General features: G+C 69.6%; 104 protein-coding genes and 2 tRNA genes (1 of these 106 running past the window's edge). 38 read left to right on the forward strand and 68 right to left on the reverse strand.

Translation table 11 applies throughout. The features are described 5' to 3' along the window. Positions 1–87 carry the start of a hypothetical protein gene (locus GA707_RS01030; RefSeq protein ID WP_152176566.1) on the reverse strand. Its footprint begins 168 nt before the window's first position, so the window shows 87 of its 255 coding nt (coding positions 1–87); its start codon is at positions 85–87; the stop codon falls past the left edge of the window. Between the two features lie 135 nt (positions 88–222). Here GA707_RS01030 and ccrA point away from each other — a divergent pair, with 135 nt between their 5' ends. Beyond that, complete coding sequence (gene ccrA / locus GA707_RS01035) at positions 223–1,563, forward strand: crotonyl-CoA carboxylase/reductase (RefSeq protein WP_152176567.1); 1,341 nt, start codon at positions 223–225, stop codon at positions 1,561–1,563. An 80-nt stretch (positions 1,564–1,643) separates the two neighbouring features. Further along, positions 1,644–3,095 (forward strand): AI-2E family transporter, encoded by a 1,452-nt coding sequence (locus GA707_RS01040; protein ID WP_226963444.1) that lies wholly within the window; start codon positions 1,644–1,646, stop codon positions 3,093–3,095. Positions 3,096–3,214: 119 nt separating this feature from the next. On the opposite strand, the gene GA707_RS01045 is transcribed toward GA707_RS01040, so the two are convergent. Together GA707_RS01045 and GA707_RS01050 are read right to left on the reverse strand one after the other, a co-directional pair. Continuing rightward, positions 3,215–4,993 (reverse strand): 3-hydroxyacyl-CoA dehydrogenase family protein, encoded by a 1,779-nt coding sequence (locus GA707_RS01045; RefSeq protein ID WP_152176568.1) that lies wholly within the window; start codon positions 4,991–4,993, stop codon positions 3,215–3,217. Positions 4,994–5,091: 98 nt separating this feature from the next. Further along, positions 5,092–5,487 carry a hypothetical protein gene (locus GA707_RS01050; RefSeq protein ID WP_152176569.1) on the reverse strand — a complete coding sequence of 132 codons (396 nt, stop codon included), beginning with the start codon at positions 5,485–5,487 and terminating at the stop codon, positions 5,092–5,094. A gap of 86 nt (positions 5,488–5,573) precedes the next feature. On the opposite strand from GA707_RS01050, the gene nucS reads away from it, so the two are divergent. Then, the gene (gene nucS, locus GA707_RS01055) at positions 5,574–6,269 is read left to right on the forward strand and encodes an endonuclease NucS (protein ID WP_152176570.1); all 696 of its coding nucleotides are present in this window, start codon (positions 5,574–5,576) and stop codon (positions 6,267–6,269) included. Positions 6,270–6,350: 81 nt separating this feature from the next. Here the strand turns inward: nucS and GA707_RS01060 are convergent, their stop codons facing one another. The 3 genes from GA707_RS01060 to GA707_RS01070 all read right to left on the reverse strand — a co-directional run bounded on the left by GA707_RS01060 (position 6,351) and on the right by GA707_RS01070 (position 10,016). Further along, complete coding sequence (locus GA707_RS01060) at positions 6,351–6,800, reverse strand: hypothetical protein (RefSeq protein ID WP_152176571.1); 450 nt, start codon at positions 6,798–6,800, stop codon at positions 6,351–6,353. Between the two features lie 21 nt (positions 6,801–6,821). Further along, positions 6,822–8,837, reverse strand: a complete 2,016-nt coding sequence (locus GA707_RS01065) for a protein meaA (protein WP_255425026.1) — start codon at positions 8,835–8,837, stop codon at positions 6,822–6,824. Between the two features lie 87 nt (positions 8,838–8,924). Continuing rightward, positions 8,925–10,016, reverse strand: coding sequence for an acyltransferase family protein (locus tag GA707_RS01070; RefSeq protein ID WP_152176573.1), 1,092 nt, complete (start codon positions 10,014–10,016; stop codon positions 8,925–8,927). 63 nt (positions 10,017–10,079) lie between these two features. Between GA707_RS01070 and GA707_RS01075 the strand changes: the two genes are divergently transcribed. Beyond that, the gene (locus tag GA707_RS01075; protein ID WP_152176574.1) at positions 10,080–10,751 is read left to right on the forward strand and encodes a cob(I)yrinic acid a,c-diamide adenosyltransferase; all 672 of its coding nucleotides are present in this window, start codon (positions 10,080–10,082) and stop codon (positions 10,749–10,751) included. A gap of 19 nt (positions 10,752–10,770) precedes the next feature. On the opposite strand, the gene GA707_RS01080 is transcribed toward GA707_RS01075, so the two are convergent. The 24 genes from GA707_RS01080 to argS all read right to left on the reverse strand — a co-directional run bounded on the left by GA707_RS01080 (position 10,771) and on the right by argS (position 35,283). Then, on the reverse strand, positions 10,771–11,238 hold the full coding sequence (locus GA707_RS01080) for a DUF2550 family protein (protein ID WP_152176575.1): 468 nt from the start codon (positions 11,236–11,238) through the stop codon (positions 10,771–10,773). 36 nt (positions 11,239–11,274) lie between these two features. Next, positions 11,275–11,544 carry a F0F1 ATP synthase subunit epsilon gene (locus tag GA707_RS01085; RefSeq protein WP_152176576.1) on the reverse strand — a complete coding sequence of 90 codons (270 nt, stop codon included), beginning with the start codon at positions 11,542–11,544 and terminating at the stop codon, positions 11,275–11,277. Further along, a complete protein-coding gene (gene atpD / locus GA707_RS01090) occupies positions 11,544–13,004 on the reverse strand; it encodes a F0F1 ATP synthase subunit beta (protein ID WP_152176577.1) in 1,461 nt (486 codons plus the stop codon). Before atpD ends, GA707_RS01085 begins: the two co-directional genes overlap by 1 nt. A 13-nt stretch (positions 13,005–13,017) precedes the next feature. Further along, on the reverse strand, positions 13,018–13,923 hold the full coding sequence (locus GA707_RS01095; protein WP_152176578.1) for a F0F1 ATP synthase subunit gamma: 906 nt from the start codon (positions 13,921–13,923) through the stop codon (positions 13,018–13,020). 61 nt (positions 13,924–13,984) lie between these two features. After that, positions 13,985–15,628: a F0F1 ATP synthase subunit alpha gene (atpA, locus tag GA707_RS01100; protein WP_152176579.1), complete on the reverse strand. Its 1,644-nt coding sequence runs from the start codon at positions 15,626–15,628 to the stop codon at positions 13,985–13,987. A 101-nt stretch (positions 15,629–15,729) separates the two neighbouring features. Then, positions 15,730–16,545, reverse strand: a complete 816-nt coding sequence (locus GA707_RS01105) for a F0F1 ATP synthase subunit delta (RefSeq protein WP_152176580.1) — start codon at positions 16,543–16,545, stop codon at positions 15,730–15,732. Further along, positions 16,545–17,153: a F0F1 ATP synthase subunit B gene (locus GA707_RS01110; protein WP_370459963.1), complete on the reverse strand. Its 609-nt coding sequence runs from the start codon at positions 17,151–17,153 to the stop codon at positions 16,545–16,547. Before GA707_RS01110 ends, GA707_RS01105 begins: the two co-directional genes overlap by 1 nt. Before the next feature lie 57 nt (positions 17,154–17,210). Beyond that, complete coding sequence (locus tag GA707_RS01115; protein WP_193315146.1) at positions 17,211–17,417, reverse strand: ATP synthase F0 subunit C; 207 nt, start codon at positions 17,415–17,417, stop codon at positions 17,211–17,213. A gap of 130 nt (positions 17,418–17,547) precedes the next feature. Next, entirely contained in the window at positions 17,548–18,354 is an 807-nt protein-coding gene (gene atpB / locus GA707_RS01120) for a F0F1 ATP synthase subunit A (RefSeq protein ID WP_226963445.1), read from the reverse strand. A gap of 64 nt (positions 18,355–18,418) precedes the next feature. After that, a complete protein-coding gene (locus tag GA707_RS01125) occupies positions 18,419–18,673 on the reverse strand; it encodes an AtpZ/AtpI family protein (protein WP_226963446.1) in 255 nt (84 codons plus the stop codon). Then, complete coding sequence (locus tag GA707_RS01130; protein ID WP_152176582.1) at positions 18,670–19,119, reverse strand: hypothetical protein; 450 nt, start codon at positions 19,117–19,119, stop codon at positions 18,670–18,672. The genes GA707_RS01125 and GA707_RS01130 overlap by 4 nt, the downstream gene beginning before the upstream one ends. Positions 19,120–19,176: 57 nt before the next feature. Beyond that, positions 19,177–20,319, reverse strand: a complete 1,143-nt coding sequence (locus GA707_RS01135) for a glycosyltransferase family 4 protein (RefSeq protein WP_152176583.1) — start codon at positions 20,317–20,319, stop codon at positions 19,177–19,179. Positions 20,320–20,344: 25 nt separating this feature from the next. After that, positions 20,345–21,619: a serine hydroxymethyltransferase gene (gene glyA / locus GA707_RS01140; RefSeq protein WP_152176584.1), complete on the reverse strand. Its 1,275-nt coding sequence runs from the start codon at positions 21,617–21,619 to the stop codon at positions 20,345–20,347. Next, a complete protein-coding gene (locus GA707_RS01145; RefSeq protein WP_152176585.1) occupies positions 21,616–22,530 on the reverse strand; it encodes an L-threonylcarbamoyladenylate synthase in 915 nt (304 codons plus the stop codon). The genes glyA and GA707_RS01145 overlap by 4 nt, the downstream gene beginning before the upstream one ends. Positions 22,531–22,905: 375 nt before the next feature. Next, entirely contained in the window at positions 22,906–23,793 is an 888-nt protein-coding gene (prmC, locus tag GA707_RS01150; protein ID WP_226963447.1) for a peptide chain release factor N(5)-glutamine methyltransferase, read from the reverse strand. Next, on the reverse strand, positions 23,790–24,866 hold the full coding sequence (gene prfA / locus GA707_RS01155) for a peptide chain release factor 1 (protein ID WP_152176586.1): 1,077 nt from the start codon (positions 24,864–24,866) through the stop codon (positions 23,790–23,792). The genes prmC and prfA overlap by 4 nt, the downstream gene beginning before the upstream one ends. 111 nt (positions 24,867–24,977) lie before the next feature. Then, positions 24,978–25,196, reverse strand: coding sequence for a 50S ribosomal protein L31 (gene rpmE, locus GA707_RS01160; protein ID WP_152176587.1), 219 nt, complete (start codon positions 25,194–25,196; stop codon positions 24,978–24,980). Between the two features lie 240 nt (positions 25,197–25,436). Beyond that, positions 25,437–26,405, reverse strand: a complete 969-nt coding sequence (locus tag GA707_RS01165) for a DMT family transporter (RefSeq protein ID WP_226963448.1) — start codon at positions 26,403–26,405, stop codon at positions 25,437–25,439. Between the two features lie 94 nt (positions 26,406–26,499). Further along, entirely contained in the window at positions 26,500–28,458 is a 1,959-nt protein-coding gene (rho, locus tag GA707_RS01170; RefSeq protein WP_370459964.1) for a transcription termination factor Rho, read from the reverse strand. A 263-nt stretch (positions 28,459–28,721) separates the two neighbouring features. Then, positions 28,722–29,675: a homoserine kinase gene (thrB, locus tag GA707_RS01175; protein ID WP_152176588.1), complete on the reverse strand. Its 954-nt coding sequence runs from the start codon at positions 29,673–29,675 to the stop codon at positions 28,722–28,724. A gap of 42 nt (positions 29,676–29,717) precedes the next feature. Next, on the reverse strand, positions 29,718–30,821 hold the full coding sequence (thrC, locus tag GA707_RS01180; RefSeq protein WP_152177022.1) for a threonine synthase: 1,104 nt from the start codon (positions 30,819–30,821) through the stop codon (positions 29,718–29,720). Next, the gene (locus tag GA707_RS01185; RefSeq protein ID WP_152176589.1) at positions 30,821–32,140 is read right to left on the reverse strand and encodes a homoserine dehydrogenase; all 1,320 of its coding nucleotides are present in this window, start codon (positions 32,138–32,140) and stop codon (positions 30,821–30,823) included. The genes thrC and GA707_RS01185 overlap by 1 nt, the downstream gene beginning before the upstream one ends. Positions 32,141–32,195: 55 nt before the next feature. After that, a complete protein-coding gene (lysA, locus tag GA707_RS01190; RefSeq protein WP_152176590.1) occupies positions 32,196–33,632 on the reverse strand; it encodes a diaminopimelate decarboxylase in 1,437 nt (478 codons plus the stop codon). Positions 33,633–33,639: 7 nt separating this feature from the next. After that, positions 33,640–35,283: an arginine--tRNA ligase gene (argS, locus tag GA707_RS01195; RefSeq protein ID WP_152176591.1), complete on the reverse strand. Its 1,644-nt coding sequence runs from the start codon at positions 35,281–35,283 to the stop codon at positions 33,640–33,642. Between the two features lie 157 nt (positions 35,284–35,440). Between argS and GA707_RS01200 the strand changes: the two genes are divergently transcribed. The 6 genes from GA707_RS01200 (at position 35,441) to GA707_RS01225 (ending at position 42,528) form a co-directional block, all read left to right on the forward strand. Further along, a tRNA-Arg gene (locus GA707_RS01200) sits at positions 35,441–35,512 on the forward strand. 229 nt (positions 35,513–35,741) lie between these two features. Then, on the forward strand, positions 35,742–36,773 hold the full coding sequence (locus GA707_RS01205; RefSeq protein ID WP_152176592.1) for an ABC transporter ATP-binding protein: 1,032 nt from the start codon (positions 35,742–35,744) through the stop codon (positions 36,771–36,773). Continuing rightward, positions 36,770–37,555, forward strand: coding sequence for an ABC transporter permease (locus GA707_RS01210; RefSeq protein ID WP_193315106.1), 786 nt, complete (start codon positions 36,770–36,772; stop codon positions 37,553–37,555). The genes GA707_RS01205 and GA707_RS01210 overlap by 4 nt, the downstream gene beginning before the upstream one ends. A gap of 210 nt (positions 37,556–37,765) precedes the next feature. Then, positions 37,766–41,713, forward strand: coding sequence for a multifunctional oxoglutarate decarboxylase/oxoglutarate dehydrogenase thiamine pyrophosphate-binding subunit/dihydrolipoyllysine-residue succinyltransferase subunit (locus GA707_RS01215; protein ID WP_226963449.1), 3,948 nt, complete (start codon positions 37,766–37,768; stop codon positions 41,711–41,713). 4 nt (positions 41,714–41,717) lie between these two features. After that, entirely contained in the window at positions 41,718–41,900 is a 183-nt protein-coding gene (locus GA707_RS01220; RefSeq protein WP_152176595.1) for a DUF6104 family protein, read from the forward strand. Between the two features lies 1 nt (position 41,901). After that, positions 41,902–42,528: a GDSL-type esterase/lipase family protein gene (locus GA707_RS01225; protein WP_152176596.1), complete on the forward strand. Its 627-nt coding sequence runs from the start codon at positions 41,902–41,904 to the stop codon at positions 42,526–42,528. Between the two features lie 36 nt (positions 42,529–42,564). On the opposite strand, the gene GA707_RS01230 is transcribed toward GA707_RS01225, so the two are convergent. Continuing rightward, complete coding sequence (locus GA707_RS01230; RefSeq protein ID WP_152176597.1) at positions 42,565–43,491, reverse strand: NAD-dependent epimerase/dehydratase family protein; 927 nt, start codon at positions 43,489–43,491, stop codon at positions 42,565–42,567. Between the two features lie 95 nt (positions 43,492–43,586). On the opposite strand from GA707_RS01230, the gene GA707_RS01235 reads away from it, so the two are divergent. After that, the gene (locus tag GA707_RS01235) at positions 43,587–44,231 is read left to right on the forward strand and encodes an acetyltransferase (protein ID WP_193315107.1); all 645 of its coding nucleotides are present in this window, start codon (positions 43,587–43,589) and stop codon (positions 44,229–44,231) included. 23 nt (positions 44,232–44,254) lie between these two features. Here the strand turns inward: GA707_RS01235 and GA707_RS01240 are convergent, their stop codons facing one another. Beyond that, positions 44,255–45,442 carry an NADP-dependent malic enzyme gene (locus GA707_RS01240; protein WP_226963496.1) on the reverse strand — a complete coding sequence of 396 codons (1,188 nt, stop codon included), beginning with the start codon at positions 45,440–45,442 and terminating at the stop codon, positions 44,255–44,257. Positions 45,443–45,768: 326 nt separating this feature from the next. On the opposite strand from GA707_RS01240, the gene GA707_RS01245 reads away from it, so the two are divergent. Both GA707_RS01245 and sodN read left to right on the forward strand, forming a co-directional pair. Further along, the gene (locus GA707_RS01245; protein WP_226963450.1) at positions 45,769–46,116 is read left to right on the forward strand and encodes a S26 family signal peptidase; all 348 of its coding nucleotides are present in this window, start codon (positions 45,769–45,771) and stop codon (positions 46,114–46,116) included. A gap of 77 nt (positions 46,117–46,193) precedes the next feature. Next, positions 46,194–46,595 carry a superoxide dismutase, Ni gene (gene sodN / locus GA707_RS01250; RefSeq protein WP_193315147.1) on the forward strand — a complete coding sequence of 134 codons (402 nt, stop codon included), beginning with the start codon at positions 46,194–46,196 and terminating at the stop codon, positions 46,593–46,595. Positions 46,596–46,664: 69 nt separating this feature from the next. Here the strand turns inward: sodN and GA707_RS01255 are convergent, their stop codons facing one another. Genes GA707_RS01255 through GA707_RS20660 form a run of 3 tightly spaced genes read right to left on the reverse strand, consistent with a single transcriptional unit; the run spans position 46,665 to position 49,474 of the window. Continuing rightward, complete coding sequence (locus GA707_RS01255; protein ID WP_193315108.1) at positions 46,665–47,840, reverse strand: HD-GYP domain-containing protein; 1,176 nt, start codon at positions 47,838–47,840, stop codon at positions 46,665–46,667. A gap of 5 nt (positions 47,841–47,845) precedes the next feature. After that, the gene (locus tag GA707_RS21595) at positions 47,846–49,255 is read right to left on the reverse strand and encodes an HD-GYP domain-containing protein (RefSeq protein ID WP_152176602.1); all 1,410 of its coding nucleotides are present in this window, start codon (positions 49,253–49,255) and stop codon (positions 47,846–47,848) included. A 57-nt stretch (positions 49,256–49,312) separates the two neighbouring features. Beyond that, positions 49,313–49,474: a hypothetical protein gene (locus GA707_RS20660; protein ID WP_193315109.1), complete on the reverse strand. Its 162-nt coding sequence runs from the start codon at positions 49,472–49,474 to the stop codon at positions 49,313–49,315. 288 nt (positions 49,475–49,762) lie between these two features. Between GA707_RS20660 and GA707_RS21675 the strand changes: the two genes are divergently transcribed. Further along, positions 49,763–49,837 (forward strand): 50S ribosomal protein bL37, encoded by a 75-nt coding sequence (locus GA707_RS21675; protein ID WP_370459985.1) that lies wholly within the window; start codon positions 49,763–49,765, stop codon positions 49,835–49,837. A 159-nt stretch (positions 49,838–49,996) separates the two neighbouring features. Here the strand turns inward: GA707_RS21675 and rsrA are convergent, their stop codons facing one another. Together rsrA and GA707_RS01270 are read right to left on the reverse strand one after the other, a co-directional pair. Then, positions 49,997–50,323, reverse strand: a complete 327-nt coding sequence (gene rsrA, locus GA707_RS01265; RefSeq protein ID WP_152176603.1) for a mycothiol system anti-sigma-R factor — start codon at positions 50,321–50,323, stop codon at positions 49,997–49,999. Beyond that, entirely contained in the window at positions 50,320–51,075 is a 756-nt protein-coding gene (locus GA707_RS01270) for a sigma-70 family RNA polymerase sigma factor (protein ID WP_370459965.1), read from the reverse strand. Before GA707_RS01270 ends, rsrA begins: the two co-directional genes overlap by 4 nt. 91 nt (positions 51,076–51,166) lie before the next feature. On the opposite strand from GA707_RS01270, the gene GA707_RS01275 reads away from it, so the two are divergent. Then, complete coding sequence (locus tag GA707_RS01275; protein ID WP_152176605.1) at positions 51,167–51,697, forward strand: ferritin; 531 nt, start codon at positions 51,167–51,169, stop codon at positions 51,695–51,697. Positions 51,698–51,715: 18 nt separating this feature from the next. Here GA707_RS01275 and GA707_RS01280 read toward each other — a convergent pair whose 3' ends face one another. Together GA707_RS01280 and GA707_RS01285 are read right to left on the reverse strand one after the other, a co-directional pair. Then, the gene (locus tag GA707_RS01280) at positions 51,716–52,363 is read right to left on the reverse strand and encodes an alpha/beta family hydrolase (RefSeq protein ID WP_226963451.1); all 648 of its coding nucleotides are present in this window, start codon (positions 52,361–52,363) and stop codon (positions 51,716–51,718) included. Beyond that, entirely contained in the window at positions 52,356–53,192 is an 837-nt protein-coding gene (locus GA707_RS01285) for an SOS response-associated peptidase (RefSeq protein ID WP_152176606.1), read from the reverse strand. The genes GA707_RS01280 and GA707_RS01285 overlap by 8 nt, the downstream gene beginning before the upstream one ends. A 157-nt stretch (positions 53,193–53,349) precedes the next feature. Between GA707_RS01285 and GA707_RS01290 the strand changes: the two genes are divergently transcribed. From GA707_RS01290 to rsgA, 3 genes are read left to right on the forward strand one after another with little or no spacing between them, the layout of a single operon-like run. Continuing rightward, complete coding sequence (locus GA707_RS01290) at positions 53,350–53,892, forward strand: DoxX family protein (RefSeq protein WP_152176607.1); 543 nt, start codon at positions 53,350–53,352, stop codon at positions 53,890–53,892. Further along, the gene (gene aroA / locus GA707_RS01295; protein WP_152176608.1) at positions 53,879–55,225 is read left to right on the forward strand and encodes a 3-phosphoshikimate 1-carboxyvinyltransferase; all 1,347 of its coding nucleotides are present in this window, start codon (positions 53,879–53,881) and stop codon (positions 55,223–55,225) included. The genes GA707_RS01290 and aroA overlap by 14 nt, the downstream gene beginning before the upstream one ends. A gap of 49 nt (positions 55,226–55,274) precedes the next feature. Further along, positions 55,275–56,309 carry a ribosome small subunit-dependent GTPase A gene (gene rsgA / locus GA707_RS01300; protein ID WP_152176609.1) on the forward strand — a complete coding sequence of 345 codons (1,035 nt, stop codon included), beginning with the start codon at positions 55,275–55,277 and terminating at the stop codon, positions 56,307–56,309. 14 nt (positions 56,310–56,323) lie between these two features. Here rsgA and GA707_RS01305 read toward each other — a convergent pair whose 3' ends face one another. From GA707_RS01305 to GA707_RS01325, 5 genes are all read right to left on the reverse strand, one after another. Continuing rightward, positions 56,324–57,523 carry an ABC transporter ATP-binding protein gene (locus GA707_RS01305; RefSeq protein ID WP_152176610.1) on the reverse strand — a complete coding sequence of 400 codons (1,200 nt, stop codon included), beginning with the start codon at positions 57,521–57,523 and terminating at the stop codon, positions 56,324–56,326. Further along, the gene (locus GA707_RS01310) at positions 57,516–58,568 is read right to left on the reverse strand and encodes an ABC transporter ATP-binding protein (RefSeq protein WP_152176611.1); all 1,053 of its coding nucleotides are present in this window, start codon (positions 58,566–58,568) and stop codon (positions 57,516–57,518) included. The genes GA707_RS01305 and GA707_RS01310 overlap by 8 nt, the downstream gene beginning before the upstream one ends. 10 nt (positions 58,569–58,578) lie before the next feature. After that, the gene (locus GA707_RS01315; RefSeq protein ID WP_152176612.1) at positions 58,579–59,499 is read right to left on the reverse strand and encodes an ABC transporter permease; all 921 of its coding nucleotides are present in this window, start codon (positions 59,497–59,499) and stop codon (positions 58,579–58,581) included. After that, entirely contained in the window at positions 59,492–60,418 is a 927-nt protein-coding gene (locus tag GA707_RS01320) for an ABC transporter permease (RefSeq protein ID WP_152176613.1), read from the reverse strand. The genes GA707_RS01315 and GA707_RS01320 overlap by 8 nt, the downstream gene beginning before the upstream one ends. Before the next feature lie 245 nt (positions 60,419–60,663). After that, entirely contained in the window at positions 60,664–62,304 is a 1,641-nt protein-coding gene (locus GA707_RS01325; protein WP_152176614.1) for an ABC transporter substrate-binding protein, read from the reverse strand. A gap of 282 nt (positions 62,305–62,586) precedes the next feature. Between GA707_RS01325 and hisN the strand changes: the two genes are divergently transcribed. Then, the gene (hisN, locus tag GA707_RS01330; RefSeq protein WP_152176615.1) at positions 62,587–63,402 is read left to right on the forward strand and encodes a histidinol-phosphatase; all 816 of its coding nucleotides are present in this window, start codon (positions 62,587–62,589) and stop codon (positions 63,400–63,402) included. A gap of 57 nt (positions 63,403–63,459) precedes the next feature. Here the strand turns inward: hisN and GA707_RS01335 are convergent, their stop codons facing one another. The 4 genes from GA707_RS01335 to GA707_RS01350 all read right to left on the reverse strand — a co-directional run bounded on the left by GA707_RS01335 (position 63,460) and on the right by GA707_RS01350 (position 68,762). Then, positions 63,460–64,836 (reverse strand): pitrilysin family protein, encoded by a 1,377-nt coding sequence (locus tag GA707_RS01335; RefSeq protein ID WP_152176616.1) that lies wholly within the window; start codon positions 64,834–64,836, stop codon positions 63,460–63,462. Next, positions 64,833–66,125, reverse strand: coding sequence for a pitrilysin family protein (locus tag GA707_RS01340; protein ID WP_152176617.1), 1,293 nt, complete (start codon positions 66,123–66,125; stop codon positions 64,833–64,835). Before GA707_RS01340 ends, GA707_RS01335 begins: the two co-directional genes overlap by 4 nt. 39 nt (positions 66,126–66,164) lie before the next feature. Further along, positions 66,165–67,553, reverse strand: coding sequence for an NAD(P)/FAD-dependent oxidoreductase (locus GA707_RS01345; RefSeq protein WP_152177025.1), 1,389 nt, complete (start codon positions 67,551–67,553; stop codon positions 66,165–66,167). A gap of 150 nt (positions 67,554–67,703) precedes the next feature. After that, positions 67,704–68,762, reverse strand: a complete 1,059-nt coding sequence (locus tag GA707_RS01350) for a zinc-dependent dehydrogenase (protein ID WP_152176618.1) — start codon at positions 68,760–68,762, stop codon at positions 67,704–67,706. A gap of 189 nt (positions 68,763–68,951) precedes the next feature. Here GA707_RS01350 and GA707_RS01355 point away from each other — a divergent pair, with 189 nt between their 5' ends. After that, positions 68,952–70,970 carry a PTS mannitol transporter subunit IICBA gene (locus tag GA707_RS01355; protein WP_226963452.1) on the forward strand — a complete coding sequence of 673 codons (2,019 nt, stop codon included), beginning with the start codon at positions 68,952–68,954 and terminating at the stop codon, positions 70,968–70,970. Between the two features lie 145 nt (positions 70,971–71,115). After that, complete coding sequence (locus GA707_RS01360; protein ID WP_152176620.1) at positions 71,116–71,625, forward strand: Lrp/AsnC family transcriptional regulator; 510 nt, start codon at positions 71,116–71,118, stop codon at positions 71,623–71,625. Positions 71,626–71,758: 133 nt separating this feature from the next. Here GA707_RS01360 and GA707_RS01365 read toward each other — a convergent pair. Further along, positions 71,759–71,835, reverse strand: a tRNA-Met gene (locus GA707_RS01365). A gap of 47 nt (positions 71,836–71,882) precedes the next feature. After that, positions 71,883–75,131, reverse strand: a complete 3,249-nt coding sequence (locus tag GA707_RS01370; protein WP_152176621.1) for a UPF0182 family protein — start codon at positions 75,129–75,131, stop codon at positions 71,883–71,885. A 233-nt stretch (positions 75,132–75,364) separates the two neighbouring features. On the opposite strand from GA707_RS01370, the gene GA707_RS01375 reads away from it, so the two are divergent. Continuing rightward, on the forward strand, positions 75,365–75,946 hold the full coding sequence (locus tag GA707_RS01375) for a PPA1309 family protein (protein ID WP_370459967.1): 582 nt from the start codon (positions 75,365–75,367) through the stop codon (positions 75,944–75,946). Between the two features lie 22 nt (positions 75,947–75,968). On the opposite strand, the gene GA707_RS01380 is transcribed toward GA707_RS01375, so the two are convergent. Together GA707_RS01380 and GA707_RS01385 are read right to left on the reverse strand one after the other, a co-directional pair. After that, complete coding sequence (locus tag GA707_RS01380) at positions 75,969–77,045, reverse strand: PDZ domain-containing protein (RefSeq protein ID WP_193315110.1); 1,077 nt, start codon at positions 77,043–77,045, stop codon at positions 75,969–75,971. Beyond that, positions 77,042–77,476 carry a molybdenum cofactor biosynthesis protein MoaE gene (locus GA707_RS01385; RefSeq protein ID WP_152176624.1) on the reverse strand — a complete coding sequence of 145 codons (435 nt, stop codon included), beginning with the start codon at positions 77,474–77,476 and terminating at the stop codon, positions 77,042–77,044. The genes GA707_RS01380 and GA707_RS01385 overlap by 4 nt, the downstream gene beginning before the upstream one ends. Before the next feature lie 250 nt (positions 77,477–77,726). On the opposite strand from GA707_RS01385, the gene GA707_RS01390 reads away from it, so the two are divergent. From GA707_RS01390 to GA707_RS01405, 5 genes are all read left to right on the forward strand, one after another. After that, positions 77,727–79,361: a zinc-dependent metalloprotease gene (locus GA707_RS01390; RefSeq protein ID WP_226963453.1), complete on the forward strand. Its 1,635-nt coding sequence runs from the start codon at positions 77,727–77,729 to the stop codon at positions 79,359–79,361. A gap of 17 nt (positions 79,362–79,378) precedes the next feature. Continuing rightward, a complete protein-coding gene (locus GA707_RS01395) occupies positions 79,379–79,972 on the forward strand; it encodes an NUDIX hydrolase (protein WP_152176625.1) in 594 nt (197 codons plus the stop codon). 184 nt (positions 79,973–80,156) lie between these two features. Beyond that, a complete protein-coding gene (locus GA707_RS20665; RefSeq protein WP_193315111.1) occupies positions 80,157–80,318 on the forward strand; it encodes a DUF5679 domain-containing protein in 162 nt (53 codons plus the stop codon). A 221-nt stretch (positions 80,319–80,539) separates the two neighbouring features. Then, positions 80,540–81,568, forward strand: a complete 1,029-nt coding sequence (locus GA707_RS01400; protein ID WP_152176626.1) for a hypothetical protein — start codon at positions 80,540–80,542, stop codon at positions 81,566–81,568. Then, positions 81,565–82,926, forward strand: coding sequence for an AarF/ABC1/UbiB kinase family protein (locus GA707_RS01405; protein WP_152176627.1), 1,362 nt, complete (start codon positions 81,565–81,567; stop codon positions 82,924–82,926). Before GA707_RS01400 ends, GA707_RS01405 begins: the two co-directional genes overlap by 4 nt. Positions 82,927–83,001: 75 nt before the next feature. On the opposite strand, the gene GA707_RS01410 is transcribed toward GA707_RS01405, so the two are convergent. The 4 genes from GA707_RS01410 to GA707_RS01425 form a co-directional block, all read right to left on the reverse strand. Then, positions 83,002–83,571 carry an HhH-GPD-type base excision DNA repair protein gene (locus GA707_RS01410; RefSeq protein WP_152176628.1) on the reverse strand — a complete coding sequence of 190 codons (570 nt, stop codon included), beginning with the start codon at positions 83,569–83,571 and terminating at the stop codon, positions 83,002–83,004. 11 nt (positions 83,572–83,582) lie between these two features. After that, positions 83,583–83,900, reverse strand: coding sequence for a WhiB family transcriptional regulator (locus GA707_RS01415; protein WP_152177027.1), 318 nt, complete (start codon positions 83,898–83,900; stop codon positions 83,583–83,585). 336 nt (positions 83,901–84,236) lie between these two features. Continuing rightward, positions 84,237–84,443 (reverse strand): hypothetical protein, encoded by a 207-nt coding sequence (locus tag GA707_RS01420; protein WP_152176629.1) that lies wholly within the window; start codon positions 84,441–84,443, stop codon positions 84,237–84,239. A gap of 211 nt (positions 84,444–84,654) precedes the next feature. After that, positions 84,655–86,787: an ATP-dependent DNA helicase UvrD2 gene (locus tag GA707_RS01425; RefSeq protein ID WP_152176630.1), complete on the reverse strand. Its 2,133-nt coding sequence runs from the start codon at positions 86,785–86,787 to the stop codon at positions 84,655–84,657. 96 nt (positions 86,788–86,883) lie between these two features. On the opposite strand from GA707_RS01425, the gene GA707_RS01430 reads away from it, so the two are divergent. Further along, on the forward strand, positions 86,884–87,156 hold the full coding sequence (locus GA707_RS01430; protein ID WP_152176631.1) for a mycoredoxin: 273 nt from the start codon (positions 86,884–86,886) through the stop codon (positions 87,154–87,156). A 40-nt stretch (positions 87,157–87,196) separates the two neighbouring features. On the opposite strand, the gene nudC is transcribed toward GA707_RS01430, so the two are convergent. After that, complete coding sequence (gene nudC, locus GA707_RS01435) at positions 87,197–88,138, reverse strand: NAD(+) diphosphatase (protein ID WP_152176632.1); 942 nt, start codon at positions 88,136–88,138, stop codon at positions 87,197–87,199. A gap of 90 nt (positions 88,139–88,228) precedes the next feature. Between nudC and GA707_RS01440 the strand changes: the two genes are divergently transcribed. Then, positions 88,229–89,737, forward strand: a complete 1,509-nt coding sequence (locus GA707_RS01440) for a phosphotransferase (RefSeq protein ID WP_152176633.1) — start codon at positions 88,229–88,231, stop codon at positions 89,735–89,737. A gap of 26 nt (positions 89,738–89,763) precedes the next feature. On the opposite strand, the gene GA707_RS01445 is transcribed toward GA707_RS01440, so the two are convergent. The 3 genes from GA707_RS01445 to moeB form a co-directional block, all read right to left on the reverse strand. Further along, positions 89,764–93,432 (reverse strand): ATP-dependent DNA helicase, encoded by a 3,669-nt coding sequence (locus GA707_RS01445; protein ID WP_226963454.1) that lies wholly within the window; start codon positions 93,430–93,432, stop codon positions 89,764–89,766. Further along, a complete protein-coding gene (locus GA707_RS01450; protein ID WP_152176634.1) occupies positions 93,429–96,623 on the reverse strand; it encodes an ATP-dependent DNA helicase in 3,195 nt (1,064 codons plus the stop codon). Before GA707_RS01450 ends, GA707_RS01445 begins: the two co-directional genes overlap by 4 nt. A 138-nt stretch (positions 96,624–96,761) precedes the next feature. Beyond that, a complete protein-coding gene (moeB, locus tag GA707_RS01455; RefSeq protein WP_152176635.1) occupies positions 96,762–97,955 on the reverse strand; it encodes a molybdopterin-synthase adenylyltransferase MoeB in 1,194 nt (397 codons plus the stop codon). 73 nt (positions 97,956–98,028) lie between these two features. On the opposite strand from moeB, the gene GA707_RS01460 reads away from it, so the two are divergent. The 3 genes from GA707_RS01460 (at position 98,029) to GA707_RS01470 (ending at position 99,352) form a co-directional block, all read left to right on the forward strand. Then, on the forward strand, positions 98,029–98,715 hold the full coding sequence (locus tag GA707_RS01460; RefSeq protein ID WP_152176636.1) for a TetR/AcrR family transcriptional regulator: 687 nt from the start codon (positions 98,029–98,031) through the stop codon (positions 98,713–98,715). A gap of 84 nt (positions 98,716–98,799) precedes the next feature. Next, positions 98,800–99,039: a DUF3107 domain-containing protein gene (locus tag GA707_RS01465; RefSeq protein ID WP_152176637.1), complete on the forward strand. Its 240-nt coding sequence runs from the start codon at positions 98,800–98,802 to the stop codon at positions 99,037–99,039. A 46-nt stretch (positions 99,040–99,085) separates the two neighbouring features. Further along, a complete protein-coding gene (locus tag GA707_RS01470) occupies positions 99,086–99,352 on the forward strand; it encodes a GlsB/YeaQ/YmgE family stress response membrane protein (RefSeq protein ID WP_152176638.1) in 267 nt (88 codons plus the stop codon). Between the two features lie 76 nt (positions 99,353–99,428). Here GA707_RS01470 and GA707_RS01475 read toward each other — a convergent pair whose 3' ends face one another. Beyond that, on the reverse strand, positions 99,429–100,136 hold the full coding sequence (locus GA707_RS01475) for a ferritin-like fold-containing protein (protein ID WP_193315112.1): 708 nt from the start codon (positions 100,134–100,136) through the stop codon (positions 99,429–99,431). A 315-nt stretch (positions 100,137–100,451) separates the two neighbouring features. Here GA707_RS01475 and GA707_RS01480 point away from each other — a divergent pair, with 315 nt between their 5' ends. Beyond that, positions 100,452–101,978, forward strand: coding sequence for a DEAD/DEAH box helicase (locus tag GA707_RS01480; protein WP_152176640.1), 1,527 nt, complete (start codon positions 100,452–100,454; stop codon positions 101,976–101,978). 669 nt (positions 101,979–102,647) lie between these two features. Here the strand turns inward: GA707_RS01480 and GA707_RS01485 are convergent. From GA707_RS01485 to GA707_RS01495, 3 genes are all read right to left on the reverse strand, one after another. After that, a complete protein-coding gene (locus tag GA707_RS01485; RefSeq protein ID WP_152176641.1) occupies positions 102,648–103,700 on the reverse strand; it encodes an NAD(P)-dependent alcohol dehydrogenase in 1,053 nt (350 codons plus the stop codon). 76 nt (positions 103,701–103,776) lie between these two features. Next, positions 103,777–104,559, reverse strand: coding sequence for a ParA family protein (locus GA707_RS01490; protein ID WP_152176642.1), 783 nt, complete (start codon positions 104,557–104,559; stop codon positions 103,777–103,779). A gap of 5 nt (positions 104,560–104,564) precedes the next feature. Next, positions 104,565–105,491, reverse strand: a complete 927-nt coding sequence (locus GA707_RS01495; protein ID WP_193315113.1) for a LysR family transcriptional regulator — start codon at positions 105,489–105,491, stop codon at positions 104,565–104,567. An 84-nt stretch (positions 105,492–105,575) separates the two neighbouring features. Between GA707_RS01495 and GA707_RS01500 the strand changes: the two genes are divergently transcribed. After that, on the forward strand, positions 105,576–105,836 hold the full coding sequence (locus GA707_RS01500; protein ID WP_152176644.1) for a hypothetical protein: 261 nt from the start codon (positions 105,576–105,578) through the stop codon (positions 105,834–105,836). A 75-nt stretch (positions 105,837–105,911) separates the two neighbouring features. Here GA707_RS01500 and GA707_RS01505 read toward each other — a convergent pair whose 3' ends face one another. The 4 genes from GA707_RS01505 to GA707_RS01520 all read right to left on the reverse strand — a co-directional run bounded on the left by GA707_RS01505 (position 105,912) and on the right by GA707_RS01520 (position 109,523). After that, positions 105,912–106,496: a hypothetical protein gene (locus tag GA707_RS01505; RefSeq protein WP_152176645.1), complete on the reverse strand. Its 585-nt coding sequence runs from the start codon at positions 106,494–106,496 to the stop codon at positions 105,912–105,914. 130 nt (positions 106,497–106,626) lie between these two features. Continuing rightward, complete coding sequence (gene purU, locus GA707_RS01510; protein WP_152176646.1) at positions 106,627–107,481, reverse strand: formyltetrahydrofolate deformylase; 855 nt, start codon at positions 107,479–107,481, stop codon at positions 106,627–106,629. Positions 107,482–107,550: 69 nt separating this feature from the next. Next, positions 107,551–108,399, reverse strand: a complete 849-nt coding sequence (locus GA707_RS01515; RefSeq protein WP_152176647.1) for a PHP domain-containing protein — start codon at positions 108,397–108,399, stop codon at positions 107,551–107,553. Positions 108,400–108,458: 59 nt separating this feature from the next. Beyond that, positions 108,459–109,523 carry a MaoC family dehydratase gene (locus GA707_RS01520; RefSeq protein ID WP_152176648.1) on the reverse strand — a complete coding sequence of 355 codons (1,065 nt, stop codon included), beginning with the start codon at positions 109,521–109,523 and terminating at the stop codon, positions 108,459–108,461. A 118-nt stretch (positions 109,524–109,641) separates the two neighbouring features. Here GA707_RS01520 and glpK point away from each other — a divergent pair, with 118 nt between their 5' ends. The 4 genes from glpK to GA707_RS20670 all read left to right on the forward strand — a co-directional run bounded on the left by glpK (position 109,642) and on the right by GA707_RS20670 (position 113,820). Then, entirely contained in the window at positions 109,642–111,168 is a 1,527-nt protein-coding gene (glpK, locus tag GA707_RS01525) for a glycerol kinase GlpK (protein WP_152176649.1), read from the forward strand. Positions 111,169–111,219: 51 nt separating this feature from the next. Next, positions 111,220–112,935 carry a glycerol-3-phosphate dehydrogenase/oxidase gene (locus tag GA707_RS01530; RefSeq protein WP_152176650.1) on the forward strand — a complete coding sequence of 572 codons (1,716 nt, stop codon included), beginning with the start codon at positions 111,220–111,222 and terminating at the stop codon, positions 112,933–112,935. 64 nt (positions 112,936–112,999) lie between these two features. Further along, positions 113,000–113,374, forward strand: coding sequence for a nitroreductase family deazaflavin-dependent oxidoreductase (locus GA707_RS01535; RefSeq protein WP_152176651.1), 375 nt, complete (start codon positions 113,000–113,002; stop codon positions 113,372–113,374). A 308-nt stretch (positions 113,375–113,682) separates the two neighbouring features. Beyond that, entirely contained in the window at positions 113,683–113,820 is a 138-nt protein-coding gene (locus GA707_RS20670) for a hypothetical protein (RefSeq protein WP_193315114.1), read from the forward strand. Positions 113,821–114,035 lie beyond the last annotated feature (215 nt).

The raw sequence follows: 114,035 nt of genomic DNA on the forward strand, positions 1-114,035 counted from the left end.
GAGGGCACCACCCAGCGTGAGCTGCAGGAGCGGCGGACCGAACGAGGTCGGCTGCTTCGGTGGGTGGCCCGGCAGATAGGGACTCACCCGCTCAGGATGACATGCCGAGGGTCCCATGGCGAGAGTCCTTTCCGCATGCTGCGAGACCGCCGGCCCGCCTCGGCGTGAGACGTGTCTCAGAGCGGACCGGAGGTCGCCCGGGGATAGGTAGGTTCACTGCCCATGGAGCAGATTCGCGAAGCCATTCTCAGCGGAGACCGAGCCCCGGAGACGTACTCCTCGATTCCATTGCCGGCGTCGTACCGAGGTGCCACGGTGCACAAGGACGAGGTCGGGATGTTCGAGGGCATGGAGAGCCGGGACAAGGACCCGCGCCGGTCCCTTCACATCGACGACGTCCCGATCCCCGAGCTCGCACCCGGAGAGGCACTCGTCGCAGTCATGGCGAGCGCGATCAACTACAACACCGTGTGGACCAGCATCTTCGAGCCGGTCTCGACCTTCGGTTTCCTCGAGCGGTACGGCCGGACCAACGAGTACGCCAAGCGCCACGACCTGCCGTACCACGTGGTCGGCTCCGACCTCGCCGGCGTCGTGCTGCGCACCGGTCCGGGCGTCCACCTGTGGAAGCCCGGTCAGGAGGTGGTGGCTCACTGCCTGTCCGTCGAGCTCGAGAACCACGACGGTCACAACGACACGATGATGGACCCCGAGCAGCGCATCTGGGGTTTCGAGACGAACTTCGGCGGTCTTGCGGAGCTGGCGATCGTCAAGGCCAACCAGCTGATGCCGAAGCCCGCCCATCTGTCGTGGGAGGAGGCTGCCTCGCCGGGCTTGGTGAACAGCACCGCATACCGCCAGCTCATCTCGAAGAACGGGGCGGGGATGAAGCTCGGTGACCGGGTACTCATCTGGGGGGCGTCGGGCGGGCTCGGTTCCTACGCGACGCAGATGGCGCTCGCCGGCGGCGCCACTCCCATCTGCGTCGTGTCCTCGGCGGAGAAGGCCGACATCTGTCGGAGCATGGGCGCCGAGCTCATCATCGACCGACGCGAGGAGGGCTACCGCTTCTGGAACGACGAGGGCACGGCGCAGAACCCGAAGGAGTGGCAGCGCCTCGGCAAACGTATCCGCGAGCTCACCGGCGGGCACGATGTCGACGTCGTCTTCGAGCACCCGGGCCGGGAGACGTTCGGGGCAAGTGTCTACGTGACCCGCAAGGGCGGCATCATCACCACGTGCGCCTCGACCAGTGGCTACATGCACGAGTACGACAACCGATACCTGTGGATGAACCTCAAGAGGATCATCTCGAGCCACTTTGCGAACTACCGGGAGGCGTGGGAGGCCAACGAGCTCATCGACCGAGGCCTCATCCACCCCACGCTCTCACGGACCTACAGCCTGGACGAGGTCGGCCAGGCCGCGCTCGACGTGCACCACAACCTCCACCAGGGAAAGGTGGGCGTCCTCGCGCTCGCCCCGGCGCCGGGGCTCGGGGTCTCCGACCCCGAGAAGCGTTCCCGGTTCGAGTCGGCCATCAACCGCTTCCGCGGAGCCTGAACGTCGTCTCGACGACGCAAGGGCACCATGAGGGCCCGCCTGCCGATCGGTGATCGGCGGGCGGGCCTATCGTTGGGATCGTGAGGTCACCCCGGGGCGCACTGCGTCGGTTCAACGCCTACCGACAACGGCAGCGGCAGATCCTCCACGAGAGCAACCACCCGCGCCGTCTTCGAACCGCACCGTCCGCCGTGGCCGTGGGTGCCGGCGACGGCGCCGCGGGCCGTCCAGGCACCCGGGACCCGGTCGGGGAAACGCTGCGCGGGCCCACCGCGGATCCCCGAGCCGCCGAGAAGCCCGGAGGCGCCGGGTCCGCAGCGGGGACCGCGGCCGACAGCACCGCTGCGCGTGGAGACGCAACAGGTCCGATCAGCGCCGCGACCGTCGAGCCGGCCGCCGAGGTTCGCTCCGACCACACGGCTCATACCGGCCCAGCGAGTCCGGGACCGGAGCGGGCGGACCCGCGCGTCCCGTACGGCCTCGCGGGGCGCCCCTTCGACCGTCAGTCACCGTTCTACTTCGGCTTCCTGGCCACGATCGGGGCGCTGGTCGCCTGGACCCTGTTCCAGCTCGTCGGTCGGTTGACGACGATGATGACCATCCTCGCCGTCGCCCTCTTCCTCACCCTGGCCCTCAATCCGATGGTGGAGCGGCTGCTCACGCGAGGAGTCCGTCGGTCCGTGGCCGTCATCGCCGTGTTCTCGGGCGTCATCGTCACCACTGTGCTCGTCGCCATGCTCGTCGTCCCGCCGGTCATTTCCGAGGGAACCGCGCTCTTGGGTCAGGTGCCCGAGTACTTCACCCGGGTCCTACAGTCGCCATGGCTCCAACGGCTCGACGCGGACTACCAGGTCGTCGAACGAGCCCAGGAGGAGTTCACCAAGCGAATTCAGGACGGGAGCCTCGTCGCCCAGATCTTCGGTGGGGTACTCGGCGCTGGTCGGGCCGTCGTCAACGGCGTGTTCCAGGTCTTGACGATTCTCATCCTCACCCTGTACTTCCTTGCGACGCTGCCACGGATCAAGCACGCCGCATACGCCGCTGTGCCCGCCTCGCGCCGTCCCCGCATCGTGTCGCTGTCCGAGGAGATCATGCGCCGGACCGGCGCCTACGCGGCTGGCCAGGGCCTCGTCGCGACGATCAACGCGCTGTGCAGCTACATCATGATGACCATCGTCGGCATTCCCTATGCCGCGGTCCTGGCCGTCGTGGTCGGGCTGTTCGGCCTCATCCCCATGGTCGGTGCCGCGATCGGGGCTGTCGTGGTGGGAATCATCGCCTTCTTCTACGAGCCCCGCATGGCTCTCATCGTCGCGGTCTACTACATCGTCTACCAGCAGATCGAGAACTACGTCATCGTCCCGCGGATCATGACCTCGACGGTCTCGGTCCCCGGAGCGGTGACGATCGTCGCCGCTCTGGCCGGCGGCACCCTGCTCGGCGTGGTCGGCGCGCTCTTGGCGATCCCTGTCGCAGCGGGCCTGCTCCTGCTCTATGAGGAGGTGCTGCTCCCGCGTCAACGGCAGCACTGATCAACGGCAGCACTGATCAACGGCAGCATGATCGACGGCCGCACCGGAGCAGGGGCAGGACCGGCACGGTATTGGACCCGGTCCGAGGCAGCGGTCCTGGCGAGGCACGGACGGCCGTCTCAGGCGTACGTCCGGAAGCCACGTCCGGTCTTGCGGCCGAGATACCCGGCGGTCACGAGGTGCTCGAGCAGCGGAGCCGGAGCGAATCCAGGCTCGCGGAACTCGACGTACAGCTCGCGCTCGATGGCCAGTGAAACGTCGAGGCCCACGACATCGAGGAGCTCGAACGGTCCCATCGGGAGACTGCAGCCGGTCTTCATGGCGGTGTCGATGTCGTCGGCCGACGCGTAGTTCGCCTCGAGCATCTTGATCGCGTCGTTCAGGTAGGGGAAGAGCAGAGCGTTGACGATGAAGCCGCTGCGGTCTCCGCACGTCACCGCGACCTTGCCAAGCCGGCGGCACAGGTCCTGGACCGTGGCCACGACCTCGGGTGAGGTGGAGACGGTGTGCACCACCTCGACGAGCTTCATCACCTGGGCGGGGTTGAAGAAGTGCATGCCGACGACATCCTCGGGCCGCGCCGTCACTTTGGCACAGTCGATGATCGGCAGCGAGGAGGTGGTCGTCGCCAGGATGGCCCCCGGCTTGCAGATGCGGTCGAGGTCCCTGAACAGCTCCTGCTTCACCGCGAGGTCTTCGGCGATCGCCTCGACGACCAGGTCGACCGACGCCAGGCGGTCGCGACTGGTCACACCCGTGATCCGGGCGAGGACCGCGTCGGCATCGGCGGCGGTCATCCTGCCCTTGTCGATCATGCGGGCATTGGATCGCTCGATGGCCGCGCGTACGGCTGCCACCTTCTCGTCGGTCCGAGCGACGAAGACGACGTCGTGCCCGGACTTCGCGAAGACCTCGATGATGCCGGTCGCCATCGTTCCTGAGCCGACGACGCCGACGGTGGCCACCGGACGGAGCCGGACGCCTTCCGGTATCTCACCCGATGGCGTCTGGGCGTCGGGGACCACGACCGGGCTCCCGGGCGCTTCGTACGTGTAGAAGCCCTGTCCGCTCTTGCGGCCTTTCAGACCCGCGCTGACCATCTGCTTGAGGATGGGCTGCGGCGCATGCAGTCGGTTGCGTCCCTGCCGGTACATCGTGTCGAGGATCTCGTAGGCCGTGTCGAGACCGATGAGGTCGAGCAGGGCGAGCGGACCCATCGGGTATCCACAGCCGAACCGCATGGCCGCGTCGAGGTCCTCCCTGCTCGCGTACCTGCTGTCGTACATGGCCACCGCGTGGTTGAGGTAGCCGAACAGCAGGGCGTTGGCGATGAAGCCGGCGCGGTCCCCGACGACGACCGGTCTCTTCCCCAGACGCTCGGCGAACGCCTTCACGGCGTCGAGCACCTCGTCCGCGGTGACGACGGTGCGGATGATCTCGACGAACTGGAGCACCGGAGCCGGGTTGAAGAAGTGCATCCCGACGACACGCTTGGGGTTCGTCGTGGCGACCGCGATCTCGGTCACGGGCAAGGACGAGGTGTTGGTCGCCAACACGGCCTCAGGGCCGACGATGGCGTCCAGCCGGGTGAACACGGACTTCTTGAGCTCGAGACTCTCGGGCACCGCTTCGACGACGAGGTCGGCGCCCGCGAGGTCCTCCAGACTCGTCGTGTATCTCACCCGGGAGTGGAGGGAGTCGTAGGCCTCTTGGTCCATCTTTCCTCGCTCCAGGGCTCGTCCCGTGCTGGCGGCCAGCACTCCACGACCCCGGTCGACCCCCGCATCGTCCACCTCGACGGCTACCACGTCGATACCGTTACGAGCGAAGACCTCCACGATCCCGGCACCCATCGTGCCAAGGCCGATCACACCGACGGTCGAAAAGTCACGAGTCATGGCCAGATCCTCGCAGAGCCCCTGGGCGGACCGCAGTCAGTCGAGGCGTGACCCTTCTTACTCTCCGGTCTCCCTCGGTTACACGCGTCGAGAACGACCTACCACGAGCGTCCGGACCCGACGAGAGCGTGCTCAAGATCGAACCGCTGAGCCGCGGACAGTGGCAGGCCACGCCGTGGCGGGGGAATCTCGCTGACCTCGCAGAGCTCGAGCAGGACCCTGTCGTAGGCGATGACCCAGCTGCGAAGCCGCTCGGCCTTCGCGGGTCGGCAGCTGGCGTACTCGGCCTGGATGCAGTCCGCGATCCGTCTCAGCTCGAGCTCGAGCAGGACCGCTCTGGTCGGTTCGCTCACGGTCGAACGCGGGCGCCTCGGACGCAGTGCAGCGAGGATGCGGACGGGGCGGGGTGGGACGCCGTCGAGCAACCACCCGAGAAGCCACCGCGCCAGCACGATTCCCACGACGAACCACATGACGGTCGTGGCGAAGCCCATCACCGCCTCCTCCGTGTGGGTCGAGCCGATGGCCTCAGTGTCCCTCGTGTACCCCGGCGCGACAAGACCCCGTAGGCTGGTCCGCCGTGCGACTCGTGATTGCCCGGTGCTCCGTCGACTACGATGGCCGACTGTCTGCGCACCTGCCCCTCGCGACCAGACTTCTCATGGTCAAGGCCGACGGATCGGTTCTTGTCCACAGTGACGGCGGTTCCTACAAGCCCCTGAACTGGATGTCGCCTCCGTGCGCGATGGCGGAGCGGGAGCCGGAGGAGCACGAGCGAGGCGAGGGCGCCGAGATCGTCTGGAGCGTGCAGCACAGCAAGGGCGAGGATCGGCTCCGCGTCCTCATTCACGAAGTCCTGCACGACTCGTCCCATGAGCTCGGCATCGACCCCGGGCTGGTCAAGGACGGTGTGGAGGCTCACCTGCAGCGGCTTCTGGCCGAGCACATCACTGCGCTCGGCGAGGGGTACACCCTGATTCGTCGGGAGTTCATGACGGCGATCGGACCCGTCGACATCCTCGCTCGCGACGGACGCGGGTCCACGGTGGCGATCGAGATCAAGCGACGTGGCGAGATCGACGGCGTCGAGCAGCTCACGCGATACGTGGAGCTGATGAACCGTGATCCCCACCTGGCCCCCGTCACCGGGGTCTTCGCGGCTCAGCAGATCAAGCCGCAGGCCCGCACGCTCGCCGAGGACCGCGGTATCCGGTGCGTCGTCCTCGACTACGACGAGCTCCGAGGTATCGACGGGTCGGAACACCGACTCTTCTGAGTTGTGCCGTGAGGCCCACCGCCAGCCGGCCCGGACCGTGCTCATCGCGCGAGGACTGCGCTCCTGCCGCGGTCGGAGAGGTCACGGATCGCGCGGCGGGAGGATACGGGTTCCGTCGTCTCCCATCTCGAGACGGACGAGGTCGAGACTCGCGGCGGTGGCGTCGGGACCAACCGCGCGTGCACCCCCCTCACCGCCCGCGACGGTCGCGGACCGAGCTCCCGACCTGACCCACCGCCCGTTCGGTCCGACAGCCGGCGCACGGTCGACCACAAGGACTGTTTCGCCACGGTGTCCGTCGGAGATCGCCTGCCATCCTTCGGCCCCGGGCACGACCTCGGTCGGTGGGGCCAGGCCGAGGCGAACCGCCAGCCGCGCGGCCGTCACGGTTGCGACGCGGCTCCCGGTGGAGTACACCGCCGCCACATTCTCCTCGCGCAGCAGGTCGGCGACCCGCACGTCCGCGTCCTCGACCTGAGCGTCGTCAGCGAGCGCAACGATGACGACGACGGCCGGACAGTGCAGGGCCACGGAAGGATGCCCCCCGACTCGTCACGCAGGCTCGACGACGAGTGGGGTGAGTGCCCGCGACTCGCGGATGATGTCGACGAATCGACCCATGATGTCGTTGAGGCCGAAGTCCTTCGGGGTGAAGACGGCTGCGACCCCGAGCCGACGCAGGCGAACGGCATCGGCCTCCGGGATGATCCCGCCCACGACCACAGGCACATCACCCGCGCCGGCTTCCCGCAGCCCGTCGAGCACCTCCGGCACGAGTTCCATGTGCGAACCGCTGAGGATGGACAGACCCACGAGGTGGACGTCCTCGGCCACCGCTGCGGACACGATCTGGGCGGGTGTGAGTCTGATGCCTTGGTAGACGACTTCGAAGCCCGCATCCCTCGCTCGGACGGCCACCTGTTCAGCGCCGTTGCTGTGCCCGTCCAGCCCGGGCTTGCCGACAAGGACGCGCAGCCGCTCGCCCAGCTCGTCCGCCGTGCGCGACACCGCCGCGCGGACGCCGTCCAGCGTCCCCGACCCTGCATCGGCCACCCCCACCGAGCCGCTCACCCCGGTTGGCGCACGGTATTCGCCGAACACCTCCCTCAGGGTCGCGGTCCACTCACCCACGGTCACCCCGGCCCGGGCGCACTCGAGCGAGGCGGGCATGAGGTTCACCGATGTCTCGGCCGCTGTGCGCAGCGCCCGGAGCGCCGCCGTCGCGCGCGTGCGGCGCCCCTCGTCCGCATCCCGATCCGCTCGCCAGCCTCGTACGGCCGCGACGGCCTTGGCCTCGACGTCGGCATCCACCGTCTGGATGGCGGTGTCGAGGTCGGCGGTGAGGGGACTCGGCTCGCTGGTCTCGAAGCGGTTCACGCCGACGACGACATCGAGGCCGTTCTCGATGCGCTGACGACGTGCTGCGTGCGAGGCGACCAGCGCGGACTTCATGTAGCCGGTTTCCACTGCCGCGACGGCTCCACCCATGTCCTCGATGCGAGTCATCTCTGCACGGGCTCCCTCGACGAGCTCCCGCACCTTGGCTTCGACGACCTCCGATCCGGTGAAGATGTCGTCGTACTCGAGCAGATCGGTCTCGAACGCAAGCACCTGTTGCATCCGAAGAGACCACTGTTGGTCCCACGGGCGAGGCAGTCCGAGGGCCTCGTTCCAGGCCGGGAGCTGGACCGCGCGGGCGCGCGCGTCCTTGGAGAGCGTGACCGCGAGCATCTCGAGGAGGATGCGCTGGACATTGTTCTCCGGCTGCGCTTCGGTGAGCCCGAGGGAGTTGACCTGCACCCCATAGCGGAACCGCCGCTGACGGGGTTCGGAAACGCCGTAGCGGTCGCGGGTCAGCTCGTCCCAGAGCGAGACGAAGGTCCTCATCTTGCACATCTCCTCGACAAAGCGCACGCCGGCGTTGACGAAGAAGGAGATCCTGGCGACGACCGCACCGAAGTCCTCCGGCGCGACCACCCCCGTGTCCCGGACCGCGTCGAGGACCGCGATCGCGGTGCTCATCGCATAGGCGATCTCCTGGACCGGCGTCGCCCCCGCCTCCTGCAGGTGATAGCTGCAGATGTTCGTCGGATTCCATCTCGGCATGTGCTCGACCGTGTAGGTCACCATGTCGGTGATCAGCCGCATCGACGGACCGGGCGGAAAGACGTAGGTACCCCTCGACAGGTACTCCTTGATGATGTCGTTCTGCGTCGTACCGGCAAGCTGTCGAACCACCTCGTCGGGACTGCACCCCGCAGCGACGGCCTGTTCCTCAGCAACGACCTGGTACAGCGCGAGGAGGTACATCGCGGTGGCGTTGATGGTCATCGAGGTGTTCATCTCCTCGAGTGGGATCCCGTCGAAGAGACGGCGCATGTCGCCGATGTGGGAGATCGGCACGCCGACCTTGCCGACCTCACCGCGAGCCAGGACGTGGTCGGGGTCGTAGCCGGTCTGGGTCGGCAGGTCGAACGCCACCGACAGGCCGGTCTGCCCCTTCGCCAGGTTGCGTCGGTAGAGCTCGTTGCTCGCGGTAGCGCTCGAATGGCCCGCGTAGGTCCTCATCACCCAAGGGCGGTCCCGTTGGGCTCGGCCGGTCCGGGTCGACGAATCGTTCTCGGGCGCAGTCATGCTCCCGAACATACAAGCCGATCAGGTCGCACGGCGCCCGCCTGTGACGAGCGCAACCAGGCGCTCCAGGGGCCCAGCGCCGAGGATGCGTCGCCATGCGATCATCACGACACTCGGCACGACGACGAGTGCCGCAAGACTGAGCATCGCGAGCCACTCCGAGGTCAGCCAGCCCTGCCAGTCCATCAGCGGCCGCAGCACGATGAGCTGAAGCACGTACACGCTCAGGGCGATCGCGCCGAGATCGGCGACCCAGGTCCACACCGGAACCGCCGGCCGCCCCCCGAAGGCGACGACGCCCGAGACCATCGCGACCGCGATCAGGACCAGGGTGAGGTCGCTCAGCTGGTCACTGACGTCACCCGACAGCTCGGTCCCTCCGAGGGCTCCCGTTGCCGCGACGATCAGCAGGCACGCAGCCGCAACCGGGGTGGCGACGAGCGCGAGGGCACGCGGGCGTGACACGAGACCGCTCGTCGCGACGAGGGCCCCCAGTGCGAAGAACGGGAGCAGTGAGACGGCGCGGTAGCTGCTGCCGGCGATGAAGGCGGCCCGGAGTTCCTCGAGCCCTCCGGTGGTCCCGTTCGAAAGCCTGTCGGGTGCGAGCTCGCCCGTGATCCAGGGAGCCGCCACGAACAGGAACAGGGTGAGGCCCGCCAGGAGCCACACCAGGGTGGTGTCGCCGAGCTCGCTGCGTCGGATCGCCGCTCCCGCCAGGGCTGCGACGGGGATGCCGATGATCATGAGCACACCGAGCACCTGGAGCACAACGGCGACCCAGGTGTTGAGCTCGACGACGAGTACCCCGATCGCATAGACGACGACACCGCGACCTATATCGACCAGGACCCGGCGCACAGGATCCTCGGCGACCTCGTGGCGAGCCCAGACGAGAGCTGCAGCCGCGCCCATCGCGAAGCCGAACAGCGGAGAGGCCACCCGGTTGATCGACGAGGTGAGCAGGAGGACCGGCTCCGAGAGGGTGAGGGTGACCAGGAAGGGCAGGCCGTGTGCGATGAGCATGCAGAGTATCGCCGTTCCGCGCAGGACATCGAGCAGCGGAACGCGCGCGGTACGGGTCGCGAGAGGGGTCGCCGACCGGTCGAGGCTCACGACACGTGACCTTAGCGGGACCGCGACCAAGTGGATGGTCGGCACGTCTGAGAGGCTGGGGTCATGGTCAACCTCACGAAGATCTACACCCGGACCGGCGACCAGGGAACCACGGGTCTGGGTGACTTCTCGCGCGTATCGAAGACCGATGTCCGACTGAGCGCATACGCCGACACCAACGAGGCGAACGCGGTCATCGGGGTCGCCCTGACCGCTTCCGGTCTGGGCGAGGACGTGTCACAGGTCCTGCGTCGCGTCCAGAACGACCTCTTCGACGTCGGTGCGGACCTGTGCATGCCGCTACAGGAGGTGTACGAGTACGAGCCGCTCAGGGTGCGTGCGGAGTGGATCGACGAGCTCGAAGAGGACTGCGACCGATACCTGGAGTCACTTCCGCCGCTGCGGTCGTTCATCCTGCCCGGCGGATCCGTGGCCGCTGCACACCTCCACCACGCGCTCACTGTTGTGCGGAGGGCCGAGCGATCGGCATGGGCGGCGGCGGAGCGTTACGGCACGGAGCCGGCGACCGAGAAGGGACACGGAGGCGTCAACCCTCTGGCCGCCACCTATCTCAACCGTCTCTCGGATCTGTTGTTCATCCTCGCGCGGGTCGCCAATATCGACACGACCGAAGGCGGGAGGCAAGGCGACGTTCTCTGGCAACCGGGTGGTGGCCGAATCGCCGAACCCGAGCGCCGTGGCCGCAACAGATCGGCACGGTCCGCGACCGACTGAGTCCAGACGCTCGAACAGGTCAGACGACGGAGTTGGCTCTCGGTGGTCCGGACTCGGCCCATGACCGGAGAGCGGGGTAAGCGCTGCGTTCGATCGCCAGCTCGACGCCCCCCGTGCGGCCCACCGCCGCAACCGAGATGATGACGGGATCTCGCAGACCCGGAACGCCACCGCCCGCTTTCCGCGGTGGTCCGATGTCCAGTGCGGCCCGGGGCCAGCTGCGAATCGGCTTCAGTCCGATCCCGAAGACGGCGAAACAGTCCAGCTCCGCGTGACCGAGTCTGATGAAGGCCGAGCGCCAGCGACCTCGCCCCTTGTCTCGCAGGCCACACGACAGGCTCGGTGCACTCGCCGCGATCCGCAGTCTGCGAACGAAGAAGTACCCGAGTAGCGCCGCACCGATGACCAGCCCGACGAGAAGTGCCCCTCCAACCGCTTCCGCGGCATAGAGGGGCACCTGCTCGACGTCATCGACGAGGTCGTCCACTGGCTCTGGCGAATCTCTGCCCGACGACGAACCTCGTCAGGAGGCGAGGTCGCCGGCGTCGACCTCTTCGGCCACGATGGTCACCCGGTCGTGGTCGACGGACAGGAATCCGGAGTCGATCCGCGCGGTGCGGACGCCATCGGTTCCGTTGATCTTGACCTCGCCCTCGACAAGGACGCCGAGGAGGGGTTGGTGGCCCGGCATGATCCCCAGCTCCCCGGAGAGGGTTCGGGCTCGCACGAGCGTCGCCTCGCCCTGGAACACGAGCCGATCCGCGGCGACGAGCTGGACCTCGAGGACGGACATCAGAGGTTCTTCTGGATCTCGGCCCACTGACGCTCGACATCGTCGAGGCCACCACACATGAAGAAGGCCTGCTCACCGATGTGGTCATAGTCGCCGTCGGCGATCTTGGCGAAGGCCTCGACCGTGTCGCTGAGCGGAACCGTCGACCCCTCGATGCCGGTGAACTGCTTGGCCACGTAGGTGTTCTGCGAGAGGAACCGCTGGATCCGGCGCGCCCTGTTGACGAGGATCTTGTCCTCCTCGGACAGCTCGTCGATACCGAGGATCGCGATGATGTCCTGGAGCTCCTTGTTGCGCTGCAGGATCTGCTTGACCCGAACCGCAGTGGAGTAGTGATCCTCGCTGATGTAGCGACGGTCGAGGATCCGGCTGGTCGACGTCAGCGGGTCCACGGCGGGGTAGATACCGAGTGAGGCGATCTCACGCGAGAGCTCGGTGGTGGCATCGAGGTGCGCGAACGTCGTCGCCGGGGCAGGGTCGGTGTAGTCGTCCGCGGGAACGTAGATCGCCTGCATCGAGGTGATCGAATGTCCACGCGTCGACGTGATGCGCTCCTGGAGCACACCCATCTCGTCGGCGAGCGTGGGCTGGTAGCCGACCGCGGAAGGCATCCGGCCGAGCAGGGTCGAGACCTCCGAGCCTGCCTGCGTGAAACGGAAGATGTTGTCGATGAAGAGGAGGACGTCCTGCTTCTGGACGTCGCGAAAGTACTCGGCCATGGTCAGCGCGGACAAGGCGACGCGGAGTCGGGTGCCCGGAGGCTCGTCCATCTGACCGAACACGAGGGCGGTCTGCCCGAGGACTCCCGCCTCCTCCATCTCCACCATGAGGTCGTTGCCCTCACGGGTCCGCTCGCCGACTCCGGCGAAGACCGAGACGCCACCGTGGTCACGCGCGACCCGGGCGATCATCTCCTGGATCAACACCGTCTTGCCCACGCCGGCACCGCCGAACAGGCCGATCTTCCCACCCTGGACGTACGGGGTCAGCAGGTCGATGACCTTGATACCGGTCTCGAACATCTGGGTCTTGGACTCGAGCTGGTCGAAGGCCGGAGCCTGTCGGTGGATCCCCCAGCGCTCGGTGATGTCGAGCGTCTCACCCTCCGCGAGGTTCATACAGACCCCGGTCGTGTTGAAGACGCGGCCGAGGGTGACGTCGCCGACGGGAACGGTGATCGGTCCGCCGGTGTCCTGGACCCGGGTGCCACGGACCAGTCCATCGGTCGGCTGCAGGGAGATGGCGCGCACCATGTTGTCGCCGATGTGCTGGGCGACCTCGAGGTTGATGAGCTTGGTCTCGCCGCCCAGCGCGACCTCGGTCGTGAGCAGGTTGTACTGCTCGGGCATCGCGTCGGCGGGGAACTCGACGTCGACGACCGGGCCGATGATGCGGGAGACCCGCCCCACGCCTCCCGGCGCCTGAGCCGTCGTCGAGGTCTCGGTGACAGTCGCAGTCATGTGGCTCTCTTCCTCACTTGCTCTCGGCGAGGGCGCTGGCGCCGCCGACGATTTCGCTGATCTCTTGGGTGATCTCGGCCTGACGGGCCTGGTTGGCCAGTCGGGTGTACTTCTTGATGAGCTCCTCGGCGTTGTCCGTAGCGGACTTCATCGCGCGCTGACGTGCCGCGAGCTCCGAGGCCGCGGACTGGAGCATGCAGTTGAACAGCCGAGCGTTGACGTACTTCGGCAGGAGGAGGTCGAGTGCCTCGTCGGGCGAGGGCTCGAACTCGTAGAGCGGAAGCAGGTCCTCCGGCTCCGGCGGCTCGGTTCCTTCGACGACCTCGAGGGGGAGCATCCGGATGACCTCGGGCTCCTGGGTGACCATGGAGACGAACCGGGTGAAGACGACATGGACCTCGTCGATCCCGCCCTCGTCTTCGGTGCTCTTGAGGAAGTCGCCGGTGAGTCGCCGACCCACATCCCGGGCGATGTCGAACCTCGGCTTCTCCGAGAAGCCGCTCCACTCCTGCGCGTACTCACGGCCGCGGAACTTGTAGTACCCGACGGCCTTCCGGCCCATGAGGTAGGGCACGACCTCCTTGCCTTCCTCGTCTCGCAGTCTCGCGATCAGTCGCTCGCTCTCCTTGAGGACCGAGGAGGAGTACGCGCCGGCCAACCCACGGTCGGACGTCATGATGACGACGCCGGCGCGCTTGACCTGGTCCTTCTCGCCGATGAGCGGGTGGTCCTCGCTCGAGTACGTCGCGACGGCCGACACGGCCCGGGTGATCGCCCGGGCATACGGAGACGACTCGCGCACGGCCTGCTGGGCCTTGACGACACGGCTCGCCGCCATGAGCTCCATGGCCCGGGTGATCTTCTTCGTCGCGCTGACGGAGCGGATGCGCTGCCGGTACTCCCGGATCTGCGCTCCCATGGTGTTCCGCCTTCCTGTGGATCGTGAATGGGGTCGTCTGGTCAGTCCGTCACCGAGCGCGTCAGCGCTTCTGGATGACGATCTGCTCCTGGTCGGACTCCATGGCCTTCTCGGCCGCGTCTTCCTCGGCCTCGTTGCCGGCGACGAGACCGTCATGGCCCCGACGCTCGAAGCCCTTCTTGAACTCGTCGATCTCGCCCTGGAGTGCCTCGGCGGTCGAGTCCTCGAACGTGCCGGTCTCGCGAATCGCGTCGAGGAGCTCGCCACGGGAGCGGCGTAGGTGGTCGAGGAACTCGGACTCGAAACGTCGAACGTCCTCGACGGGCACGGAGTCCAGCTGCCCGGTCGTGCCCATCCAGATGGCGACAACCTGCTCCTCGACCGGGTACGGCGCCGACTGAGGCTGCTTCAGCAGCTCGACGAGGCGGGCACCTCGCGCCAGCTGAGCGCGGGAGGCCGGGTCGAGGTCGGACGCGAACATCGCGAACGCCTCGAGGGCGCGGTACTGCGCGAGGTCGAGCTTGAGTCGGCCGGACACGGACTTCATCGCCTTGATCTGTGCCGCGCCACCGACGCGGGACACCGAGACACCGACGTCGATGGCCGGGCGGACGTTGGAGTTGAAGAGGTCGGCCTGCAGGTAGATCTGGCCGTCGGTGATCGAGATGACGTTGGTCGGAATGTAGGCCGAGACGTCACCCGCCTTGGTCTCGATGATCGGCAGGCCGGTCATCGAGCCCGCACCGAGGTCGTCGGAGAGCTTGGCGCAGCGCTCGAGCAGGCGGCTGTGGAGGTAGAACACGTCGCCCGGGTAGGCCTCACGCCCGGGCGGCCGACGCAGCAGGAGCGAGACGGCTCGGTAGGCCTCGGCCTGCTTGGAGAGGTCGTCGAAGACGATGAGGACGTGCTTGCCCTGGTACATCCAGTGCTGGCCGATGGCGGAGCCGGTGTACGGAGCAAGGTACTTGAAGCCGGCGGAGTCCGAGGCGGGAGCGGCGACGATGGTGGTGTACTCCATCGCGCCGGCCTCCTCGAGGACACCGCGCACGGAGGCGATCGTCGAGCCTTTCTGACCGATCGCGACATAGATGCAGCGGACCTGCTTCGCCGGGTCCCCGGTCTCCCAGAACTCCTTCTGGTTGATGATCGTGTCGACGGCCACGGTGGTCTTGCCGGTCTGCCGGTCGCCGATGATGAGCTGCCGCTGGCCGCGCCCGATGGGCGTCATGGCGTCCACCGACTTCAGACCCGTCTGGAGCGGCTCGTGGACGGACTTGCGCTGCACGACGGTGGGCGCCTGGAGCTCCAACGCGCGCCGCTCCTCGGAGGCGATGTCCCCGAGCCCGTCGATGGGGGTGCCGAGTGGGTTGATGACACGGCCGAGGAACGCGTCACCGACCGGGACGGAGAGGACCTCGCCGGTGCGCTTGACCGCCTGACCCTCCTCGATCTTGGAGAAGTCACCGAGGATGACGACACCGATCTCGTGGACATCGAGGTTCAGCGCGATGCCGAGGGTTCCGTCCTCGAACTCCAGCAGTTCGTTCGTCATGGCCGAGGGCAGGCCCTCGACGTGGGCAATGCCGTCGCCGGCGTCGATGACGCGACCAACCTCTTCCCGGGATGCCGTCCCGGGCTCGTAGGACTGGACGTAGCTGTCCAGTGCGTCCCGGATCTCATCCGGACGGATCGAAAGCTCCGTCATGTCTGTCTCTTCTCCTCGATGTTCCGGTCCTGCTCCGGACCGGCGTCGTGTGCTGGCTGTGCTCGGGTGTCGTGCGTGGATCGGTGTCGTACGTGGGTGGGCTAGGCGCCCGTGATGTGTCTACGTGCCTCGTCGAGGCGTCGAAGGACGGTCCCGTCGACCACCTCGTCCCCGACCTGGACCCTTATCCCGCCGACGACGTTCGGGTCGATGACGATGTGCAGCACGACGGACTTCGTGTAGATCCGTTCGAGCGCCGTGCGCAGACGTGCCTGTTGCTGTTCGGTGAGGGGGGCGGCCACGGTGACGAGGGCGCTGAGCTGCTCCCGGCGGGTTGCCGCCAGGTCGAGGTAGCTCTCGAGAACGCGGTCGAGTCGACGTCCTCGAGGACTGGTCACAGCCTGCTCGGCGAGGCGGATGGTCTCCGGCTGCGCCTTGCCCTCCAGCAGTCCCCGGACCAGGGCAGCCTTGCCCTCGATGTCCGTGTTGCGGAGCGAGAGCGTGTCACGCAGGTCCGGGTCGCCTGCCACGATCCGCTCGAAACGGAACAGCTCGTCCTCGACGGCGTCGATCCTGCCCTCCCGCTCCGCCTGGGCGAGCACGGCCTGAACGCCCAGCGACTCGACAGTGTCGGCGAAATCGCCTTCCCGCGACCACCGGCCGGCAGCCGTGGCACCGAGCAGCTCGGTCGCCTCGGCACTGACCCGACCGCCGAACAGGCGCTGTGCGAGGACACGCTTGGCGGCCCCGTCCCGAGAGGGATCGGCCAGGGCACGCCGTAGTGATGGGTTCGCCTCGATGACGGCGGACACGGAGAACAGGTCCTCACCCAGGGCGATGCGGTCGCCCGTGCCGGTCAGGACGGCGTCGAACGCCTCCTGGACCGACGCGGCAGCTCCCCGGCTCGAGCCTCGCATCAGAGGTCCGCCCCCGTTGCTTCGCCCGGCTGGGAACCGACCTTCTCGGGCGTGACGGCGCCGGACTCGAGCTCGGCGAGGAATCGGTCCACGATGCCCTTCTGGCGGACCTCGTCCTCGAGCGACTCACCGACGATCTTGCTGGCCAGCGCGGTGGACATCGCGCCCACCTCCTGGCGCAGCTGCACGACCGCCTGCTGGCGTTCGGCCTCGATCTGCCGCTTGGCCGACTCGGTGATCCGGCTCGCCTCGGCGTTTGCCTGGTTCCGCATGTCGGCGATGATCGACGCACCCTCCTCACGAGCCTGCTCGCGGATGGCGTTGGCCTCCGCGCGTGCGTCGGCGAGCTGAGCCTCGTAGCTCTGGAGAGCGGCCGCCGCCGCCGCCTGAGCTTCTTCGGCCTGCTGCATGCCGCCCTCGATGGCAGCCCGCCGCTCCTCGTAGGCGCGCTCGATGTTCGGCACGACCTTCCTGGACACGACGACATAGACGATGCCGACCATCACGAAGCCGAAGATCAGCTCAGGGATGTACGGGATCAGCGGCGGCTTCTCCGCGCCGGCGACCGTCACGACGGCCCCTGGCAGAGCGGCTGCGAAGTTGAGCACGTGATTCTCCTAGTGCGAGTACCGGATCGGTGGATGTGCTGTGACGGATCCGGCGGATCAGAGGAAGAAGAGCACCAGACCGAAGATGGCGAGCGCCTCGGCGAGGGCGAAGCCGAGAATCGCGATCGGCTGCAGGAGCGGGCGGGCCTCCGGCTGACGGGCGACGCCGTTGATGTAGGCGGCGAAGATCAGACCGACCGCGATGGCCGGGCCGATGGTCGCAAGGCCGTAGCCGACGAGGGAGAGGTTGCCTTCCACAGTGATTCCTCTTTCATGGTTTTGTGAGCTCCGGACGCGACGTCCGGACGTGTGGTGGGTGTATTCAGTTGTCGTTGTGATGAGTTGGTGGGTCCGTGCGGGGTGACGCGGACTTCGCCAAGCCGGGGTGAGTGCCTCAGTGCTCCTCCGCGAGCGCACCCGCGATGTAGCTGGCGGAGAGCAGCGTGAAGACATAGGCCTGCAACGCCTGGATCAGCGCCTCGAACAGCCACATGATCGCGGCCATCAAGAACGTCGGCACGGCAAGCAGCTTGAAGACGACGTCCTGGGTGAGGAAGTACGCCCCTGCGCTGACGAACAGCACGATGAGGATGTGTCCCGCGAACATGTTGCCGAAGAGTCGCAGAGCCAGCGTGAGCGGTCGCGTGATGAAGTAGGTGATGAGCTCGAGGGGGAAGATCACCGGTTTGATGAAGCCCGGAAGACCTTCGGGGATCATGTGGCCGAAGTAGCCCGTGAAGCCGTATCGCTTGAAGCCGATCCAGTGGTAGACGACGTAGACGACGACCGTCGCCGCGATCGCGAACCCGATTCGGCCGTAGGTCGGGTTCATCACCGGGGGCAGCACGCCGTACCAGTTGTTCAGCAGGATCAGCGTGAAGAGCGAGAACAGCAAGGGGACGAAGCGCAGGAAGTCCTTGCTGCCGATCATGTCGCGAGCGATGCCGTTGCGGGTGAAGTTGTAGAAGCCCTCGAGAAGGAACTGGCTCTTGCTCGGGACGATCGAGAGGTTGCGGGTCAGCATGAGCAGAGCCGTGCAGATGATGACGACCGAGACGCCGCCCCAGACCATCTGCTCGGTGATCGCCCACTCCCCTTCGCCGATGAGCGGCAGGTAGAAGATCTCGGGCCCTGGGGGGACGAACTCGTCACCACTCACCATCGGCAACGACGCGGCCTGCGGGGCATAGGCCAGGATCACGAGGTCTCCTCTAGGGGGTCTTGGAACGAGCGGGAGCGAGCCGGTGGGCCGACCGGCTGGAGGCTCAGGTCCTACCGTACCGGAGCCAAATGGTGTACAGGGACAAGGCCATCCCGCCCACGACGCCCACCGGCGTGAAGAACCCGGTGCCGAGCCAGCGGTCGAGCAGCCAGCCCAGGCCCCCGAAGAGGGCAGGGCCCGTGACGAGGTAGGCGATGATGGTCGAACCCATGGCGTCCGCCTGGAAGGACGGGTTCGGTGCGCGGTCGTCGTCGTCCCCGGAGCCGTAGGGCCGGTACACGGGCGGGCGATCGCTCATGGGCCGCTGCCCTCCCCCGCGCCGCTCTCGGGCATGCGGACATCGACGGCTTCACGGCCGCGGCCGTAGCCGACGACCTGGGCCACCTGCATGAGGAGAACCTGGCCGATGGCGGCGACCGCGAAGGCGCGGCCGTCCAGCCAGTCCCGGTCTCGGAGGACCAGAAGTGCGGCCACGATGAGGACGATCTGCCCGATGTAGACCACCGCCGCGCCGGCCATCGAGAGTGAGACGTCCGCGGCGACCACGGCGCTGATCCCGATGAGGCCGACGAGCATGACGAGCAGCACCACGAGGGCGCCTGCCACGGCCGACAGAGCCGTCTCGACATCCCCCACCAGGCCGCCCACGACGCCGGCCAGCACCAGCCCTGCGAGCCCCGCGACAGCGGCGTGCCGGAGGATCGAACCTCCCGCGCGCCGGCCGGGACCTGAGTGCTGTCGCATAGTTTGTGAAAGTTATCACAAGCACGCGTCCATCACCCAACCGACGGAGCCTGAGATCTACGAGTGCGAACCCGGAGGCGAGACCGACGGGGGGTTCGCCTGGGGGCGTCGTCCACCGACGACCGCCCGCGGCAGCCAGATGGTCAGCGCGGCGGCCGTGGCGAGCATGGCCACGAGGATGCCGGTCGCGATCCAGGGGTCGAAGAAGACAAAAGCGACCGACCCGAGTGAGATGGCAGCCGCCCACCCCCAGAGAAGCAGCACAGCCCGACGGTGGCCATGGCCGAAGGCCAGCATGCGGTGGTGCAGATGTCCGGCATCCGGTTGCCAGGGGCGGCGCCCGGCCCTCGTCCTGCGGATGACCGCCCAGACGACGTCGACCAGTGGCAGGAGGAAGATCGCCAGGGGGACGGCGAGGGGCAGCAGTACTGCGGCGACCGGATTCGCGCTCACGTCCGCGCCGGCGACGGAACCGGTGATCGAGATCGTCGCGGCGGCGAGCAGCAGTCCGAACAGGAGCGCGCCGGAGTCACCCATGAAGATGCGCGCGGGGAAGAAGTTGTGCGGAAGAAACCCCACTGCGCACCCCATGACGGCTGCCGAGATCAGAGCGGCCGTCGAGAAGACGTTGGGTGGGTTGTAGGTCTGGGAGATGAGGTAGGCGTAGCCGAAGAAGGAGACAGCGGCGATGCCCACGACCCCGCTGGCCAGCCCGTCGAGCCCGTCGATGAAGTTGACCGCGTTCGTAGAGACGAGCACCACGAGGATCGTCAGCGAGACGAGGATGAAGGGAGGCAGCACGACCTGGCCGCCGAGCGGCAGGGAGTAGAACTGAACGCCGTGAAAGGCCAGCGCACCGGCCGCGAGCAGCTGCCCGCCGAGCTTCGCGAACCAGTCGAGCTCGCGGATGTCGTCGATCGCGCCGATGAGACAGATGATCGCCGCACCGATCAGCACGCCGCGGATCTCGTCGCTCTCGAACAGCTGGCGCAGGCGCGGGAGCCGGGCTGCGGCCAGGGCGGCCGCACCGAAACCGACGAAGATGGCGACCCCTCCGAGCCGTGGGATCGGAACGCTGTGGACATCCCTGTCGCGGACCTGGGTGTAGGCCCCGAGACGCACGGCCAGGGTTCGCATGAGCGGAGTCGCCGCATACGTGGTCAGGGCCGCCACGATGATGACGAACAGGTACTCGCGCACTCCGCGTCCGCTCGGTCCGGTCGGCTCAGCGCGGGTATGCGGGGAACCGTTCGACCAGTTCGCTCACCTGTGCCCGGACCTCCCGGGACACGGCGTGCTCGGGGTCGGCGTCGCCCGTGGTGACGGCGGTCGCGATGAGGTCCGCGATCACCTTCATCTCGTCGGTCCCCATCCCCTGGGTCGTGACGCAGGGAGTGCCGACCCTGATTCCGGAGGCGATGTTGGGTTTCTGCGGATCGAAGGGGATCGCGTTCTTGTTCACGGTGATGCCTGCCGCGTCGCAGCGCGCCTCGGCGTCGACGCCCGTGACCTCGACCGGCTGGAGGTCGTGGAGGGACAGGTGGGTGTCCGTGCCCCCGGTGGTCGGCCTGATGCCACGCTCGCCCAGCGACTCGGCGAGCACACGCGCGTTGTCGATGACCTGCCGGGCGTAGACGGCGTACTCGGGCGTGGCGCACTCCTTGAAGTTCACCGCCTTGGCCGCGATCGAGTGCATCTGGGGGCCGCCTTGCATCATCGGGAACACGGCCTTGTCGATGGCGACCCGGTGTTCCTCGCGGCACACGATCGCACCGGATCGAGGACCCCGCAGGACCTTGTGCGTGGTGAACGAGACGACGTCGGCGAAGGGGACCGGACTCGGGATCGCCTTGCCCGCCACGAGCCCGATGAAATGCGCGGCGTCGACCCAGAAGACGGCACCGACCTCGTCGGCCACGCGGCGGAAGAACTCGAAGTCGATCAGGCGTGGGATGGCCGATCCGCCGGCGAGTATCACCTTGGGTCGGTGCTCCTGGGCGAGGCGTTCGACCTGCTCGTAGTCGATGTTCTCGGTCTCCGGGTCCACTCCGTAGTGCACGGCGTTGAACCACTTCCCTGAGAAGGACACCTTGGTGCCGTGGGTCAGGTGACCACCGTGCGGGAGGCTCATCGCGAGGATCGTGTCGCCGGGCTGCATGAAGGCGCCGTAGACGGCCTGGTTGGCGCTTGCGCCGGAGTGGGGCTGAACGTTGGCGTGATCGGCCTCGAAGAGGGTCTTGCACCGCTCGATGGCAAGCTCCTCTGCCTTGTCCACCTCGCTGCATCCGCCGTAGTAGCGCCGGCCGGGGTAACCCTCGGCGTACTTGTTCGACAAGGTCGACCCGAGCGCGGTGAGCACCTCCGGGCTCGAGAAGTTCTCGCTCGCGATGAGCTGGAGCCCCCCGCGGAGACGGTCCAGCTCGGAGAGGAGGACACCTGCGATCTCCGGGTCGAACGACTGCAGTGCGGCGAAGTCTGATCCGTAGAAGCTCTCGCTCATGGGGTGGTCGGCCTTTCCTGTGCGGCGGAGGGTGTGTGTTCCGGGTCGGTGGTGGCCATCGGGTGGTCGGCTCCGGTGGTCGGCGCCGAGACGTCGTCGGGTGCATCGTCGTCCGCGGCGTCCTCGGCGGCCGCGTCATCGGCGGCTGCGGCACCGACAGCCGGGGTATCGGTGCCGCTGCGCTCGGCGCCTTCGTCATCGGCGCGTTCGTCATCGACAGCCGTCGCAACGTCCCCGTTCGGCAGGTCCGCGTTGGGCAGGTCCTGGTTCGGCAGTTCCTCGGTCGGCAGATATGGCGTCAGCTGCTCGAGCGACAGGGCGCCCTCCCGCAGGACGGTCGGCGGCAGGGTCGTGCAGTCGAGGATCGTCGACGGCAGGCCCTCGCCCACGGGCCCACCGTCGAGGTAGACGAAGACCGCCGAGCCGAGCTGGGTCGCTGCATCCACCATCGTCCGGGCCGCCGGCCATCCCGTCACGTTGGCACTCGACACGGCCATCGGACCGACCTCCCGGAGCAGGTCGAGGGCGAGGGGGTGGTCCGGCATGCGCAGTGCGACCGTTCCGTTGGTGTCGCCGAGGTCCCAGGTGAGGGACGGCTGGGCCTTCAGCACGACGGTCAGCGGCCCGGGCCAGAACGCCTCGACGAGTGTCCGGACGTAGTCGGGGACGTCGATGGCTAGGCCGTCGATGGTCCGGATGTCGCCGACGAGGACCGGCGGAGGCATGTGCCTGCCCCGTCCCTTTGCCGCCAGTAGGGCTTGGACCGCGACCCGGTCGAAGGCGTCGGCTCCGATGCCGTACAGCGTGTCGGTGGGCAGGACGACGAGCTTGCCGTCCCGGACGGCCTCAGCAGCCTTCGCCAGCCCCTCGCGACGCATGCCCTCGGAGGAGCAGTCGAAGACGGGACTCATAGCGCTACAGCCTACGGTGCCAGCCGACGCTCGGGTCCGCGAGGCGCGGGAACCGGCCCAAGCGAGGCGCGGGCACCGGACGAAGAACTGCGCGTGGCTTCCCCACCTGCGACGATGCACGGCATAGGCTGCTGGCATCTGGGCACAACCCCCGACCCAGCGAGGAGAGGAAGGCACCTATGCGCGGTTCCGGACTGATCTGGACGATCGTCGGCGTACTCCTGATCATCGTCCTGCTCATGTGGATCCTCTGATCCACCCCCTATCCACGAACGGGCCGCGGCATCGCCGCGGCCCGTTCGTCGTTCTCGCGTCCGACCCCCTCGGCGCGTCCAGCCGTTGCGGGGCTGCGGGCAGTTGAGCGCCTCAAGCCTTTCAGCGCCTCCGAGCGGTGACGAAGCGCGGACGTCCGGCCAGGTCGAGGTGGTCGGCAACCTCGCGCCACACGCCCGTGCGCTCGAGCCGCTCCGGCAGGCTGCGCCCATGGCTGTCCGCGTGCTCCATGACGAGTAGACCGCCGGGGCGCAGCAGGCGAGCGGCCGTGGCCCCGACGGCGAGGGGGATCCTTAGGCCGTCGTCCGAGCCGCCGTAGAGCGCGACGGCCGGATCGTGGTCGCGCACCTCCGGATCAACGGGCTCCATGCCGTCGGGGATATAGGGGGGGTTGCTCACGACGACATCGACCGTCCCCTCGAGCTCGGGCAGGGCGGAGGCGGCATCGGCGTGCACGAGCTCCAGCTCGAGCGCCGTCGCGTCCCTGTTCCCCTCGGCCCAGCCGATGGCCAGGGCATCGATCTCGACACCGATGACCCGGACCCCCGGAACCTCCGAGGCGACCGCGAGGCCGATCGCCCCCGACCCGGTGCACAGGTCGACCACGAGCGGCTCCGGGCCGCATGCGATCGCCTCATCGATCGCCGCCTGAGCGACGACCTCCGTCTCCGGGCGTGGCACGAACACGCCCGGCCCGACTCGCAGCGTCAGATGCCGGAAGGCCGCCACGCCGGTCAGGTGCTGCAGAGGTATGCGGTGGCTGCGCTCGCCGACGAGGGTTCCGTAGGCGCGCCGCCAGTCGGTGTCGACGGTGTGGCCGAGCAGCATCCGCCGCCGGACCTCCTCATCGGCGCATCCGAGCGCGTGGGCCGCGAGGGCGATGGCGTCGGCGTGCGGGGAGGGGACTCCGGCCGCGGTGAGAACCCGCGCAGCCTCCCGGACGACGTCGTCGAGGGGGAGGTCTGTGCCGTCCCGCCCTGAGCCGATCACTGCTCGCCGAGCGCTGCGAGGGTCGCCGCCTCGTCGGCGTCGACGGCGGACTGGACGACCGGGTCGAGATCGCCTCCCAGCACGACATCGAGGTTGTAGGCCTTGTAGCCGGTGCGGTGGTCCGCCACCCGGTTCTCGGGGAAGTTGTACGTCCGGATGCGCTCGGAACGGTCCACCGTGCGGACCTGGCTGCGTCTGGCTGCGCTGGCTTCGGCGTCCGCCGCGTCCTGGGCCAGCTGGTGCAGGCGCGCCCGCAGGACGCGCAGCGCGGTCTCCTTGTTCTGCAGTTGGCTCTTCTCGTTCTGACACGAGACGACCAGACCCGTCGGCAGGTGGGTGATCCGCACAGCCGAATCGGTCGTGTTGACACTCTGACCGCCCGGGCCCGAGCTGCGGTAGACGTCGATCTTGAGGTCGTTCGGGCCGATCTCGATCTCGACGTCCTCCGCCTCCGGCATGACGAGGACGCCGGCGGCGCTCGTGTGGATGCGACCCTGGCTCTCCGTGACCGGCACTCTCTGGACGCGGTGCACGCCGCCCTCGTACTTCAGCCGCGCCCAGGGTGCCTCCCCCGGCGCGGCCGCACCGCGACTCTTGACCGCGACCCGCACGTCCTTGTAGCCCCCGAGGTCCGACTCGGTCGCATCGAGCAGCTCGGTTCGCCATCCTCGCCGTTCGGCGTAGCGGAGGTACATCCGGAGCAGGTCCCCCGCGAAGAGCGCAGACTCCTCGCCGCCTTCACCCGCCTTGACCTCGAGGATCACGTCGCGGTCGTCGTCGGGGTCCCTCGGGATGAGCAGCCGGCGCAACCGCGCCTCGGCGGCGGCGGCCACCTGCTCGAACCCGGGGACCTCGCCGGCGAGAGCCTCGTCCTCGGCGCCCAGTTCGCGAGCCGTCTCGAGGTCGTCCTTCGCGGTTCGCCAGGCGTGGTACGCGGTGACCGCGGGGGCGAGCGCCGCATACCGCTTGTTGATCTCCCTCAGCGCCGCCTGGTCAGCGGCGACCGCCGGATCGGCCATCCGCGCCTCGAGAGCGGCGTGCTCCTCGACGAGGGCGAGTGCGGACTCGAGCATTGGGGTGCTCCTGACTGGGTGGGCCTGCAGGCCGCGCTGAAGTGTGGCAACGACGAAGCGCCGGTCCGACCCGACCCGGAAGAGGGTGGGTGGACCGGCGCTTCGGGAGGGCTACTTGGCGTCTGCCTTCTTGCCGTAACGGGCCTGGAAGCGGGCGACGCGGCCACCGGTGTCGAGGATCTTCTGCTTGCCGGTGTAGAACGGGTGGCACTGGCTGCAGACATCGGCGTGAATCACGCCGTTGCTGGCCGTGCTGCGCGTGGTGAACGTGGCGCCACAGGTGCAGGTGACCGTGGTCTCCACGTACTTCGGGTGAATGTCCTTCTTCACGTGTCTCTCCTTGGTGTTACCGGGTCGGCGGGCCCAGCGCCGTGCTGCAGACCCTGCGTCATCGCCTCCGATGGGGCGCCCCGCCTGCGCACCTCCGTCGTGGAGGCCGCTCAGGTACGCGCGCGTGCCGTGAACCGGTCCAAGGGTCTAGTGTGCCAGAGAGCGGCCGCAGGCCCCAATCCGCTCGAGCGGCTCGCCGCTCCCCCGTCCGCAGGTGCGGCGAGCTACCGGGGGACGGTCTTACGGCGCTGCCAGGTCGTCGCCCCGGAGCCGGCCATGCCGAGGCCTCTGCCGACCCCGGCCACCCACGGCGACGACCAACAGACTGAGGACGACCACCAGCATCCCCACGCCGGTGAGGAGCCCGAGACGCTCACCGAGAACGACCACCCCGAGGAGGGTCGCCGTCACGGGTTCGGCGAGGGACAGGGTCGCGACCGACCCGGCCGGCAGACCCGAGAGCCCGCGCTGGAACAGCACGTACGCGAGCCCGGTCGCGACCAGGCCGAGCCACAGCACCATGACGAGGCCGTCGACGGTCCACAGCCACTCCAGGTCAGCTCCTACCAGCACGGGGACGAGGGCCAGGGCGCCCACGGCGAAGAGCAGAGCCATGACCCTGATCCCGGACTCGCCCCGCAGGAGCAGCGCACGGGCAGCGATCGTGTACCCCGCATACGACACCCCGGCGCCCACCGCCGCCACCAGGCCGACCGGATCCGCGGCGGCTCCCGTCCCCGCTGCCTGTCCGATGACGAGGAGGACCACGCCGGCGACGGCGCCGACCGTCGACACCGCCCACCTCGCCGTGACGCCCTCACCGAGCGCGCGGCCCAACACGCCGGTCGCGAGCGGTGCCACTCCGAGCGCCACGACCGTGCCGACGGCCACCCCGCTGCGCGCCACGCCGACGAAGAAGCAGACCTGGTAGGCGGCGACCGCGAGACCGCCAACTGCGAATAGCACCGCCGGCGGCAGCGAACCCGCACGGTGGCGACTCGCGTCCGCTGCCCGGGGAGGCCGCCACAGCGTGGGTCCGGCGAGGAGGGCGAGCGCGACGGCTCCGACGAGGATCCGCAGGGCACCCACCTGAGCCGGGTCGGCCGCGTCCGGCCCAAGCGCCTGGGCCGTCCCTGTGGTTCCCCACAGGGACGCGGCGGCGAGGGCGGCCAGTGCCGCGCCCGACGCCGGCCGGCCGTTGGACCTCACCCGCGCATTCGACCACGCCGAGACCGGGTCCGGCAGGGCCGTCCGATCCGCGTCGGATCGGTGCTCGAGGCTTCGCCCCGCTCGGCGAATGGGCTCAGTCCTGGTCCTCGTCCTCCAGCTTGATGCTCGAGGTCTGCTGCACCTGGACGAGGAACTCCACGTTGGTCTTCGTCTTGCGAAGCCGATCGAGGAGCAGCTCGATACTCGCCTGGGCGTCCAGCGCTGCGAGCACCCGACGCAGCTTCCACATGATCTTCAGCTCGTCGGCGCCGAGGAGGATCTCCTCCTTGCGCGTGCCCGAGTTGTTGACGTCGACGGCGGGGAAGATCCGGCGGTTCGCGAGCTGGCGGTCGAGCTTGAGCTCCATGTTGCCGGTGCCCTTGAACTCCTCGAAGATCACCTCGTCCATCCGGGACCCGGTCTCGACCAGCGCCGTCGCGAGGATGGTCAACGATCCACCGTTCTCGATGTTGCGGGCGGCACCGAAGAACTTCTTGGGTGGATAGAGAGCTGCGCTGTCGACCCCACCGGAGAGAATGCGGCCGCTGGCCGGTGCCGAGAGGTTGTAGGCACGGCCGAGCTTGGTGATCGAGTCGAGGAGAACGACGACGTCGTGACCCATCTCGACGAGCCGCTTGGCCCGCTCGATGGCCAGCTCGGCGACGGTGGTGTGGTCCTCCGCCGGCCGGTCGAACGTGGAGGCGATCACCTCTCCGCGCACGGCGCGCTGCATGTCGGTGACCTCTTCGGGGCGCTCGTCGACGAGCACGACCATGAGGTGCACCTCGGGGTTGTTCGTCGTGATCGCGTTGGCGATGGACTGCATCACCATCGTCTTCCCGGCCTTGGCCGGCGCCACGATGAGCCCACGCTGTCCCTTGCCGATCGGTGCGACCAGGTCGATGACACGGGTGGTCAGCTGGGTCGGCTCGGTCTCCAGCCGCAAGCGCTGCTGGGGGTACAGCGGGGTGAGCTTGCTGAACTCCGGCCGCCGCCGCGCCTCGTCGGGCGTCTGGCCGTTGACGGTGTCGAGCTGGACGAGCGGGTTGTACTTCTGGCGTCCTCCCTTGGAGCCTCCCTGCGTCTGGTCGCGGGACTGACCCTCCTCGCTCGGGGCGCGCACCTGACCGGTGACGGCGTCGCCCTTGCGCAGGCCGAACCGCTTGACCATCCCCAGCGGGACGTAGACGTCGTTCGGGCCGGCGAGATATCCGGAGGTGCGGATGAAGGCGTAGTTGTCGAGCACCTCGAGCAGGCCGGCGACCGGCACCAGGACGTCGTCCTCGGAGATCGGCGGCAGGCCCTCCCCCTCGCTCTGCTGGGAGGCGCCGTCGGGGCGGCCGCGGCGCTTGTCGCGGTTGCGGTTCCGGTTCCGGTTGCGTCGGCGACGGCCACCGCCCTCGCCGTCGTCGGCACCGTCGCGCTGCGAGCCCTGCTGGTCGTCGCGGCTCTGGTCAGTGCGGTTCCCGTCCTCGGGGTTCCGGTCACTGCGGTTCCCGTCCTCGCGGTTCTGTTCCCCGCGGTTCCGTTCGTCGGTCTCCCGGTCCTCGCGCGGTCGGTCATCGGCAGCCCGCTCGTCGCGGTCACCCGTTCGGCCCTCATCCGTCCCGCTCTCGTCACGGCGGTCCTCGGAGCGATTCCCGCGGCGGCCCTCGGCGGTGCGGCTCTCGGGCCGGCGCCCGCCCCGGTCCCCACCCCGTCGGCCGGTCGGCGCACCCGTCGAGTCGGTGGACGAGTCCGCGTCGGCGGCGTTCTCGCTGCTGCGACCTGGGGCCTCGGCCTCAGAGCTCTGGCCGCCCGCGCTGCGCCGAGGCGTTTCCGCGGGGCGCTCGGCGCGGCGTTCGCCGTGGCCGGGCGAGGTGCCCGACTGCCGGGCCTTGATGGCGTCGATGAGGTCCGACTTGCGCATCTTGCCGGTTCCCGTGATGCCGAGGCTCGAGGCCAGACCCTGCAGCTCGGCCACCTTCATCGCGCTGAGCGCGCCGGATCGCCGAGCAGGGGCGGAGACCTGCTCCGCCGTCGAGGCTGCCTCGAGAGTGGGTGTGTCTGTCACGAAGGGACCCTTTCCCCGTGTAGGGCTCATGACGACACGTGGGTCGACGAGCCTGGGTTGACGTTCGGTCACTGGATGACCGGGACCATGGGTCGTGGGCTCACATCCGTGGGCGCACGATCACGTCGTGGTGCTCCGCACCGACGCGTATCTCATGGTGGTCGCGCTGTCAGAAGCGGCGGGGTGTCGCCGTGAGCGCGGATCCAATGTACCACCGCACCTGCTGAGACCGAGTATCCGCCTCACCCGCACCGGCCGGCGCGTCATGCCCTGTCGGAACGGCTGAGGCCGTGCGTCGGGACTCGGGTGACGGAGGCGCCCTCTCGGGGGATGCCGGGGCGCAGGACGGTCCAGTCCTCGTCGGCGAGGCCGGCGACGGATGCAGCCGTGTCTCGGGTGGTCAGAACGAGGACCGAGGGCCCCGCACCGCTGATCACCGCCGCGTGGCCGGCGGAGCGCATCCGGTCCACGAGGGCCATCGAGGAGGGGTATGCGGGTCGGCGCGGCTCCTGATGGAGCCACTCCCGGGTTGCCGGGAGCAGGAGCGAGGGGTCGTGACCGAGGGCGTGCACGAGCAGCGCCGCCCTGGCCGAGTTCCGGGCCGCATCGCCGAGGCGCACCTGCGCGGGGAGCACCGAGCGCGCCTTGGCGGTCGAGAGCTGCCCCGCCGGGACGAGGACGACCACGTCGAGCTCGTCGTGGATCGGGGCGCGCACGGTGCGAGTGCGTTCGTCGTCGCCATCGTCGGTCCAGGACAGCGTGAGTCCGCCGTAGACCGAGGCCGAGGAGTTGTCCGGATGTCCTTCGAGAGCCGCCGCGATGTCGTTGGCGACAGCGAGGTCGACGCCGCGCGCCGCCCCGTCGCGCAGACCGAGAACGGCCTGAGCAGCGACGATGCCGCTGACGATCGCCGTCGCCGAGGACCCCATCCCCCGCCCGTGGGGCACGGCGTTGTGACACCGCAGCTCGAGGCCGCTCGGTGGGTCCGCACCGAGGACGGACCAGGTGTGCAGCATGGTGCGGTACACGAGGTGGCTCTCGTCGAGCGGCACCTCGCCCGCCCCCGCACCGGCGACCTCGATGCGAAGCCCCGGCTCATCCGTGACGCTGACGCTGCACTCGTCCCACACCCCGAGGGCGAGTCCGACCGAGTCGAATCCCGGCCCGAGGTTCGCGCTGCTCGCCGGAACCCGGACGATGACCGTCTCTGCCTCCATCCCGGCCCGGCTCGGCGACGATGACGACACGGTCACGGGACTTCAGTCGTCCAGCCCGAGCGCCACGGCGGCGGAGTAGGCGTCGACACCGACCCGGGTCGGGGCGACCTCCCCGCCGTCGGCCGTCCTCAGGGCCCACTGGGGGTCCTTGAGACCGTGCCCGGTCACCGTGCACACGATGGTCGCTCCTGCAGGGACCCCGCCGTCCGCGTGCCGTTTCAGCAAGCCGGCCACGCTGGCCGCCGACGCGGGCTCGACGAAGATGCCCTCGGTCGCCGACAGCAGCCGATGTGCGTCGAGGATCTCCTCGTCGGTGACCGCGTCGATGAGTCCCCCGGACGCATCCCGGGCCCGCTCGGCCTGGCGCCATGAGGCCGGGTTTCCGATCCGGATCGCGGTCGCGATCGTGTCGGGGTGGTCCACCGGGTGGCCCAACACGATGGGGGCGGCGCCGGCAGCCTGGAAACCCCACATCGCGGGACGTCGCGTCGCCGTCGCCGCGAGATCGGCGCCGCCGCGGCCCGGCGTCGGCTCCGCGGCCTCGGTGTAGCCCTTCCAGTAGGCGGTGATGTTCCCGGCGTTGCCGACCGGAAGGCAATGGATGTCCGGGGCGTCGCCGAGGGCGTCGATGATCTCGAAGGAGGCCGTCTTCTGCCCCTCGATACGCGCCGGGTTGACGGAGTTGACCAGCTCGACCGGATAGGCCTCGGCGAGCTTGCGGGCGAGTGTGAGGCAGTCGTCGAAGTTGCCGTCCACCTGGAGCAGCGTCGCACCGTGGGCGATGGCCTGGCTGAGCTTGCCCATCGCGATCTTTCCCTCGGGGACGAGCACGGCGCAGGCCATGCCCGCCTTGGTGGCATACGCCGCAGCACTGGCGCTGGTGTTTCCGGTCGACGCGCAGATGACGGCCTTCGCGCCGTGCCGGGCTGCCATCGAGATCGCGGTCGTCATCCCCCTGTCCTTGAACGACCCCGTCGGGTTGAGCCCTTCGTACTTGATGTACACCTGGGCGCCCACCCGCTCAGAGAGCCGCTCGGCCGCGATGAGCGGCGTGCCGCCCTCGAGGAGGGTGACCACGGGGGCACCGTCGAGCATGGGCAGACGCTCGGCGTACTCCTCGATCACGCCCCGCCACTGGTGGGCCATCACGACCCCTCCACCCGCATCACCGAGGTCACCGCCCGCACCGTGTCCAGGCCCGCGAGCGCCTCGACCGTGGCGCGCAGCGCCGCGTCGGTCGCCGTGTGGGTCACGACGATGAGGCTGGCCCGCGTGGCGCCGTCGTCTGCGGTGACGAGGCGCTGACGGACCGCCTCGATGGACACGTCGTGCGCCGCGAAGGCCGTTGCCACCTGCGCCAGCACGCCGGGGCGGTCGTCCACGTCGAGAGCGATGTGATACCTGGTGCGCGCGGCGCCTACGGGGAGGACGGGGATCTCGGCGTAGGCACTCTCACCCGGCCCGCGACCGCCGCCGACCCGATGTCGCGCCACGGCGACCACGTCGCCGAGGACCGCGGACGCGGTCGGGTCGCCGCCGGCGCCCTTGCCGTAGAACATCAGCTCTCCGGCGGCGTCGGCCTCGACGAAGACGGCGTTGTACGCCTCCCGGACGGAGGCCAGCGGGTGGGTGCGGGGGATCATCGCCGGGTGGACTCGAACGGACAGCCCTTCGGCGCCGGAGTCGTCATGGCTGCGCTCACAGATCGCGAGCAGCTTGACGACGTGGTCCATCGCGGCGGCGGCGGCGATGTCGGCTGCGGTGACCTCCGTGATCCCCTCCCGGTAGACATGGGCGCTGCCCACCCGGGAGTGGAAAGCGAGCGAGGCCAGGATGGCCGCCTTGGCGGCGGCGTCGAAGCCCTCGACGTCGGCCGTCGGGTCCGCCTCGGCGTAGCCCAGCGACTGAGCCTCCTCGACGGCCTCCGAGAAACCCATTCCGGTGGAGTCCATCTTGTCGAGGACGTAGTTGGTCGTGCCGTTGACGATGCCGAGGACCTTGGTCACCTCGTCCCCGGCGAGAGACTCCCTGATGGGCCGCAGGATCGGGATGGCGCCCGCGACCGCTGCCTCGAAGTAGATGTCGACGCCGTGCTCGTCCGCTGCCTCGTAGAGGGCGGGGCCGTCCTCGGCCAGCAGCGCCTTGTTGGCGGTGACGACCGAGGCGCCGTGCTCCATCGCGGAGAGGATGAGGCTCCGGGCCGGCTCGATGCCCCCGATCACCTCGATGACGATGTCGGCCCTGGTGACCAGCTCCGCCGCATCCGTCGTGAACAGCTGGGGGTCGAGACCGAAGCGCTCTCGGCCCGGGCGTCGCACGGCGATGCCCACGAGGTCGAGCGGAGCCCCCACCCGAGCGGCGAGGTCGTCGGCGCCGTCGATGATCATGCGGGCGACCGACGAGCCCACGACCCCACAGCCGAGAAGGGCGACGCGGAGCGGGGTGGGCGCCGATGGCGTGCTCATGGTTGGTGCTCCTTCAGGGTGGCTTCGATGGTCTCGTGACGACGAGTGACGCGATTCATCCCACGTCGAGGGCCAGCAGGTCATCGATCGTCTCGCGCCGCACGATCGCGCGGGCCCGCCCGCCTCGGACCGCGACGACCGGAGGCCGAGGCGTGTGGTTGTACTGGCTGGACAGACTTCGACAGTATGCGCCGGTTCCGGGCACTGCGATGAGGTCACCTGGGGCGAGGTCTGCGGGGAGGTACTCGTCGAGGACGACGATGTCGCCGCTCTCGCAGTGCCGCCCGACGACCCGGGCGAGCATGGGCTCGGCCCCGCTGGTCCGCCCGGCCAGGGTGCACGAGTAGTCGGCCTCGTAGAGGGCGGCCCTGATGTTGTCGCTCATGCCGCCGTCGACGGACACGTAGGTGCGCGTCATCCGATCCCCGACGACGACCGGCTTGACGGTCCCGACCTCGTAGAGCGTGAACGTGCTGGGACCGACGATGGCCCGCCCGGGTTCGATCGAGACCCGGGGCAACCCCGACCCGTCGCCGACGCCGATCGCCTTGCCCTCCCGCTCGACGATGTCGGCCATCAGTCGACCGAGTCGAGCGGGATCGAGCGGGGTGTGCTGAGAGGTGTAGGCGATGCCGAATCCGCCGCCGAGATCGATGTGGGGCATCTCGATGCCGTGCTCACGAACGATGTCGGCGTGCAGCGCGATGAGGCGCCGCGCCGAGATCTCGAATCCGCCGGTGTCGAAGATCTGGCTGCCGATGTGGCTGTGCAGCCCGACGAGCCGCATCGACCCCGGCCGTGCGACCACCCGGCGGGCGGCCTCGGCCGCCGCCCCGGTCGCGAGCGAGAGCCCGAACTTCTGGTCCTCGTGCGCCGTCGCGATGAACTCGTGGGTGTGCGCCTCGACGCCCACGGTCACTCGGATCATCACCGGGGCGACGACGCCGAGCCGTCGGGCCACCGTGTCGATCCGCTCGATCTCCGTGAGGCTGTCGACGACGATCCGACCCACGCCGTAGGTCAGCGCCTGTTCGATCTCGGCGACGGTCTTGTTGTTGCCGTGCATGGCGATACGCGCCGCCGGGAAGCCGGCCCGCTGGGCGACGGCGAGCTCGCCGCCGGTGGACACGTCGAGGGAGAGGCCCTCCTCCGCGACCCATCGCGCCACCTCGGTGCACAGGAACGCCTTGCCGGCGTAGTAGACGTCGGCACCACCGCATACCTCGTGGAAGGGTGCGGCGAAGTCGTCCCGGAAGGCCCGCGCCCGGGCTCGGAAGTCGTCTTCGTCGAGGACGTAGGCGGGCGTCCCGAACTCCCGGGCGATCGCATGGACGTCGACGCCTGCCACCTCGAGGGCGCCGGAACGGCCCCGGATCACCGATGCCGGCCAGAGCTGCTCGAGGAGCGCGTTGACGTCATCGGGGTAGGGCAGGTAGAGCGGGGGCCCGCCATAGCCTTCCGCGTGGAGAGCGCCGGCCTCGTGTGCACGCATGAGGGTCCTACATGCGCTCGGGCGCGGACACGCCGAGGACACCGAGGCCGTTGGCCAGCACCTGGGCGGTCGCGTCGTTGAGCCAGAGCCGGGTGCGGTGCAGATCCGTGACGGCCTCGTCGGCGTTCGCCGGGCGGACCCGACAGGTGTCGTACCACTTGTGGTATCTCGCCGCGAGCTCCTCGAGGTACCGGGCGACCCGATGCGGCTCGAGGAGCCGGGCTGCCTGGACCAGGACCCTCGGGTAGTCGCCCAGGGCCGCCAGGAGCGCGGCCTCCGTCTCGTCGGTGAGGAGGGCGGCGTCGAACCCGTCGGTGCGACGGACGCCGTCCACCTCGGCGAGGCGGGCGACGTTGCGGGTGCGGGCGTGTGCGTACTGGACGTAGAAGACCGGGTTGTCGTTGGTCTGCCTGCGCAGCTGCTCGCCGTCGAGGTCCAGCGGACTGTCGGCCGGGTAGCGGGCCAGCGAGTACCGCAGCGCATCGGACCCGAGCCACTCGATCAGCTCGTCCATGTACAGGGCGTTGCCCCGCCGTTTGCCCATGCGTTCGCCGGCGATGTTGACCAGCTGGCCGATCTTGACCTCGATGTTGTGCTCGGGATCGTCGCCCGCGCAGGCGGCGATGGCCTTGAGGCGGCCGATGTAGCCGTGGTGATCGGCGCCGAGGAGATAGATCTTCTCGGTGAAGCCCCGGTCCTTCTTGCTCAGGTAGTAGGCGGCGTCGGCGGCGAAGTAGGTGGGCACGCCGTTGGCCCGCACGAGAACGCGGTCCTTGTCGTCGCCGAAGTCGGTCGTGCGCAGCCAGATCGCCCCGTCGCGGTCCTCCACGTGCCCCTGCTCGCGAAGCCGGCCGACGGCCTGCTCGACCGCGCCCTCGTGCAGGGTTCGTTCGGAGAACCAGACGTCGAAGTGGACGTTGAAGGCATCGAGGGTGCGCCTGATGGCCGCCAGCTGGAGCTCACACCCGAGGTCACGGGCCACGTCGACCTGCTCGTCCTCGGGGAGGTCGAGGAGGTCCGGTCGCGCCGCGACGACCTCCGCCGCACGCTCACGGACGTAGTCGCCCTCGTAGCCACCTTCGGGGGCTGCCGTACCCCGCAGGGCGGCCAGGATCGAGCCGCCGAACTTGTCCATCTGGGCACCGGCGTCGTTGATGTAGTACTCGGCGGCCACCCGGGCGCCGGCTGCCCGCAGGACCCGGACCATCGCGTCACCGAGCGCCGCCCACCGCGTGTGGCCGATGTGCAGCGGTCCGGTCGGGTTGGCGGAGATGTACTCGAGGTTGACGGTGCGCCCCGCCTCACTCGCGCCCGTCCCGTATGCGGCCCCAGCCTCGACGATCGACCTCGCCAGTTCGCCGGCGCTCGCCGCGTCGAGAGTGATGTTCAGGAAGCCCGGACCCGCCACGTCGACCGCCGCGACTCCGGACACCGTCCGCATCCGCTCGGCAAGTATCTCCGCGACGTCGCGAGGTGGCATGCCGGCGGGCTTGGCCAGCTGCAGCGCGACGTTGGTCGCCCAGTCGCCATGGTCGCGGCTCCGCGGCCGCTCGACGCGGACCTCGTCGGGGACCGGGACACTCAGCTGCCCGGCGGCGACGGCATCACCCAGGGCAGCGCGGATCGCTGCGGAGAGGTCCTCAGGGGTCATTCCGCCCAGTCTAGGTCGCCCTCGGGACCCGTCCGCCCGCTCCCCCACCGACTGAGACGACGGTTCACTGGGTCAGCCGACCACCGGTGAGCCGGCTCCTCCCCGAGATCGGGGATGCGGAGCCTGCGTCTGCCTCCTGCTACTCTCGTCTCCGCCCGCCCCCGTAGCTCAGGGGATAGAGCACCGCCCTCCGGAGGCGGGAGCGCAGGTTCGAATCCTGCCGGGGGCACCCGCTGAACGGGGCCTGTCACGTGCGCGAAGCGCATGGTGACCGGCCCCGTTCGCGTGCCCCCCGCATGATGATGGGAGCCGGAGCCGACCCCGCGAGGAACGAGCGGGCCGGGGGCTCGGCTCCCGCCGGGGGCACACGTCAGGCCGTCGCTCCCCCGCCAGACGGACCCGCCGGTCGCCCGGAGGGTGGATCCGCAGCCCAGCCCGCCCCTGACAGGATGGCGAGCATGACAGCACCCCGTCCACTCACCGAACCACCTCCATCGGGCACCCGACGCGGACTGCGCATCGAGGTCACCAACCTCTCGAAGCACTTCGGTCCGGTCCGCGCCGTCGACGACCTCACCTTCAGCGTCGAGCCGGGCCGGATCACCGGCTTCCTCGGCCCCAACGGCGCGGGCAAGACGACGACCCTGCGGATGCTGCTCGGTCTCGTGCGCCCGACAGCCGGCACCGCCACCATCGGCGGCCGCCGCTACGCCGAGCTGGACGATCCCGTCGGCACGGTGGGAGCGGCTTTGGAGGCGACCGGCTTCCACCCCGGTCGCTCCGGTCGCGACCACCTTCGCGTTCTGGCCGCCGGCGCGGGCCTGCCGGACCGACGGGTCGACGAGATGCTCGAGCTGACCGGCATCCCGGCGGCGGCGAACCAGCGCGCGGGCGGCTACTCGATGGGGATGCGTCAGCGGCTCGGCCTGGCCGCCGCGCTCCTCGGCGACCCCGAGGTGCTCATCCTCGACGAGCCGACGAACGGCCTCGACCCGGAAGGCATCCGGTGGCTGCGCAGCTTCCTCCGGCACCTGGCGAACGAGGGACGGTCGATCCTCATCTCCTCCCACCTCCTCGCCGAGGTGGAGGCGACGGTCGACGACATCGTCATCATCACGAACGGCCGCCTCGTGCGCCAGGGCGCCATCGCGCAACTCCGTGGCGCACAGAAGAGCCTCGTGCGCACCAGCGACACCGACCGGCTCATCGGAGCCCTGCGAATCGCCGACGTCGACGCCGAACCCGCCGAGCCCGCCGAGCCCGGAGCCGTCCACGCACTGACCCGCGACCTGCGCCTCATCGGTGACGTCGCGATGCGAGCCGGCCTGCCGGTGTGGGAGCTGCGCATCCTCGAGGACTCACTGGAGAGCCTGTTCTTCGAGGCCACCGAGGGCACCAGCCGCAACCTCGGGACGGCCGACCCCGCCGCTGGCCAGGACGGGACGCAGGCCGACAGACCCACGACCGCGACGGAAGGAGGCGACCGGTGATCGCCGCGACCCGCGCCGAGCTGCGCAAGTTCTTCACGACCCGCCTGTGGTGGGGCCTGGCGATCGGTGTCGCCCTGAGCGCCGTCCTCCTGACCGCGCTCTTCACCGGCCTCGCCGGGAACCAGGGTCTGCCACCGCTCGACTCCCCCAACGCGGTCAGCCAGGCGTACACGTCCGGCCTGACCTTCGCATACCTGATCGTCCTCGCCCTCGGAATCATCTCGATCGGCAGCGAGTACCGCCACCAGACGATCAGCTCGGCCTACCTCACCGTTCCGCACCGAGTGCGGCTGTTCGCCGCCAAGCTCGTGGCGACGGCCGTCATGGGAGCGATCTACGGGGTCGTCTACGTCATCGCCGCGCTTGCGACCGGTATCCCGATCATCACGCTGCGCGGCTTCGACCCCTTCCCGGCCGACGACACCGTGCTGCGGTCACTCGCGATGTCGGTCCTCGCCCTCGCGCTGTGGGCGCTCATCGGCTTCGGCCTCGGAGCCCTCATCAAGAACCAGATCGCTGCGCTCCTCATCGGGGTCGGGGTCGCGTGGATCGGCGAGCAGCTCATCCTGCTGGGACTCGCCGCACTCGACCTTGGGGCCGTCGGCGCCTACCTGCCCGGGATGGCGACCGTGGCGCTCGTCCAGGAACCGCTCCAGGTCGAGGGCATGCCGTTCGCCTTCGAGTACCTCCAGTGGTGGCAGGGCGCACTCGTCCTCGCCGCGTATGCACTGGTCCTGGCGGGCCTGGGAGCCTTCCGGGCCTCGAGGGAGGACGTGAGCTGACCCGTCGGGGACCGCGCGAAGGGGTCGGGTGACCACTGGTCGCCCGACCCCTTCCGCCCGTCGCGGGGCGGGGCGGGCCGCACTGCCACCGCCCCCGGTCTGGGGATAGGCTGGTCCGAGTCGCGGGGTGGACACCGCATGACCGCATGCCCCGCCCGACGCGACCTGCATGCGCACACGAGAAGTCACAGCGAAAGAGGCGAAGACGCCGTGCCCGACGAGCACTCGAACGACGACCCACTGGCAGCATTCGGCCCGAACGAGTGGCTCGTCGACGAGCTGTACGAGCAGTACCGACAGGACAAGAACCTCGTCGACGAGGCCTGGTGGAGCTTCTTCGAGGACTACACCCCCGACGGTGGATCGGCCAGCACATCCAACGGCGCGGTCGGTGACGCGTCTGGCTCCCCATCGGGCTCGACGACGGCGCCGTCGGAGCGAACCGCACCGACGCCGACGCAGAAGCCGGTCGAACAGAAGCAGCCGGAGCGCGAGCAGAAGCCGGCCCCGCCGAAGCAGCCCGAGAAGAAGCCCGAACAGAAGCAGCCTCAGCAAGAACAGTCCGAGCAAGAGAAGCCTGAGCTGAAGAAGGCCGCGCCGACGAAGGAGCCCTTGAAGGTGCCGCAGTCCAAGGCCGAGCCGAGCTCCACGCATCGTGAGCAGCGTCGTCCCACCGCGGCGGGTGCGCCGTACCCGGGCGGTGCCATCCCACGCGCCGCTCAGCCCAAGCCACGCGACCCCGCGGCGATCGCCGCGCCGGGTGAGGCCGCCGAGAGCACGACCGCGCCGCTGCGGGGCGCCAGTGCCCGGGTCGTGACCAACATGGAGACGTCGCTGACGGTCCCCACCGCGACGAGCGTGCGGACGGTGCCGGCCAAGCTGCTCATCGACAACCGGGTCGTGATCAACAACCACCTGGCCCGCTCGCGGGGCGGCAAGGTCTCCTTCACCCACATCATCGGGTATGCGATGGTCAAGGCCGTCTCGCAGATGCCGGTGATGAACTCGGGGTATGGCACGGACGAGAAGGGGAAGCCGCACGTCGTCCAGCCGGCGCACGTCAACCTGGGTCTCGCGATCGACCAGGCCAAGCCGGACGGCACCCGACAGCTCCTCGTTCCGTCCATCAAGGCCACCGAGAAGATGGACTTCTTCCACTTCTGGAACGCGTACGAGGACGTGGTGCGCAAGGCCCGCGACAACAAACTGACCATCGAGGACTTCCAGGACACGACGATCTCGCTGACCAACCCGGGCACGATCGGCACGGTGCACTCCGTGCCGAGGCTGATGCAGGGGCAGGGCACGATCATCGGCGTGGGCGCCATGGACTACCCGGCCGAATGGCAGGGGGCCAGCCTCGAGACGATCAACCGCAACGCCGTCAGCAAGATCCTGACCCTGACGAGCACCTACGACCACCGCATCATCCAGGGCGCCCAGTCCGGGGAGTTCCTGCGCATCATCCACGGGCTGCTGCTCGGGGAGAACGGCTTCTACGACGAGATCTTCGAGAGCCTGCGCATTCCCTACGAGCCGGTTCGGTGGGTGCGCGACATCTCGGCGACCCACGACGACGACATCAACAAGGTCGCCCGGGTCCAGGAGCTCATCCACGCATACCGCGTACGCGGCCACCTCATGGCCGACACCGACCCTCTCGAGTACCGCCAGCGCCGGCACCCCGATCTCGACATCACCCAGCACGGCCTCACCCTGTGGGACCTGGACCGGCACTTCGCGACCGGCGGGTTCGGTGGGGAGCCCTTCCTCAAGCTCCGCAAGATCCTCGGAATCCTGCGCGACTCGTACTGCCGCACCATCGGCGTCGAGTACATGCACATCCAGGACCCCGAGCAGCGGGAATGGATCCAGAGCAAGATCGAGGTCCCCCACGAGAAGCCCACGCGCGAGGAGCAGCTGCGCGTCCTGCGTCGACTCAACGCCGCCGAGGCCTTCGAGACGTTCCTGCAGACGAAGTTCGTGGGTCAGAAGCGGTTCTCCCTCGAGGGTGGCGAGTCGGTCATCGCGCTTCTCGACCGTGTGCTCTCGCGCGCTGCCGAGGACGGGCTCGACGAGGTGTGCATCGGTATGCCGCACCGCGGGCGCCTCAACGTGCTCGCTAACATCGCGGGCAAGTCGTACTCGCAGATCTTCCGGGAGTTCGAGGGACGCCAGGACCCGCGCTCGGTCCAGGGCTCCGGCGACGTGAAGTACCACCTCGGCACCGAGGGGACGTTCACAGCCGAGGACGGCTCGACCACCGACGTGTACCTCGCGGCGAACCCGTCCCACCTCGAGGCGGTCAACCCGGTCCTCGAGGGCATCGTCCGAGCCAAGCAGGACCGGCTCAACCTCGCTGGGGAGGACTTCACCGTCCTCCCGGTGCTCCTGCACGGAGATGCCGCGTTCGCCGGACAGGGTGTCGTCGCCGAGACGCTCAACCTGTCGCAGCTTCGTGGATACCGCACGGGCGGAACCGTGCACGTCATCATCAACAACCAGGTCGGGTTCACCACCAGTCCGAGCTCGTCGCGGTCCTCGACGTACTCGACCGATGTCGCTCGGATGATCCAGGCCCCCATCTTCCACGTCAACGGCGACGACCCCGAGGCGTGTGTGCGCGTCGCCGAACTGGCCTACGAGTTCCGCCAGGAGTTCAACAAGGACGTCGTGGTCGACATGGTGTGCTATCGGCGCCGCGGCCACAACGAGGGCGACGACCCGTCGATGACCCAGCCGCTGATGTACAACCTCATCGAGGCCAAGCGCAGTGTCCGCAAGCTCTACACCGAGAACCTCGTCGGTCGTGGCGACATCACGAGCGAGGACGCAGACGCGGCACTGCGGGACTACCAGCAGCAGCTCGAGCGGGTGTTCCTCGAGACGAAGGAGGCTCTCAAGGAGGGCGCGGGCGGTGACTCCGAGTCCGATACCGGCCTGGAGCCACCGACCGCCCAGTCGAGCGACGAGCCCAGGGGCTCGGCGACCGAGACCGCGATCTCGACGGACACCCTGGCCCACATCGGCAAGTCCTTCGTCAACGTCCCGCCGGGTTTCACCGTGCACCCCAAGCTGCTCCAGACCATGGAGAAGCGGTCCCAGAGCGTGACGGACGGCGGAATCGACTGGGGCACGGGCGAGCTCATCGCGTTCGGCTCACTCCTCATGGACGGGACGCCGGTCCGGCTGGCCGGACAGGACTCCCGGCGGGGCACCTTCGTGCAACGCCACGCCGTGCTCATCGACAAGAACACCGCCGAGGAGTGGACCCCGCTGCTGTACCTCGGCGAGGGGCAGGCCCGGTTCTGGGTGTACGACTCGTTGCTGTCCGAGTTCGCGGCCATGGGCTTCGAGTACGGCTACTCGGTCGAGCGCCCCGACGCTCTGGTGCTCTGGGAGGCACAGTTCGGGGACTTCGGCAACGGCGCCCAGACCATCGTCGACGAGTTCATCTCGAGCTCGGAGCAGAAGTGGGGACAGAACTCCTCGGTCGTCCTCCTCCTGCCGCACGGCTACGAGGGGCAGGGCCCGGACCACTCATCCGCGCGTATCGAGCGCTTCCTCGCGATGTGCGCCCAGGACAACATGACCGTCGCCTACCCGTCATCCCCGTCGAACTACTTCCACCTGCTCCGCCGCCAGGCCTATGCACGCCCGAGGCGTCCGCTCATCGTCTTCACACCGAAGTCGATGCTGCGGCTCAAGGCGGCGTCGGCGATGCCCGAGGAGTTCACCTCAGGGCGCTACCGTCCCGTGCTGCCGGACCGGCTCCGCCCGGACGGTGACGTCACGCGGGTGGTTCTCGCCTCGGGCAAGGTCGTCTACGAGCTCGAGGCCGAGCGGGCCCGCCGCAAGGACGGCTCGGTGGCGGTCCTGCGGGTCGAGCAGCTCTACCCGCTGCCGGCGGAGGAGCTCGCCGCCGCCGCCGGTGAGTACCCCGATGCCGACCTGGTCTGGGTGCAGGACGAACCCCGCAACCAGGGGGCGTGGCCGTTCATGGCGCTGAACCTCCCCGAGGCCCTCGCGGAGCACGGGGAGACACGCGCCCTCCGGTGCATCTCCAGGTCTGCGTCCGCATCCCCCGCCACCGGATCGACCCGGAAGCACCAGGCCGAGCAGGAGGCTCTGCTGTCCGAGGTCTTCGACCGCGCATAGCACGATGTACTTCACCGACCGCGGCATCGAGGAGCTCGAGCACCGACGAGGCGACGAGGAGATCACCCTCGCGTGGCTGGCCGACCAGTTGCGGACCTTCGTCGACGTCCACCCCGAGTACGAAACGGCCGTCGAACGCCTGGCCACCTGGCTGGCCCGGTCGGACGACCTCGACGAGGACGACTGACGTGGGGCTGCTCGATCTCACCGACGACAGTGGTGGCGTCGTCCGCGACGTATGCGTCGTGACGCTGGGTGGCGCCGTCGCGGCGGGTGTGGGAGACCCGCGCAGCCAGGGGTGGGTCACCCGGGTCATGGCGCGAAGTGCGCGGGACGACCTGCGGCTCACCGCATACAACCTCGCGGTGGCCGGGGACACCACGGCCGAGGTTCTGGCCCGTGCGACGACCGAGGCACCGGCTCGGTGGGCCGGACACTCCGAGCGCCGGCTCGTCGTCTCGACCGGCCTGGAGGACGCGCGGACGAACCTGTCCATCGCCCGCCACCGGCTCAACCTCGCGAACGTGCTGGATTCGGCCACCGGCGACGGGATCGCCGCCTTCGTCGTCGGCCCGGCACCGACGGGCGAGAACGGTGTGGACGATGCCCTCGAGAGGTACGCCGAGGCCCAGGCGGACGTCTGCGACCGTCGCGGAATTCCGTTCGTCGACTGCATGTCACCGCTGCGTCGGCACGACCAGTGGCTGACCGACGTCGACACCGGGGCCGGACTGCCAGGCCAGGCCGGCTACGGGCTGATTGCGTGGCTCGTGCTCAACAACGGATGGCGGTCCTTCCTCGGCCTGGACGGCTGAACTCGACCGGCCACAGCGTGACCTGCGGCGGCCTGCTCAGCCGAGCTGGAGGAACCAGTCGTGCGTGCGGGCCAGCCCCTCGCGCAGTGACGTCGGCTCGACATCGGGGAACAGACTCCGCAGCACCGTGTTGTCGGCCTGCGAGTGAGGGACATCGCCGGGTCGCGGATCCCGGTGCACCACCTGTGCCGGGTGACCGACGACCTGCTCGAGCAGTGCGATCAGCTCGAGGAGGTTGGTGTTCGTCCCGAACGCCAGGTTGACCGGCTCGGGATGCGTGACCCCACGGGTGGCGGCTTCGAGGAGCACCTCGCAGACGGTGACGACGAAGGTGAAGTCACGCGAGTTCGACCCGTCCCCGTTGACGGGAAGCGGACGACCGGCGAGAAGGGCGTCCATGAAGACCGGGATGACCGCCGCGTACACGTGTCCGGCCCGCTGCCGCGGACCGAAGACGTTGAAGAACCGGAACGCGAGAGTGCGCAGTCCGAAGGACTCCTGATAGGCGAGCGCGTACTGCTCGGTCGCGAGCTTCGACACGGCGTAGGGGCTCATCGGTCGCACCCACTCGCGCTCACTCTTCGGCAGGGCCGGGTTGCGTCCGTACACCGAGGAGGACGAGGCGACCGAGACGTGGCCGACCGAGGCCGTACGCGCCGCCTCGAGCACCCTGAGGGTGCCCGTCGCGTTGACCTCGTGGCTCGCCACCGGATCCTTGATCGAGCGGGGAACGCTCCCCAGGGCGGCGAGATGGACCACCGAGTCGACCCCCTCGACGGCCTCGGCGAGGGCATCGCGGTCGAGGATGCTGGCTTCGACGAGCCGGACGTCGAGCTCGGCGACGTTGTCCCGGTCCCCGGTCGAGAGGTCGTCGATGACGACGACCTGGTGCCCCGAGCCCAGGGCGAGCGCGCAGAGGTTCGCGCCGATGAACCCGGCTCCTCCGGTGACGAGAATGCGCACGGTGACGTCCTTTGCGTGGATGCGGAAAGCACCACGCTATCCCGCCTCTGCCGCACACCACTCATCGACCCGAGTGGGTCTGCGACCATGGGACGGTGCACACGCCGAACCACGTCATCATCGTCGGCGCCGGGGGGCACGGTCGTGAGGTGGCCCATGTGCTGCGGGCTCGTCACCGGGCCGGGCTGGCCGGGCCCGTGCTGGTGGGCTTCGCAGACGACGGAGCCGTCGACGAGACACTCCTCGCCCCGTTCGCCCCCCACCTGGGAGCCATCGCCACGGCGACGGAGCGGCACCCGAACGCGGTCGTTCTCGGAGGTGTCGGTAACGGACGACTGCGCCGTCGCCTCGTCGACGCGCTGCCCCCGGCCTCGCCCGCCGTCCACCCGTCGGCCGATGTGGGCGACGACGTGGAGCTCGGAGCAGGCACGGTGGTCTGCTCGCATGTCAGCGTCACGACCAACGTCGTCACCGGCCGTCACGTCCACCTGAGCCGTGGGGCGGCGATCGGACACGACGCCGTTCTCGGTGACTACGTCTCCGTGATGCCGTTGGCTGCAGTCTCGGGTGGGGTGTACCTCGACGAGGAGGCGTTCGTCGGGACCGGCGCCCTGATCCGCCAGGGCGTCCGCGTGGGCGCAGGCGCCGTGGTCGGCATGGGCGCGGTCGTCCTCGAGGACGTCCCTCCCGGGGTGACCGTGGTCGGCAACCCGGCCCGCGAGCTCCGTGCTGGGGAGTGACCGAGCGTCCCCACCGGACCCGCTCAGGCGTCCGCGGCTCCGCGCACCGCGTCGGCCACGGCCTCGGCGACCCCGGGTGTGAAGACGCTCGGGACGATCTCCTCCGCGGTCGGCACGGGCACCATGCGGGCGATCGCCTCCGCGGCCGCGAGCTTCATCGCTTCGGTGATCTGTCGGGCCCCGCTGTCGAGGGCGCCCCGGAAGACACCGGGGAAGGCGAGGACGTTGTTGATCTGGTTCGGGAAGTCCGAGCGCCCGGTGGCGACGATGGCCGCATAACGGTGCGCGAGGTCGGGGTGCACCTCGGGAGTCGGGTTCGCCAGAGCGAAGATCATCGCCTCCGGCGCCATCCGGGCCAGATCCGCTTCGTCGATCGAGCCTCCGGAGACCCCCACGAAGAGGTCGGCGCCGACCAGGGCATCACCGATCGACCCGCTCACGCCGCGGGGATTGGTCGTGGCGGCGATCCGTGGCTTGTGGTCGGTCAGATCGGTCCGCTCCAAGGAGATCACCCCCCGGGAGTCGCACACGACCACGTCGGTGAGCCCGGCGCGCTGAAGCAGTCGCGTCACCGCCACCCCCGCCGCGCCGGCGCCGCTCACGACGACCCGCAGATCCGGCAGCTCGCGGTTCTGCACTCGACAGGCGTTGATGAGTGCCGCGAGGACGACGATCGCGGTGCCGTGCTGGTCGTCATGGAACACGGGGATGTCCAGCATCTCCTTGAGGCGCGCCTCGATCTCGAAGCACCGCGGAGCCGAGATGTCCTCAAGGTTGATCCCACCATAGGTCGGCGCGATCCGCGCCACCGCGTCGACGATCTCGTCCACCGACCCGGTCTCCATGCACACCGGGACGGCATCGACACCGGCGAAGTGTTTGAAGAGCACCGCCTTGCCCTCCATCACGGGCATCGCCCCCAACGGTCCGATGTTGCCCAGGCCGAGAACGGCCGAGCCATCGGAGACGACCGCAACGGTGTTGCGCTTGGAGGTGAAGCGCGACGCCAACGACGGGTTCTCGGCGATGGCCATCGAGACGTCGGCGACTCCGGGGGTGTACAGCAGCGACAGGTCGGCTCGGTCGCGCAGCTCCTGCGTCGCGTGCACAGCCAGCTTGCCGCCCTCGTGGGCGCGGAAGACGGCGCTGTCGAGGTCATACGACCCGGCTACCGAGGCACGCTCCGGCGCGCCGGAGCCGGCAGCGGCCATCGACAGGTCGTCACGGGACGGATGGAACGGGGCAGCGGCCATGAGGCGGGCATCCTTGCTCGGGCGCGGGTGGCTGGACGGCGACGAGGTCCGGCGGCGGCCCAGGTGCGGGCGCGGGTCGAGGCTCCGCGGCCACGGATGCGGGTGGCGGGCTCACGGGATCGACAGCGTCATCCGTCTGCGGGGTACGGCAGACAGATGCCATCGTGGCACACGCCGGCCGGACCTGGAAGGGCACGCCTCCAACTGTGACCTCCGCAACGCGCGACGGCGCCCCCGCGCCGATCTCTCGGGGTGCGCCTGCGACGATGGCGCTGTGAGGTGTCGTGAGCAGTGACGGCGGTCCGGTGGGCCGGCGTCGCCGCGGCCTCGGGCTGGTTCGCGTGGCCGGGGTGTCGATGGAGCCGACCCTGCGGGCCGATGACGTCGTCCTCGTGTGGTGGGGCGCCTGCGCGCGCCCGGACGCACTGGTGGTCTTCGAACACCCCGAACGGCAGGGGCTCCTGCTCGTCAAGCGGGCTGTCCACCGCGACCCGGAAGACACCGCTCGCTGGTGGGTCGAGAGGGACAACGTCGCAGGTGGCAGCGACTCATGGACCCTGGGGTCGATCGCAGACTCGGACATCCTCGGGCGGGTGGTGACACGCCTACCCCGAGCGCTGACAAGGGGGTAGGTTGGGTGATCCAAGGCCACCAGACCCACTGCCCTCAAGGAGGCACAGGTATGCGACTCCCCCGCTTCATCGGCGCCATGCTCTCGAGCACGATCTCGGAGCTGCCGACCGTCCACGCCCACTGCGATCTGCCGTGCGGCGTCTACGACCCCGCCCAGGCCCGGATCGAGGCCGAGTCGGTCAAGAAGATCTGCGAGAAGGTGGCGGACAGCGACGACCCGGACTTCCGCACCCGGGCGGCCATCATCAAGGAGCAGCGGTCCGAGCTCGTCAAGCACCACCTCTGGGTGCTGTGGACCGACTACTTCAAGCCTCCCCACTTCGAGGCCTACCCCGAGCTGCACACCCTCTTCAACGAGGCCACGAAGCTGGCCGGCGCGTCCGGGACGAAGGGCGGCTTCGACGTGGCCACCGCCGATGAGCTGCTCGCCAAGATCGACAAGATCGCAGAGATCTTCGCCGAGACCAAGAAGTCCTAGTCAGACCCGGGCTCACCGCTCGACGATGAGGGCCCGCTCCATCTGGAGCGGGCCCTCATCGTCGTGACGTCAGGGGTGGCGCTGCCGAGCGCGGGGCGCCACGACGTCGATCAGGTCGTCCACGAGCTCGGGGTCATACTCGTAGCCCAGACCGAGCTGGATACGCTCCAGGGCCACAGAGACCGCTCCGGGATCACGGGATCCGCCCGTGAAGTCGTCGAAGGCGTTGGTCAGCTTGATGATCCGAGCCTCCAGCGGGATGCGCTCATCCTCCTCGCGCATGAGGCGATAGGGCGCGGCCTGCCTTGTCAGGAGGGCAGCGGCCGGCTCGAGCACGCCGGAATGCCGCATGATCCCCACGCCGTCCTGCACGATGCGCTCCTGGTCGCGGGGTGCGGCGAGAACGGTGGCCCCTCCCGGGATCGGCTGGTCGAGAGCCACCTGGCCGAGGTCGTGCAGGAGAGCGGCGTACTCGAGGGTGTCCATCTCCCGCTGCGAGAGTCCCCGGCGCCGTCCGAGCTCGACGGCCAGGTCGGCCACTCGCCTGGCGTGGTGGCTCGTCGTATAACCGGCCAGGTCGGTGAGGCGCGAGAGGGCCGCAATGGTCTCCCGATAGGTCTGGCGAGTGTGCGCGTAGCGCCGCGCCGCGGCGATGCTCAGCACGAGCGGGAGGGTGAAAAGGATCGGACCCCACAGACCGACGGCCTCCCGGGAGAGGACGATCATCACCGCGGTGGTCGCGCTGGCCAACGACAGCATTCCGAACGTGGCCACCTCCTCCCGCACTGTGGATACGTAGCCCCTCCGCTCGGACCGGGAGACCCACCAGGCCACGACGGCGGCTCTTGCGGCGGCCGCTGTGAGGGCACTCAGCCATAGGGCGAAGGCGTAGATCCAGTCCCGGCCGTCAGGCTCCATCGTCCGTTCGAGCCCGGTCACGGCGACGAGCTGCGCGAGAAGGCCGGCCACGACGGCATTGGTGAGGCGACCCAGGACATCGACACTCGAGGTCCGGATGCCGGCCGCCTCGGCGATCGCCGTCCCCACGAGGGAGGCGACGGCCACCGCCAGTACGCCCCCGAGAACGAGCACGACCCCGGAAACCCCGGGACGGTGCGGGAGCGAGAGCATGAAGGCCACCGCGGCAGCCGACGCGATCGGAGAGATGCCTCGACGTCCTGCGAGACGGACGTGGGCGCTCTCCCCGACGACGATGAGGAGGAAGAGCACGACCAACCAGGCCATCGTCGTCATGGTGCCAACCGGTCCAGTGGGTGGTCATGCCGGATGATCCAGCTTTTCGTTGACCGACCGGCGGCGAGGACGGCGGCGATCGTCGCCATGCTCGACCGCGCACTCTCGCCTTCTGCTCGTGCCCGTTCACCGACCCTGGCCCGACTCAGCCATTCGGTACTCGAGACCTCCAACACGCCATGCCGGTCCACCGCACGAGCGAGCGCATCCACGACATTGGAGTCCAGCCCTCGGTCGGCCGCCAGCTGGCTCAAGGCGTCTCGCGGATCGAGAGCAGCCACATCGGGCGTGCCGGACGTCAAGGCGTCGAACGCGTCGGCGACTGCGACGATTCGGGCACCGAGTGGGATGTCGGGTCCCATGAGCCCTCGTGGATATCCGCTCCCGTCGACGCGCTCGTGGTGGGCGCCGATGGCCGGTAGCGCCGGAGCGGCGAATGAGATCCCTGCGAGCATCCGGACGCCCGTCTCCGGATGCCGGAGGATCTCGTCGTCGGTACCCCGGCGGGCAGCGAGAAGCCCCATGTCGTGGAGCAGCCCAGCCGTGTGGAGTTCCGTCAGCGCTCGAGGGGAGAGCCTCAAGGACTCCCCGATCCAGTCGCAGAGGATCGCGATGCGTTGGGAGTGTCCGGCCGTTCCCGGGTGACGGACATCCAGCGCCGCGACGAGAGTATCCGTCGTGCGTTCATGCGCTTCGAGCTCGGCACCGAACTGACCGAAGACCCACCAGGCCACGAGGAGAGGCACGGTTGTGAGTGCCGCGCTGAACCAGTGGATCTGGCCGGGTCCCCAGAGCACCACGAGGAGGAAGGCGATGACACCGTATCCGATGTACGCGGCACCGGTCGACGCGATGAGCCCGCGGACGTGCACCCAGAAGGGCACCCTCGCGGTGACCGTCATGATGCCGGACAGCACGAGCGCATTGGTCGCGGCCTGGGCGAGATCGGCCACGATCAGGGGTAGCCCGATGTCGAGGAGCACTGACCCGGTGCCTGAGACGGTCAGCGGATCGACGCCCCCTGCCAGGAGGTAGGCGAACCCTCCGACGAGTCCCACGACGCCGAACATGCCGGCGTTGAACACGCGCCGCACGGCCCGCATCCGAACCGGTTGGAGAAGAGTCGGAAGCACGCCGACAACGGCCCCGCCGAACGGGCCGACCATCACAGCTGCCGAAAGAGTGACGATGCCGAAGAACGAGAACCGGACTCCGTCGCCCGACATCGACACAACCGAGTCGGGGAGAGTGCGCGCCAGCACACCCAAAAGGAGCAGCGCGGCCAGAGGAAGGAGGTCGGCGCGGGACGGAGGCTCGTAGACGACCGCGAGCGCCCCGAGCACGATGACGACCGCCCAGACCCCGATCACATAGGTCCAGGCGGTCGCGGAAGACTCTCTGCTCACCTACTCATGCACACGAATGCGCGTGAAAAGAGCCGAAACCGGTCGGAGATGTGATGCTCAGGCTCCCCAGTCCCAGCCGAGCGGCTTGGCACCCCAGTCCCAACCGAGCGGCTTGACGATCTTGACATCCGTCCGCAGGTCAGCGGCCTGCGCAGGAGCGGCGGCGAGCCCGAAAACGGCGAGACTGGCGAAGAGAACGGTGATGAGGCGCTTGGACATATCCACACTTTCTCGTACGGCCCCGTAGGGCGTGGAACGGAAACCGGGTCCGGTGACCCGGCAGGTCCGCGCTCTCACGCGGATGAGGGTCTGCTCATCATCCCATGTACGACCTCGTCAGATCACCGTTGCGTGCCTACTGACACGCTGGGTCGGACGAACAACGAACGCCGTGAGTGCTCAGGGCCTCCCGTGGTCGGATCGGCGCGATCGGGCACCTGTGCGAGAATGGCCGCGAGCGTCCGTCTGTCGCGGACCCGCACGAGACCCATCCCGAAGGAGTATGCGATGAGCAAGCGCGCCCGCAAGCGCCGCGCCCGCAAGAGCAAGGCTGCGAACCACGGTCGCAAGCCCAACGCCTGAGCGCCTGGCACGAGACGACGACGGCCCGGCCCCCTCGCGGGGTCCGGGCCGTCGGCATGCCGGAGGTCGTCAGGTCGGAGATCCTCCGGCCTGAGAGGTTGTCAGGTCCGGCGTCCGGACGCACACCCAGAGGCCGGAAACGGCCGCGGGTCTGTGCATTCAGCCCTGCGGCTCGGCCCTGATGGTCGTGATCCTTGCGATGATCGAGGCGCGCAACGCCTCGGGTGCATGGGCGACGGGCTCGACCCGCCGGATCAGGCTCTTGACGGTCTGGTCGACACGGTGCTGTTCGAGGCAGGGGCGGCACTCGCGGACATGTGCCTCGAAGCGCAGGTTCTCCTCCGGTCCCATCTCCCCGTCCATGTACTCGTAGATCCGCAAGAGGAACTCGGAGCAGTCCGTGTCGTGGTAGTGGGGGGTGACGGAGTCGTCCCCGGCGCCTGCCTGCGTCCCCTCGCCGCTCGGGACGAGACGGTCGTCGTTCATGACCCGGCCTCCGTCCCGAAGCCACGCTCGACCGCGTACTCGGAAAGGAGTCCGCGCAGTTGACGTCGACCCCGGTGCAGCCGCGACATGACCGTACCGATCGGGGTTCCCATGATGTCGGCGATCTCCTTGTAGGCGAACCCCTCGACGTCAGCGAGATACACGGCCATCCGGAAGTCCTCCGGAAGCTCCTGTAGTGCCCTCTTGACCTCGGTGTCGGGAAGCCGGTCGAGCGCCTCCACCTCGGCCGAACGCAGTCCACGCGAGGTGTGGGACTCGGCCCGGTGCAGCTGCCAGTCCTCCACCTCGGCACTGTCGGCCTGCTGCGGCTCCCGCTGCTTCTTACGGTAGCCGTTGATGTAGGTGTTCGTCAGGATGCGGTACAACCACGCCTTGAGGTTGGTCCCCGGCGTGAACTGGTGGAAGGCGGAGTACGCCTTCGCGAACGTCTCCTGAACGAGGTCCTCGGCATCCGCGGGGTTCCGGGTCGTGCGCAGTGCCGCGCCGTACAGCTGGTCGAGCAGCGGGAGCGCGTCCCGTTCGAAGCGAGCCAGTCGCTCCTCGGGTGTCTCGGTCGCCAGGTCGACCTCCACCGGACGCTCGCCCCCGGCGTCGGAGACCGTGCCGGTGGAGACACCGGCGGGGATCGTGGGTTGAGAAGTCATCACCCTCCAGCCTAGCGAGGTCACAGACCGACCTCTCCCACGGGTGATCGGGGGGTCGAGGGTCGGAGAGTGGACCACGGCATACATGGGCGCTCGCACTCCTCGGTCGACGGCATCGGTACTCCTGGCTGAACGCCACTCCCGTGCCCCACATTCCCACCGCACTAGGGTTGGTCCCATGACGCAGAGGTCCTTCGCCGGACTGCTTCGCGAGCAGGTCCGGCACGAGTTCACCGCGAGCCAGCAGTACATCGCGATCGCCGTGTGGTTCGACGGCCGGGACCTGCCCCGTCTCGCGGCCCACTTCTACGCGCAGAGCGTCGAGGAGCGCAACCACGCCATGATGATGGTCCAGTACCTGCTCGACCGGGACTGGGATGTCGGCATCCCCGGGGTCGACGAGGTGCGCAACGACTTCTCCGACGTGACCGAGCCTCTCGATCTCGCCCTTGCGCAGGAGCAGCAGGTGACCGGGCAGATCGAGGCGATCTTCCGGGCCGCGCGCGATGAGGGAGACCTTCTCGGCGAGCAGTTCATGCTCTGGTTCCTCAAGGAGCAGGTCGAGGAGGTGGCGCAGATGAACACACTCGTCACGATCGCTCGGCGAGCCGGGTCGAACTGGTTCTACATCGAGGACCACCTGGCTCGCGAGCAGGTCGACGACTCGGATGACGCTTCGGCGCCTGCGGCGGCCGGCGGGGCCCTCTGAACCACCCCGCGCGCCGGGTCAGGATTCCGGGAAGCGGCCGTCGAGGAACTCGCGGACGGCGCTGACGACGTCGGACGGGTTCGGCGAATGCGCGCCGCGGACCACCATCAACAGGCTGGGTTCGAGTCCGGCAGCGAGGAGCTCATCAGGGGTGCCGAAGGCATCTCGCTCCCCCTGCACGACCCCGACCGGCAGGCCCAGCCCCACTGCGCCGGCGAGCTCGCCGTAGCGCGACCGTTCAGGGCGTCCCGGAGGATGGAGCGGGAACGACAGTGCGAGGATCGCGTCGGCACCGACCGCGCCTGCCGTGCGGCAGACGACCCGGGCTCCCGCGGACCGTCCTGCGGACACCACCGGAGACGGGAGACCGTACTCATCACGCAGCGCGCGAACGACCGGGACATAGGCGACGTCGAGTCTCGGGGGTGGGCTCGCCACCCGCCTGCCGGCGACCCTCCAGGGTTGGTCGACGAGCCCCACCACCCATCCGGCACGAGGCAGCGACCGGGCGAGTGCGGCCAGGTCGGCCGAGTCACCCAGCCCACCCGCACCGTGCGAGAGCAGGAGCGTCCCGCGCCCCGCCGTCGGGCCCGTGCGCACTCGCACCCGCGCCGGCCCCTCCGGTGTCGCGATGGTGTGGACGGCCTCGTCCGCGGTGTCACCCACCGACGATCTCCCCCGTCTCCGGATCCACGACACCGACCAGGTCCTCGACCGGGGCCGGGTCCAGCAGCTGCGGACCGTTCGAGCGGCTGCTGTTCACCGCACGAGAGACTGGGTATGCGCGGAACCGCCCCGCGGGAACCGGGACGAGAAGCTCCGCAACGGTGGATGGATCCGTGACCTCGGAATCCAGCCAGTCAGTCCAGCGCTCGGCCGGCAGGACCATCGGCTGGCGGTCGTGGATCCGATCCAGGCCCGACTCCGCCGCGGTCGTGATGATCGTGAAGGTCGTCAGCCATGCCGCTGGGTCGTCGGCTTCGGGGACGTCCTTGTCCCGCCAGAACTCATAGAGTCCGGCGAAGGCGATGACGTCGTGCTCCGGATCGGAGATGAAGAACGGCTGCTTGCGGGGCTTGCTCCGATCGTCCATGACGACCGGTGACGCCTGCCATTCGTACCAGCCGCGGGCGGGGACCAGGCAACGACGGGTGCGTGCGGGTCCCGAGTAGGCCCGGCTCTCCAGGACCGTCTCCGCGCGGGCGTTGATCATCCGGACCCCGGCACGGGGATCGGGTGACCACGGCGGCACCAGGCCCCAGGTCAGGAGGCGGAGCTGGCGTATGGGCTCTCGTGCGGGGGCGCCTCGCTCAGGCCGCTGGAGGACGACGGGAGCCTGCTTCGTCGGAGCCATGTTGTAGTCGGGACGTCCCGGCGCGGGAGTCTGCGGGTTGGCCAGGACCGACCGCCCCGGCTCCGCGGTCGCGTCGAGATCCACGTCGAAGGTCTCGACGAGCTCGTCCGGGTTGGCGGTCGCCGCATACCGTCCACACATCGATCGGGGTCTCCTCCCAGCGGCCGCGACATGTCGCGACAGCGACTAACGTAGACCAGGCTAGGGGTAACCGCGCCCGTGACCAGCATCGATCACGTGTCACCGACGATGCTGTGGTCGGGGCCGCACCACCCTCCATCAGCCGTGAGGAGAGTTCATGTCCCTTGTCCGTCGCGTCGCTCGACCGATGCTCGCCGCCATCTTCGTCGCAGGAGGGATCGAGGCGTTGAGACACCCGGGCAAGCGAGCCCGGCGGGCGCAGCCCCTCGTCGACAAGGCTGCCGAGCCGCTCCACCTTCCGCAGGACCCCGAGCTGCTCGTTCGCGCGAACGGGGCGCTCATGATCGGCGCGGGCGCGTTGCTGGCGACCGGCAGGTTCCCCCGGGTCGCCGCTGCGGCCCTCGCCGGAACCCTCGTCCCAGCGACCATCGTCGAGTACCCGTTCTGGGAGTCCGAGGACCCCCAGGAGCGTCGGGACCGGCAGGTCCAGGTGCTCAAGAACGTCGGGCTTCTCGGAGGGCTGCTCCTGGCCGCCGTCGACACCGAGGGCAAGCCCGGTCTGGCCTACCGGGCGAAGATGGCCGGTGACAGCATCAGCCGGACGGCGCGGACGACTCGTCGCGAGGCGCGGATGGCGGCGAGGCTCGCAGGCAAGGAGGCTCGACTGAAGGCGGCCGGCGCGACCCATGCCCTCGGCTGAACCATCCCCCGCTGACCAACATCCGGTCGGACAGACCTGGCCCGCGCCCACCGCTGTCGAGCCGATCGACGCAGTCGTGCGCCTTCCGGGCAGCAAGTCGCTCACCAACCGCTACCTCGTCCTCGCCGCTCTGGCAAGCGACACCTCACGGCTGCGGCGCCCACTGCGCAGCCGTGACACCGTCCTGATGGCGCAGGCCCTGCGGGCACTGGGGGCGCAGATCACCGACGTGCCCGTCTCCGACGGTGTGGACGCCGACTGGCTGATCGAGCCTGGTCCGGTGCGCGGCGGTGCCCGGATCGACTGTGGTCTGGCGGGGACCGTCATGCGATTCCTCCCGGCGGTGGCCGCCCTGGCCGGGTCACCGGTCCGGTTCGACGGTGACGCGCACGCGCGGCTACGCCCCATGTCGGCGCTGCTCTCGGCCCTTCGCACTCTCGGGGCGGTCGTCGACGACGGCGATCGAGGAGCGCTGCCGTTCTCGGTCTCCGGAGGGCCGCGTCTGAAGGGCGGGCCGGTCACGATGGACGCCTCGGCGTCCTCCCAGTTCGTCTCGGCGCTGCTCCTTGCCGGATCCAGATACCCGGAGGGCGTGACCGTCCGACACGAGGGTCCGCCCGTTCCCAGCCAGCCCCATATCGACATGACGATCGAGACGCTGCGCGATGTCGGCGCCATCGTCGACGACAGTGTGCCTGACGTGTGGTCGGTGGCTCCCGGCCCACTCGGGGCGCTCGACGTCGTCGTGGAGCCCGACCTGTCCAACGCGGCGCCCTTCCTGGCTGCGGCCGCAGTGACCGGAGGCCGGGTCAGGGTCCCCGGCTGGCCCGGCTATACCACCCAGGCCGGCGATGCGTTCCGAGACATCCTCGACGCGATGGGTGCCGACGTCCACCTCGACCGGGACCATCTCGAGGTGCGCGGCACCGGCGGACTGAGCGGCGTCGACGTCGACCTCCACGACGCGGCGGAGCTCACGCCGGTCGTCGCTGCGCTCGCGGCGCTGGCCGACTCCCCCACGTGGATCCGGGGGGTCGCCCACATCCGCGGTCACGAGACCGACCGTCTCGCGGCCCTCGCCCGCGAGCTCACCGCCCGGGGGACGGGGGTGGATGAGACCGAGGACGGCCTCCACATCCGCCCGGGACCACTGAGCGGAGGGCTCTTCCGGACCTACGCCGACCACCGGATGGTCATGGCCGCCGCCGTTCTCGGCCTGGCCGTCCCCGACGTCGTGGTCGAGGATGTCGCAACGGTGGGCAAGACCCTGCCGACGTTCACCACGTTGTGGGCCGACATGCTCACCTCCGAGTCGAGCGTGCTCGGCCGATGACGCACGGCCGCCCGCGCGCCGAAGGACCACCCCGGGGTCGGGACCGGCCATGAGCACTGCGGGACGGTACGACCACTACGACGAGGACGCCGTGCGGGTCCGCCCGTCGCGGCGCGGCAGCAGACCACGGAGCAAGGACCGTCCCCGGCACGATGATGCCGTCGACGGTCGGGTCATCGGGGTCGACCGCGGCCGCTACCACGTCCTGGTCGATGACGTCATGGTCACCGCGGTCAAGTCCCGCAACCTCGGGCGCAAGAGCATCGTCGTCGGCGACTCCGTCGGCATCGTGGGAGATGTCTCGGGTCAGCGCGACACCATGGCCCGGATCGTCCGCCAGAACCCGCGTCGGAGTGTCCTGCGCCGAACCGCGGACGACAACGACCCGGTCGAACGGGTCATCGTCGCCAACGCGGATCAGCTCATCATCGTCACGGCGCTGGCGGACCCACCACCTCGGACCCGACTCATCGACCGTTGCCTCGTGGCGGCCTACGATGCCGGGCTGACGCCGATCCTCCTCCTCACCAAATCCGACCTCACCAGCCCCGGCGACCTCCTGTCGTTGTACGGCGACCTCGACGTCGGCGTCCTAGTGACGCAGATCAGCCCCCAGGGCGCAGAGGGTCTCGATGAGGTGCGTGCGTGCTTGAGCGGACAGGTCAGCGTTCTGGTCGGGCACTCAGGAGTGGGCAAGTCGACCATCGTCAACGCGCTCGTCCCGGACGCCGGCCGAGCCACCGGCGTGGTGAACGTCGTGACCGGGCGAGGACGGCATACGTCCTCCTCGGCGATCGCCCTGCCACTTCCGGACGACGACGGCTGGGTGATCGACACCCCGGGAGTCCGCTCGTTCGGCCTCGCGCACGTCGACCCGGCCCGTATCATCGACCACTTTCCCGAATTCGCCGAAGGCACCTCTCAGTGCCCTCGCTCATGCTCGCACGACGAGGCCGACTGCGGGCTGGACGCCTTCGTGGCGGAACACGCCGCCGAGCAGCCGCACCTCCCGCACCGCCTCGAGAGCCTGCGAAGACTCCTCAGGTCGCGGACCTCCGAGGAGGACACCGCCGGAACGCGCTGATCGAGCGGTCGACCTCAGCTCTGGCGGTCGCGTGGCTCCGGCGCGACGTCGTCGTGACCGATCTGGTAGTCGGCGGCGGGTCTGGTCGGGTCGATGACCCCCCGCTCGTCGACCCCCGGGGCGGGGACGTCCTCGGGAGGGGCGCCGGCGCCGATTCGCGCGCCATCGCTTCCTCGACCTTCGTCCGGCTCCCGGGTCGGGATGTCCGAGGTCGGGACGATCTGACGCACCTCGGCGAAGTGGCACGCACTGCGGTGGCCCCCGGCGCCGTCGGGACGCTGGACGAACTCCGGCTCCTCCACCGAGCACACGTCCTGGGCCTTGAAGCACCGCGTGTGGAAACGACAGCCGGAGGGAGGGTTCGCCGGTGACGGGACATCCCCGGAGAGGACGATCTGCTCCCTCTTCCCGCGCAGCGTGGGATCGGGCACCGGCACGGCGGACAGGAGGGCCTGGGTGTAGGGGTGGGTCGGGCGCTGGTACACCTCGTCCTCGGTGCCGAGCTCGACCATCTTGCCGAGGTACATCACTCCGACCCGGTCCGAGATGTGCCGGACCACGGAGAGGTCGTGGGCGATGAACAGGTAGGCGAGACCCATCTCCCGCTGCAACCTCTCGAGGAGGTTGACCACCTGGGCCTGGACGGAGACATCGAGAGCGGAGACCGGCTCGTCGCAGATCAGCACCTTGGGTCGTAGAGCGATCCCGCGCGCGATCCCGATGCGCTGGCGTTGCCCCCCGGAGAACTGGTGGGGGTAGCGGTTGATGTGCTCGGGGTTGAGGCCCACGACGTCAAGCAGGTCCTGGACGGCCTTCTTGCGCCCGCCCTTCGGCACGACCTCTCGGTGGATCTCGAACGGCTCGCCGATGATGTCGCCGACGGTCTTGCGCGGGTTGAGGGAGGTGTAGGGGTCCTGGAAGATGATCTGGATGTCCCTGCGGAGCCGGCGCATGGCGGATCCGGACTGCTGGAACATGTCGACCCCGTCGAAGTCCACGCTGCCCGACGTCGGCTCCTCGAGGCGCATAAGAACGCGACCGAGGGTCGACTTGCCGCACCCCGACTCTCCGACGATGCCGAGCGTCTCACCTTTGTGCAGGTCGAAGGACACCCCGTCGACGGCCTTGACGTGACCCACCGTGTGGCGTAACACTCCCGCCTTGATCGGATAGTGCTTGACCAGGTCGGTGGCGCGGAGGATGACCTCAGGCACCGAGCACCTCCTCGGAGAAGTGGCAGGCGGCGAAGCGACCGGGGACCAACTCACGCAGCTCGGGGCGCTCCCCCGAGCAGATGTCCCGAGCGAGGTAGCACCGTGGGTGGAAGGGGCAGCCCGGAGGGATCCGGGTCAGGTTCGGCGGCAGCCCGCCGATCGCCGCCAGCGTCTGCCCCTTCTGGTCGACCCGGGGGATCGAATCGATCAGGCCCCTGGTGTAGGGATGGGCAGGGGCGGCGTACAGGTCCAGGATCTCTGACTTCTCGACGAGCCGCCCGGCGTACATCACGCACGCTCGGTCGGCCACGTCGGCCACGACCCCCAGGTCGTGGGTGATGAGGATCAGACCCATCTGGCGCTCCTGCTGCAGGTCGGCCAGCAGCTGCATGATCTGGGCCTGCACGGTGACATCGAGCGCCGTCGTCGGCTCGTCGGCGATGAGCACCGCCGGGTCCAGGGCGATGGCCATCGCGATCATGATGCGCTGGCGCATGCCACCGGAGAACTGGTGGGGGTAGGCCTTGACGCGTTCCCGGGCGGCCGGGATCGAGACACGCTCCATGAGGCCCACCGCTCGCTCGAGGGCGTCGGACTTGTTCATCCCGCGGTGCTGACGGAACATCTCGGCGATCTGCCACCCAACCGGGAAGACGGGGTTGAGCGCCGAGAGCGCGTCCTGGAAGATCATCGAGATCTCCGGACCACGGGTGTGACGCCGCTCGTTGGGATCCATGGTCAGCAGGTCGCGGCCGCAGTACCTCACCTGCCCGGACGGGATCTTGGCCGGGGGCATGTCGAGGATGCCCATGATGGCCTGGGCGGTCACCGACTTGCCCGATCCCGACTCGCCCAGAATGGCGAGGGTCTCGCCCTGGCTGAGATCGAACGACACCCCGTTGATGGCCTTGGCGACGCCCTCCTCGGTGTGGAACTCGACGTACAGGTCGTCCACCTCGAGGAGACAGCCGTCCTGAGGGACGTACTTCGATTTCGACCCCGAGCCCCGCTTCTCCTGGGGTGTGTCGACCGTGGTCGCGCTCATGGCGTGCTCCTCATCGGGTCTTGGGGTCGTAGGCGTCACGGACCGCGTCACCGAGCATGATGAAGGCGAGCACCGTGAGGCTGAGGAACAGGGACGGGAAGAACAGCATGTGCGGAGTCGTCCGCAGGCCGACGATGGCGTCGTTGATCGACACGCCCCAGGAGATGACCGGCGGCTGGAGGCCGATGCCGAGGAAGGACAGCGTCGCCTCCAGGGCGATGTACGCGCCGAGGTTGATCGTCGCGACGACGATGATGGGACCGAGTGAGTTGGGGATCACGTGGGACCTGATGATCCGCCAGGGGCTCGCACCGAGGGCTCGAGCGGCCTGGACGTAGTCGTTGGGTAGCACCTGCATGACCGAGGAGCGCATGAGCCGTGTCAGTGCGGGCCATCCGAGCAGGGAGATCGCCGCGACGACCTTGAAGACGACCACGAAGTAGGGGTCGTTCGACGAGGGGAAGGCCGACATGAAGAGGATGGCTCCGAGGAGGAGCGGGATGGCGAAGAAGATGTCGGTGACCCGCGAGATCAACGAGTCCGTCCACCCGCCGAAGTAGGCGGCCGTGATGCCGAGGGCGGCGCCGATCGTCGTGGTGAACAGCGTCGTGAACACTCCGACGAGGATCGAGGCCCGGGCACCGTAGATCACGCGTGCGTAGATGTCGTAGCCCTGGATGTCCCGGCCGAACCACGCCTCGGAGTTCGGGCGCTCTCTCGCCTGGCTCAAGACCGCCTCGGTGGGGTCGGTGTTCGTGAAGAGGCTCGGCCAGATGGCCATGAGCACGAAGATGAAGATCATCGTCGCCGAGATCCAGAACAACGGGTTGCGCGCGAGCGCCCGACGGGCGTCAGCACCGAGGGAGCGTGCCTCACCGACGGGGTTCGCGTCACTCGAGTGTGCAGTCTCGACGATGGCTTGCTCAGTCATGGCTGATCCTCGGGTCGAGCACGCCGTACAACAGGTCGACGATGAGGTTGACGAAGAGGTAGATGATGACCAGAGCGGTCACGGCCCCGACGACGGCGACCCCGTCCCGGACCTGGATCCCGCGATAGATGTAGCCGCCGACCCCCTGGATGTTGAAGATGCCCTCGGTGACGATGGCGCCGCCGAGCAGCGCACCGAAGTCGAAGCCGATGAAGGTGATGACGGGGATCATGGAGTTGCGCAGGGCGTGCAGGCCCACGGCGCGTCGCTTGGAGAGACCCTTCGAGATCGCGGTGCGCACGTAGTCGGCACGCAGGTTCTCGACGAGGTTGGTCCGGGTCAGCCGGGCGACGTAGGCGACGGACAGCGAACCGAGGACGATGGCCGGCAGCAGGAGCTCGTACGTCGTCGCCTCGGACGACACGGTGACCGGGAACAGGCCAAGCCGCACCCCGAGGAAGTACTGCAGCACCGCGCCGATGACGAAGATCGGGATCGAGATGACGACCAGCGTGCTGACCAGCACGAGATTGTCGACGAATCTTCCTTTTCGGATGCCCGCGAGAATTCCGGCGGAGATGCCGATGACGATCTCGACGGCGATGGCCATGAGGGCGAGGCGGCCGGTCACGGCGAAGCGCTTGGCCAGGTCCTCACGGACCTCGACGCCGTACTGGTTGGTTCCGAAGTCTCCCTGGACCACCTGACCCATGTACTTGGCGTACTGGATGGGCAACGGGTCGTCGAGGTTGTACTTCTCGCGATACTCCGCGACGAACGACTCCGGGCACTGTCGCTCCCCGCACTTGCCCGCGGTGGGGTCTCCGGGTAGCGCGAAGACCATGGCGTAGATGATGAATGTCGTCCCGATGATGACGGGGATCATCTGCAGCAGGCGGCGGACGATGTACTTGCCCATCGCACCTCCTTCGTCAGCGCGGGTGACAACTCACCCGCCGATCGTGTGGCACGGACACTACTCCAGCAGACTCGGGACTTGGCGGCGGTTCACCATGTCGCCGCACGATCGGAACTGTACGTCGACACTACTCCCCACGGGCCCCCGAACGAGGGCTCGGCGCGTTCCGCCCCGGGCAGAGAGGATCGGCCTGCCGGGATGCTCCGGCAGGCCGATCGCTCAGCTACGACCGAGTTCGCCCTCAATCACTGCGCGAGCGTGACACTGGCGAGGTCGGGACGGCCGAAGGCGGTGATCGTGACGGGGTTCACCTTCTCGGACCAGCCGATCGTCGTCTTCGGGTAGTACATCGGGATGGCGACCATGTCCTCGGCGAGGAGCAACTCCGCCTGCTGGTACAGAGCGTTGGCCTCGTCGAGACTGGGTGCGGCCGCCGCCTGGGTGAGCAGACTCTCGAACTCCTCGTTGACGTACGGACCGAAGTAGTTGCTGTCTGCGCCCTCCGCATAGATCGGGGCCAGGAAGTTCTCGATGGACGGGTAGTCCATCACCCAGCCGAGACGCCACATGCCCGTCATCTCGCCGTTCCCGAGTTGGGTCAGGAAGGTGGCGAAGTCCACGACCGGGGTCGCGGTGCAGGAGATGTCGAGGGCCTGCGAGATGCTGTTGCAGGTGGCCTCGGTCCACGCCTTGTGGTCGCCGTCACCGTTGTAGCTGAGGGTCAGCTCACCGTCGTAGCCGCCGGCCTCGTCGAGCATCGCCTTGGCGGCCTCCGGGTCGTAGGTGCAGAACTCGCCGCAGGCGTTCTCCTGGTATCCGTCGACGACCGGGGAGACCCAGCCGGTGGCCGGAGTGTAGCTGTTGTTGAAGATCTGCTCGTTGATCGTCTCGCGGTCGATAGCCATCGAGATCGCCTTGCGGATGGCGGGGTCCGCCAGGTCCGTGCTCACCACCGTGTTGATGCCGACATAGTTGAATCGGCCGGTCTCGCGTTGGGTGTTGCGGTCACCGAGGTCGGACTGGTACTTGTCGTCGATCAGAGCCGACTGCGGAATGGTCCTGATCACATCGATCTGTCCTGCGAGCAGGTCGTTGTAGGCCGCGTCCTGGTCCTGGTAGATCCGGAAGGTGATCTTGTCGACCTGGCCACCGAAGTCACCGCTGTAGTCGGCGAACTTCTCGACGACGATGCTCTGTCCGTCGTTGTACTCGGTGACCTGGTACGGACCGGCTCCGATCGGAGCCTTGCCGAAGCTCTCGGGATCCTCGAAGAAGGCGTCCGGCTGCGGCGCGAAGGCGGTGTAGCCGAGGCGGACCGGCAGGTTGGACACCGGCTCGCTCGTGCGGATCGTGAAGGTGTAGTCGTCGACGACCTCGAGGCCGGACAGCTCCTCGACGGTCGAGCCCTCGGCGTTGACCTCGGCGAAGCCTTCGATCGGCGACATGAAGTAGCTTCCGGTCTGGCCGTTGGGCCCGAACGCGGTGTAGTTCCACGCGTCGACGAAGTTCTGGGCCTTGACCTCGGTCCCGTCTTGGAACATGTAGCCCTGCTTGATCTTGACCGTGAACGTCTGGTTGTCCTCGGTCTCGATCGACTCGGCGATGTCGTTCTCGGGGGACGCGTCGTCGGCGTTGTAGTTGACGAGCCGGGCTGTAATCATCTCGAGAACGTCTCCGCCGCAGGTCTCGCTCGTGTTGCCCGCGACGAGCGGGTTCTCCGGCGTGCATCCGTCGACGACGATCTCGCCGCCGGCGGCACCCTCGGCGGCCGTTGTCTCGTTCCCATCGGTTGCGGTCGTGTCGTCACTGTCGCCACCACATGCGGTCGCCAGGAGCGCGACCGCCGAGATGCCGGCAATGGCAACCGTGCGAGCGGTTCGTCGCATGGATGTCCTCCTTGATTCGAAAACGACCTCGGGGTTCCGAGGGCGGACGGCGGACCAGCCGTCCTGGTGAGGTCAGCCCGCCCGGTGCCGCCGAAAGGGCGGCAGTCATATGTAACCCCCATCGGGCGCGATGTGCGGCATCGGAGGGCGAGTCGAGACCCATTTGTGACATGCCGAACTCACCCATAAGCGTTTGTCATGGGCTAGCCACTTGCGATCCGCCCGCGTTGCAGCCGAGTACGTACGCTGCCACCGCATACCCGGCGCTGTAGATTGCGGACCGTGCTCTCTTTCGACGACGACCTGAGGCTCGCCCATGTCCTCGCTGACGCCGTCGAGTCCACGACCATGTCCCGCTTCCTGGCAGAGGACCTCGCCGTCGACACGAAGCCGGACCTCACCCTCGTCTCCGACGCGGACCGCGCGGCCGAGGACCTGATCCGCGGACAGCTGGGCCGGACCCGCCCCCGAGATGCCGTCGTCGGCGAGGAGTCCGGGACGACCGGACGCGGTCCCCGCCGGTGGGTGATCGACCCGATCGATGGAACCCACAACTTCGTGCGCGGGGTCCCGGTCTGGGCCACCCTCATCGCCCTCCTGGACGAGTGGGACGACCCGGTCCTCGGACTGGTCGCCGCGCCGGCCCTCGGGCGACGGTGGTGGGCCGCTCGGGGAACAGGTGCCTGGACGGGTCGCAGTCTGACCTCCGCGCGACCCATGCGGGTCTCGCAGGTGCATCGGCTGGCCGACGCGTCGCTCTCGTACTCGAGTCTGGGCGGCTGGCGCCAGCTCGGTCGGCGCCAGCGCTTCCTCGACCTCTTGGACGCCTGTTGGCGCACCCGGGCCTACGGCGACTTCTGGTCCTACATGCTCGTCGCCGAGGGGGCGGCCGACATCGCGTGCGAGCCGGACCTCGCGCTGTACGACATGGCGGCGCTCGTGCCGATCGTCACCGAGGCGGGGGGACGCTTCACCTCCCTCGCGGGGGTGGACGGCCCGCACGGCGGCAACGCGGTGGCGACCAACGGACTTCTCCACGACGCGGTGCTCGAGTACGTCGGTTCTCCGGACCCCGCCGAGGGGGCGCGGCCGGGCTGAGCCCACTCGCACCTGCGCGCTGCGTCTGGCCCGACTGCGGATCTCGGACCGACCGGCTCAGTTCGCGACGACCGAGACGTCCCCGATGCCGAGCTCGCGGACGCGGTCCGCGTAGAGCGATGCGTCCCCGACGACGACGACGCACCAGTGGGGCGGGGCGATCGCGGAGTACGCCACGTCGAGGTCCGACGTCGTCAGTGCCAACGTCGCCTCGCGCGTGCGGGTCGTGAAGTCGAGCGGCAGGCGGTCCATGAGCAGGGATGCCGCCTCGTCGCCGATCGCCCCGGCGGTGGCGAACCGGCCCGGGGCGGTGCCCGCGATGAAGTCGACACCCGAGCGCAGCTCGTCGTCGCTGAACGACACGTTCGCCGGGTCCAGGATCTCGGCCAGGATCTCGAGGGACTCCGCTGTCGCATCCGCTCGCACGGAGCCGCTCGTCAGCAGCAGGCCTCCCGCCCTTCGGGGCCGGAAGCCGGTGCGGATCCCGTAGGTGTAGCCCTTCTCCTCGCGCAGGACCGCGTCGATGCGCGCTCCCGGTGAGCCGCCCAGGAGGAAGCCGATGACCGGATACGGCGCCCAGCCGGTCGCTACCCGGCGATCGGGACCTCGCCAACCGATCGCCAGCTCGCTCTGCACCGACCCCGGACGGTCGACCAGGACGACGCGTGCGGCGTCGACCGCCAGGTCGGGAGCGGCGGGCGGGGACGGCTGGGCGTGGCGGGGGGCGTGCCAGCGGCCGAGGGTGCGGTCGAGCATCGCGAACAGGTCGATGCCGGACAGCGTTCCGGCCACGACGAGCGAGCCGCCGATCGGACCGACACGCTCGGCATGGAACTCGGCGACGTGGGCGCGGGTGATCTGGGCAACGATCGAGGCCGCTCCGGCGGTGGGTCGGGAAGCCCGCTCGTACGGGGCCCAGAGGGTGGCGATGAGCTCGCGCGCGGCCCGATGAGGGGCCGAGGCCCGCTCCTGCTCGATCTCCGCCAACCTCGCGCTGCGCAGGCGGCGAACCTCGTCGTCGGGGAAGGCGGGGATCGCCAGAGCATCGGCGAGCAGCGCGAGAGCCGTCTCGAGGTGCCGGACGGGGACGTCGACGTCCACCATGAGGGCACCGTCGTTGACGCCCGCGGAGAGTGCGATTCCGTGTCGTTCGAGGAGTGCCGCGAACTTCTCGCTGTCGTGACGCTCGGTCCCCTCGTCGAGCAGCTGGCTCATCAGCGACGCGACGCCTTCGACGTCCCGTGGCTCGTCACTGAGCAGCAGCGGCACGACGATCGAGACGGAGATGACGTACTGCCCAGGAACGTCGTAGGCGGCCACGCGCAGGCCGTTGTCGAGATGCCCGTCGTTCGACGGCAGTGGGAAGGCCCACGGCGGTGCTGCCCCGACCGCGGGGCGCGGGACCACGGGGGTGGAGCCCGGCTGCGCGGTCATGCCGCCGCACCTTCGGCGTCGGCGTCCCGCGAGAGGTATGCGACACACACCCGATGCTGCGGCCGCAGCCATTCCCGGGCCGCGCGGTGCACCTGGGACGCATCGATCGCGAGGATTCGGTCGAGCGCTGTGTTGATGTACTGGGGATCATCGTGGAGGAGGGTGTACTGACTGATCAGATCGGCCCGCTCCTCGCCGCTCGCCAGAGCGGACAACCAGCCTCGCTCGGCCTGGGCCCGCACCGCCTCGACGAGCTCGGGGGCCGGTCCCGACTCGGCGAACCGGGTCAGCTCGGCCGCGATCTCCTCCTCGACCCGGTCCGCGTCGTGTCCCGCTGCGATGTCGGCAACGACGAGCCCGAGTGAGGACCCGTCGACGAAGCCCATCGCGTGGGCACCGATGGAGGTGGCAACCTGCTCTCGACGGACCAGTCGGGTCACCATGGCCGACGACGTCAGACCGGCGACACAGTCCAGGGCGAGCGATGCGGCGAGGTAGTCGTCGGATCCCTCGGCCGGCAGCCGGAAGGCGAGGTGCAGGCGATCGTTCGGGACGTCGTCGAAGCGGTCGACCCGGACCGGGCCCTCGACCGGCGGGAGCTGGGCCGACCGCTTACCGTCGGGCCTGGCGCGATGGTCCAGCCCACCGAAGTACCGCTCGACCAGGTCGAGGGCGGAGTCCACGTCGACGTCTCCGACGAGTGTCAGCACGGTGTTGTCGGGGGCGTAGTGACGGCGGTAGAACGCGTGCACGTCATCGAGCCCGGCCGCATCCAGGTCCGCCATCGACCCGATGGTCGGATGGTGGTAGGGGTGCCCGTCCGGGAAGGTCGCCGCGTAGACGTCGACGAGCGCGTTGCCGTACGGCTGGTTGTCGTAGCGCTGCCGCTTCTCCTCCTTGACGACATCGCGCTGGTTGTCGAGGTTCTCCTGGGTCACTGCGGCGAGGAGGTGGCCGTGCCGGTCGGCCTCGAGCCACAAGGCGAGCTCGAGCGCCCCGATGGGGACGGTCTCGAAGTAGTTGGTGCGGTCGAACCACGTCGTGGCGTTGAGCCGGCCACCCTGGGCCATCAGAGCCGCGAAGTGCTCGCCGCCGGCGACCGACCTCGAGCCCTGGAACATCAGGTGCTCGAACAGGTGGGCGAACCCGGTCCGGCCGGGCGCCTCGTGCCGTGACCCCACACCGACCCACAGGTTGACCGTGACCACCGGCACGGTGTGGTCGGGGGACACGACGACACGCAGCCCGTTGGCGAGGGTGTGGTCGTGGATCGGGTAGTCCAGCGGCATGCAGCCAACCCTAACGAGCGCGCGCCGGCCGAGACCTGCTCACTGCGGCAGCGTCGGTGAGTACTCCTCCCCGAGATCGTCGATGGCGTTGCGAGCGAAGACCTGCTGCTCGGTCGACGTGCGCTCGGCGCGCCCGCGGCCCAGGAAGCTGACGGCCCAGTGGAGCAGAGTCGTCACGCGGTGCTTGAAGCCGATGATGTAGACGAGGTGGATGGCCAGCCAGAGCAACCAGGCGATGAACCCGCCGAACTGGAAGCGGCCGATGCTGGCGACTGCCGAGAACCGCGAGATCGTCGCCATCGACCCCTTGTCGTGGTATTCGAACGGGCCACGCTCGGCCTTGCCCGCTAGCCGGCGCCGCACCTGGTCCGCTGCGTAGCGAGCCCCTTGGATCGCGACCTGGGCCACACCGGGGTAGTCGTTGAGTGAGGCCATGTCGCCGACCACGAAGATCTCCGGGTGGTCCGGCAGGGTGAGGTCGGGCAGCACCTCGATGCGTCCGGCGCGGTCCAGTGTGGCCCCCGTCTGTGCGGACAGCTGGGTCGCCAGCGGTGATGCCGCCACCCCGGCGGCCCACACCTTGGTCACGGCCTCGATCCGGTCCGTCGTGCCGTCGGGACGACGCACCGAGACGCTCGCGGCATCGACGTCGGTCACCATGGTGTCGAGGACGACCTCGACGCCCATGCTCTCGAGCCGCTCGCGAGCCCGGCCGCCCAGCTTCTCTCCGAACGTGGGCAGAACTGCGGGAGCGGCATCAAGGAGGATGACTCGCGCGGAGCGCGGGTCGATGGAACGGAAGTCGCGCTTGAGAGTGCGTCGCGCCAGCTCGGCGATCTGCCCCGCCATCTCGACCCCCGTCGGTCCGGCACCCACGACGACGAACGTCAGCAGCCGGCGACGCTCATCCTCGGTCCGGGCCACCTCGGCCGCCTCGAAGGCACCGAAGATCCGGCCGCGGAGCTCCAACGCGTCGTCGATGCTCTTCATCCCCGGCGCATAGCGGGCGAAGTGGTCGTTGCCGAAGTATGACTGGCCCGCGCCCGCCGCGACCAGCAGCGTGTCGAAGGGAGTGACGACCTGCTGGCCGAGCAGCTCGCTGGTGACCGTCTGCGCTCCGGCGTCGATCTCCGTGACGTCGCCGAGGATCACCCTCGCGTTCGCCTGTCGAGCGAGGATCTCCCGTGTGGCAGGCGCGATCTCCCCTTGGGACAGGATCCCGGTCGCGACCTGGTAGAGGAGGGGTTGGAACAGGTGGTGCGTGGTCCGGGCGATCAGCGTGACCTCCACATCGGACCTCCGCAGTGCCCTCGTGAAGAAGAGGCCCCCGAAGCCCGACCCGATGACGACGACGCGGTGCCGACCCGAGCGCGGCCCGGAGGTGCTCGGCTCGGCGCTGTGCTTCTGGGTCGTGCTCGGGTCGGTCATGGTCGGGTCGGTCGTTCTCGAGGCGGTCGCGTCCTGCCCGCGCGCGGGTGTCTGGTCGGTCATGGTCGCTGGAACACCGGCGGCGGCCCCGATATGCCGATTCGTGACGTGCCCTGGGTCACCGACCGGCGCCAGCGCGGTCGCTGGCGGTCAGGGTTCGACAGTGACCTTGATGGCCTTGCCGCCCGCGACGATGTCGAACGCGTCGAGCACCCGCTCCAGCGGCACCCGTTCGGTGATGAGGTCCTTGACGGGCACCTGCCCGGTGGAGATGTACTCGAGCGCCATCTTGTTGTGTGTGGGTGACGAGCCGTTCGCACCGTGGAGATGCAGCTGGCGGTAGTGGACGACGTTCGAGTCGACGGTGATGTTCGGGTTCGTCTTCGGCAAGCCTCCGAAGAAGGAGATCCTGCCGTTGCGGGCAGCCATCGCGATGGCCTGTTCCTGGGTGATGCCCGCCGGGGTCGCGGTGATGATCACGTCGGCGCCCCGACCGTTGGTCAGCTCCATGACCTTTGCGACGACGTCCTCGTCCGCTGCATTGACGACGTGGTCCGGAGCGACGGCCTCGGCGGACATCGCGAGCCGCTCGTCGTTGATGTCGACGAGCACGACGGGGCCCACTCTGTGGACGCCCCGAGCGATGCGGATGTGCATGCATCCGATCGGTCCGGCTCCGAAGACGACCGTGAAGTCGCCCTCCTCGATCCCGAGCTGCTCCTGCGCATTGATGGCGCAGGCGAACGGCTCGGCGGCCGATGCCTCGTCGTAGCCCACGTTGTCCGGGATCCGGTTGAGACCGTCCACCTTGAGAACCTGACGAGGCACGATGAGGTATTCGGCGAACCCGCCGTCGTACTGGTACCCCACCGACGTCTGGTTCTGGCAGACCTCCATCCACCCCTTGCGGCACTCATGGCACTCCCCACACGGAACGGCCGCGATGACCTGTGCGCGGTCCCCCGGCCTCCATGATGACCCGAAGGTCTCGTTGACCTCGGCACCGACCTCCACGACCTCTCCCGCGATCTCGTGGCCGAGGATGCGGGGCGGGCTGAGGTTCTGGTGTCCGTTGTTGCGGATCTTGACATCGGTCCCGCACGTGGAGCAGTTCCGGACCCGCAGCTTGACCTCGTCCGGACCGCAGACCGGCTCCGGCACCTCCTCGAGCCGCAGGTCGCCAGGAGCGTAGAAACGCAGTGCCTTCATCGGTTCTCCTTCGTCGTCACGTCATCGTGTCGACCACCGTACCGGTCACGGTCGGACCGTCGTATGAGTCGAATCTGTGAGGGTGTGTCCGAAAAAGTGTGGCAGACCCTCTTGACTCGGTCAAGATCGGACCGATATAAAAGTAAACACAGATCCCCACAGGCGTGGATCACGGCGAAAGGAGCCCCCGTGACCCGGACAGCGACAGCGACAACACCGGAACGCACGGAACGCACGTCGGCCCGCGTGCACGTACAGAAGTTCGGAACCTTCCTCTCCAACATGGTGATGCCCAACATCGGGGCCTTCATCGCGTGGGGATTCATCACGGCCCTCTTCATCGAGAACGGATGGCTGAACCGCGGCGGCAACGGCGGCCTGGCGGAGAACAGCTGGGTCGCCCAGATCGGCGGCTGGGGAGACCACGCCGGCGCCGGCATCGTCGGCCCGATGATCACCTACCTGCTTCCTCTCCTCATCGGGTACACCGGCGGCAAGATGCTCTACGACGTCCGTGGCGGCGTGGTCGGTGCGATCGCCACCATGGGCGTGATCGCCGGCACCGACATCCCCATGTTCATGGGAGCGATGATCATGGGCCCGCTCGGCGGCTGGTCGATGAAGAAGATCGACGCCATCTGGGACGGGAAGATCCGGCCCGGATTCGAGATGCTCGTCAACAACTTCGCGGCCGGAGGCTGGGGCGCGGCGCTCGCCACGATCGGGTTCTTCGTGATCAGCCCGATCGTCTCCGCCATCGCGGATGCCGCCGGGCGGACGGTCGAGTGGTTGATCGTCGCAGGACTGCTGCCGCTCACATCCATCTTCATCGAACCGGCCAAGGTGCTCTTCCTCAACAACGCCATCAACCATGGCGTCCTGACCCCGCTCGGCACCAGACAGTCGCTGGAGGACGGTCAGTCGGTCCTGTTCCTGCTGGAGGCCAACCCTGGTCCCGGCCTGGGTCTGCTGCTCGCTTACATGTTCTTCGGTCGGGGCTTGGCGCGGGCCAGCGCCCCGGGCGCGGCGCTCATCCACTTCTTCGGGGGTATCCACGAGATCTACTTCCCGTACGTTTTGGCCAAGCCCCGGCTCATCGTCGCCGTGATCCTCGGCGGAATGACCGGCGTCTTCACGAACGTCTTCTTCGACTCGGGCCTTCGGGCACCGGCCGCGCCCGGCTCCATCATCGCGGTCCTGCTCCAGACCCCGGGCGGTAGCTTCGTCGGCGTCGTCCTCTCGGTCGTGCTCGCTGCCACGGTGACCCTCGTCGTCGCAGGGTTCCTGCTCAGGCTGGACAAGTCCGACGACGACGGCGACCTCACCGCGGCGACCGCCTCGATGGAGGCACTGAAGGGGAAGACGTCGATCGCCTCGTCGGCGCTGGCCGGCGCCGGCGCGACAAGCGGCCACGGCCCCATCACGCACATCGTCTTCGCGTGCGACGCCGGGATGGGCTCATCGGCGATGGGGGCGTCCGTCCTGCGCAAGAAGATCCAGGACGCAGGTTTCGACGACGTGTCCGTCGTGAACAAGGCCATCTCGGACCTGCATGACGACTACGACCTCGTCGTGACGCACCAGGATCTCCTGCCCCGTGCCAAACAGCGGACCGACTCCGCGATCCATGTCGCCGTCGACAACTTCATGGGCAGCCCTCGCTACGACGAGATCGTCGAGCTCCTGCAGCGGTCGAACGTCGTCGTCCCGGTCGGCTCGGCACACGCGGCCGGCACACCCGACCGTGCGTCCGACCGCACCACCTCGGTCTCGCCGTCCACGCTTCTGGCCGACGATGCCATCCGACTCCGGGGCAGCGCGCACGCGATGGACGACGCCATCACCGAGGCCGGCGACCTCCTGGTCGCCACGGGCGCCGTCGACGCCTCGTACGTCGCGGCCATGCACGAGCGGGAGAAGTCGGTGTCCACTCACATGGGCAGCGGCCTGGCCATCCCCCACGGCACCAACGAGGCCAAGTCGTCGATCCGACACTCGGCGATGAGTTTCGTCCGGTACGAGGAGCCGATCGACTGGAAGGGCAAGCCGACCCGGTTCGTGATCGGGATCGCCGGCCAGGGCGATGACCACCTCCAGCTCCTCCAGCAGATAGCCCATGTGTTCCTGGACGCGGACAAGGTGGCCCGGCTCGAGGGTGCGCGGTCCACGGCCGAGGTCCGCGACATCCTCGAGGGATCCGCGGTCTGAGCGCACAGAGCGAGGCGCGGGTGTCGTCCCGGCACCCGCGCTTCGCCGTGCGCGCCGGTCGGGTCGCACCAGTGGCCGTTCGGTGCGCAAGTTCTCCTCGCCGCTCTCCCCCTGCCGGGGTGCTCGGTCTGGCTAAGGTTGGGCCATGGGTCAGAAGTCCGGCCCCCGGGCCGGGGGCCGGATCCAGGGGAAACAGGGGGATAGTCCGGTGAAGCTCGACGGGACGGATCGGGAGATCCTCAAGATCCTGCAGCAGGACGGACGCACGTCGAACACCGAGATCGCGCGCCGGCTGGGGATGACCGAGACCACGATCCGCAAACGGATCGCGTCCATGCGCGCCAACGAGTACTTCGAGATCGTCGCGGTTCCCACACCCCAGGTCGCCGGCTACAACCTCTCCGCGATCATCGGCCTCTCAGTGCGGCTTCCGCACATCAGGGAGGCCAGTGAGGTGCTGAGCAGCCAGCGCGAGGTCCGCTATCTCGGAGTGGCCACCGGTCGCTTCGACCTCATCGTCGAGGCCTTCTTCCTGGACAACGACCATCTGCTGTCCTTCACGACCGACGTGCTCGGCTCCCTGCCGGGGATCATCGACGTCGAGACCTCCCTCATCCTGCGGATCGAGAAGTTCTCCTACGAGTGGGAGGTCTGAGCCTCCGCGCGATCTCAGGGAGCGGGCCGAGGGAGACGGGTGAGTCGACGCAGACGGGTGGGCCGATATCGAACGCCGATCACGAGAGCCCCCGGACCGTGTGGTCCGGGGGCTCTCGTGATCTTGACGCGATTGGTAGCGGGGGCAGGATTTGAACCTGCGACCTCCGGGTTATGAGCCCGGCGAGCTACCGAGCTGCTCCACCCCGCGTCGGTTCCTCTACCTTACGTCAGGACCGGAGCGGCTCCAAATCCGTGCTACGGCGCCTCGCTCTCCTCGGGTGCCGGAGCGGCGGTCGACCCGTCGGTCGGCGTAGGGGTCGGAACCGGCACGTCGTTCGGTGACGCGGCGACGGCCCGGGCGATCGCCTCCCGCAGCCGGTCCTGTGCCTCTCCGTATGCGGTGAAGTCGCCGGCGCGAAGAGCCGCCTGAGCGTCGGCGTAGGCCCGCTGGATATCCGCGAGAGCCTGGCCGAGTGCCTCGAAGTCGGCCTCACGGGGCTCCTCCGGCTCGGTGGGGGCGTCGGGATCCGTGGGAGTGTCGGGATCCGTCGTCACGTCGGAGTCACCGGCGCTGGCACCGGCATCGCCGCCGAACAGTCCATCGAGGGCCTGATCGAGCGTGGTGCCCCACGCGACCTCTTTGCCGAACACGGCGATCGTCGCCTTGTTCTGCGGGAAGGCTCCGCCCTCTCTCGACGACTGGACGTACATCGGCTGCACATACAGCAGGCCGCCGCCGACCGGCAGGGTCAGGAGGTTGCCGAAGGTCAGCTCGCGCCCGCTCTGCCGGTTCTGGGCGATGAACTGGCTGAGGTTGAGCTGCTCCGACGGGTCCTGGGACCGCTCGGTCGAGACCTCGATCTGGTTCTGGACCTGTCCGGGACCGTCCACGGCGGAGGCTCTCGGGAGTTCGAGCAGCCGCAGGGTTCCATAGGACTCGGCCTTCTGCCCCGCCACGTTGCCGGCGTCCGCGTCTGCTGCGAGGAAGCCTCGCAGGATCTCCCGACCGGAACCCGTAGGTATGAAGGTCGTGGTGAGCGAGAAGGACGGACTGTCCTGACCGGGCATGGCGAGCGACTGGTAGTAGGTCGGCTGGTCCTGGCTCGCCATCGTCGGGTCGGCGGGCACGGCCCAGAAGTCCTGACCGGTGTAGTACGACTCAGGGTCGGTCACGTGGTACCTCGACAGCATCATCCGCTGGATCTTGAGCAGGTCCTGGGGATAGCGCACGTGGGACATCAGGTCGGCCGACATCTCGGAGAGCGGGGTGAGCGCGCCCGGGAAGGTCTCGGACCACGCCTGGAGCAGTGGGTCCTCGGTGTCCCACGCGTATAGGGTGACCGTTCCGTCGTAGGCGTCGACGGTCGCCTTGACCGAGTTGCGAACGTAGTTGATGCGGCCGGTTCCGGCCGTGATGATGTTCGACCGCTCGGTGACCGAGTCGGACGTCGCCGTCCGCAGGTCGGTCAGGCGGCTGTACGGGTAGCTCGCCGTCATGGTGTAGGCGTCGACGATCCACTTGATCCGACCATCCACGACGGCCGGGTACACGTTGCCGTCCAAGGTGAGCCACGGAGCGACCCGCTCCACACGCTCGACGGGGGTCCGGTGGTCGAGGATCTTCGACTCCGAGTTGACGAACTCCGACAGCAGGAAGTTCAGCTCGCGGTACTTGAGCGCATAGGCAGCCTTCCGAGCGAAGCTGCCGACGGGCACTCCGCCCTCGCCCGTGTAGGTGTACGTGCGGTTGCCACCCGCCTCGTCGTCGTCGGGGATGTCGAACTCGCGCGGGTTGGCGCCCTCGACATCGCCGACGACCGAGTAGATCGGGGAGTTCTCACCGAAGTAGATGCGCGGTTGGAAGTCGCCCGCCGCGGTACTGTCGCTCAGACCGCCCGAGAAGAAGATCGGGTCACCCTCTTGGGTCTTCCGGTTTCCGTAGGCGGCGACGAAGCCGTAGCCGTGAGTGTAGTTCGTGTGGTCGTTGACCCAGTTGCGCTGAGACGCCGGAACTCCGTCGAGACTGATCTCCCGGACGGCGACGACCGCGTCCGCGGACTCGCCGTCGATCGCATAGCGGTCGACGTCGAGCACCTCGGGGAAGGCGTAGTAGGGCCGTAGGCTCTCGAACTGACGGAAGGTCGGAGAGACGACACTGGGGTCGATGAGCCGGATGCCTGGAATGACCTCGGCGTCCTGCCGGAGCTGCCCGGCCTCGACGTCGATGGTCGCCTGGTAGGTCGTGCGCTCGATGTCGTCGATGCCATAGGCGGCCCGCGTGGCGTCCAGGTTGCGCTGGATGTACTGCGACTCCAGCGCGCGCTCCGACGGCCGGACGCGCAGGGACTGCACGAGCGCGGGGTAGATGCCACCGGCGACGATCGAGGTGACGGTGAGGAGTGCGACTCCGACGATCGGGATGCGCCAGGACCGGGTCCAGATGGCTGCGAGGAACATGCCGGCGCACATCACTGCGGCGACGGCGAGGATCGCCTTCGTAGGGAGGACCGCGTTCGCGTCCGTGTAGGTGATGCCCGTGATGAGCTCGCCCTCACGGGTGGTGAGCGAGTACCTGTCCAGCCAGTACACCGCACCGCGGACCAGGGCGAGGAGAGCGCCGAGGACACCCACATGGATGAAGGCGGTCCGAGTCGAGGGTCCTCGGCCCGGAAGCTGGATCCCGCCATAGATGTAGTGGGTGATGAGGGCGGCCACGAGGGCCAGCCCCAACGCCACGGTGACGAAGCTCAGGACGAACCTGAAGAAGGGCAGGTCGAAGACGTAGAAGCCGACATCGAGGTTGAACTGCGGATCGCGGGTGCCGAACTCCCCGCCGTTGCGCCACAGCATGTAGGTCTGCCACTGCGACGCAGCCGCCGACCCGGCGAGCAGGCCGAGGACTCCGGGAACCGCATACATCGACAGTCGCCGGACCGGCTCGATGGCCTGGCGGTACTGCTCGAGGACCTGCTGGGCCTGCGTGGTCGGGACATAGATGGGACGGGACCGATAGGCGATGACCATCGAGCCGGCCACGAGCCCCGCGACGAGGGCGAAGCCGATCACGAACAGCAGGACCCGCGTGAGCAGGATGGACGTGAACACGCCGCGGAAACCCACCGAGTCGAACCACAGCAGGTCGGTCCAGAGGCCGGCTGCCCACGTCACGAGGGTGATGATCACGGCGAGCGCGACGATCGTGATGGTCAGCGGGCTCCGACGCGGCTTCGTCGCTGTGGCGGGGCGCGGCCCGCGAGGGCCACGAGGTCCGCCCTCACCGCCGCCACCGCCACCGCCGCCGCCTCCCCCACCGCCGCCGAAGCGCGCTCCACCGCCGCCGGCGCCACCACCGGCGAGCGGTCCGAAGAGTGCGGAGATGTCGCGTATCGGATCCTGGGGCGCCGACCCGGGTCGCGGCCCGGTGGGCTCGGTCGGGTCGGGCCCGCCCTTCTCCGGGCGGTCGGCGTCGTCGCCGGTGTCGCCGTCGTCGGCAGGGCGGTTCATCCACGGGGGGTTACTCACGAAGGGCCTCACGCGTCGCTGCTGGTCGCCGGGGAACCTCCCCAGGGCGATCTGGTCTGCTTCGACAACTTACCTGCCTGTGCTGGGAGTTCCCGCCGGAGGGGCACCGGCCGCGGCGCCGTCATGTGATCGTGATGTTCGAGCCCGTCCGGCGGGGGCGAACAGCACCGTCCGTCTCTCATGCGGCACTCCCCGAGACCATGCATGATGGCTGCGTGAGCACCCCACCCGCCCCGCGTCCGGTCACCGATCCCCTCTCGATCGTCGCGCTCGAGACGGAACGGCACGTCGCCGGCGCCGGATGGGACCAGCCGGTGCGGCTCTTCGCCCTCGTCGAGACCTCGCACCTCCTGCGTCACGAACCCGGGTTCCTCGACGCGCTCGCACCGCACGACGTCGCCCCGGGGGCACTCACCGCGGTCGAGCAGGACGATCTCCCGGCATCCGGGCATCTCGAGTCGATGCTGGCCCAGGTCATGTGGCCGGACACCGTGGCGGGGGCGGCGATCGCCGTGGAGCGGATCGTCGTTCCCCCGACGGCGGAACGCAACCTTCCCCGCAACGCGGACGACGCGATCGCGACCCTGGCGAGTCACCCCGACCGCAAGGACGTCCGCCTCCTCGTGGCCGTCCTGCGAGACGGCTCCGCCACGTGTCTGCTGCGGCAGCGGGACCACGACCGCGACGATCGGGTCGCCCAGGGCGAGGACATCGCTCCGGGACTGGTCCACGGACTGCTCTCGACCTTCGCACCCGCGGCGGAGACGGACCCGGACTCAGCCGCAGACCCCGCCTGACATCCGGTGCCGGACCCGCGACTCAGCCGCAGCGGGGGAGGTCGGCGAGCTCACCGTCGGCGATGCCGTCGACCACCGTGAGCGCCTCCTCGAAGGACTCGACGGCGAACACCTCGATGTCGCCGGGCACGCCGTCGGTGAGGTCGTCGCAGTTGGCCCGGGGCGCGAGGAAGTAGTCCGAGCCCCCGTCGCGGGCGCCGATGACCTTCTGAAACACGCCTCCGATCGGGCCGACGTCGCCGTCCGCGGTGATCGTGCCGGTGCCGGCGATGTCCTGCCCACCGGTCAGCGACCCCTCGGTCAGCACGTCGTAGATCCCCAGCGCGAACATCATGCCCGCGGACGGTCCCCCGACCTCGCCGGCGGTGATCGTCACGTCCACATCCGAGTCGAACTCGCGGGAGAGGAAGATGCCGAGCACGGGTCGCCCTCCGGCGTCGATGGTCGGCGCCGCCACGGTGACCTCCTCGCCGTCGCGCAGGACCGTGACCGAGATCTCCTCACCCACTCCGACCCCGGCCACCTGCGCGCGGATCGCGTCGGCGCCGTCCGTCGCCACTCCCGCGACACGCGTGACGACGTCGCCCTCCTCGAGCCGGTCGACGAAAGCCGACTCGTCCGAGACGCCGGCGATAGTGACGGTCTCGCGCACCGCATACCCCAGCTCGCGCAGCGCAGCCGCAGCGGCTTCCTGCTGCGACCCGACCATCTCGGCCTCGTTCTCCTCCCGGATCTCGGTCCGGCTGACGCCGGGCGGAAAGACCTGGTCCAGCGGAAGGATCGTGGCGTCCGGGGACAGCCGGGCACTCACGTAGTCGACGATGCTCGTCTCGTTGCCGGGCCCGCCGCCCACCCGGACCGTCGTGAAGTTGAGCTCGCCGTCGGTCGGGAACGTGGGGGCTCCGTCGACCGCGATCAGCGGAGTCCCGTCGCCCACCTCGCCGAGTGTGTTCGAGATCGGCCCGGGTGTCATGACCGCGAAGGGCAGCGTGACCTGGGACAGCACGATTGCCAGGACCATGCCCGCCAGCCCGGCCAGCAGAACCATCGCGGCGCCGCACCCGAGTCGCTGCCGCTGGAGGCCGACTCCTCCGGTCATGGGAGTCCGACCCATTCGTCGGAGCCGTCGGTGAACGTCTGGTGCTTCCAGATGGGGACGGTGCTCTTGAGGTCGTCGATGAGATCGCGGGCAGCGGCGAACGCGGCGCCACGATGGGCGGACCCCGCCGCGAGGACGACGGCGAGCTCGCCCAGAGCCAGCCGCCCCGTCCGGTGCACGACGGCCAGCACGGTGTCGGGATGAGCATCGGCGACCCGGGCGCACGACTCCGCGAGCCGTTCGGAGGCAGACGGGTGGGCTGAGTAGTCCAGACCGGTCACCGTGCGGTCGCCGTCGTGGTCGCGCACGACCCCGGTGAAGGTCACCACCGCCCCGTGGTCGGCTCGTCCGACGGCGGCGACGACCTCGTCGAGTGAGAGCGGGACCTCGCGGATGTCGACCAGGGCGACTCGTGGGTGGGTCGGTGACACCGTGTTCTCCTTCGTCGTTCTCCCCTCTCGAGTAGGGCCGGCGGCCCATTATCCAGGGTGCACCGTCGCGGCTCTCGCCGTCCGTATGCGCCGAGCGGCTGGTCTCGACCCGGCGGCCGGCGCGTGCGAGGGTCGTGCGCCGACATCCCGGGTGAACGCACCGGCGACTCGCCGAGGTTCCGGAGGGCGGCAGGGGGACCGCCGTCGAGCGGTTCGCGACGCCGGCGCGGCCGTGGGGGACAATGGTCACGTGCCCGACGACATTGAGCCGCACCGCCCCGACGACGACGACCGGACCGACCAGCCTCAGGGCAAGGGATCGGAGGGCTCCGGCCTGCCCCCGGAGCTCGAGAAGATGTTCGAGAGCCTGACGGGAGGACCCGTCCCTCCGGAGATGGCCGGTCTCCTGAGCAACCTCGGCCTCGACCGGATGGACCCCGAGGTCATCCAGCAGGCGATGAGCCAGTTCCAGTCGATGATGGCCGGCGGAGGCGCCGGCATGTTCGGCGACCTCCTCGGCGGAGCCGCCGGTTCCGTCCCCGGCGGGGTGGACCAGAACGCCGCCCTCGCCGCCGCCCGAGCCGTCGTCACCGGGCCCGGCGACGCAGCACCGCGCGTCGGGTTCGGCCCCGGGGCCGGACACGCTGTCCAGGAGGTCGACGACACGGCCGCGCGCGCGGTCGCCGAGGCGGTTCGCATCGCCTCGCTGTGGGTCGACGAGGCGACGACCCTGCCACCGCATACGGCCTGGGCCCACGCGTGGACCCCGCTCGACTGGACCGAGGAGACCATGCCGCTCTGGACCGAGCTGGTCGGCCCGGTCGCCTCCGGCCTGTCTGCGGCGATGTCCCAGGCGTCGAGCAGCCAGCTGGACCGACTGACCGGAGGAGCCGGAGAGCTGCCCGCCGAGCTGCAGAACATGCTGCCGCCCGGGATGGACCCGGCGATGGTCATGGGTCAGGTCCAGGGCATGTTGGAGCGGATGAGTGCCGGCATGTTCTCGGCCCAGCTCGGACAGGCCATCGGCACGCTGAGCCGCGAGGTCCTCACCGGCAGCGACGTCGGGTTGCCCCTCGTCCCCGACGACCACGTGGTCCTGCTCCCCGCCGCGATCGACGAGCTCGCCTCCGGGCTCTCCGTCGATGTCGGCGAGGTGCGCCTGTACCTCGCCGTGCGCGAGGTGGCCCGGACCCGGCTCTTCGCGCAGGTTCCGTGGCTCGGTCCCCAGGTGCTGGCCGCGGTCCGCGACTACGCGGCCGACATCGCCTTCGACCTCGACGCGATAGAGAACCAGCTCCGCGACGTGGACCTGCAGGACCCCGGCGCGCTGCAGTCGGCGCTCAGCGGGTCCATGTTCGCGCCGACCCCCAGCCCCGCCCAGGCTCGCGCGCTCGACCGGCTCGAGACCTCGCTGGCGCTGATCGAGGGCTGGGTCGACGTCGTCGCCGAGGCGGCGACAGCCGCCACCCTCCCCCACGGCGCCGCCCTCGGAGAAGCCATCCGACGGCGGCGGGCCAGCGGGGGGCCCGCGGAGAAGGTCTTCCGCGGCCTCGTCGGGCTCGACCTGCGCCCGCGACGGCTCCGCGATGCGGCCAACCTCTTCCGCGCCATGGAGGACCGCCATGGCCGGGCCGCCCGTGACGACGTGTGGGAGCACCCGGACGTCGCGCCCCAGTCGAGCGACCTGGACGACCCGCTGGGCTACGTCGAACGGTTCGGCGCGCCCGAGTCCGACGACTTCGACGCCGAGCTAGCCAGACTTCTCGACCCCACCGCGGACGACGGATCCGCGGAGGCCCGGGACGGTGGCGGGCCGGACCACGGATCGGGTGACGACGGGTCGGGCGAGACCGGCCCGACCGAGGCCGACCGCCGCGACGGGTGAGTGACGAGCCGGCGCCCATGGAGCAGCGTCCACCCCGGCGCTCACCGGTCTGGCACGACGCCGTCCGCACGCTGAGCCGCTATGCACCCGAGGATCGCGACCAGGAGGGCCTGCGCACCGCATACCTCCGGGCACTCGAGGACGACACTGCGGTCTTCAAGACCGGCCCGCCCGTGCACCTGACGACCTCGTGTCTGGTCTTCGACCACACCCGGGAGCACGTACTGCTGACCCTCCACGCGAAGGCGCGGTCCTGGCTCCAGCTCGGCGGCCACATCGAGCCGGGCGACCCCGACCTGCTTGCGGCCGTCCACCGCGAGGTGCGCGAGGAGTCCGGTATCGACACCGTTCGGATCGCCCCGAGGCCGGCCGAGCTGCACCGCCACGGGCTCAGCGCCCGGTTCGGCCGCTGCAGCGAGCACCTCGACGTCCGCTTCGTCGGCTGGGCTCCTCCGGGGTCCGACGCAGCATGCAGCGCGGAGTCATTGGACCTGCGGTGGTGGCCCGTGGACACCCTTCCCCCCGGGACCGTGGGCGACCTTCCTCCCCTCATCGCCCGAGGTCAGAACGTCCTCCGCGACCTTCGGGGCGTCCCTTTCCACCAGGGTTGAGGTCGTTCGGCGGTGCGCATGGGGTGGATGTGAACTATGCGGCACGAGTGACGCATCGTACGGCGCGCCGCACGGGGATTGGGCAAGACGCGCACACGGCCTCGTTTATGGTCGTACGCAGCCCCTTCACGGCGCAGGCGGAACCCACGTCTGCAGCCGCAAGGGTTCGACCGAAGGAGAAGCCATGGCTGACGAGACCTACAAGGGCGAGTTCTACTGCGTCAAGTGCAAGGAGAAGAAGGAGGCCGAGGGCAAGGTCGTCGTCTCCGACAACGGCCGCCGCATGGCCAAGGGCAAGTGCCCCGACTGCGGCACCAACCTCAACCGGATTCTCGGCAAGGCCTGAGAACCGACCCGACACCCGGCTTCAACGGGTGTCCACCGGGCGGGCGGGACCATTCGGTCCCGCCCGCCCGGTCGTTGGAAGCGGCGGTCGTCGGACACGACGACACCGTGGACGCGGTCCACGTCACCGACGCCGAGTGGAGGATCAGGCCGCGATGTGGATCACGCAGGGTTGTGGATGACGCCCGGCACACCCGGTAGGGACGCGGTTGACTTCTCCGCATGCACCTCCCTGCGTCGGTCCGGCCGGCTCGCCCCCTGCTGGCCGGTCTGACGCCGCGGATCCAGACCGACGGGACCATCGCCCTCGGCACCGATCCGGTCCACGGAGTCGTCCTCACGGGCGCCGACGTCGCCGAGACCGCCAAGCTCTTCCGCCTCATCACCCGCCTCGCGACCCTGAGCGGGCCGACGCCCGCAGCGGCCTTGGCCGTCGCCGCCGACCTACCCGTCGATCGGGTTGTGGAGCTGTGCGACGCGCTCGACGGGGCCGGACTGACGACGCACCACCCCCTCGAGTCCATCGGCGTCGAGGCGGCCGCGTGGTCCGTCGCGCGCCGACGGGCAGGCGGGGAGTCCAGCCTCAGCGGACCGTCACCGTTGCCGCTGGCCCGACGCCGATCCGGCTCAAGGATCCTCGTCGACGGTCGGGGTCTCCTCGTCCAGGAGATCGCGCGCCTGCTGCGGTCCGCCGGGATCGGTGAGGTTCGAGCCGGCTGGTACGCCGCCTCGGCCGACGACCACGATCCGGACTCGGTCGACCCCGCACTCGCCATCTGCGTCGCGCCCCGGATGCCGTGGCAACGGTCCCGTGACTGGTCCCGTCGGGGGGTACGCCATCTTCCGGTCCTCACCCGACCCGGGTCGGTCGACGTCGGTCCCCTCGTCGTGCCCGGGACGGGCCCGTGCCTCGACTGCGTCGCGTTGTCCGACGCTGCGACGGCCGACACCGGGACGCCGACGGACCTCCTCGCGGACGGCCAGGGCGAGCCGGTCACGGTCGAGGACACTCTCGCCGCGGTGGCCGCGGGGACGGTGGCGATGCTCGCGCTGGGGGTGACCGACGCATACCCGCCGCCCACGGGGGTCCGCTGGCACACGGCACTCCCCCTACCCTCGATCGCGACGTCGCAATGGTCGATCCACCCACGGTGTCCGTCCTCGTGGCACCGCCCAAGGCTTGCTGTAGACGCGCCTGGCACCGCGAGCCATCCGGAGCGCTTCGTGCAGGGTGGGAGAATGGGCAGGTGACCGACCTCCCGTTCCGCGGCGTGACCCGCACGGCCAAGCTCGCGACCCTTCCGCTGGGCTTCGCCGGTCGCACTGCGTGGGCGGTGGGCAAGCGGGTCGGCGGCAAGCCGGCCGAGATGGTCGCCCTGGAGGTCCAGGCCCGCACCGCCGAGCAGCTCTTCTCCGTCCTCGGCGAGCTCAAGGGCGGGGCGATGAAGGTCGGCCAGGCGCTGTCGATCATGGAGGCGGCGCTCCCCGAGGAGATGGCCGCGCCGTATCGGGCCACCCTGACCAAACTTCAGGACGCTGCTCCCCCCATGCCGGCGGAGCGGGTTCACGCCATCCTCGCGGACCAGCTCGGACCCCGCTGGCGCACCGCCAAGTTCGCCGAGTTCGACGACACCCCTGCGGCGGCCGCCTCGATCGGTCAGGTGCACCGGGCGACTTGGCGGGACGGCCGCGAGGTCGCGGTCAAGATCCAGTACCCGGGCGTGTCGAAGGCGCTCATGAGTGACCTCAACCAGATGAGCCGGGTCGCCAAGCTCGCCGGGGGGCTGGTCCCGGGGATCGACATGGCACCGATCATGGCCGAGCTCAAGGAACGCATGTCGGAGGAGCTCGACTACTCCCTCGAGGCACACCACCAGAAGGCCTTCGCCCGCGCCTTCCGCGGCAACCCCCACATCCTCGTCCCGGACGTGCTCGCCCAGTCCGAGCGTGTGCTCGTGACCGAGTGGGTCGATGGCCGCCCCCTGGCCGACATCATCAAGGTCGGAACTCAGGAAGAGCGTGACCACGCCGCCCGCCTCTACCTCGAGTTCCTCCTCAGCGGGCCGGGCCGGGCGCGACTCCTGCACGCCGACCCGCACCCGGGCAACTACCGGATCACCTCGGACGGCCGGCTCGTCGTCTTCGACTTCGGCGCCGTGAACCGCTTGCCCGACGGCCTGCCGCCGGCCCTCGGCGAGATCCTGTCCCTCGCCATGCGCGAGGACGCGCCCGCGTTGGTCCGCCGGCTCAAGGAGGCCGGCTTCATCCGCGAGGGGATCTCGGTCGACCCCGAGCAGGTCGTGGGCTACCTCGCACCGTTCATCGAGCCGTTGCGAGAGCCGGAGTTCACCTTCACACGGGACTGGCTCCGCGGTGTCGGCGCTCGCATCAACGACCCCCGCAACCCGAACTGGATCGTCGGGACGAAGGTCAACCTTCCGCCCGAGTATCTGCTGATCCACCGCGTGTGGCTCGGCGGAATCGGCGTCCTCTGCCAGATCGGCGGGACGGTGCCCGGACGGTCGTTGGCAGAGAAGCACATCCCCGGAGCGGATTTCCCCGCCGTCGAGGCGGTCATGGGGAGCGACGACGGCGAGGACCTCATCTGACGGGCTCCCGGCGGATGCCGCACGGATCCGGACGCCAGAGCGTTTCGGTGAGTGCGCGCCGGTGAGTGCGTCTCGTCAACCCTTGGCGGCCGCTTTGGCCTGCTTCTTGAAGTCGCGCACCTTCTGAAGGGACTCGGCGTCGACGACGTCGGCGACCGAGCGGAACGAGCCCTCTTGCGCATACGGCCCGATCGTCTCGCGCCAACCGTCGCCCCGGACGCCGAGCTGTTTGCCCAGAAGGGCCGCGAAGATGCGCGCCTTCTGCTCGCCGAACCCCGGTAGGGCCTGAAGTCGGGTCAGCAGGTCGGAGGTCGATGTCGCCTCCTCCCAGATGCCGGACGCCCGCCCGTCGTAGTCGTCGACGACCACGCGGGCGAGCGCCTGGATGCGTCCCGCCATCGACCGTCCGTAGCGATGGATCGCCGGCGGCGTGGCGCACAGGTCCGCGAACGCCTCCGGCTCGGCCTCCGCGATGCGGCTGGGGTCCAGGGTGCCGAAGCGGTCCAGGATCTTCGCCGGACCGGCGAAGGCCCGTTCCATCGGGAACTGCTGGTCCAGCAGCATCCCGACCAGAAGACCGAAGGCATCGGTGCTGAGCACCTCGTCGGCGTGGGGGTCCTGGGCGATCTGCAGACGCGTCGTCATGGCTCCTCAGCCTACGACGCGCTCGGCTCCAGGACCCCTCCCTCCAGCGGTGGGGCGTCCTTGCGGGGTCGACCTCGGGGCCGCTTGCGCGCCACGACGACACCGCCGATGAACAGCTGGCCACCCCAGACGCCCCACGGCTCGCGTCGCTGCACGGCGCCCGCCAGGCATGCCTGCTGCACCGGGCAGGTGCCGCACAGGGCCTTGGCGAACTCGACGTCGTCGGGCGCCTCGGCGAACCACAGTTCCGGGTCCTCCTGGCGGCAGGGGACATCCGTGCCGACGGCCGTGGTGAAGGCGTCGGCGTCGAGCAGCGCGGTGAGGGTCATCTCGGGCGCCTCCTTCCGTGGATGGATCTGCTGGGGTGTGGTCTGCGCGCGGCCGCCCTCGTGGGCGTGGGGTCGCTGCACGCGGGTCGGTCGGGTGACGGTGCTCTCCGAGCCGCTCCGCGAGGGGGTATGCGGTGGGTGGGTCGACGAGCTGGCCGCGGGATGGACGAGGGTCATGGTGTGCTCCCTGGATGCCGTGGGTGTCGGCGTGAGGTCGTTCATGTGGAGTGGGGGCCGAACCGGGTGGGTCCGAGTCTCGGATGGGATACGAAAAGGCCGCGGATCCCGGTGCTGGGTCCGCGGCCTTGAGTCAGGTCGTGTGGTGCGACAGATCTGTTATCCGTCGGCACCTCCAGGGCGGACGTGCACGGGGGTCGGGACATCGACGGCGAAACGGGCGGACGTGGTCGCACGGGTGGCGACGGCACCGAGGTGTCCCACGGCGACACGGACGCGTGCTCCCGCGACGGAGGCCGCGTCGAGGCAGCCGGGCAGGACGAACGCGCCGGTGGCGCCGGTCGTGGTCATGATGGTCAGCTTCACCGGAGCCTCCTCTCGCTCGTGGTTCCCGGTGGGTGTCGCAGGTCGGGGTTGTGGTCCCTCCCCGTGGGGCGCCCCGATCGACAGGGCGTCCGGCCAGCGTAGAGCCAGGCCCGCGCAGAACGCAATGCCTTTTCTCGGACGGGATCCGTTCGGGTGCCCCGCGGGCGATCCACGGGCGACTCTCACGAGGTTGTCCGCGGGTCCATGCGCCTCAGGGGCGGCTCGCCTCGTCCGCGATGAGGGCGAGGATCTCGGTGCCGTAGGCCTCGACCTTGCGCTCGGCGATGCCGGGGATGGCGAGCAGGTCGTCGGTGTTCCGGGGCGACCGCTCGGCGAGCGCCGTCAGGGTCACGTCGGTGAGCACGATGTAGGCGGGCACTTTGTCCCGGGCGGCGCGCTGGGTGCGCCAAGTCCGCAGGGCGTCGACGAGACTCGGGTCGGCCGTGGCGGCACAGGTCTCGCACCGCCCGAGCGTGCGGGCGGCGCTCGTGGTCAGGGTGGCACCGCACACGCGACAGGGCGGGACCGGAGCACGGCGACGGCCGGACCCCTTCGACCTCGGTCCGCGACGGACGCCGCTGGCCGCGTGACGCGCCCGGGGGACCGGAACGGGGCTGTCCAGAGCACCGTCCAGGCCGACCAGGAAGCGGGAGAGGCGGCGACCGCCTCGCGACGACCCTCTGCCGAGTGCATAGGACAGGTCGAGGGTGCGACGCGCCCGGGTGATGCCGACGTAGAGGAGGCGGCGTTCCTCCTCGACGCCCGCCGGCGTGTCGGCGAGGCTGATCGGGATCAAGCCCTCACTGCACCCCACGACGTGGACGTGGTCCCACTCGAGGCCCTTTGCGGCGTGGAGCGATGCGAGCGTGACCCCTGCCGCGGCGGGCGCGTGCTGTGCGGCTGCCCGCTCGTCGAGCTCGGCGACGAACTCCACCAGCCCGGCCTCGGGTCGGGTGCCGGCCAGCTCGTCGGCGAGGGCGACGATCGCGGACAGACTCTCCCATCGTTCGCGTGCCGCCCCTCGTACGCCAGGAGCGCTCGGGCTCCAGCCCGCACCGGCGAGGACCGCCCCGACGAGGTCCGGGAGGGCGACGTCGCCCGCATCGGTCCGGGCTGCCCCTCGGAGCAGGACGAGGGCCTGGCGAACCTCCGCGCGGTTGAAGAAGCGCTCGCCGCCGCGGATCAGGTAGGGCACACCCTCCTCGGCCAGGGCGGACTCGAGGACCTCGGTCTGGCCGTTGGTCCGCACGAGCACGGCGATGTCACCCGCCGAAGCACCGGTGTCCAGACGGTCCCGGATCGACCGGGCCACCGCCTGTGCCTCAGCGGCGTCGTCCTCGTACTCGCGCAGCGTCGGGAGCGGGCCGGCGGCTCGTTGCGCGACCAGGCGCACGGCCCCTCGCGCAGTGGCCGTCGGCCCGGAGACGACTCGGTTGGCGACCTCGAGCACCTCCGGCGTGGACCGGTAGTTGCGCACGAGCCGAACCGTGCTCGCGCCTGGGTAGCGAGCGCTGAAGCCCAACAGGTGCCGGTCGCTCGCGCCGGTGAACGAGTAGATGGTCTGCGCCGGATCCCCCACGACGCACACGTCCCGACGACCCCCCAGCCAGGCGTCGAGGAGCCGCTGCTGCAGCGTGCTGACGTCCTGGTACTCGTCCACGACGAAGGCGCGGTACTGGCGTCGCACCGCGGCCGCGATGTCCTCGCGGTCCTCCAGGATGCCCACGGTGAGTAGCAGAACGTCCTCGAAGTCGATCACCCCGCGGTCGGCCTTGCACGACTCGTAGGCGTCCAGGACCTTGGCCATCGCGCTGTGGTCCATGCCCGGGGCCTCGCGCCGGGCCGCTCGGGCGCCCGCCGCATACCCCTCCGCCGTCAGCATCGACACCTTGGCCCACTCGATCTCGGCGGCCACGTCCCTCAGGACGGTCCGGTCGACCTCGAGTCGGAGTCGGCCCAGGGCCTCCGCGACGACGGGCGCCTTCTGCGAGAGGACCTGCGGCGCACCACCGCCGATGGCCTGCGGCCAGAAGTAGTGCAGCTGGCGCAGCGCCGCCGCGTGGAAGGTGCGAGCCTGCGCGCCCTCGACCCCGAGCACGCGCAGTCGACTGCGCATCTCCCCCGCCGCGCGCGCCGTGAAGGTCACGGCGAGGGTCTGGGTCGGCGACAGGACGCCCGTGTGCACGGCGTAGGCGACCCGGTGGGTGATGGCCCGGGTCTTGCCGGTGCCGGCACCGGCGAGGACGACCATCGGCCCGAGGGGCGCCGTCGCGACCGCTCGCTGCTCGGGGTCGAGGGCGGCGAGGATCTCCTCGGGATCGGGCGCGACGACGGACTCACTCATGACGCGGCTCAGTCTCTCACTCCACTCCGAGGCCGGCTGCTCGCGAAGGGCCGGCCAGGGGCCCGGCCCGGGCCGCGCGTCGGCTACGGTCGACCCATGGACAGTCCGACCGCGCAGTACGTCCCCGATGAGGGCTCGGTCACCCTGCTCACGACCGGCTGGTGCGGGTTCTGTCGTCGGCTCAAGGCGATGCTCGACCGCGAGGGTCTCCCCTATGCCGAGGTCGACATCGAGGCCGTCCCGGAGGCCGCGGACGCGGTCAAGGCCGTCAATGCGGGAAACCGCACGGTCCCGACGGTCGTCTTCCCGGATGGCTCGACCGCCACCAACCCGTCGGTGCACGAGGTCATGGCCCGGCTCGGGCGTTAGACGACCGATCGCCGAGAAGACGCGCCAAGAACCCGGGACGTCAGGAGACCGGGACGCTGGGGAGGGGTCCGCCGAACCAGTCCTCGACGAGCGCGCGCGAGATCGAGAATCCGGGACTGGGGCGGTACTCCCCCCGGGCGATGAGATCCCGTACGTCATCCCGGCTCACCCAGCGGGCCTCGACGATCTCGACCCGGTCGAGCACGAGGTCGGTCTGCACGGCTCGGGCTGTGAAGCCGATCATGAGCGAGGACGGGAACGGCCACGGCTGGTCGGCGACGTACTCGACGTCCCTCACCTCGATCCCGACCTCCTCCCGCACCTCGCGCGCGACGGCCTGTTCGAGGGTCTCCCCCGGCTCGACGAAGCCGGCGAGGACCGACATCCGACCCGGAGGCCAGGCCGGAGCCCGTCCCAGCAGGAGCCGGTCGGCATCGTCGGTAACCGCCATGATGACGGCGATGTCGGTCCGGGGGTAGTGGTCGCTCCCGTCCTCGGGACAGCGCCTGATCCAGCCCGCCAGGACGGGTTCGGTCGGCGCTCCGCACCGGCTGCACCGCTGGTGGCTGCGATGCCAGTTGGCCAGACCGAGCGAGGTCGCGACGAGCGCAGCCGTATCCGGGTCCAGGGCCCCGGCCAGATCCCGCAGTCCGGCCCGCCCTGCCTGGCCGCGGTGGGGAGATGGGGCGGCAGAAGAGGGCACGACCAGCAGGTATGCGGTGCTCGCCCCCGCGTGCGCGCTCCCCTCGGTGGTGGCGACCTCACCGAGGAAGACGACGAGCTCCGCATCGGCGTCGTCGGGAGCCGGCGCTCGGACGGCGAGGTCGTGTCGCCCCGTGACCGTGAACTCGTCCCCCACCAGCTCGATGACGCGGGTGGCGGGATCGGCGAGGAGCCGCCGGATCAGTTCGGGATCGCTCCGGCGATGGGCCGCCCGGTCGACCGCGCCGTCGGCGAAGGTGACAGCGTTGAGGCGGCTCACAGCCGCGAGCCTAGTCCGGCGCGCATGCAATCGTCCGCCCGCGGGGTGTCCCTCACCGCTTCCACGTGGCCGACGGCTTACGGTGGGTTCGTGGACCGCTCCCTACGCCTCGCCGCCCTGGCGAGCGCGGCTGTGCCGGGCCTGGACCCCATGGCGGTTCAAGAGGTCGTGTCGGCGGATGACGAGCACTTCGACGTCGCCTTCATCCAGGACACCCAGCAGCGCCGGTGGGTGATCCGAGCCCCGCGTGACGAGGTCTCCGCGGCGCGCATGGACGCCAGCCTGGCCATGCTCGCGCTGCTCCATCGACGCGTGCCGTTCGCGGTTCCGGCCGCCAAGGGCTTCGCGCCCATCGCCAAGATCGGCCGGGCGGCGGTCCATACCTACATTCCGGGCCATCCGCTGGATCTCGCCGCCCTCCGACCGGGGCATCCGGTCACCTCGGAGCTCGGCCGCACGATCGCCCTCATCCACAACGTCGACCGGGGTCTGTTCGACGAGGCGGGACTTGCGTCGTACGACGCCGAGGCCTACCGCAGACGGCACCTCGCCGAGATCGATCGAGGCGCCGCAACGGGCCGCGTGCCTTCGGGCCTGCTCGCGCGGTGGGAAGAGGCGTTGGACGATGTGCGCCTATGGCGCTTCGCGCCGACGCCGGTGCATGGAGCGCTCTCCGGCTCGGACGTTCTCGTCGCCTTCCCGGACCCCACGGATCCGTCGCGGGCGACGATCCGAGGCGTCACGGGGTGGGAGGAGGCCAAGGTCGCCGACCCTGCCGACGACTTCGCCGCACTCGTGGCCCTGGCGGCACCGGAGGTCGTGGACAGCGTGCTGACCGCCTACGCGCACGTGCGCGTCGAGCGTCCCGACGAGCACCTGCTGGCCCGAGCGCGGCTGGTGAGCGAGCTCGCTCTGCTCGCATCGCTGCTGGGCGCCGTGAAGTCTCGAGACGAAGTCACGACCGAAGCGACCACGGCACGGTTGCGCCGCCTCGATGACACCGTCCACAGCGAGAGGCAGGCTCGTCGACTGCGGATCGTGCCGTCCGGGTCCGGCTCGGCTGACGGGACCGCGAGCGCCGCAGCCGCCTCGGCACCGTCCGGTACAGCCCCGTCGGCACCGACCGGAAGACCGGAGACCCCTCGCCGGAGTGGTGTGATCGACCAGGACGATGACGCCACGGATGTCATCGACATGGTCGACGGCGAGGTCCCGGCGAAGGAGCCCGGCGACTCAGTTGGCGATGGGTCGTCGAGCGGCAACGCCCGCGAGCCCAGTGCCGCCGAATCACGAGGGTCCGACAGTACCGCTGGCGCGGGGGGTGTCGCGGGCGAATCACCCGAGTCAGCGGCCATCGGTTCAGGGGGCACTGACTTGAAGACCACTGCGTCGCAGACCACTGAGTCGCAGACCACGGCGTCGGAGGCCCCTGAGCCCGGGGATGCCGCGTCCCCGAACGCTACGACCGGGATGGCCGCGTCCGAGGGTGCTGCGACCCCGACCGACGGCACCTCGAGCTCCAGCGGCGCGACCCCAGTGCACCCGGACCCTTCCGAGGGCGCGAACGACGCCGGCGAGGATGGGCGCGTTTCAGGCTGACGCATCTCTCCCGACCCGCGGTGGGGTCAGTCATCCTCGGCGGAGGACTGTGCCGCGCGAGCGACCGCGTCCAGCACGGCGACGATCTCCTGCTCCTCGGGCAGCCGCGGGCGCACCGTGCGACCGGATGCCGCGAAGTAGAACGCCACGTCGACCGACCCTCGGGCGAGGTCGTGGATCCGCTCCCACGCGAGGGCGTAGACCCCGAGCTGGATGGCGCGATGGGCGAGGTCGCTGTCCCGACCGACGTCCCCCGACTTCCAGTCGACGATCGTGTGACCACCGTCCGGCCGGGGGAACACCGCGTCGATGCGACCGCGCACAGAAACCGGGCCGCCAGCGGTCGGGATCACCGTCTCGACATCGGTCTCGACCGCGAGCGGCCTCCGGTCCGCCCACTCACTGTCGAGGAACCGCGTCTTCATGGCAACCAGGTCGTCGTCATCGGCCCGGTCCGACACCGGATCGGCACTGCCGGGGAGGTCGTCCCAGTCGAGCATGGCGGCCCGGCCGAAGTGCTGTTCCACGAACGCGTGGAACTGCGTACCTCGACGAGCGGCGCGGTTCGGGGCGGCGGGCATGGGTCGCCGGAGGTCGGCGGCATAGGCCCGCGGCGAGCGGGCGGCGGACACGACTCCGGACGCGGAGATGGTCTCAAGTGGTGGATGGACACTCGTACCGCCGCGCTGGTCCTCCTCGACCGCGAGTACACGTCGGACCAGGACATGGATCGGGTCGCTCTCCCCGGTCGCGACGGGCTCCGCGTCGAGCATCCGCCACCGCACGGCGCGGGCCGCGACCTCGAGACGCGCTCGATCGGCGCGCGGCCCGCCCGACGGCCACAGCACGACCTTCTCCGTGGTCGTGTCGGGCCGCTCGGCGGACTCCACCGACGGCATGGTCGCCCAGGTGAGGACGGTGACGGGACCGTTCTCACCCATGCGCAGGTCCCCTTCGTCGAGCTGGGCTGCCTGCATTCTCGGGTCGTGGTCGATCAAGCCGGCGCCCGCGAGCGCTTCGGCGAGGAACCGCGAGGTGATGCGCGGCGTCTTCTGCGGACCCCAGACCGAGCAGCTGAGCAGCAGCTGCTCGCGGGCGCGGGTCACGGCGACGTAGGCCAGTCGGCGCTCCTCGTCCATGGCGTGGCGACCCATCGCGGCGGTGAAGTCGGACCAGGCGGACTTGGCGGCCGCGGTGTCCGGCAGCGAGCGCCAGTCGAGGTCCGGGAGCGCAGCCCGGTCGCCGCGCAATGCGTGCGGGATTCCGGCTGCAGTGACGGAGCCGAGCCATCCCTTGCCGGTCTGCTCTCCGATTCTCCAGCGGCCGTCACGGACGGACGACGAGGTCGAGCCGTGGCTGGGAAAGGTCGCCTCGACCATCCCCGGCACAGCCACGAGGTCCCACTCCAGCCCTTTGGCGGCGTGGATGGTCATGATGGCGACCGGACCGGCCGCGCTGTCGCCGGCTCGCGTCTCGAGTCCCCGCTCGTGTTCCTCGGCGGCCTCCAGCCAGGCGAGGAAGGCACCGAGGGTGGCGTGGTCGGCGCCGGCCGAGAAGTCGGCGGCAACATCGACGAACGCGTCCAGGTGGGCCCGTGCCGCCGAGAGATAGTAGCCCGGTCGGGCCGCGACCTCGACGTCGATTCCGAGGGCTCGCTCGGCGACCGCCACCAGGTCTGGCAACGGCAGCGACGTCGCGCGACGAACCGACCGGATCACCTCGCTCAGCGATGCGAGCCGGTCCAGGGCTGTCGGCGATACGTGCTCTCCCTGGGGGCCACGCCAGTCAGGTCCCGGGAGGTCCTCGAGCGCTTCGGCCAACGTCGTCGTGTCGGTCGTGTCCCGAGCCTGGTCCCGAATCGGCTCGGGCCCGGCCCGAAGTCGTTGGCGGTGACGGGCGTGGGTCCACAGTCCGTCGAGGTCAGCCGGGCCGATTCGCACGAGCGGACCGAGCAGCAGCCGCATGAGATGGTCGCCGCGAGTGGGGTCGTGAACGACGGCCAGCAGAGCGACGACGTCCTCGACCTCCGGCGTGAGGAGCAGTCCCCCGAGACCGACCACCTCGTAGGGAACGCCTTCGGCCTCGAGCGCCTCCATGATCGGCCGGAACTGACGCCGCTTCCGGCAGAGGACGGCCGCCGACACCTCGGGTGACCCGGCTCGACGTTCGCGGAGCCATCCCGCGACGGCACGTGCCTCGTCGGCGTCGGTCGCCGTCCGCATCGCGAAGACCCGACCGACCGGCGCGCCCGGGCGGGGAGTCAGCTCCGTCACCGGGACAGTGGCCCCCTCCCGCAACGGCGCGGAGAGCGAGTTGGCGACTGCGAGCACCCGCTCGGCGTTGCGCCAGCTCGTGGCAAGAGGTAGCGCAGCGACCTCCGATGCCCTGCCCTCGGCATCCACGGCATCCTGGGCACCCCCGGCATCCTCGGAAGTCCCGGCATCCTCGGAACTCCAGGCGTCCGTGGCGTTCCCGGCATCGGGGGTTCGGCACGCGAAGGATCGCTGGAAGGCGGACAGGGTCGTCGCACTCGCTCCTCGCCAACCGTAGATCGACTGGTGCGGGTCGCCGACCGCGGTGACGGCTGTACGCGGGAACAGGGAGCGGAGAAGCTCCAGCTGGGCGTGGGAGGTGTCCTGGAACTCGTCGAGCAGGACAGCCCGGAACCGCTCCTGCTGGATGCCGGCGATGTCGGGGAACTGCGCGGCCAGCCGGGCTGCGACGGCCATCTGGTCCGCGAAGTCCATGGCGTCCCGACCACGCTTGAGGTCGGCGTAGCGACGGGCGACGTCGACGGCGACGCAGCGCGCGCGCAGGGACGCTGCGGCGGCACTCACCTCGGAGGGCACCGCCCTGGCCCGCCCGGCCAGGGGCAGCCCCTCCAGTGCGGCCGAGCACGTGCGGAAGTAGTCCTCGACCTCGTCGAGGTCGACGAGGTGTTCCGCGAGCTCACCTGAGAGAGTGAGCGCCGCACCGGCGAGCGAGCCCTCCCCGAGCTCGAACGCCGACACGTCCCCGTCGTAGCGGCAGGCCGCCTCGTAGGCGAGCTGCCAGGTGGCGGCCTCGGTCATCAGGCGCACCGTCGGCTCGACCCCGACCAGGAGTCCGTGGTCCGCGACGATCGATCCGGCGTAGGCGTGGTAGGTCGAGATCGTCGGGCGTCCGGCGAGCGGATCCTCCGACATCCGAGCGGCAGAGGTCGCCGGACCCGTCGCCGGCGCCAGAAGTCCGACGTCCCGGAGCGTGCGCAGTCGGCGGTCCACCCGGGCGGACAGCTCGCTGGCGGCCTTTCGCGTGAACGTCAGGCCCAGGACCTGCTCGGGCTCCACCAGCCCGTTGGCGACGAGCCAGACGACCCGCGCCGCCATGGTTTCCGTCTTCCCGGAGCCTGCACCGGCGACCACGAGCACAGGCTCCAGAGGTGCCTCGATGACGGCCGCCTGCTCGTCGGTCGGGTCGTGCGGCTGGCCCAGCGCGCGGGCCAGCTCAACCGCGGACAGCAGGCGCGTACCGTCGCCGCCTCGACGGTCGACGTCGGAAGGTGTCTGGACCTGCGACGGCGACTGCGTCCACGGGTCCGTCGGCATCTCCGCCTGCACCTCCGTCCGCATCTGCGGGGCGAGGGCGTCCGAAGCGCCGGTGGTCGCGCCACCCGAGCCACTGTCACGCGCGTCGTGAGAGTCCGCGATCCTCATGCCAGCGACGCTCCTTCGGGCTGAGCGGGACAAGTGCGTCGGACCGGGCAGCGTTGACACCGCTGCTCCTCGGGACGGGCCTCGAACGTGCCGGACGACATCCCTTCTGCCGTCGCCTCGATCAGGGCGTGGGCCCATCGCGGGTCGGGGTCGTCGTCGAGCCGACGCTGCTCCTCGAACCCCGCTCCGCGCCGACCGGCAGCCTTGCCGAGCTGCAGGAGGGCGGCTCCGGCGGACTCCGGACCGCGCTCCCCGACGTCGAGACCGACCTCCGTGAGGTGTTTGTCGAAGGCGCCCGCCCCCAGCGCGACCTGATAGGCGCCGAGCTGGGCGTGTCGCGGCAGGTCGGCCTTGCGCGTGGCCGTCGAGCCGGTCTTGTAGTCGATGATGCGCACCCTGCCCTGCTCGTCCGCCTCGATCCTGTCGACCTGGCCGCGCAGGACGGCGCGATCCAGGGCGACGCGCATCGAGACCTCGGCGCCCACCGCTCTCCACCCCTGAGACCGCGCCTGCTCGACATAGGCGCCGAGCCGCTCGACCATGTCGTGGGCCAGGGCACGGGTGCGGTCGCTGACCCACCCGGGAGTGAGCCCGAGCAGCCCCCATCGTGCGTTCACCTCGGCGGCCATCCTCTCGGTCGGGGCGTCGCCGAGGTCCCGGGCGATGTCGTGCACGAGCGTTCCGAGTGCCGACGACCCCACAGGCGGGCCGTCGCCTCCGCGCGTCGTCAGGAGCCACCGAAGCGGGCAGTCCTCAAAGGTCTGGATCCGCGACGGCGACACGTCGACGGCGACGTCGCGCGGCAGGAGCACACGGGCACTCGTCGTGTCGCGCAGCGCCCACCACTGCTCGGGGTCCGCACCCGCGACGCCCGCCTCGGCCAGGCGGGCCAGGCCCGCAGCGACCGCCGGATCCGGGTCTCCCGTCGGCGCCGCCATGAGGTTCTGCCTCAGCCACGCGACGAGCTCCCGCGACGTCGTCGGACGGCTGACCTCGGTCGGCTCACGGTCCTGGACCCCGCCGGGCTCGAGGAGGTCGAGATACGGGGAGGGTTGCTCGGTCTCGTCGCGGACGGCGGTGGCGATCAGGTGCTCGGTGGCCCGGGTCACCGCCACATGGAACAGCCGGGTCTCATCGTGTCGGACGGCAGCCGCAGCGGAACGCCACGACCAGTCTCGGCCGCGGAGTCGGTCGACGAGCTCGGTGCTGCGCAGGAGCTGTCCTCGCAGCCGAGTGTCGGGCCACACGCCGTCCTGGACTCCCGAAATGATGACGAGTGGCCAGGAGCGTCCGGCCGCGCCGGCGGGGGTGAGCACCGCGACCGAGTCACCCTCGGGCGTTCGGACCGCGAGGGTGTCCCCGGGGAGCTCCTGCTCCTCGACGTGCTCGAGAAAGGCCATGGGGTCGGCGTGGGGCAGCCGGTCGGTGAACCTGGCGGCGGCTGCGAACAGCGCGAGGACGGCGTCGAGATCGCGGTCGGCTCGCGCACCATGAGCACCGCCCGCGAGCGCGGTCGCACGCCACCGGTCGGCCAGACCGAGCGCGGACCAGATCGACCAGAGGACATCCTCCACGAGCACGTCCCGGCGTGCGACCGGTCGGCCCTCCTCGTCGAGTGCGGCCACGACGTCCAGGCCGGCCCTGTATGCGGCTGCCACCCGACGCGCACCGGTCGCCTCGATCCCGACCTCCTGGAGGACGATCGGGTGCCGGATCGCCTCGACGAGGAGGTCATCGCTCGGTCGTCCGCCTCCTCCGGCCAGCTCGATGCGACGCAGCCCGCGGCGAAGCCGCCGCAGTTGCACGGCGTCGGTGCCGCCGACCCGGGAACCCAGCAGCTCGACGACGACCGCGGGAGTCAGATCACCCTGGTCGTCACCGTCGGCCGCGCCGAGCACGGCGCGCAGCAGCTGCAGCACCGGGCGCACCGCGGGCTCGTCGCGGACCGGAACCTCGGCGACGTCGGCGGCCACCGGCACGTCGGCTCTCGCGAGGGCGCGGCGGATCGAGTCACTGCGCCTCCCCCCTCGGACGACGACTGCGATGTCCCCCCACCGTCGACCGTCGAGCAGGACGGCCTCGCGGATCCGCGCCGCGACATAGGCTGCCTCCGCCGACGGGGTCCGCAGGAGATGGGTCTCCACCGTCCCCTTTGCGCGGGGGTCGGCCGGCACAACCTCCCGGTGTGCGACCTCGCCCACGCTGCCCACAGCCGACGCCACCCGGCGACTCGCCGCGAGGAGGGCGTCGGGACGGTATGCCGTGCGCAGCCGGATCGTCGTCGCCGCGCCGGTGCGCGAGAGAGTCGTCCAGTCCAACGGGGCGGCCGCTCCGCCCGCCAGGATGGCAGGGTCGGCGCCACGGAAGGACTGCACGCCCGAGTCGGGGTCTCCGAGGAGGACGATGTCGAGGGGCTGCGGCGACGCGAGCCCGACGATGGTGGCGAGGAGGCGGGCCGCCCCGGGAGTCAGCTCCTGGGCGTCATCGACGACGATGAGCCGCAGGCCGGCCCGGACCTGTCCTGCCAAGGCGGCGTCGGTGCGCAAGGCCTCGGCCGCCGCCGCAACGATCCACGCCGGGTCGTAGGCGCCCGGACTCGCGAGAGCCGTGACCCGGTCGTACTCCTCGAGGAGCACTGCCGCGGCGCGCCACTCCGCCACGCCGTGGCGGTCGGCGAGCTCGACCAGATCGGCCGCGCCGAGTGAGTTCTCGACGGCCCGCATGAGCAGGTCACGGAGCTCCGCGCGGAAGGCCCGGGTCGGCAGGGCGCCGAGGACGCTCTCCGGCCAGTCGGGACCGGTGACGTCTCCCGCCGCGTGCCCTGCGAGGAGGTCCCGGATGACGACGTCCTGCTCCGGGCCGTTGAGCAGCCGCGGCGGGGGATCACCCACGAGGGCGGCACCGGCTCGCAGGACCCCGAACGCGAGCGAGGCGGCGGTGCGGGCGATCGGCGCCGTGGCCGTCCCCCCCAGCTCGGCCATAATCCGACGCCGCAGCCCCGCCGCGGCCTGACGGGTCGAGGCGAGGACGAGCACCTGGTCCGTCCCGACCTCGCCGGTTCGGATGCGGTCCAGGACGATCGCCGTGGCCGTCTCCGTCTTGCCGGTGCGCGCGGACCCGAGCACGCGCAGCACACCGCCGCGATGGTCGATCGCTGCGCGTTGCTCGTCGGTGGGAACGGGGAAGGACATGACCAGATCCCATCACGCCTCACCGACAGTCGACGACGGACCGTCCGGGCCCGATGATCCACCCCACCGCGACTCCCGACAGTGACTCCCGACAGTGATGCTCGACAGCGACGACCGGCCCCACCGCCTATGGGTCACTCACTCCTGTCCGACAGCTGTCCGTCCCGCGGGGACGACCGGCTCATGTCGGTCCACCTCGTCGTCCCAGGCCAGGATGCCCCCGCCGAGCGACGCGACCCGGCCGACACCCACCGACAGCAGGTAGGCGGCCGCGTGGGCGCTGCGCACTCCGCTGCGGCAGTAGGCCACTACGCTCGCACCCTCCGCGCGCCACCGGTCGACGAGGTCCGCGGCATCGCCGGCGACCAGCGCACCGAGTGGAACGTGCACGGACGGCTCGATCCGGCCCTCGGCGAGCTCCTCCGCTTCGCGGACGTCGAGGACGACCTCCCTATCGGCAGCCTCGTGCCCCAGCCTGGTCCGGAGCTCGGTGACGCTCACGAGCGGGACCGGTGGCGGTTCCTCACCCGACCGGACCTCCGTGATCGTCGGACTGACACCGCAGAGGGGGCAGTCGGCCCTCGACCGCACCGGCACCTCGCCCCACGTCCCCTCGAGGGCGTCGTGCAGGATGATCCGCCCGACCGCCGGACGACCGGCGCCCGTGATGAGCTTGACCGCCTCGGCCGCCTGGAGCGCCCCCATCACCCCCGGCAACGCGCCGATGACCCCGGTCTCCGCGCACGACGCGACCGATCCCGGCGGCGGGGCCTCCGGGAAGACACAGCGGTAGCACGGGCCCCGTCCTGCCCACCAGACGCTCAGCTGCCCCGCGAACGCGTTGATCGAGGCCCACACGTGCGGCACCCCGGCCAGCGCGCAGGCGTCGGTGACGAGGTACCGCGCAGCGAAGTTGTCGGCGCCGTCCACGACGAGGTCGTATGCGGTGAGCAGCTCCTCCGCCCCCTCCGCCGAGAACCGGCGTGGGTGGGTCCGGACCACGACGTGGGGATTGACCTCGCGCAGCCGGTCGGCGGCCGAGTCGACCTTCGGACGACCGACGTCGGCGTCGGAGTGGAGGGGCTGGCGGTGCAGATTCGAGGTCTCGACGACGTCGTCGTCGATGACGCCGATCGTGCCGACACCCGCCGCCGCGAGGTAGGTCAGCGCCGGCGAACCCAGCCCTCCCGCACCGACGACGAGGACCCGTGCTGCGGCCAACCGTCGCTGCCCGAGATCACCGATCTCGGCGAGCCTGGTGTGCCGCGCATACCGTCGTCGTTCGGCCTCGCTCAGGGGCGGGCCGGGCTCGACGAGCGGCGCGAACTCCATACGGTGCACGATAGTCGCGATCGACGCGCCTAGAGTGGGCACGCGACGAGCCAGCCGAGCGAGCAGGAGAGCCATGAGCACCACCCAGGCCATGACCGGCCAGCGCGGACAACGCCTGCCCCGGTCCGCGCGTCGCGCCCAGCTGCTCGAGGCTGCGCAGGCGGTGTTCGCCACCGCCGGCTACCACGCGGCCGCCATGGACGACATCGCCGACCGCGCAGGTGTCTCCAAGCCGGTTCTCTACCAGCACTTTCCGGGCAAGCTGGACCTCTACCTGGCCCTCCTGGACCAGCACTGCACGACCCTCGAGAGCCTGGTCCGGGACGCCCTGCACACTCCTGCCGAGTCCGCCAAGTCCAAGGTCTTCGCGGCGATCGAGGCGTACTTCGACTTCGTCGCCCGCGAGGACGCGGCGTTCCGCATGGTCTTCGAGTCCGACCTGACGAGCGAGCCCCGGGTGCGCGAGCGGATCGACGCCGTGACGGACACGTGCGCCGAGGCGATCGCCGAGGCGATCGTCGAGGACACGGCCGGAGGCCTCGACGACGAGCAGGCGCTCCTGATGGCCGTGGGCCTGGCCGGCCTGTCCCAGGTCTCGGCGCGGCACTGGCTGGCCCAGGGCGCCGCGCTGCCGAAGGAGGTGGCGGCCCGGCTGGTCGGACAGCTCGCCTGGCGCGGTGTCACGGGCTTCCCCACCGGCCACGCCGAGGACGCGCTCCCCCGACCGAGCGGGGAAGAAGGAGACGATACGGCGGGTTAGCCTTGACGCGAACCCGTCCCTCGGACGCACCCGACCCGCCCCGCGGCCACGTTCCGGCCCGCCGGGACTGAAAGGAAGTCACCAGTGGAGGTCAAGATCGGCGTCCAGAACGTCGCTCGTGAACTGAGCATCGAAACCGACCAGTCGGCCGAGGAGGTCGCCGCGGCCGTTCGATCCGCGGTGAGCGACTCCGGCGGCATCCTCGGCCTCACCGACTCCAAGGGCCGCGAGATCCTCGTGCCCGTCGCGGCGCTCGCCTACGTCCAGGTGGGCGACTCGGAGAAGGGCCGCGTCGGCTTCGGCACGGTACCCCTGCCGCGCTAGGCGCACCGCCCCACCTCCGTCGGCTCTCCAGGGAGGCAGACCCGCAGTGCTCCTCACCATTCTCGGCGCGCTCGTGCTCGGTGCCGTCATCGGCGCGCTCGCCCGTCTGATCCTCCCGGGCCGGCAGAGCATCTCGCTCGTCGTCACCGTCATCCTCGGCGTGCTCGGCTCGCTCGTGGGCAGCTGGGTCGTCTACCAGCTCGGGTATGAGGGATCCGGTGGTTTCGAAGCGGTGCCGTTCCTCGCGGGGGTCGTCGTCGCGGCGCTCCTCATCGTGGGGTACGGCATGCTCACGGGCCGCCGGCAGATCTGACCGCGGACACGGCGGCGCTCCGCTGACTCCCCGTCACGCCGTGACGAGCGCGTCGGCAGAGATCCCGGGATCGATCTCAGGCCGTCAGACCCATCCTCGTCATCCGGTCGGTGTGCCGCTCGGTGACTCTGCGCAGTATCGCACCGATCTCCCCGAGGTCGGCTCCGGGACGCTCGGGTGTTCCGACGAGCAACATACCCATGGCCTCGCGGTCGGCGGCGACCTGCTGGGCCTGGGTCAGGGCCTCACCGACCAGCCGTCGACCCCACAGCGAAAGTCGGCTCGCCTCGGGCGATCCGGGTGTGATCGACTCGCGGACCACCGAGATGAGGTAGGCCCGCTTGCCGTCGTCCGCGACGACCTGCTCGACCACCTCGCGAGTGCGGGGATCGACCAGCCGGGCCATCTCGCGGTAGAAGTCGACGATGATGCCGTCCGCCACACTGGCCTTGACCAGCCCTTCGAGCCACGTCTCGGCCCTGGTGCGCCGGTTGAGGTCGTCGATCACGGTCGTGAACGGAGCCATCGCGTCCTCCAGCGTCGAGCCCAGCTCGGCCAGGCGCCCCTCGAGGCGGCGGACGTGGTCGAAGTCGGCCGCCGCATACCGGCAGAGGGCCACTCGCGAGGCGAGGTCGGGGGCGGAGAACGCGTGGACGGCCAGCGACTGGTACGTCGTCAGCTCGCTGTAGGCGAGCACCCCGAGCAGGTCCACGGCCCCGGCCACGTAGTCCGGGTCGAGGTCGCCGGCGCCGCCGGAGGACGGGTATGCGTCGGTCGCGCTCACATCGACCGAGCGTAGTCGTCGCGAGAGTTTCGCTGAGGGAGGACGAGCGCCGGCCCGGTCCGGGTGTCGGCCGCTGATGTGGCCGACGCTGGCCCAGCCGGTAGACTCGCGGTCGTACCGGTGCCCGGTCGGCACACGGATGACCATCGCAGACTGTGTGTGACTCCTCGGTGAGCGCCTCCCGCGGCTCCCTCTCGACTTCCTCCGATCGGCCCAGTTCCCGGCGCGCGGCACCGCGCTCCGGTCCGTGGCACGACACCCGCCCGCTCGGACGAGCGGACGGGGTGTCTCGATCGAAAGAGACCGACCAGACCTATGAGCACCCAGTCCTTCGCCGACTTCGGCGTCCACCCCGACATCGTCGAGTCCCTCGCCGACGTGGGCATCACGGCCCCCTTCCCGATCCAGTCGATGACCCTCCCGGTGGCGCTCGGCGGACACGACATCATCGGCCAGGCCAAGACCGGCACGGGCAAGACGCTCGGTTTCGGCGTGCCGATGCTCGACCGCGTCGTCTCCCCCGCGGATCCGGAGTTCGCGACGCTGTCCTACGCCGGCCGCCCGCAGGCCCTCGCCGTGGCACCGACGCGTGAGCTCGCGGTCCAGGTCGCGAGTGACCTTGAGAAGGCGGGCCGCCGCCGTGGCGTGCGCGTCCTGACCGTATACGGCGGTCGGGCCTACGAGCCGCAGATCGAGGCTCTCAAGCGGGGCGTCGAGGTCGTCGTCGGCACGCCGGGCCGTCTCATCGACCTCGCCAAGCAGGGGCACCTCAACCTCTCCTCGATCAAGACGCTCGTCCTCGACGAGGCCGACGAGATGCTCGACCTCGGGTTCCTGCCGGACGTGGAGCGGATTCTCGCGCTGACACCGGCCTCGCGCCAGACGATGCTCTTCTCCGCCACGATGCCGGGGCCGGTCGTCGCCCTCGCACGTCGCTACATGCGCCAGCCGACGCACATCAGGGCGATGACCGAGGACGGGGTGACCGACAGTCAGCTCGTCGCCGCGACCAAGCAGTTCGCCTACCGCGCCCACGCGATGGACAAGACCGAGATGCTCGCCCGCATCCTGCAGGCCGAGGGCCGCGGGCTGACGATCATCTTCAGTCGGACCAAGCGCACGGCCGCCAAGGTGGCCGACGAGCTCGCCGACCGCGGTTTTGCGGCAGCGGCCATCCACGGCGACCTCGGTCAGGGCGCGCGGGAGCAGGCGCTGCGGGCCTTCCGAAGCGGCAAGGTCGACGTGCTGGTGGCGACCGACGTGGCGGCCCGCGGCATCGACGTGGAGAACGTCACGCACGTCGTCAACTTCCAGTGCCCCGAGGACGACAAGACCTACGTGCACCGCATCGGGCGCACCGGCCGCGCGGGAAACACCGGCACCGCGATCACGTTCGTGGACTGGGACGACCTGCCCCGATGGGGTCTGATCAGCAAGAGCCTCGATCTCGGCATCCCGGAGCCGGTCGAGACCTACTCGTCGTCGCCGCACCTGTTCGCCGACCTCGGCATCCCGGAGGGTGTCAAAGGTCGCCTGCCGAAGTCGCAACAGACTCGCGCCGGCCTGGACGCCGAGGTGCTCGAGGACCTCGGCGAGACAGGCAAGGCGAGCGGCCGACGGCCTGCGTCGGATCGCGGCGGGTCCGGCCGCTCGGGCGACGGCCGGTCCGGTGAAGGGCGGTCGAGCGGTCGTCGGTCCGGTGAGCGGAGCGGTGGCTCGGGCTCGGGCCGGCGGGCGCATGACGGCGAGCGTCCTCAGCGCGATGGCGGTGAGTCCGGCGGGCAGTCGCGACAGCGTTCGCGGCGCCGGCGGACCCGCGGCGGCGCCGCGCAGGCGGACTGACCCGCTCGGGCGACACCGGAAATGCCAACCGCGCCCTATCCCACGCGCCCGGCATACCCCTGACCCACCGGCTCGACGCCGGCATGCCAACCGCGCCCTATCCCACGCGCCCGGCATACCGCTGACCCACCGGGGGCGACACCGGCATGCCCGCCGCGCCCTATCCCACGCGCCCGGCATACCCCCGACCCACCGGCTCGACACCGGCATGCCAACCGCGCCCTATCCCACGCGCCCGGCATACCCCTGACCCACCGGGGGCGACACCGGCATGCCCGCCGCGCCCTATCCCACGCGCCCGGCATACCCCTGACCCACCGAGGGCGACACCGGCATGCCCGCCGGGCCCTATCCCACGCGCCCGGCATACCCCCGACCCACCGGCTCGACACCGGCATGCCAACCGCGCCCTATCCCACACGCCCGGCATACCCCCGACCCACCGGGGCCGACGCCGGCATGCCAACCGCGCCCTATCCCACGCGCCCGGCATACCCCCGACCCACCGACTCGAGTGCCGTATGCCAACCGCGCCCTATCTCACGCGCCCGGCATACCCCCGACCCACCGGGGGCGACACCGGCATGCCAACCGCGCCCCATCCCACGCGCCCGGCATACCCCCGACCCACCGACTCGAGTGCCGTATGCCAACCGCGCGGACTCGGGCTCACTCGTCCGGGATCGTGCTCACATCGATGACGAAGCGGTAGCGCACGTCGGAGGCGACGACGCGGTCGTAGGCGTCGTTGACCTGGTCCGCGGAGATCTTCTCCACGGTCGCCGCGATGCCGTGCTCGGCGCAGAAGTCGAGCATGGCCTGCGTTCCGGCGATGCCGCCGATGTTCGACCCGGTCAGCACCTTGTCGCCGGAGATGAGCGACCCGATGCGCACCTGCTGGGGATTGGTCGGCAGACCGACGTTGACGACAGCGCCGAAGGGCTTGAGCATCCCGAGGTAGCGGTCGAGCGGGACGTCGGCGCTGACCGTGTTGAGCACGAGGTCGAAGCGACCCCGGAGCTCCTTGAAGACCGACCCGTCCGCCGTGGCCCGGTAGTCGGAAGCGCCGAAGGACCGACCGTCCTCCTCCTTGGACGTGGTCTGCGATAGCACCGTGACGTCAGCGCCCATCGCGGCGGCGATCTTGACCGCCATGTGGCCGAGGCCACCCATCCCCACGACGGCGACCGAACTCCCGGCGCCGATCTTCCACCGGTCCAGTGGCGTGTAGACCGTGACCCCCGCGCACAGCAGGGGCGCGGCGACGTCGAGCTCGAGACCGTCGGGAATGCGAAGGACGAACCGCTCGGCGACGATGACCTCGCGGCTGTAGCCGCCCATCGCGACCTCACCGTCGGGATACGTGTCGTTGTACGTCCACACCGTCTTCTCGGTGCAGAAGTTCTCGTGGTCCGTCGTGCACATCTCGCACTCACCGCAGCTGTCGACCATGCAGCCGACACCCACCCGGTCCCCGACGCTATGGGACGTCACCGCCTCCCCCACCTCGATGACCGTGCCCGCGATCTCATGCCCGGGCACCATCGGGAACAGCGCGGAGCCCCACTCCTCACGTGCCTGGTGGATGTCGCTGTGGCAGATGCCTGCATAGGCGATCTCGATCCGGACGTCGTCCGGACGCAGGTCGCGGCGTTCGATGGTGACGGGTGCCAGTGGTTCTCCCGCAGCGGGAGCAGCAAGGGCGCGGGTGGTCGTCGGCATGACGTCTCCATTCGGGTCGGCGGTCCTCGGTGAGGACGGACGGGGGTGAGGCGATCCGGGGCGGATGCGGGTGGGGTCAGATACGTTCGAGGACGGCGGCGGCGACCTCGCGATAGGCCTGGGCGCCCTTCGAGGTGCGACTCGAGCCGAGGATCGAGCGCCCGACGGCGGGTGCCTCGGCGAAGCGAACGGTCCGCGGAATCGGCGGCTCCAGGACGTCGAGTCCGTAGCGCTCGCCGACGTCGGCCAGCACCTCGCGCGAGTGGTTGCTCCGCCCGTCGTACATGGTGGCGAGAATGCCGACGACCTTGAGCTTCTTGTTGAGGATGCGCCGTACGTCCTTGACCGTGTCGAGCAGCTGCCCGACACCGCGGTGGCTGAGCATCTCGGCAGGCATGGGGATGATCAGTCCGCCGCTCGCGGTGAGGGCATTGAGGGTGAGCACCCCGAGAGTCGGAGAGCAGTCGAGGAGGATGATGTCGTAGTCGTGCACGACATCCTCGAGGGCGCCGGCGAGGACGTACTCCCGACCAGGGCGGGGCAGGAGCTGCGCCTCGGCCCCGGCGAGGTCGATCGTGCTCGGGACGAGGTCCACTCCGTCCTCGGTCGCCAGAACGGCCTCGCCCATGTCCGCTCTACCCAGGACGACCTCGTTGATCGACGTTTCGACCGCGTCCGGGTCGACCCCGAGGCTGAAGGTCAGGCAGGCCTGCGGGTCGAGATCGATCAGGAGGACCTTCTTGTCGAGCTCGGCGAAGGCGGCCCCGAGGGAGGCCACGGACGTGGTCTTCGCCACTCCCCCCTTCTGGTTGGCCAGCGAGATGATCGTCGCCTTGGGGGCTCGGGAGCGTTTGGGCATGCGGCCTAGTCTGTCATCCTGCGAGCAGGCGCCGGACCGGCGGCCCAGTCGATGACGAAGCGTCGGAACAGGTTCGCCGAGGGCAGCAGCGGATGGTGCGATGTCCAGGCCAGGCCGAGGTGCCGCACGGCATCCACACCGGCCAGAGGACGCAGCACGACGCCGTCCGTTCCGACCGGGCCGACCGCGGCTCCCAGCGACGGAAGGATCGAGATGCCCAGACCGTGACCGACGAACCCGCGCACGGTCGCGAGGTCGTCCGCCTCGAAGGCGACATCGGGATCGACCCCGACGGCGTGGAAGATCTCCAGCGTGATCCGACGCAGCCGGGACGGGGACCGTAGCAGGACGAGCCGCTCGTCCCGACAGTTGCGCAGGTCGACTGCCTCGGCAGCCGCGAGCGGGTGCCCGTCGGGCAGCGCGAGATACAGCTCGTCGGTGAGGAGCGGATGCCAGAGCACGTGCGGACCGACCGCCCGGCTCGTGGTGAGCTCGAGGTCGATCCGGCCGGAGGCGAGCAACGGGGAGATGCGGTTGTCCTCGTTGCTCACCGTCGCCTCGAGGACGAACTGCACGCTGGGGTGCGAACGCTCGAACTGCCTGATCAGGGTCGGCACGAGCCACGTGCCGAGACTGAGGGGGAAACCCAGGCTGACGACCCCCCGCTCCGGGTCGACCAGCTGTTCGACGGTCGCGAGGCCGTCGTCGACCGCATTGACCACCTGGTCCACGTAGCGCTTAAACGCCAGTCCCGCGAGCGTCATACGCAGCACGCGTCCCTGCCGCTCGAGCAGCGCAGTGCCGACCTCGTCCTCCAACCGGGCGAGGGCGCGGGAGACCGACGGCTGGCTCACGCCGAAGACCTCGCTCACCTCCGTGACTGTGGTCCCGTCCGCCACGAGTTGGAACCAGCGGAGCGAATCGACGTCCATCGCCATATCGTATGCGTTCTGCGCATGGATCAGATGTGACTGTGCTATTGGACGTATAGGTCTTGGCTTCGAGATCATCGACGTATGACGAACATCAGGACCACCACCCTCATCCGCTCCGTCCGCGACGACCTGCGCGAGCGCCGGGCCGCTCGCGCCGAGTACCGCGCCTTGAAGGCGGCTCTCGCCTCGTACCGCTCCCCCGCCGAGATCGACGACCTGCTCGTCATGGCGGACGACGAGAACGCCGAGTCGGCTCTCGTCCGGGACATTCTGAGCGGCAACCTGCGCCAGTACCACGCAACGCACGGCGCAGGCCTCGGCGCGATGCGGTACAGCGCCTGACCCCCCGCCGATCGGCGGGCCGTGACGACCCGTCGGCGCGATGCGGTACAGCGCCTGACCCCTGGCTCGACGCGTTCAGCCGACGAGCCGAGCCATCGGGCGCGGAAACGGAATGACCGCGTGCGGCGTGACGACGAACGCGTGCAGCAGCGTCATCGACACCTGCTCGCACGCCTCAAGGACGGCCTCGTGCCACGCGCGGTCGTGGTCGACGACGAAGCTCTGGCCCGGGCGCGCTCGGGCGAGGACGATACCGATCGACTGTTCACCGAGCTGCTCGGCGACGCCGTGCAGCCAGCGACCGACGACCTCGTGCGCCGACGAGGTGGCCGGCAGATCCGTGACGAGCACAGGCACGGTGGGTCTCCTCTCGGCGTCACACAGGACGAGCAGGAGGGCACCTGATGCGATGTCGTCCAGGTCGAGCAGCAGTCTGACGAGCTCTGCGGCGTCCTCCTCACCGTCCACCGGAGCCCGCTCACTGGAACGCTCACCGAGGGATCGGTCGATACAGTCCTCGTCGGTGCAGTCGTCATCGAGGCAGACCTCGTCGGTGCATTCGGCGCCGAAGCAGTCCCCCTCATAGCAGCTCGGATTCGAGCAATCCCGGTCGAACGGGGCGTCATCGAGGGGATCGGGAGTTCGTGAGTCGTAGATCATGACCGGAGACTCTGCCCGAGGATCGGAACGTGCCCCGAGAGTTATCCACATCCATGCTGGAAGGGCCGTCGACCACCCATTCGACGGAACCCGGTCCGGACGGACATGAAGCCACGGCAGTGCGGCCGGTTCAGCTGAAGACGACCGTCCGGTCGCCGTTGAGCAGGACCCTGCTCTCGGCGTGCCAGCGGACGGCCCGGGCCAGGACGCGCGACTCGCTCTCCTCGCCGGCCCGAACGAGGTCCTCCGGCGTCATCCGGTGGTCGACCCGCATGACGTCCTGCTCGATGATGGGCCCCTCGTCGAGGTCGGCCGTGACATAGTGCGCCGTGGCTCCGACGAGCTTGACCCCGCGGCGGAATGCCTGGTGATAGGGCTTGGCCCCCTTGAACGACGGCAGGAACGAGTGGTGGATGTTGATCACCCGCCCGGACAGCTCCCGCGAGAGGTCGTCGGACAGGATCTGCATGTAGCGGGCGAGGACGACGAGGTCGATGTCGTGCTCGGCGAGCAGGTCTCGCAAGCGGCCCTCCGCCTCTGCCTTGGTGTCCGCGGTGACGGGGATGACGACGAACGGGATGCCGTACATCGTGGCCAGCGGCTCGAGGTCGGGATGGTTGGAGACGATGACGGGGATGTCGATGTTGAGCGCTCCGCTGTTCCAGCGGAAGAGCAGGTCGTTGAGGCAGTGGCCGAACCGGCTCACCATGATCATGGTCCGCACCGGGCGTCGAGCGTCCTGGATGGCCCAGTCCATGCCCAGGCGTTCGGCCGTGGGGGCAATGATCCGCCGCCACTCGTCGATCCCCGGCCCACCCGAGGCGACCGAGTACGCGATCCGCATGAAGAACGTGTCGCTTCCGTCGTCGTCGAACTGCTGGCTCTCCTCGATGTTCGCCCCGTGCTCGAAGAGCACCTGGGTCACCGCCGCGACGATTCCGGGACGGTCCGGACAGGAGAGGGTGAGGATGGCATCGGCGCGCATGGGACAAGCATGCGGGGTGCGGCGGGTTCGGTCCCAACCGGTCCACTCACCGAAAGCGCCCGGCCGGGCTCAGGCCGGCAGGTATGCGGTGCCCCAGCATGCAGCCAGGATCGCCTCGAGCGCCTGCGGGTCGGTCCGGTTCTCACCGATGAGGTTGGACTTGCCGGCACCGTGGTAGTCGCTCGATCCCGTCACGACGAGACCGAGCTCGTCGGCGAGGCCGCGCAGCTCGCGACGGGCCGCCTCGTCGTGGTCCCGGTGGTCCACCTCGATGCCGAGCAAGCCTGCCGCGGCCAGGTCGGCGATGAGCTCGGGCGTGACCCCCCGGAGCTGGCGGTCGGTGTAGGGGTGCGCGATGACCGCGGCGCCACCGGCCGCCACGACGATCTCGACGGCGCGGACCGGGTCCGGCGCGTAGTGGCTCACGTAGTACGGGCTCCCGTCGTGCAGATAGCGACGGAAGGCTTCGTCACGATCGACCACGACACCGGCTGCGACCATCGCGTCAGCCAGGTGCGGCCGGCCGAGCGTCGCACCCTCTGCCACCTGCGCCCGGACCTGGTCCATCGTGATCGGCACGTCGTCCGCGACGAGCCGGTCGACGATCCGGTCCAGCCGAGTGAGTCGCGACTCCCGCGCAAGGGCCATTTCGTGTTCGAGGTCGGCGTCGTCGGGTGAGGGGAGGTAGGCGAGGAGGTGGATGCTGCGCCCGTCGCGACGGCACGAGACCTCGATGCCGCGCACGAGCCCGATGCCGAGTGCGCCGGCCGCCTCCGCCGCCTCGTCCCACCCACCGACGGTGTCGTGGTCGGTCAGCGCCACGACGTCGAGACCGGCCCGGACGGCGGCGGCGATGACCTGCGCAGGCGGCTCGGTGCCGTCGCTGACACTGGAGTGGGTGTGCAGGTCGATCTCCATGACCGTCAGCCTAGGCAGGACGCGGCGCCGCGTGCCGAACCGGAGGACGCCGCCACGGCTCAGCGTCTCGGCATGAGCACGGTGTAGTCGAGGTCGAGGACGACCTCCGGGAGGTAGCGGCCGTCGTCGCCCCGGAGCGGGAAGTCCGAGCACGCGCGGTCCTTGGTCGCGACCGTGCGGATCCGCAAGGCGCCGAGGTCGTCGCGACCCGGCAGCTCGAGTCGGTCGAGCACCTCCGACCAGGCGTAGACCGTGTCCCCGGCGAAGGTCGGGTTGCTGTGCGTGCCGCCGTTGATCGCGGCGATCCACACGGCGTTCGCCAACCCGTTGTAGGACAGTGCCCGCGCGATCGAGATGACGTGACCGCCGTAGACGATCCGCCGGCCGAACCGCCCCTGGCTCTCGACGTGCTGGTTGAAGTGCACCTTCGCGGTGTTGTGCCAGAGCCGTGTCGCCGTCATGTGCTCGGCCTCTTCGACGGTCATCGCGTCGACGTGGTCGATCCGCTCCCCCGGCTCGTAGTCGTCCCACAGGTGAGGGCTCCCGCCGAGGGCGGTGTCGTAGTCGGCGCCGCTCAGTCCGGTCGGCACGATCAGCTCCGCCGCGTCGACGGCTCCCGGCAGCTCGGGGACGACCGTCTCGGAGGAGGGCGAGTCCTCGTCCCGTTTGCGGACCATGACCCACCGGACGTAGTCCAGGACGACGCCGTCGTCCTGGTTGGTCCCGGTGGAGTGGACATAGACCACCCCGGTCCGGCCGTCCCGGTTCGCCTTGACGCCGATGACCGTCGAGCGCGCGGAGAGGGTGTCTCCGGGGAACACGGGTGCGGTGAAGCGGCACGCTGCGTAGCCGAGGTTGGCGACGGCGTTGAGCGAGACCTGCGGAACGGTCTTGCCGAACACGGTGTGGAAGACGATGAGGGGGTCGAGCGGCAGGCGTTCCAGCCCCATGGCCCGTGCGACCGTCTCCCCCGAGGTGAGCGAGAAGCGCGAACCGTAGAGAGCGGTGTAGAGCGCCGCATCCCCCGTGGTGACGGTGCGCGGGCTGCTGTGGAGCAGCTCCTGGCCGACGTGGAAGTCCTCGAAGAAGTGGCCGGCGTCGGTCTTCAGGGAGTGGGTCGTCATGAACTCATCCTGACGGCTGCGGTCCGCCCGCCGACTACCACCCCGGTATGCGGTTGGTCACCCAGGTGCCTCACACCGGGCTCCTCACGGTCGCCACGCACGCGGCTAGGGTGGAGATATGGCTGAGTTCGTGGGCGCCGTGGACCAGGGAACGACGAGCACGCGCTTCATGGTGTTCGACGTCGAGGGACGTGAGGTCGCCCGCCACCAGCTCGAGCACGAGCAGATCCTCCCCCGCGCCGGCTGGGTCGAGCACAACCCCCTGGAGATCTGGGAGCGCACCGAGACGGTCATCCAGTCGGTCCTCACCAGCGCGCGCATCTCCCCGTCGGACCTCGCGGCGATCGGGATCACCAACCAGCGCGAGACCGCCGTCGTGTGGGACCGGCGCACGGGCCGTCCGCTGCACAATGCGATCGTCTGGCAGGACACGCGAACGGACTCGATCGCCAAGGCGCTGGACGCCGACGGGCGCGGAGACGTGATCCGGACCCGGGCCGGACTGCCACCCGCTCCGTACTTCTCGGCGGGCAAGGTGCAGTGGCTTCTCGACAACGTCGATGGTCTGCGCGCCCTCGCTGAGAGCGGCGACGCGCTGTTCGGAACACCGGACACGTGGGTGGTCTGGAACCTCACCGGCGGGCCCAACGGAGGCCGACACGTCACCGACGTGACCAACGCCAGCCGCACCATGCTCATGGATCTGCAGACCTTGGACTGGGACGAGGAGCTGCTCGGGTTCTTCGGCATCCCGCGCGCCATGCTCCCTGAGATCGTCCCGAGTAGCCATGCCACCGCATACGGCTCGACGGTCGGCCTGCGCGGCGCGGAAGTGCCGATCACGGGCGTCCTGGGCGACCAGCAGGCGGCGACCGTCGGCCAGGTGTGCTTCACCCCGGGCATGGCCAAGAACACCTACGGCACGGGCAACTTCATGCTCATGAACACCGGCACCGAGCTGGTGCGCAGTCGGCACGGCCTCCTGACGACCGTCGCCTACCGGTTCGGCGACCAGGACCCCGTGTATGCGCTCGAGGGCTCGATCGCCGTGACCGGCAGCGCGGTGCAGTGGCTGCGCGACCAGCTCGGCATCATCAGCGGCGCGAGCGAGATCGAGACGCTCGCCCGCAGTGTCGAGGACACCGGCGGCATGTACTTCGTGCCGGCGTTCTCCGGCCTGTTCGCCCCGTACTGGCGCAGCGACGCCCGGGGAGCCATCGTCGGAATGTCGCGCTACAACACCAACGCCCACCTCGCCCGGGCGACCCTCGAGGCGATCTGCTACCAGACCAAGGACGTCGCGGACGCGATGGTCGCCGATGTCGAGGCCAGCGGCTGCACGATCGATCTCGACGTGCTGCGCGTCGACGGAGGCGTGACCGCCAACGACCTGTGCATGCAGCTCCAGGCCGACATCCTCGGTGTCCCCGTGAGCAAGCCGGTCGTCGCCGAGACGACCGCTCTCGGCGCCGCCTACGCCGCGGGCCTGGCGGCCGGCGTCTGGGCGGGTACCGACGAGCTCACGGCGAACTGGCACGAGGCGCGCCGTTGGGATCCCTCGTGGAACGACGAGCAGCGGGAGAACGGCTACGCCGGTTGGCGCAAGGCCGTCGAACGGACACTGGACTGGGTCGACGTCGACTGACGCCGGCCAGAACAGGTCGATGTCGCAGATCGACCGGAAGGGACGAACCGAATGACCCTCAACCGCCACCAGCGGGCCGCCGCCATCGAGCGGATGACCTCGGATGAGCCTCTCGACGTCCTCGTCATCGGTGGTGGCGTGGTCGGTGGAGGCGTTGCGCTCGACGCCGTCACCCGAGGGCTGTCCACCGGACTCGTCGAGGCGCGTGACTATTCCAGTGGCACGTCCTCGCGCTCGAGCAAGCTCATCCACGGCGGTCTGCGCTATCTCGAGATGCTCGACTTCGGTCTCGTGCACGAGGCCCTGCAGGAGCGGGGTCTGCTCCTGACGAAGATCGCACCCCACCTCGTGCAGCCGGTCTCGTTCATGTATCCGCTCTCGAAGCCGGCCTGGGAGCGGTTCTACGTCGGCTCGGGGATCGCTCTGTACGACGGCCTGGCGTTCGGGGTGGGCCAGACCGGGGGGATGCCGCGGCACCGGCACCTGCGCAAGAAGAATGCGCTGCAGCTCATGCCCAGTCTCAAGCCCTCGGCGCTCAGCGGCGCGATCCAGTACTACGACGCACAGGTCGACGACGCCCGCTTCGTGTTGGAGCTGGTCAGAACGGCCGCCCAGCACGGGGCCCACGTCGCCAACCGGGTCAAGGTCGAGGAACTGCTCCGGGATGACTCCGGGCGCGTCACCGGTGTCGTGGCGCTCGACGACACCGACGGTCGCCGCCTGACGATCCACGCCCGGCATGTGATCTCGGCGACGGGCGTCTGGACCGACGAGATCCAGCAGATGGTGGGCGCCGACGGCCCGCTCAAGGTGGCAGCCAGCAAGGGCGTGCACCTCGTCGTGCCGAAGGACCGAATCGACTCCCAGACGGGCGTGATCTTCAAGACCGAGAAGTCGGTGCTGTTCCTCATCCCGTGGGACGAGCACTGGATCGTCGGCACCACCGACACCCCGTGGAAGTACGACAAGCAGCATCCGGCCGCGACGTCCGCCGATATCGACTACCTGCTCGACACGGTCAACGAGGTACTCGTCACCCCGCTGACCCGCGACGACATCGATGGCGTGTTCGTCGGCCTCCGCCCGCTGATCGCGCCGACCGACCCGGACGACACGGCCTCGACGACCAAGATCTCCCGCGAGCACGTCTGCGCCTGTCCCGCGCCAGGTCTGGTGCTGGTCGCCGGCGGCAAGTACACGACGTATCGCATCATGGCCAAGGACGCGGTGGACCTCGCCCTGGCCGAGCTCGGCAAGGAGATGCCGGAGTCGATCACCGAGAAGATCCCGCTGGCCGGGGCCATCGGCTGGGACTGGCTGAGCGAGCGTCCCCACATCCTCGCCAGGGGCACCGACATCGACGACGTCGCGATCGAGAACCTGCTCGAGCGCTACGGCACGCTGACCAAGGAGCTGATCGCCCTCATCCAGGCCGACCCCACCCTGGGTGAGCGCCTGCCCGGTGGCGAGGAGCACCTCAAGGTCGAGCTCGTCTATGCAGCGGCCTCCGAGGGCGCGCTGCACCTGACCGACGCGCTGACCCGGCGCACCCGAATCTCGATCGAGGCCCGGGACCGGGGGTTGTCCGCGGCCGAGCCGGCGGCTCGCCTGATGGCGCCCCTGCTCGGCTGGGACGAAGAGCGGATCCGGTGGGAGATCGACCTGTACCGTCGACGCGTCGAGGCGGAGATGAGCAGCCAGACGATGCCGGACGACGAGAGCAGCAACGAGGTGCGCACGGCGGTGCGGGAGACGAGCCTCTCGTGAGCGATCGACAGCCGGCTCGGCACGGGGCCCTCCGCGGTGCCGGCCGGCGGCGCAAGGAGCCGTGATGCCGCTGCCCCGCTGGTTGGCCCAGATCAACAAGCGCGTCTTCAACCCCATCGAGATCCGCCGCGGTGTCCGGCCGGTGCTCATCCATACCGGCCGGTCCTCGGGACGCACGTACCGCACTCCCCTCGACGCGCACCGTCTGCCCGACGGCTACGTCTTCATCCCTATGTACGGACCGCGAACCGACTGGGTCCGCAACGTCCTGTCCGCCCAACGGGCTCGCCTGCTCGTCGACGGCACGGAAATCGAGCTGCGCGCGCCACGGCTGGTGGCGAAGAAGGACGTCTGGCCCTTGCTGCCCGCCGCCACGAAGACGCCTCCGACCATCACCGACCAGTCATCCCTGCTCCGCATGGACATCGTGTCCTCGTAGAGGACGCCAATCGCCGAGAGCGAGGTGATCGTCAGCCTCGTGGACGCGCTCGTGACCGAGCAGCCGTGAGATGTCGGCCCAGGACTCGGCCGCGCAGCTCGGCTCTGCGATGGAGCGGTATCTGTCCGAGGTCGACGACCAGCGCATCGCCGGCGTCCAGGAGACCCTCGGGGAGTTGCTGCCGTCGCGGGCGGCTGAGATGAGTAGGGCGACAGCGGCCGTGACACTGCACCAGCTCCTCACCCACACCGGCGGTTTCCCGCCGAGGGGAGCCCGGCGACTGGGCGGAGCAGTCGACGAGCGCCCAGGTGCAGGCGAACGACCGCAGCTACGGGTACATGTGGTGGATCACCGACGACGCCGACGCGCCCGGCTCACCACACGTTCACCAGGGCAGCCCCGGAACGACTGACAAGACTCGCCGCATCCCCCATCTGGCCGACTGAGACCACATCTCCGGCCGACGCCGTCGCTGCCCGGCGTCCTGCTGTCCGCCTCGGCCGCCCGTAGACGCGCCGACCCCCTTGGGTGGACACTGAGGAATCGCTCGTCGTCTGGGCGGGCCGGCCGTGGGAGCCGCTATGGGAATGATGATGCTCTGGATGGTGGTCGGCCTTCTCGTTGCGATTGTGATCGCCGTCGTTGTGGATCGCCGCCGCGG

Origin of the sequence: Nostocoides sp. F2B08 (assembly GCF_009184895.1) — a bacterium.
Classification (GTDB): domain Bacteria; phylum Actinomycetota; class Actinomycetes; order Actinomycetales; family Dermatophilaceae; genus F2B08.

What these genes read in the sequence shown, in the direction of transcription:
- ccrA (WP_152176567.1), top strand. Translation starts at nt 223, where the DNA reads ATGGAGCAGATTCGCGAAGCCATTCTCAGCGGAGACCGAGCCCCGGAG.
- GA707_RS01045 (WP_152176568.1), bottom strand. Translation starts at nt 4,993, where the DNA reads ATGACTCGTGACTTTTCGACCGTCGGTGTGATCGGCCTTGGCACGATG.
- GA707_RS01050 (WP_152176569.1), bottom strand. Translation starts at nt 5,487, where the DNA reads ATGGGCTTCGCCACGACCGTCATGTGGTTCGTCGTGGGAATCGTGCTG.
- GA707_RS01065 (WP_255425026.1), bottom strand. Translation starts at nt 8,837, where the DNA reads ATGAGGACCTACGCGGGCCATTCGAGCGCTACCGCGAGCAACGAGCTC.
- GA707_RS01075 (WP_152176574.1), top strand. Translation starts at nt 10,080, where the DNA reads ATGGTCAACCTCACGAAGATCTACACCCGGACCGGCGACCAGGGAACC.
- GA707_RS01085 (WP_152176576.1), bottom strand. Translation starts at nt 11,544, where the DNA reads ATGTCCGTCCTCGAGGTCCAGCTCGTCGCCGCGGATCGGCTCGTGTTC.
- atpD (WP_152176577.1), bottom strand. Translation starts at nt 13,004, where the DNA reads ATGACTGCGACTGTCACCGAGACCTCGACGACGGCTCAGGCGCCGGGA.
- GA707_RS01095 (WP_152176578.1), bottom strand. Translation starts at nt 13,923, where the DNA reads ATGGGAGCGCAGATCCGGGAGTACCGGCAGCGCATCCGCTCCGTCAGC.
- atpA (WP_152176579.1), bottom strand. Translation starts at nt 15,628, where the DNA reads ATGACGGAGCTTTCGATCCGTCCGGATGAGATCCGGGACGCACTGGAC.
- GA707_RS01105 (WP_152176580.1), bottom strand. Translation starts at nt 16,545, where the DNA reads ATGCGAGGCTCGAGCCGGGGAGCTGCCGCGTCGGTCCAGGAGGCGTTC.
- GA707_RS01125 (WP_226963446.1), bottom strand. Translation starts at nt 18,673, where the DNA reads ATGAGCGATCGCCCGCCCGTGTACCGGCCCTACGGCTCCGGGGACGAC.
- GA707_RS01130 (WP_152176582.1), bottom strand. Translation starts at nt 19,119, where the DNA reads ATGCGACAGCACTCAGGTCCCGGCCGGCGCGCGGGAGGTTCGATCCTC.
- glyA (WP_152176584.1), bottom strand. Translation starts at nt 21,619, where the DNA reads ATGAGCGAGAGCTTCTACGGATCAGACTTCGCCGCACTGCAGTCGTTC.
- GA707_RS01145 (WP_152176585.1), bottom strand. Translation starts at nt 22,530, where the DNA reads ATGAGTCCCGTCTTCGACTGCTCCTCCGAGGGCATGCGTCGCGAGGGG.
- prfA (WP_152176586.1), bottom strand. Translation starts at nt 24,866, where the DNA reads ATGCTCGAGTCCGCACTCGCCCTCGTCGAGGAGCACGCCGCTCTCGAG.
- thrB (WP_152176588.1), bottom strand. Translation starts at nt 29,675, where the DNA reads ATGGAGGCAGAGACGGTCATCGTCCGGGTTCCGGCGAGCAGCGCGAAC.
- thrC (WP_152177022.1), bottom strand. Translation starts at nt 30,821, where the DNA reads ATGGCCCACCAGTGGCGGGGCGTGATCGAGGAGTACGCCGAGCGTCTG.
- GA707_RS01185 (WP_152176589.1), bottom strand. Translation starts at nt 32,140, where the DNA reads ATGAGCACGCCATCGGCGCCCACCCCGCTCCGCGTCGCCCTTCTCGGC.
- lysA (WP_152176590.1), bottom strand. Translation starts at nt 33,632, where the DNA reads ATGCGTGCACACGAGGCCGGCGCTCTCCACGCGGAAGGCTATGGCGGG.
- argS (WP_152176591.1), bottom strand. Translation starts at nt 35,283, where the DNA reads ATGACCCCTGAGGACCTCTCCGCAGCGATCCGCGCTGCCCTGGGTGAT.
- GA707_RS01205 (WP_152176592.1), top strand. Translation starts at nt 35,742, where the DNA reads ATGACAGCACCCCGTCCACTCACCGAACCACCTCCATCGGGCACCCGA.
- GA707_RS01220 (WP_152176595.1), top strand. Translation starts at nt 41,718, where the DNA reads ATGTACTTCACCGACCGCGGCATCGAGGAGCTCGAGCACCGACGAGGC.
- GA707_RS01240 (WP_226963496.1), bottom strand. Translation starts at nt 45,442, where the DNA reads ATGGCCGCTGCCGGCTCCGGCGCGCCGGAGCGTGCCTCGGTAGCCGGG.
- sodN (WP_193315147.1), top strand. Translation starts at nt 46,194, where the DNA reads ATGCTCTCGAGCACGATCTCGGAGCTGCCGACCGTCCACGCCCACTGC.
- GA707_RS01255 (WP_193315108.1), bottom strand. Translation starts at nt 47,840, where the DNA reads ATGGCCTGGTTGGTCGTGCTCTTCCTCCTCATCGTCGTCGGGGAGAGC.
- GA707_RS20660 (WP_193315109.1), bottom strand. Translation starts at nt 49,474, where the DNA reads ATGTCCAAGCGCCTCATCACCGTTCTCTTCGCCAGTCTCGCCGTTTTC.
- rsrA (WP_152176603.1), bottom strand. Translation starts at nt 50,323, where the DNA reads ATGAACGACGACCGTCTCGTCCCGAGCGGCGAGGGGACGCAGGCAGGC.
- GA707_RS01270 (WP_370459965.1), bottom strand. Translation starts at nt 51,075, where the DNA reads ATGTATGCCGTGGTCCACTCTCCGACCCTCGACCCCCCGATCACCCGT.
- GA707_RS01275 (WP_152176605.1), top strand. Translation starts at nt 51,167, where the DNA reads ATGACGCAGAGGTCCTTCGCCGGACTGCTTCGCGAGCAGGTCCGGCAC.
- GA707_RS01285 (WP_152176606.1), bottom strand. Translation starts at nt 53,192, where the DNA reads ATGTGTGGACGGTATGCGGCGACCGCCAACCCGGACGAGCTCGTCGAG.
- GA707_RS01290 (WP_152176607.1), top strand. Translation starts at nt 53,350, where the DNA reads ATGTCCCTTGTCCGTCGCGTCGCTCGACCGATGCTCGCCGCCATCTTC.
- aroA (WP_152176608.1), top strand. Translation starts at nt 53,879, where the DNA reads ATGCCCTCGGCTGAACCATCCCCCGCTGACCAACATCCGGTCGGACAG.
- rsgA (WP_152176609.1), top strand. Translation starts at nt 55,275, where the DNA reads ATGAGCACTGCGGGACGGTACGACCACTACGACGAGGACGCCGTGCGG.
- GA707_RS01310 (WP_152176611.1), bottom strand. Translation starts at nt 58,568, where the DNA reads ATGAGCGCGACCACGGTCGACACACCCCAGGAGAAGCGGGGCTCGGGG.
- GA707_RS01315 (WP_152176612.1), bottom strand. Translation starts at nt 59,499, where the DNA reads ATGACTGAGCAAGCCATCGTCGAGACTGCACACTCGAGTGACGCGAAC.
- GA707_RS01320 (WP_152176613.1), bottom strand. Translation starts at nt 60,418, where the DNA reads ATGGGCAAGTACATCGTCCGCCGCCTGCTGCAGATGATCCCCGTCATC.
- GA707_RS01325 (WP_152176614.1), bottom strand. Translation starts at nt 62,304, where the DNA reads ATGCGACGAACCGCTCGCACGGTTGCCATTGCCGGCATCTCGGCGGTC.
- GA707_RS01335 (WP_152176616.1), bottom strand. Translation starts at nt 64,836, where the DNA reads ATGACCGCGCAGCCGGGCTCCACCCCCGTGGTCCCGCGCCCCGCGGTC.
- GA707_RS01340 (WP_152176617.1), bottom strand. Translation starts at nt 66,125, where the DNA reads ATGCCGCTGGACTACCCGATCCACGACCACACCCTCGCCAACGGGCTG.
- GA707_RS01345 (WP_152177025.1), bottom strand. Translation starts at nt 67,553, where the DNA reads ATGACCGACCCGAGCACGACCCAGAAGCACAGCGCCGAGCCGAGCACC.
- GA707_RS01350 (WP_152176618.1), bottom strand. Translation starts at nt 68,762, where the DNA reads ATGAAGGCACTGCGTTTCTACGCTCCTGGCGACCTGCGGCTCGAGGAG.
- GA707_RS01360 (WP_152176620.1), top strand. Translation starts at nt 71,116, where the DNA reads ATGGGTCAGAAGTCCGGCCCCCGGGCCGGGGGCCGGATCCAGGGGAAA.
- GA707_RS01370 (WP_152176621.1), bottom strand. Translation starts at nt 75,131, where the DNA reads ATGAACCGCCCTGCCGACGACGGCGACACCGGCGACGACGCCGACCGC.
- GA707_RS01380 (WP_193315110.1), bottom strand. Translation starts at nt 77,045, where the DNA reads ATGACCGGAGGAGTCGGCCTCCAGCGGCAGCGACTCGGGTGCGGCGCC.
- GA707_RS01395 (WP_152176625.1), top strand. Translation starts at nt 79,379, where the DNA reads ATGGAGCAGCGTCCACCCCGGCGCTCACCGGTCTGGCACGACGCCGTC.
- GA707_RS20665 (WP_193315111.1), top strand. Translation starts at nt 80,157, where the DNA reads ATGGCTGACGAGACCTACAAGGGCGAGTTCTACTGCGTCAAGTGCAAG.
- GA707_RS01400 (WP_152176626.1), top strand. Translation starts at nt 80,540, where the DNA reads ATGCACCTCCCTGCGTCGGTCCGGCCGGCTCGCCCCCTGCTGGCCGGT.
- GA707_RS01410 (WP_152176628.1), bottom strand. Translation starts at nt 83,571, where the DNA reads ATGACGACGCGTCTGCAGATCGCCCAGGACCCCCACGCCGACGAGGTG.
- GA707_RS01415 (WP_152177027.1), bottom strand. Translation starts at nt 83,900, where the DNA reads ATGACCCTCACCGCGCTGCTCGACGCCGACGCCTTCACCACGGCCGTC.
- GA707_RS01425 (WP_152176630.1), bottom strand. Translation starts at nt 86,787, where the DNA reads ATGAGTGAGTCCGTCGTCGCGCCCGATCCCGAGGAGATCCTCGCCGCC.
- GA707_RS01430 (WP_152176631.1), top strand. Translation starts at nt 86,884, where the DNA reads ATGGACAGTCCGACCGCGCAGTACGTCCCCGATGAGGGCTCGGTCACC.
- GA707_RS01445 (WP_226963454.1), bottom strand. Translation starts at nt 93,432, where the DNA reads ATGAGGATCGCGGACTCTCACGACGCGCGTGACAGTGGCTCGGGTGGC.
- GA707_RS01450 (WP_152176634.1), bottom strand. Translation starts at nt 96,623, where the DNA reads ATGTCCTTCCCCGTTCCCACCGACGAGCAACGCGCAGCGATCGACCAT.
- moeB (WP_152176635.1), bottom strand. Translation starts at nt 97,955, where the DNA reads ATGGAGTTCGCGCCGCTCGTCGAGCCCGGCCCGCCCCTGAGCGAGGCC.
- GA707_RS01460 (WP_152176636.1), top strand. Translation starts at nt 98,029, where the DNA reads ATGAGCACCACCCAGGCCATGACCGGCCAGCGCGGACAACGCCTGCCC.
- GA707_RS01480 (WP_152176640.1), top strand. Translation starts at nt 100,452, where the DNA reads ATGAGCACCCAGTCCTTCGCCGACTTCGGCGTCCACCCCGACATCGTC.
- GA707_RS01485 (WP_152176641.1), bottom strand. Translation starts at nt 103,700, where the DNA reads ATGCCGACGACCACCCGCGCCCTTGCTGCTCCCGCTGCGGGAGAACCA.
- GA707_RS01490 (WP_152176642.1), bottom strand. Translation starts at nt 104,559, where the DNA reads ATGCCCAAACGCTCCCGAGCCCCCAAGGCGACGATCATCTCGCTGGCC.
- GA707_RS01495 (WP_193315113.1), bottom strand. Translation starts at nt 105,491, where the DNA reads ATGGACGTCGATTCGCTCCGCTGGTTCCAACTCGTGGCGGACGGGACC.
- GA707_RS01500 (WP_152176644.1), top strand. Translation starts at nt 105,576, where the DNA reads ATGACGAACATCAGGACCACCACCCTCATCCGCTCCGTCCGCGACGAC.
- GA707_RS01505 (WP_152176645.1), bottom strand. Translation starts at nt 106,496, where the DNA reads ATGATCTACGACTCACGAACTCCCGATCCCCTCGATGACGCCCCGTTC.
- purU (WP_152176646.1), bottom strand. Translation starts at nt 107,481, where the DNA reads ATGCGCGCCGATGCCATCCTCACCCTCTCCTGTCCGGACCGTCCCGGA.
- GA707_RS01515 (WP_152176647.1), bottom strand. Translation starts at nt 108,399, where the DNA reads ATGGAGATCGACCTGCACACCCACTCCAGTGTCAGCGACGGCACCGAG.
- GA707_RS01520 (WP_152176648.1), bottom strand. Translation starts at nt 109,523, where the DNA reads ATGACGACCCACTCCCTGAAGACCGACGCCGGCCACTTCTTCGAGGAC.
- glpK (WP_152176649.1), top strand. Translation starts at nt 109,642, where the DNA reads ATGGCTGAGTTCGTGGGCGCCGTGGACCAGGGAACGACGAGCACGCGC.
- GA707_RS01530 (WP_152176650.1), top strand. Translation starts at nt 111,220, where the DNA reads ATGACCCTCAACCGCCACCAGCGGGCCGCCGCCATCGAGCGGATGACC.
- GA707_RS01535 (WP_152176651.1), top strand. Translation starts at nt 113,000, where the DNA reads ATGCCGCTGCCCCGCTGGTTGGCCCAGATCAACAAGCGCGTCTTCAAC.